This window comes from uncultured Gilvimarinus sp. (assembly GCF_963972205.1).
In the GTDB taxonomy this organism is placed as follows: Bacteria; Pseudomonadota; Gammaproteobacteria; order Pseudomonadales; family Cellvibrionaceae; genus Gilvimarinus; species Gilvimarinus japonicus.
This window is the reverse complement of record NZ_CAXAUC010000009.1, coordinates 57,672-160,259: the sequence shown is the minus strand read 5'-3', so window position 1 is coordinate 160,259 and position 102,588 is coordinate 57,672. Positions and strand designations below refer to the sequence as shown.

Sequence of the window (102,588 nt, the reverse complement as noted above, 5' to 3'; positions counted from 1 at the left end):
CAGGTAGCGCGACAAGCGCTACGTTTTAGGCACTGGCACTGAACCAGTATAATTTTCAGTTTTACGCATCCGTAGCTCAGCTGGGTGAGGCAAGCGTTTGCAAAGCATCGCTTTGTGCGCAGCCGAACGGCTTTCAGCTAGGCTGAAAGACCGGACCCTAGTGATAGCGAGGAGAGTAGCAGGTAGCGCGACAAGCGCTACGTTTTAGGCACTGGCACTGAACCAGTATAATTTGCAGTTTTACGCATCCGTAGCTCAGCTGGATAGAGTAGCGGCTTCCGAAGCCGTTGGTCGCAGGTTCGAATCCTGCCGGGTGCGCCATCTTTTCTACACTCAACACCCTTCACCTACCCTGCAAGCGGTCTAACTCAAACAAACACTATCGCGAATAATCAGTTTTTATGTACCTGGTTACATATCTGCGACTGGCCGGTAAGCTCCTTTCGCAAAACAGCTATAAAATGTAACTCACGTACATACCAACCTCGCGCCACTCCCAAAAGAAACAGACCACCGACAAGATAAGTAAATAGTGACCAAAGCCTCAACCCTTGCGTTGCCAAACGCCGGCAACACCCTTTAAGGTGGTGCATTAGCTTTTACTCGCCCATATGACAACCTAGGATCCCCCACGTGATTACCAACAAACACTACCTGTCTGTTATTACACTTCTGATCAGTGCTCTTTTTGGAGGCATCGCCATGGCTCAAGAGAATTCAGCCCCCGGGACAAACCAAGCCGGCAGCGCGTTAGCGAAACCCAAAGTCATTATTTTTGATGTAAATGAAACCTTGCTCGATCTGGAATCTATGCGCTCGTCTATTGGCAAAGCGCTGGGTGACCGGGAAGATCTACTGCCTTTATGGTTTTCCACCATGCTGCATAATTCACTGGTAACAACGGTGACCGGCGACTACCAAGATTTTGGAAAAATCGGGGTTGCCTCGCTGCTGATGGTCGCGCAAAACAACGATATCGATTTAAGCGCTGAAGATGCCAAAACCGCCATTGTGACACCACTGTTAAGTTTGCCCCCGCATCCGGATGTCAAACAAGGCCTAGCCAGTTTGAATAAACAAGGCTTTAACATTGTTAGTCTGACCAACTCATCGAATAACGGGGTTAAAACTCAGTTTGAAAACGCGGGGTTGACTGAGTATTTTTCGGCCCGCTATAGCATAGAAGATATAAAAATATACAAACCAGACCTACGCGCCTATAAGTGGGCGCTACAGCAATTAAACGTTAAACCAGAAGAGGCTTTAATGGTTGCGGCCCACGGCTGGGATGTAGCTGGCGCGAAAGCCGCCGGGCTACAAACTGCCTTTGTGGCACGTCCCGGTAAAGCATTGTACCCTTTAGCTGAAGAGCCCGATTACATTGTGCGCGACATTACCGAGTTAGCGCAGATAATGAAAAACCAGTAAATCAAAACTCAACCGCATTATCGTTATTTTATCAACGATAATGCGGTGCTCCTGAATAAACTCGCCCCAACCCAAGTCCTATAAGCGCTCGACGATATCTACAATATGTTATTTATTCAGTTTATTTAAAGCGTCCGAGAGGCTACTTAATAGCTTTTGATTTTCACCTACCACATCATTAATCTCGCGCGCTGACCCCGCGGCCTTTGAGGCCAAGTTTCGGACTTCATCGGCCACCACCGAGAAACCTCTACCAGCCTCGCCTGCGCGAGCCGCCTCAATAGCGGCATTTAACGCTAACAAGTTTGTTTGCTCGGCAATGGCGTTAATACTCGACACCATATTATTAATATTTTTCCCCGAATCTATTAGCTCTCGCATAACGTTATCACTGGTCGCGACTACGGCTAAGCGATCCGAAATATCAAAGCCATACATAATTATTTTTTGTACATCGCCGTGTAAGTCTTTAATAGTACAAAAAGTGGCTGCTATGCCGATTGCTTTACTGTCGTGCTGAACGAGTACATCTTTGGTGACTCGCTCGTCGTTAAACAGGCACGTTTTCTGGCTTTCATCCAAAAGCTCTTGCCAATTTTTTATCGATGCTTTAAAAGTATCAGCGGGTATATCGAGCAAACGTTCCGAGTAATCATTTATGTCCAGTAACCGTCCATTTTTGTCCCATTCGACCATTAGGTTAGATCGCCCAATAGCGTAAAATCGAGCCTGCAACTCCATTGCACGGGACTTCACCGGTGTAATATCCGCTAATATCGCGATATACCCTTGATGGTGCCCGTCGTCATCATTTACTGGGTTACTGGTGACCGAGATCCAAAAAGATTTTCCATCGGATCGGTGTATTTCAATTTCATCATAAAACGCGCGCGGGGCATCTAATTCGCGCGTTATTCGCTCCCGTGTTGCAGCGTCCGTTTTTGGACCTACCAGCAAATCTTTAACCCACTGCCCCAAAGCCTGCGCCGAGCTATAGCCCGTCATATTGGTAAAGCCCTGGTTGACGTACTGTATTTCACGATTAACGTTAGCGATAATAACGGCATTATCAGTTTCGTTGGCAACCAGTGATAACAATTTAAACTCTTTTCTCTGATAAACCTCTTGGCTAATATCGCTGGCAAACTTAACCACTTTTATGACTTTGCCATCCGGGCTTTTAATGGGGTTATAAGTGGCATGGATCCACACCTCTTTTGCGTTTTTACCGACTCGCCGAAACTCTGCCGTTTGGTACTCACCCGCACGCAGACGTTGCCAAAAACGCCGGTACTCTTCACTTTTATGTTCATCTGCGGCGACAAACAGTTGATGATGCTTGCCTTGGACCTCGTCCAAACGGTAGCCCATTAAATTAAGAAAATTGTCATTAGCGGTGAGAATTTCGCCATCGACCGAAAACTCAATAACGGCTTGGGCGCGATGGATGGCCTCGAGTTGCGACTCAAAGTTGGATCTGGCCAACACTTGTTGCGTCACATCGGTGGCGAATTTGATAATTTTATGGACTTTTCCGCGCCTTACGATGGGCGTATAGGTTGCCTGAATCCAAACCTCTCGGCCGCCTTTGGCCAAGCGTTTAAACTCTGCGGTCTGCGGCACGCCTGTGCGCAGCTTTTGCCAAAATTCGTTATACGCGGTGCTATTGGCCTCGGTAGGCGCGACAAACATTTTATGATGTTGCCCCTTCACCTCATGCCATTGATACCCCATAACCCGCAAAAAATTATCGTTTGCCTGGATAATCGTTCCATCCAAAGCAAACTGTATCACCGCCTGAGTGAGGTTGATCGCGGCCACAATATCATCAGAGTCTGACTTTAACCCAAGCATAAATCCCTCTTCATCACACACTCTAGCCCCCGATCAGCGTAGGGCTCATCCTTCGGGGCCTTAATCAGCTTAGCCTGTGACAGAAAAATCACCAGCATGATTATTTTTTGAACACTTAAACTATAACGGCTGAATGTGTACCGACTTTAGAGCGCCTAGGCGTTTCAGGGCATAAATTTTACGTCTACCCCTACTCCCCCCTATACTCCATATCCATTACAATAGGCACATTTAGCGGCTTAGCATAACGGACTAGCTATGGGGATTCTGGACGACCTTAAACAACAAGCAGACGGTCTGCGCGCTGCTGAGGCCGACAAAGCCGCCCAGCTCGCTCAACAAGAGGCTTATTACCAAGCGACCTTACGCCCGGCGATGCTTAAGGTACTAAGCTACCTTGATGAGCTGGTTAAGCATATTAATTACGTCCAACCCCAGCGCACGCTCTATTATCCGCTCGCGCCCGACAGGGACACCACGGTTGCCCTCAGTCAAGGGCCTTACAAACTGCTGATTGATAGCTCGGACACACCGCGACAAGTTGATATTCGGGTTGCGGCCAAACTGACGCAACCGACCCTCTATGTGCTGGACAACCTTGCGGCGATCCAGCACTACGCCGAACACCTGGATGCCTATGCCCTGCCTTACCACCGGCAAGACGCTCTCAACAACCTACACAGGGTAGACAAAGCAACCTTTACCCTAGAAGGGCCCCTGCAGCACGCCATTCGAATTCAAGCCGATACCGAGCAACAGTGCATTGAGATTTTATTGCGTAACTTTGGCCGTGCCGGCGTAAAACGGCACCGATTTACGCCCAATAAAATCGACGAAGCGCTACTCGATCGATTAGGCCGCGTACTGTTACATGATATCGAAAGTCTTCCGGTGCCTACTGAAGTCTCCGAAGAAACCCGCCAGCAACTGCGTCAAAAGCTTGCCACAACTAGGCAACAAGAGAACAACACCGAACACGAGCAACATGAGCGGGAAGCGGCTAAAGTTCGCGACCGTTTAAAGCAGTCGTGGGCCACTAAAATGCAAAATGCTAAAGCCTTCTACCAAAAGAAATTGGAACAGGACAAAAGAAAACCGTGAGGTCGATTTTAAAACAAAAAATCATCGAGGTATGTGATAAAAAAATAGCCTCCAAAGGCAACTCCGTGGGGCTGTCTTTTTACGCTTTTTTTTGCCAATAAGAATGACGACCCAGAGTTGCTAATGGAAGCTGCCACATGGTGGATTAAAACACACCAGTTAGATCACTTTGAAAAAGCCGTAAAAATTAAAGCGCTGATTGACGCCGGGTAACCCACAAACATCACAATGAAAAACATCCAACCCAGTTCAAAAGGCGTTATCACGAAATGGAATGACGACAAAGGCTTTGGCTTTATTGCACCAGAGTCGGGCGGGCGTGAAGTGTTCTTTCATATTTCATCGTTTAAAAATCGCGGAGCGAGGCCAAGCTTAGGATTAAAAGTAACCTTTGAGCCCCAGAGCGACACACAAGGGCGCAGCCGGGCAGGCAAGGTACAGCCGTTGCGCCCTAAACGAGATAAAAACAACGCCGGCCACGCTGTTAACGCATTCTTTACCAGCGCACTGTTCTTGATTATCGTGGCGGCATTGGTGGGGCTGGGTTTTATGCCTAAGCTGATTTTGTGGCTTTACCTCGGCACCAGTTTACTGACTTATATAATGTACGCTTGGGATAAATCGGCGGCGCGTCACGACCGCCGTCGCACACCAGAGGCGACGCTGCATTGGTTTGCGCTACTTGGCGGCTGGCCCGGCGCTTTATTTGCCCAGCAACACTTGCGACACAAGTCCAAAAAACAGCCATTTCGCGTGTTTTTTTGGTTGACTGTCGCACTGAATATTTGCGCGCTTTGCTATTTGCTAACGCCGCACGGCGGCTGGTTACTACGGGATATTAATCAACTGTTCGGCGGATTTGCTTAAATAAGATCGGAACAAAAAACGCCGGCAGTTGCCGGCGTTTTTAATTATCTGAGAGCTAATTGGGTGCATAACCACGCCGCAACAAAGGGTTCAGCCAGCGGCCAAAAAAGCCCGTTAGCTGAATGGGCGCCTGAGTCACGGTTAGACAAATACATTCACGATCTAGACTCGCCACTGGCGTGTGAGTATGACTTTGATCGCAGGCCATAAAATCACCCGTGTGGTAAACACCCGTCTCATCCGAGAAGCTGCCCTGTAAAATCATGGTGAGCTCATCCCCCAAGTGCGTGTGCGTGGGTGATGCGCCACCAGGCTTAATCCGCAACAGCTCAACCTTCAGGCCTTTATCGTCCCGACACAACTCGGCAGAACGGATACTGGGAGAGATACGTGACCACTTCAGTTTTTGATAACCGCCCGGAATAAGCTTACGTAAGCTGCGCGGGATTACCGTGCCGGAGGGCTTAATTCGATCTCTAGCGACGGCGCTAGAACTGCCGTCGGATAAATCTAAATCATAGGCCTCTATGTCCTGCGTAGCTTTTTTAGGTTGCGCGTCGATACGTGCCATCAGCTCATCAAGCGACAGCTTTGGGCTGGGTGCGGGCTCCAAGCTTTGCATCAGCTCGCCGCCCAACTGGCTAAGCCGGCTGTAATTTTGACGGCACTGACTGCAGAACTCTAAGTGCGCCGACACACACAGTGCTTGCCCTAAAGGCAAGGTTCCGGCGGCGTAGCCTGACAGCCAATCGCCACTAGGATGTTGGGTAATCGCCATTCTATTGCCCTCCTATCAGCAGGTGCATTTTCTTTAGCGCTAGGCGGATCCGCGATTTGATCGTGCCCAACGGCAGGCGTAACTCTTCACTCGCCTGCTGGTGACTGCGGCCCTGCAGATAAACTTTATGCAATACGTCGGCTTGTTCTTTGGGCAGTTTTGCCAGTCCGGCGTTAATTGTCTCTTGTGTCATTAAGGTTTGTGCGGCCTGAAACGGGTCCGGGCCTTCGTCTTCCATATTTTCAAATAAATCGTCAGCGTCAATGTTGGTGTTGTAACGGCCGTTTCGACGCAATGCATCGATGCGGGCATTACGGGCCAAGGTAAACACCCAAGTATTGGTGTTGGCCATGCTCGGGTTATAACTGGCGGCCTTATTCCAAATCTTGATCATTACCTCTTGCGCAAGATCGTCAGCCACCAAGGTAGCGCCCGGCTCTTGCGCCAAACTATACGCTCTAAGCAGTGGCACATAGTGCTCAAATAGCTTGGCAAACGCCGCCCGGTCTTGGCTCTGCCCCACGGCCTTAAGCCACAGCTTGAGCTGCTTTTGCTGGTCTGCCTTTTGTTGTGCCTGCACCATATTGATGGCTATGCCCTTTTTTGTGGCAGTGCCTACAGCCTTGCTTAGACGGCACGCCTTTGTTCTGGTTGATCATATTTTTGCGTATCTGGTTATTTTACGCACCAACTGATTCGTTGGATCACCTGATCCAACTGTTAAAAGATGGCGTATTCTTAGTAACACGTCACTGATTTATCCGAGCCGACTATGCCCAACAGCGAATCCACCATAGCACCTAGCACTCAATCCAACCGGTTGCTGAACGATTTTAAACAGCTCTACCAGAACCTTGATGAAAGCAGTATCTCGCGGCTCGATCAGGTCTACGCGGCCGGTGTGAAGTTCAAAGATCCCGTGCACGATATAGAGGGAGTGGTAGCCCTGCAAGATTACTTATCGGCCCAATCAGAGGGCTTAACCGAGTGCCGGTTTGAATACTTAGATGAGCTGATCGGCGATCACAGCGCCTATATTAAGTGGATTATGCGGTTTCGCCACGCCAAATTGGGCAACCGATTGATCAGCGTGCGCGGGGTATCCCATGTACATTTTAGCGACAAAATCGACTTTCACGAAGACTTATACGATATGGGCGCGCTGCTCTATGAACAAATACCGCTGGTGGGCACCATTACCCGCTGGCTAAAAGCGCGCTTAAGCCGCTAATCAAGGAGGATACATGACTGCCCTAACAGAGCTACCCGATGCCCACAAGGCTGACGCCAGCGCCGAGATTAGCTGGATTACCGGCGCCAGTAGCGGCCTGGGCCGGGCGCTGGCGCTACAGCTAGCGCAGCAAGGTCACTGGGTTATCGCCAGCGCTCGCAACGCGCAAGCCTTAACGCAGCTCGCCGCCGATAACCCGGGGCCGGGCCGTATACTCACCGTGGCGCTAGACGTTACCGAGCGTGACAGCCTGCGTGCCGCCAGCGATCTTATTAGCGCCAAGCTGGGCCGCATCGACCGGCTTATCGCCAATGCCGGCGGTTGTGAGTACCTGGATTTTCCCAACCCGGATTGGCGAGCAATTGAGCGCGTTTTTGCCGTAAACTTTAACGGTGCTGTTGCCAGCATTGAGGCCGCGTTACCACTGTTGCGGCTCAACCACCGGCGCGGCCACATTGTCGGCGTTGTCTCGCAAGTGGTGAAGGCGCCGTTTACCCGGGCCGAAGCCTATGGCGCCTCCAAGGCTGCCCTCGGCTATTTTCTCGACAGTTTGCGCCTCGACTTAGCCCCCGAGATCGACGTTACCGCTATTTATCCAGGCTTTGTCGACACCCCGCTAACCGCCAAAAATGATTTCTCTATGCCGTTTTTAATGGATGCTGACGACGCAGCGGAGCGCATGGCCCGAGCCATCAACAAGCGCGCCATCAACATGAGTTTTCCGCGCCGGTTAAGTTCTATGCTGTGGTTAGCGCGCCGACTACCCGGCTTGTGGCGGCGCGCCATGAGCAATAAAAACACCTCTGAGAACACCCCATGAAAATCGCAATTATTGGCGCCGGCATCTCCGGCCTAAGTGCCGCTTATTACCTAAAAGACGAGCACGAGCTGCATATTCTTGAGCGCGACAGCCGTGTCGGCGGCCACACGGCTACGGTGAAGGTCGAGGTGAACGGCAAACCGTACGCCATTGACACCGGATTTATCGTCTATAACGATTGGACTTACCCCAACTTTATCGCCTTGATGGATGCGCTAGGCGTCGCCACGCAACCCACCGAAATGAGCTTTAGCGTCAGCTGCGACACCACTGGCGTAGAATACGGCGGCAACAACCTCAATACGTTATTTGCCCAGCGGCGCAATTTACTGCGGCCCTCTTTTCTGGCAATGGTGCGCGATATTTTGCGCTTTAATAAAGAAGCGATTGCCGAGCTTGAGAGCGAGCGCCTCGACCCCGACATTACCCTCGGGCACTACCTGCAAGAACGTGGCTACAGCCAGAGCTTTATCAACCATTACCTTATTCCTATGGGTTGCGCCATTTGGTCTGCCTCGACGCAAACCATGCTGGAGTTTCCGTTATTATTTTTTGTGCGATTTTTTAAAAATCACGGCTTACTCAGTGTTAACAACCGCCCCCAATGGCGAGTTATCAGCGGCGGCTCGAGTAACTACTTACCGGCATTAACCCAAGCCATCAAAAACAGCGGCGCCACCATTACCACCGGTGTCGAGATCGCTCAGGTAACCCGCCGGCAGGATAAAGTTATTATTGAGCACACCAACGGCCAACGCGACGAATACGACCAGGTTATTTTTGCCTGTCATAGCGATCAGGCGCACGCGCTACTTGGCGACAGCTCGCCAGACGAAAACTCTATACTGGGCGCCATCGACTACCAATCCAACGAAGTTGTACTGCATACCGACACGCGTTTATTGCCAAAGCGAACGCTAGCCTGGTCAAGCTGGAACTATCGCTTGCGCCAGCACGAGCAGCAGCGGGCTGTGCTGACCTACAATATGAATATCCTGCAAAGCATCACCAGCGACACAACCTTCTGCGTTACACTTAATGACACCCAGGCCATTGATCCAGACAGAATTTTACAGCGCTTTAATTACGCCCACCCAGTATTTACCCGGCAGGTCATTGAGGCGCAACAGCGCTGGCGCGTTATTAACGGCGTCAACCGCACTTGGTTTTGCGGCGCCTATTGGGGCAATGGTTTTCACGAGGACGGCGTGGTCAGCGCCAAACACGTAAGCGATGCCATTAGCGCAAGATCCAACGACCCCGCCGTAAACATTGAGACAGACCGCCGTGAGTGAGCCGGATTTAAACGCAAACACTGGCATCCAGCACAGCGGAATCTATCAAGGCTGGGTCAGACACCGTCGTTTTCGTCCGCGCAAAAACGCTTTTTTGTATAGCGTCTTTATGATGTACCTCGATATAGAAGAGATTGATAGCGTACTGGCACAATCGCCTTTTTGGTCAAAAAGCCGTTGGACACCTGCGTGCTTTAAGCGCGAGGATTTTTTGGGCGACCCGACGGTGAGTTTAGATACCGCCATTCGCAGCGAAGTTCTTAAAAAAACTGGACAAGAACACACCGGCCCTATTCGCGTACTCGCCAACCTGCGCTACTTTGGCTATGTGATAAACCCAATCACCACTTATTACTGCTTTAATAAGCAACAACAGTTGCAGTTTATTGTCGCCGAGGTGACCAACACCCCTTGGGGCGAGCGTGTGAGCTATGTCCTACACTGTGATCCGAAGCCCGAGTCATCGCGTAAATCAAACAAGGGCTCACGCTTTAACGAATTTACCTTTAACAAAGATATGCATGTCTCACCGTTCAACCCTATGAGCATGCAATATCACTGGCGCAGTAATGTACCAGGCAAACGCCTACTTATTGACCTGCGCTGCACGCAAGAGCAACAAAATGTACTGGATGCGACCTTAGCGTTACAGCATCAGCCAATTACCCGTAGCGCCCTCAACCGCATTATTTGGTGCTATCCGTGGATGACACTGAAAGTCGTCGGCGCTATTTACTGGCAAGCCCTTAAGCTCTGGATTAAACGCGTACCCTTTTACAGTCATTCGGCCAAACTAGGCAATAGCCACCGAGCCGCAAGCGAGAAAACAAGGTAACCAACCATGACGATGGAGTCACTTAAGCGTTCGCGCATCGCCCGACAAAACAAACCCAGCGTATTGGATCGTATTGCCAAGCAACAAGTTCTGAAACAGTTAAAATGTATTGCGTTGGGGCGTTTGATTATAGAGGACGACGGCGAGATCATTTGTTTTGGTGAGGCCAGCGCCGATACTGAGATTCACGCGCACATCATCGTGCATCGGGCCAGCGCCTACCGTGGGTTTATGTTGGCCGGGTCAATCGGCGGCGCCGAAGGCTATATGGCAGGCAGCTGGAGTTCACCCAATTTAACCGCACTTACCCGGCTTATGTGCGCCAACTTAAACTTACTCAACAACGTCGACAGCTCGCGTTTTGGGCTGGGCCGTTTACTCGAAAAGTTTTACCACTGGTCGCGCCGCAACACCGAAGACAACGCACGCGCCAACATTGCCGCCCATTACGACTTAAGCAACCAGTTTTTCTCGCTGTTTCTCGATCGCAGTATGATGTACTCTGCCGCTCGCTTCGCAACCGCCGACACATCGCTAGAAGATGCCGCGCTGGCAAAGATAGATAATATTTGCCAAAAACTAAACCTTACCCCCGGCGATCACCTGTTAGAGATAGGCACCGGGTGGGGGGCCATGGCGATTCATGCCGCGCGCCATTACGGCTGCAAAGTTACCACCACCACCATATCAAAAGAACAGTATCGCCACGCCTGCGACGAGGTAGAACGCGCTGGACTCTGCAGCCGGGTAACGGTATTGTGCGAGGACTACCGCAAGCTCAGTGGCAGCTACGACAAGCTCGTGTCTATCGAAATGATTGAGGCGGTAGGCCACGAATACTATCGCGAGTATTTTGCTACCTGCTCCAAGTTGCTTAGGCCCCACGGGCTGATGCTGCTACAGGCAATCACGATTCCCGACCAACGCTATGACTACGCCCGACGCTCGGTGGATTTTATCCAAAAGTATATTTTTCCCGGCGGCTGCCTACCCAGCGATCGTGAAATAACCGCCCAACTTAGCCGCCATACCGATATGCAAATGGTTGCAATGGAAGAGATAGGCGAAGATTATGCTCTCACACTGGCGCACTGGAACCGGCGCTTTCACGACAAGCTCGATGAGGTAAAAGCCCTCGGATTTAGCGATACCTTTATCCGTATGTGGGAATATTACCTAAGCTACTGCGAAGGCGGTTTTAGCGAGCGAGTCATTGGCACAGGCCAGTTTTTACTGGGCAAACCTCAATGGCGCAAGTCTTTTCCCAGAGCAACCTAACATATGACTAACCGCCAAGCGCACATTGTTCGACTCATTACCAATCTAGCGCTATTTCAAGTGGGCTGGTTTGTCTGCTTGTTGGGCGGGTCTGTGTGGGCACTGCCGTTTACCGCACTTGCACTGGTGATTCACGCAAAATTCATTCAACACTCACCACGGGAGTGGCGGCTGCTGGCAGGCTTTGCATTAGCCGGTATTATTTGGGACGGCCTATTAATGAGTGTCGGCCTGATAAGCTTTGCACTGCCACAAGATACCGTACTGATCGCGGGGCAATTCGCTATTATCCCAACATGGCTTATTTGCCTTTGGGTGCTATTTGCCACTACGGTTAATCATTCACTCTACTGGCTTGCCCCTTACCCTTGGCTTGCAGGCTTACTAACCGCCTTTTTTGCACCGGCGAGTTATTACGCGGGTGTACAGTTAAGCGAGGCACAGTTATCGCAACCTTACTGGCAACCGCTGCTCGCCGTAGCCTGCGGCTGGGGCGTCGTATTTCCACTGGCGTTACGTTACTGCCAGCGCCGCTGTCGGCCCCGCGAGGAGACACCGCTATGAATAGCTTATATAAAATTCTCTCGCGTCGCAGTAGTGCCCTATTGACCCTGCTACTGGCGACGACGCTCTATGGCACGGCGACAAATGCCGAGCAAGAAAACGCCCTTACTAAGCCAACAAACGTCCTCGGAGAAGCTTTTCGTCAAGGTAGTGACCAGTTGCTTTATCGCGAGCTGCATGAGTACGCGATAGACAGCAACGGCGAGCTCGAACATCAGGTAACCTATACTCAACCAGACGGCTCGGCCTGGGCGGAAAAACAAATACGCTACCATGATCGTGCCACGGCACCTGACTTTGAGCTAACTGACAGTCTGAACCGCGAATCGCTCAAAGTCACTGTCACCGAGAGCATGATTAAGGTTGCTCACACACAAACCGATAAAACACAAGAGCACCAGTTAGATAGCAAATCACCTTTGGTGGTCGACGCCGGATTCGATCCGTTTGTCCGTCAGCACTGGCAAAGTCTTAGCCATGGCAACTCAGAAACGTTCTTCTTTCTGCTACCGCGCCGAGAGAAACTGGTTGAGCTTAGGTTAACACCGCAAAGCTGCAGCGATTTTGAGCCCGATCATTACCTATGTCTTGCGCTAGAAATTAATAACTGGCTACTGCGCATGCTGGTTGACCCCATCGAGCTGACTTATCAACGGGACGAGCGCCGTTTAATCCGCTACCTAGGCGTGTCTAACCTCAGCTTTCCGGGCGAGGAAGACAGCCCTCAAGTGGACATACGTTATCGACCGGTCACCGACACTGCCACTCATTAACGTTGCGTTTAACTTCGGCGTACAACACAATTACTTTGTTTCTTTAGCGGAGCGCAACCATGGTTTCTTCTTGGGACATCATCATCCTAGGCTTTCTGGGCAGCTTGGGGGCCGGCATGATGACCGCAGTAGGCGCTGCCGGCATTATCTTTATTAGTCAGTTGTCAGCGCGCAGCGAGGATATGCTGCTCAGTGCAGCAGCCGGGATTATGCTAGCCGCTGCTATTTTTTCACTGTTATTGCCAGGTATTAATCAAGCGCAAGTCCAAGGCCACAGCCAAAGCAGCGCTGTCCTTATCGTGCTAACGGGGATGCTGCTAGGCGCCGCGCTACTGGCGCTCATTCACCGCTACACGCCGCATCAACACTTTCAAAAGCCGGAACCCGGCATCGACGCTAAACACCTACAGCGAATTTGGCTATTTGTACTGGCAATTACCCTGCATAACTTTCCCGAAGGCATGGCGGTGGGGGTTGGTTTTGCCAATGGAGACATCGACAATGGTCTACCTTTGGCAATTGGTATTGGCCTGCAAAATATTCCCGAAGGACTAGCGGTTGCGGTATCGTTAATGGCCGTTGGCTACACGCGGCTTTACGCGTTTGGCGTAGCGACCTTAACCGGCTTACTTGAGCCAATCGGCGGGCTATTTGGGGCAACACTCGTCTCAGTGGCAACACCGTTATTGCCTTGGATACTGGGCGGCGCAGCGGGTGCCATGCTATTTATTATCAGCGATGAGATTATTCCCGAAACCCACCGCCGCAACCACGAAGGCGTTGCCACTTTCTCACTGCTGGGCGGGTTTTCGGTCATGATGTATCTCGATACCGTGCTGGGTTAAACCCGGCCAAAGAAAGCCTCAAGTCAGGGACTAAACGAGACCGGATCAACCGCCCGGTAACGCATAAAATCGTAAACACCGCGATCCTCGACGGTGACAAACCCTAAGCGGCGATACCATTGCCGCGCCGAATTTTGTTTATCAACATGCAGAGACACACTCACTCCCACTTGACGTGCCTCAGCCAAAATGGGCTGTAACAACCGAGTACCAATTCCTCGCTGGCGGTGCTCTGGCAACAGCGCAATGTCGACAATACGAATATCATCGGCCGACCTATCGACGTACAAACGCCCGACCGACACGCCGTCGCATACCACTCTATCGCACTGTGCCCGAGGGTAATGCTGCCGATAGTGTTGACTCTGTGCATTAAATTGCATTGTCAAAAAGGCCTCAGCTTGCTCTGTGGCTAAACCCGCCAAAGCGACCTCGTGCCAGCGTGTGCTCGCGTACAACTGTTGTAAAAAAGGCCTATCCTCTGCCGTCACCGGGAACAACTCTAACGTTATCACTCGTTGTTATGCCTCTAAGTTAAGAATCACACTCAAAATCATAATGTGCTCTCACAGACATAACAAATACAACAGATTACAGCCCGACGTGAGCAAACAAAGCACCACTACGAGCAGTAAATGAGAATCGAAATTCAAGTGGGATTATTTCGCGTAAATTTGGCGTATAAAGTTAAGTTTATCCGGTTGCACAAGCGTGCTTAGAGCGTTTCAATTGGGAGATAACACTCAACTTAAAGAGTGAATACTCAACCGTGACAAGCAAAGGGTTCCAACATGAAGCGCAGAGACTTTATACGTAACACTACCGCACTCGCCGGGGCGAGCCTCATTCCAGCCATCGCCCTCGCCGACGACGAACTACCCAAGCTCTCTACCGATGACGCGCAGGCCAGCGCGCTAAAATACACCGAATCCAGTGAAACCGAAGGCCAGCACTGCAGCAACTGTGTGCACGCCAATGGCGACTTAACAGCCGACTGGGTAGGCTGCAATATCTTTCCGGGCAAACAGGTTAAAGGCTCCGGCTGGTGCGCGGTGTGGGCCGCCCGCGGGTAATAAAAAAGTGCCTTAACATGCTATGATGGCTTTTCGTTCGCACACGGAGAGTCATCATGAACACGGCCCGGTTTGCTGTACTTACACTTCTACTTGCCTGCTGCTGGTTTCAGACATCTACCGCAGAGACAGCGCCACTCGAGCTCAAAACAACCGAGCAGCGCAGCGCTGCAGACCGCCAGCGTGACCTAACCAGTAAACCGCAAGATATTATCTCCCTACTCGAGCTGAGCCCCGGTGAAACCGTTGTCGATTTATTCGGCGGCGCAGGTTATTACGCCGAGCTACTGTCGAGCCATGTTGGCCCCAATGGCCACGCTGTTCTGCACAACAACGCCGCCTTCGCCGCATTTGCCAAAGACAACTTAACCGTGCGCCTTGACCGCTGGGACAAATCCGCACCGTTTGAAGTTATCATCAGCGAAACCGACAAGCTCGGTTTCGCACCCAACAGCGTCGATGGCTTTTTAATGGTGATGGCCTATCACGACTTGTACCATGAAGTTCCCGAGTACCATTGGGGGCCGCACAATCGTGAGGATATTCTGGCGCAGCTATACCGCGCCCTAAAAATGAATGGCCGGTTAGTCATTGTCGACCACAACGGCGCCAAAGGGACGGGTATAAGCCAGACAAAATCACTGCACCGTATAGAGGCGTCCACTGCAATCAAAGACATTACAGCCGCGGGCTTTGTCCTACTTAGCCAGTCAGATGTACTGGCCAACCCTAGCGACGATTTGACGCTAAACGTATTTGATCCCAACATCCGCAGCCACACCGACCGTTTTGTGTTGGTCTTTGGTAAACCACAAGAGAATTAACCTATGGCGGGAACCAGCCTATTAGCACTGATTGACGACATCGCGACATTACTGGATGACGTGTCAGTGATGACCAAAGTCGCAGCCAAAAAAACCGCCGGGGTCTTGGGCGACGACTTAGCCCTTAACGCCGAGCAAGTCACCGGCGTTAAAGCCGAGCGCGAGCTGCCTGTGGTGTGGGCCGTGTTTAAAGGCTCGATGCTAAATAAACTGATTCTGGTGCCGGCAGCGCTGTTAATCAGTGCATTTATACCGTGGCTAATTGTACCGCTGCTAATGCTGGGCGGCGCTTTTTTATGTTTTGAGGGCTTCGAGAAAGTTGCTCACAAATGGTTGCACCCCAAAGACCAGCAAGATGCCGCGCGCAAAGCGCGATTGGCCGCCTTGGCACAAAGTAAAACCGATATGGTTGCCTTTGAAAAGGGCAAAGTAAAAGGGGCGATTCGAACCGATTTTATTTTATCGGCCGAGATCATCACCATTACCTTGGGTGCTGTTGCGGAAGCGGATTTAACTCAGCAAATTATCGTACTGAGCATAATTGCATTGACCATGACTATTGGCGTGTACGGCCTAGTGGCAGGCATTGTTAAGATTGATGACGCGGGATTGTGGCTAAAACAAAACCGTGAGGCTAAATGGCAGCAGGCGTTAGGTGGCTTACTTTTAGCAGCGGCCCCTAAACTGATGAAGTTTTTATCGGTCGCCGGTACCATTGCCATGTTTTTAGTGGGCGGCGGCATATTAGCCCATGGTTTTGCCGTACTGCATCATTTTATCGAGCACAGTGCCGAGTGGGCGGCCAGCTTGCCCACTGGCGGCACTGTACTTGGCGCACTCCTCCCGACATTAATGAATGGCGCTATTGGGATTGCGGCGGGCGCGTTGCTGGTGGGCGGTGTTACATTGCTTAAAAAGCTAAAACGCTAACTTTTTGATTGCTCGCCACTGCTATCAATAAGCGCTTGCACCAATGCACGGTTGGCTAAAAACCACACGCTAACAGCACCAATAACCGGCAGCATTAAATACCCAAACTGGTAGCAGAAGGCCGCCACTTCTTGCTGCCATTGCGCAACTACCACTTGCTCCGCCACGGCACTACCCATACGAAACAATATATTGACAAAAAACTCTGCTACCAACCCCCAGGCATGCATCGGAAACAGCGCGATTACCGCGATAATAACGCGCACATTGGAAAACAAAGTGTCGTTCACCGCATAACATAAAGCGAGCAACACTGGAATATTCCAGGAATACAACAAGGGGTTAATGGTTACCACGGCATTACCAGTACGCAGACCATCGCCCGCGGCAACTGTAAAGCGAGTAATATACTCCAGCTCGCGGTTAACCCACTCAACCTGCATAACCGCACCGGGGTAAACAAGGTTAATCACCCACTCACTTAAGTGAGCTGGAATAATCGTGAACAAACCGGCTAGGTAATACCAAAGCACAAAGAATAAAGGTAACCACAAAAGCACGCGGAAAAAATATCGCGAGGGAGAAAACTCAGGTGGAGGCATGTTCGGCCCCTGTTGCCTGTCGCGTCGGAATAAAGCGAATCCACACCATCCAAACCAACAAGGTATCGAGCATAATCAACGCCTGCCAAATATACAGATGCGCCCAATCAAATGCGGGCTTGTACCAAATCCCCAAATAAAACAATGAGACAATACGCACTAAGTTGAGCAGCTGAATAGACACCAAGCCAAAACTCACGCCCATCAGCTTATAGCGCCACGGGGCCGGAAACGCGACAATGGCAGCTACCAGCAATATCATCGCTTCAACGCCATTACAGCCCGCAGCTATTTGTACCGCAAAGCCCGTGGCACTATCCACAATTAAGATGCCATTAACCAATAGCTCACGGCCAAACAACTCAATAAAAAATGCGGAGCTGTGGGTTAGCGCCATGGTTAAAGGCTCAACAAAGTAGCGCTGTCCGAAGGGCAGTAGCTCTATGACAAACAGGCCCACCATGACGATAAAAAACAACCCAAAAAAACGCAGCATAATGCGCTAAACCTCCGCTGTTTTATTCGCCGTTTCAGCCACCACAAAACCGCTGGGCGCTTTTATCGTAGCAACTGCTGCCTCAACGTGGGTTACCTCAGCGGCTGCAGGCCCTTGCCACAACCAAGCCTCTAGTTCGCTAAGCAGAGCCGCAGGGCCGCAGGCCATTAGCTCAACCCGACCGTCAACCAAGTTGCGCACCCAGCCAGTTAACCCTAGCTCTTTGGCCTTTGTGGCTGTGCTCGCGCGATAAGATACACCCTGTACCCGACCCGACACTAAGTAGTGTTTCCCATTATTGTGCATACACACTATCTCTTGCATGAAACTTGTTGGTCACATTCTGTCGCTACCATCGGCCCGACATTCTTTGTTTGCCATTATGGGCGCCTATATTACTATGCCTAACTCTTTGCTCCTAATGCTGCCACGTTGGTACGCTCGCCTAAAACGCCAGTACACCGCTCGCGCCGGCACCACCAGTGGTAGTGTGGCCATCACCGTAGACACTCACGCACCCGTAGCCCGCGTCAGCGACTGCTATTTGTCTTTTTCGATCGATATCTCGGTTTTAGCGGGTGGTTTTTGGTGGGAAGGCAGTGAGGGCTCACGCCGAGGGTTGGGCACCTTGCGAGTCCCACCTCTGACATTAAAAGGCAACAAGCTGGATGCCTTAGTACAGGCATTGGGCCCATCCTATTTACGCATCGGCGGTTCAGAGGCGGACAAAATCCACTACTTTTCGGCCCCCGCCGATGAGCCGGACGCCTTAGTGCTTACACGCAAACAGTGGGATCGCTTACATCGCTTTATCGAGCGCAACGAGCTGAAGCTGATCTTTACCGTTAAGTACGGTTTGTTTACGCGCCACGCTCACGGGCTGTGGTGCGGCGACGAAGTGCGCGAGCTACTGGAGTACAGCCGCGATCAGGATTACCAGATTGATGTATTTGAGTTAGGCAATGAGCTTAACGCCTACTGGGCGTTTCATGGCGTACGCGCTCAGCCGCGCGCGCGGGATTTAGCCACCGATTATGCAACCTTTATCGATCATATTCGCGAGTACTACCCCGATGCCCAGGTATCTGGCCCCGGGAGTGCGTTTTGGCCGCGTATTGGCGAGGCGTTTAAACCGTTTTCCAATATTACCCGGCGTTTTTTACAAGAGCTGACGGCGCCCTTGGATATTGTCAATTGGCATTACTACCCGTTTCAAAGCAGCCGCTCGCCAGTGCGCACACGCGGCGCTAACGTGCGTACACTGCTAAACCCTAAATCGTTTACCGATTTTGCTAAATACAGCCAAACCCTAACGTTTTGGCGCGATCAATACCAACCCCAGGCGCAGCTGTGGACCGGCGAAACCGGCTCGGCACAATGCGGTGGGCAGCCAAAATTATCCGATCGCTTTATCTCGTCGTTTTGGTGGGCCGACCAATTAGCGCAAGGCGCGCTGCTGGGCCATCAGGTGATGGTGCGACAAAGTTTGTTGGGGGGCGACTACGGCTTGCTCGACCGGTTAACCCTTAAACCGCGCCCCGACTACTGGGTGAGCTGGCTGTGGGTAAGATTAATGGGCAATGGGGTATATCGCTGTTATCACACGGACAAACACCTGCGCATTTATGCGCAACAACACCCGGATAAAAAACACATTACCTTGATGATTATCAACCTAAAGCCGCGCGGCGTGCGAATTGATGTCGCCATACCCGGAACGGCCGCAGAGCGCTATACGGTAACGGCTAAACGCCTGACCAGCCGCAAGGTAGCCATCAATGGTGTCAAACCCAAACTGCAAAAAGGCAAACTGACGCTAGCGCACTTTCCTCAACCGCAACACAGCAATCGGGTGCCGGGCTATAGCATCAGTTTTTGGCTGTATAACCATTAACTCGCTACCCGTTGCAATGCGTCGCGTTTGTCCTGCAAGGGGCTGACTAGAAAATAGCGCTTATAATCACGGCTAAACTGATTAACACTCCGGTAACCCACCAGCTCGGCGGTTTGTGTAACATTTAAATCGTCACGGCTTAGCAGCATTTGTGCCTTTAAAAGGCGCAAGCGTTTAATGTACTGCAGCGGCGAACTTTGGGTGACCTCTTTAAAGTGCTGATGAAAGGACGAGACGCTCATATGCGCTTGTTCGGCCAACTGCTCGACACTTAAGTCAGCGGCGATATCTGTGTGCATAAGCTCCAGTGCCTGCACCACCCGCGAGTAATTGCCGCTGCCATCCACTAACGCCCTTAACGCCGGCCCCTGCGCGCCGCTTAGGGCTTCAAATATCACCTCGCGCTCCCGGCTCGGCCCCATCAACTGTGCCGTTTGCGAGTCAGCCAACGCCCGCAGCAAGCGCATCACCGCTTCTTCCATTGCATCAGTCATGGTCACCGAAGCCATAGGCTCAGGTGAAGCCTGCACAGTGACGGCCGGCGCGTCTGTCGCATGCACCAACTCTGCCAGGGTGGCGGGGTCGATACGCACCGACACCCCCATTAACGGCGCCTGCTCGCTGGCAAAGGTCTCGCACTCAAACGGTAAAGGTAGCGTTTGTACTAAATAGTGCCCCGGGTTGTAGTGAATTTCACGATCACCCAAATAGCCAATTTTGCGACCCTGTGCCACAAAAATTAAACTTGGTTGATACACCATAGGCGTTCGTTTTATGTGCTTGTGACTGCCAAACACTGTCACGCTAGGCAACGCCGTCTCGGAGTATCCGTCATGCTGCAACAAAGGCTCGATTAGCCTCATCATCGCCGGTAAATTCATACTGCCGCCTAATCACCTGCCATTAATTCAACTTAGTATGCCAAGCTGGCCGCATAATAACGAGGACAATACAAACAAATTTAGAGGAATGTGCAAAAACCAGCGACAAACGAGTGATCCAAACCGCTCCTGCTGACGCACAATAACGGTCTACTTTGACTTAAGGAGAAATTCCATGAGTACCACTTACTCTTATGCCGCACAATCCGCTAGCAGCCCCTTAGCCCCCTACGAGTTTAACCGCCGCGAGCTGCGCGCCGACGACGTTGCCATCGACATCGACTACTGCGGGGTGTGTCACACCGATATTCACTTTGCCGAAAACGATTGGGGCATGAGCGTCTATCCGGTCGTGCCCGGTCACGAGATCGTCGGTCGCGTTAGCGCTGTGGGCGATAAGGTCACCAGCCACAAGGTCGGCGATTTAGTGGGCGTCGGCTGTATGGTGGACTCTTGCCGCAGCTGCCCGGCGTGCGAATCCGGTCTGGAGCAATTTTGTAAAGACGGGTTTGTCGGCACTTACAACGGCGAAGATCGCCATGATGGCTCTATTACCATGGGCGGTTACTCCGACAAGATCGTGGTAAGCGATCGCTTTGTGGTGAAAGTTCCGGCCAAGCTTGACCCGGCCAGTGCCGCGCCCATCTTATGCGCCGGCATTACCACTTACTCACCGCTAAAGCACTTTGGCGTTAAAAAGGGCGATAAAGTCGGCGTGATTGGTATGGGTGGACTGGGCCATATGGGCGTTAAATTCGCCAAAGCCATGGGCGCCGAGGTCACTATCTTTACCCGCTCAAAATCAAAAATCGCCGAGGCAAAAAAGCAAGGTGCCGATCATGTGATTATCTCGACCGATGAAGCGCAAATGACTGCTGCCACAGAGCAGTTTGATTACCTTCTGGACACCATCCCGGTACAACACGATTTAAACCCCTACATTAATTGCCTCACCTTTGACGGCGTGCATATTTTGGTAGGTTTATTAGAGCCGGTAGAACCCGCGCTGCAAGCCGGCGGATTAGTCATGCGTCGCCGCGTATTGGCTGGCTCTTTGATCGGTGGGATGCCCGAAACCCAAGAGGTTTTGGATTTTTGCGCCGAACACGGCATTACCTGCGATATCGAGATGTTAAATATTAAAGACATCAACACCGCCTACCAGCGGATGAAACAAGGCGATGTGAAGTACCGCTTTGTGATTGATATGAAAAGTTTAAAAGCTTAATCGGCGCGATAAACAGCTGCGGCCTAGCGCCGCAGCTTTTGAAACTGCGATAACTCCCAAGGTCGCATGGCCATTAAAATACCAATGTGGGTACGCTGGCTGAGCGGCAGCTTTGTATCTACCCGGTTCAACTCTTCGGCCTCCGCGGTAAGCTGCTCTAAACGCCGCTGCAAATGATGAATAGACGCCTGTGAATAGGAGCCGCGCAAGTAAAACCGAAAACTCTCTTCCTCGGTAAAGCTGCCCTGCAAAAATTTACTGATCACATCCTCGGTAATAAATCGCTCTAACGGCCCGCCGGGAATCCAGCGTAGGTTGCGCGAAATTAATACTTTGTATTTGTTACCCGGTAATAACTGCAACAACTTTAAACGATCGAGCTGGGCCAATAACTGCACGCACTCATGCTCAGAGATGCGGTAGTGCTCGATGATCTCTTCATAGCTCCAACCATCACGCACGCACACCGCCACCAAACACAAGGTGGGGTTATCCACCAACTGCTGCTCTTGCTCCTGACTTAGCTGGGTAATCTCACTGTTGACGGGCTCGGCCAGAGCAAAAAAATCATGCAGGCTTAAATGCAGCACGCGGCAAATTTCCTCTAACCGCGCCAGGCTCAAACTGTGCTGCGAGAACATACGCTTGACGTTGGCCTCGCTCATATCGAGCGAGGCGGCAAGGTCCCGATAGGTAATACCGCGCTCACGCAACAGGGTCTTTAACGCATCGCAAATCTTAGGTATCTGACTCAAAGTATACTATCCATAGACTTAAAGAGTATTAAATCGCTACATTATCACTTTCGGTTTACTTTAAATAGCCCTCGATTAGTATGGCTCCTGCTGGTCAACAGCAACCACTAATGGACATTAAGTAAACGGAGAACAACATGAATAAATCAACAAAACAAATCGGACTTTTCACGTTATTAGCCTTGTCTGCTCTGCCCGCCTCTGCGGCATCGCAAAACGCCAGCAAAGCGGCCGAGCACTCCGCACTGGCCGCTGGGCACTCTGCCACCGCTGGTGCTCAAGTCGTTAGTGCGGCGGTCGCCACACCGCTCGTAGTGGTGGGCGAAGTTGGTAAAGCGGCCGGCAAAACCGGTGAAAAAATGATGAAGTTTGCGCTTGATGACGAGCCGTTAGAGATTTCAGATGATACCATCATTGCCGACCCGGCCCCGCGCCAACATATGCAAACCGTTAACGATCAGGGAGCGATCTAACATGAAAAAACTTACCGCACTGCTGTTAATACTAAGCACCGCGGTACTGCCTACCCGCCTGTGGGCGGGTAGTGCCAGCGCCGAGGATAACCAGTTTCCCGCCGAACAAATCACCGCCTTTGCCAAGTCGGTAGAACACTACGCCGCCCAGCGTGGCGCGCGCGCCTTTATTATTGGCCGGGTAGGTCGGCCCGAGGACTCACTGCCGGAGGGTATTCGCTTCACTCACACGGCCGTTGCCATTTATTCGAGCATCGCGCTCGAGGACGGCACCACACGCAAAGGCTATGCGGTTCACAACTTGTACCAAAAAGCCGATGCGGTAGATGAAAGTGAATTGATAACGGATTACCCCACCGACTTTTTCTGGTCGGCCAAGGCCCTAAAAGCGGGAGTAATTATCCCCAGAGCCGATTTACAGCAACGGCTGATTAGCTTGTATGCCGAAGGTAAAGCGCAAGCGGTGCATGTACCAAGCTACTCGGCCATCGCTAACCCGTTTAACTCCCAATATCAAAACTGTACCGAATATACTCTCGATGTTATTAATTCGGCGATTTATCAAACCCAAGACAAAGCGAAATTAAAAGCCAACGCCAAAGCGCACTTTAAGCCAATGCTGGTGCAAGAGAGCCCTATTAAAATTTTACTGGGCAGCGTGGTAATGAAAGACATTGCGCGGGATGACCACACAGGCCCCGTTGCTACCGCCACTTTTAGTTCGATTGCGCGCTACTTAAACGAAAACAGTTTGCTCAAAGAAGCCAGTATTTTAATGGCAGACGGCCAAAACCAAGCGCTGATGTAAAACCAGAGAAAAAGCCCCGTCGCTGTATTGGTCCACACTTCGCTAAGCAGCCGTTAGTGAGTTTCGACGGGGAAGAACCGAGTAGCAGGACTTACTCAGGTTTGAGGCAAGCAGTAAGCGCTAACAAAAGGCCCCGGCAAATACCGGGGCTTTTGCGTTTGCACTTATTGATGTTTTTACTTAGTAGACTTCAAAGCTCCACAGTGAATAGCCGTAACCGGTACCGCGCGCGGTACCGAGCATACGCACATAGCGGCCAGTGGCGTTTACCGCGAGGTCATCGATACCGCCATTGCCGTTGGCCTCGGTGAACACAGTCGTCCAGTCGCTGCCATTGTCAGACACTTGTATCTGATAGCCTTTGCCGTAAGCGGCTTCCCAGCTCAGTACCACATTGGTAATGGTACGGGTTGAGCCGAGATCTACACGAATCCACTGATCGTCACTAAACTCGCTAGCCCAGCGGGTATTGGCATCGCCATCGGTGGCATAGCTGGCCAACCAATAACCACCTTCAACCGTTGAGGCATCCACCTGAGCACCGACAGCCATATCACTGCCGCCTGAACCGTTAGGCACACTACTGCTGCTGGAGGAGCTGGAGCTTGACGACTCGCTGCTAGAGCTTACCGAGCTGCTGCTAGACGACGAGCTGGATGAGCTAGAGCTATCCTCAGAGCTGCTGGACGAACTACTAGACGAGCTAACACTGGACGAGCTGCCACCGCCGTTACTGGCGCTGCCGTATACTTCCATCTCAAACAGTGAGTAACCCCACGCCGTGCCTCGTGCAACACCTTGCAGACGCACATAACGGCCGCTGGCCGCAAGATCAGTCAGCGTATCAACACCGCCATCGCCACCGGATACCGTGCGTACGGTGTTCCAGTTGCTGGCATCGTCGGATACCTGAATCTGGTAATCGCTGCCGTAGGCCGCTTCCCAGCTCAGGTTAACCGAGCTAATGTTATACACCTGCTCCAGATCGACGTAGATCCACTCGCCATCAGTCCAGCCACTGGCCCAACGGGTGCCGGCATCGCCATCAACCGCTTGCGCGCCACTCATGCCATCGGATTCGTTAGACGACGTATAAACCGCTTTGCCGGTAGCCAGATTGGCCGTTGGCTCGGGGCCGGTATCGTCGTCTTCAACGCTAAAGTCCATCCAGTTAACATTCACCACATCGCTAAACGCTAAACGTAATGTGTGTGCACCTTCGCTCAGATCGATCGACTCGGTCACAGTCTCCCACGCTTGCAGGCCACCGGTAGAACCAACGCTGACAACGCCGCTCTCCTGCCCGTCAACCAACAGGGTAATGGTGCCGCCCACTTCACTGGCAACCCGCAAGTTCAGCTCATAGCTGCCCGAGGCGTCAACATTAAGCTTGTAGTCGGCCCAGGCATCCGGCGCGATATCGCTTAGGTTTAAGAAGCCCGAGAAGTCGTCGGTTTGCTCAACCCGCACGCCATCCATATCGGCATACTCTTCGGCCTGAACACGCGAGGGTACCGAGTGCACATTGCTGTCGTTATGCACCGGCATATTGACGTAAATGCTACCCAGCTCGGTCAAAACACCCGATTGGCGATAATCAAACAAGCCATTGTACGGGTGACCGTTGCGACGACCGGTGAACCACGCGTAACGCTCGACGTCGTCATCGTTCTCAAACGAGTCGACCACTTGAATCAAAAATTTCTTCTGATCCTCCAGGGTAGTGGTGTCAATCCAGTGACTAAACTCGGTCATCCAAATCGGTTTGTTGTACTTTTTAAAGCGATCCACGTACCACTCAACACCACCGGCATCTTCCATATAGGCGTGAATCGAGATGGCATCCACACGACAGTCTGGACAGATATCAAAGAAATCATCCAAGTAGTCGATCGGGTCGTAGTAAGTCGTGCCACCTTCGCTGTTGCAGTTGCCGCAGTAGTTCATGGCAACACTGACGATGTCTAAGTCAAACTCATCGGCAATCGCCTCTAAACGCGGCCATTCGGCCGCCGCCTGTGACGGCGTCATATTGGCTTGATCGAGGAAGTTTGGCTCGTTAAACGCCAGGATGTACTCAACATCGGGGTGAGCGGCAATATAATCGCGCATACCCTGATCATCAAAGCCGCCGTTCCAGGCCATCGGCGCAAACTCGACACCGTAGTTCTGATAGATATCGGCGATTTGAATATCGGGCTTGTGACTCCAGTTGTACCACCAGCTGATGCCCTCAGAGATAGCGGCCAGATCTTCTTCTGAATGATGACCAAAACCTAAGCCGCGCTTAGCGCTTTTGGCCGAGCTGTGGCTGCCATCGACAATAACGTAATTGATGGTGGTGTCTTCCAGCTCACCGTCGCTGACGCTGACGACTACCTCGTAACTGCCCTCGGTTTGGTACTCGTGGGTAACGGTAGCACCACTGCCCAAGCTACCATCGCCAAAGTCCCACACGTAGGTGAGCTCATCGCCGTTCACATCGGTGGAGGCACTCGCATCAAACTCAACAGTAAGTGGTGCACCACCTTGAGTGACCGAGGTTTTTATAGCGGCCTGCGGTGCACGGTTGACCACCTCGCCATTGTTGCCAGACTGCGTGGCCTGCTCGCCGCCAGACAAGTACACGTCGTCAATCGCAAGGCCTTCGATTTCACCTACACCCAGCAGCTGGAACACCTGGCGAACATCCGACAGATCAACGTCTAGGGCAACCTCGGACATGGGAATAACGATCTCATGCCACTGACCGTCACGGGCAAAGCCGTAAGGATCGGCGCCGGGGGAAAAGTCGACCCACAGCTGGCCGATATCGTCGACACTGCCACTCTTCATACCCACTTTAAACTCGGCGTTCGAGGTGGTTCTCATTGAGAAGTGCAGCATGCCATTGGGGTTATCAAAGGCGGTTAAGTTAAAGCCTTCGCGCGCGGTCAGGCCCATGCCGTACCAGCCTTTGCCAGTAGAATCCACATGCAATGAGCCGTTACCTTCAAGAATGCCGTCAGGCTGCAGCGCCAGGGTATCGTCCCAGATAAACAAATCGCCGTTTACCCCAAACGCAAAGTCGCCGGCATCGCGGTGCTCGGGCGTCTCGGTATAGATACCAAAGGCGCCAAATTCGGGGGCATCCAGTTCAACACTCTCGGTAAGGTAAATATTGTCCACGGCAATGTTGATCGCCTCGGCCGGGGCCGCACCAGACATGCTAAACAGCTGTTTTACGGTTTCAAAATCAACACCACCAAACTGCGACATCGGGATAGCGACGTGCGTCCACTCGCCAGTGCGCTCTAGACCAAACTGGTCGCCACCTGCGGCTAAGGTTACCGAGGCATCGCCGCCAGAGGTACTAGAGAGGCCAATAGTGATCGGATCAACCGCCTCGGTTTTCATATCAAAGTGCAGATAACCGTGCTTGTAGTTGCGCAAGTTTTGATCTTTGTGCAGCAAGCCCATGCCCCACCAATCGCCGGGGGCGATATCGTAGGCCAGCGCCGAGCTGCCCTCTGACGGTACCGTGGTGGCGGTGGTCATGTTGTTCCAGATGTACAGATTGGTGTTATCGCCCCAGTTTAGCTCGCTAAATACAGGGGTGGTTTCGGTACTGATACCGTAAGCGCCAGTGGCCAGAGTATCTTCAGCCCGGTGGATTTCGGTGTAATTGTTTTCGTATAAGCGCACATAATCCACCGCCATTTTCGCGGGGAAAGATGCGGTGATTTGCTCGGGCTCGGTCAGCTCGACAAAATTCCAACCGCCCACCGCCATATTCAAAATAATGTGCGCTGGGTTATCGCGAAACTCCGACATATTGGGGTCGGTGATATCCATGTTGAAGTACTGGATATCGTCCACATACATGGTCACCTGCTCGGGGGTCCATTCCATTTTATAGGTGTGGAAGTCATCATTGAGGTTAAAAGGCGTCTCAACATCCGCCGCCGCATCGGCTTGCAGCCAATCGCTCCAATCGCCCGACTCGTGCCACCAGTGCAGCGCACCAGAGACTGCGTGGTTCACGGTGCCCGCATCGATAGCCGCTTTGTAGCCTGCCTCCAAGATGTCCCACTCGCCCGATTTAGGCCAGCCATCAATACCAAAGTTATTACCCATCATCCAAAACGCGGGCCACAAACCATCGGCTAAATCGGGTAATTTAATGCGCGCTTCGATGGTACCGTAGCGAAAGCCAAAGCGGCCATTGGTGTGAATGCGGCCCGAGGTAAACTCTTTGCCCTCATAGGGCTCGCGCTTGGCCTCGATAATCAGATTGCCGTTATCTAGGTAAACATTGTCGTGAGAGGCGGTGTAATACTGCAACTCGCCGTTGCCGTTGCCGTCACCACCGGTGTTAAAGCTCCAGATAGAGCGGTCTAAACGCTCACCGTTAAACTCATCAGACCAAATGGGGGTACTCTGGGCGGTGGCCGCTTGCGCCGCAACGCAAGTGCCCGCAAGCACGATGGCCTGCCAAAGGGGCTTTCTCGAAATCATCATATTATCGTCCTGCAATTCGGTTTATAGGTTTTGTAGTGTCAGGATTTACGTTGCGTGCCTGCGAGGGGGTAGCCGTGGAAAGTATCCGCTGGCGCATTCCGTTGAAGTGGCCCAATTTATTTTTGACTATCGATGGGCTTTGGGCACCTTAAGCGTGCATCAGCCAAATTTCTGACGCAATAGACTCAAGATAAGCCGGACTCGTGGAGCGATAATCTGGATGCCCCACAGAAGGCGTCGTGACCCATGTCACAATTTAGGTGACTTAGCGATCTGAGCGCTTTAACAGCTGCTTGATGGGCTCGTTATAGCTGCGGCTAACCTTAAGCTGCTCGCCGCACTCCAGCAGCACCAGATAATCCCCTTTGCTCAGCGATTGAACACTGGCGATACGATCGACATTCACGATGGTGGAGCGATGAATACGCTGAAACAAGCGCTCATCGAGCAGCGAGGCTAACTCTTTTACGGTGCTGCGCATGATGTGAGTTTCACCTTCGGCGTGGATGCACATGTAATCTCCCGCCGCATCCACCCAATCGATAGTGTGCTGAGGAATCATCCGCGCCGAGCCGGCATCGCGCACCACCAGCTTAGCCTCCGCCAACGATGGCTCATTATTCGCGACCGGCGCACTATCGGCGTTTTGACTCAGTCGCTGTAATAAATCGTCAATCGCGCCGATCAAGGGTTGCTTGGCATCGCCTTTTGAATGGCTAGATTGAAAACGCTCCAGCGCGCGTCCTACCGCGCGAGCCAGTCGCTCTTCATCCAATGGCTTGGGGATGTAATCGACTGCGTGTAAATCGAAGGCATCAAGCGCGTACTGCTGATAAGTGGTGACAAACACCACCATTGGCATAACATCGTTTTGCAGCGCTTTTATCACCTCAAAGCCGTTCTTGCCCGGCATATGTATATCCAAAAACATTAGGTCTGGTTGTAATGTTAACGTCGCTTCTATCGCTTCACGACCATTGCGGCACTCGGCGACCACTTCGATCTCGGGAAACTCTGACAAACAGGCATGTAACACCCCAAGCGCTAAAGGTTCGTCGTCTACAATTATTGTTTTTAATGGTGTCATCGCAATCGCACGTCTAGGTTAAATAGGGAATCTGAATCTCAACATTCAAACCGTGAGGTTCTACGTCGAGCAACTGGAACTGATAATTTTCACCAAACAGCGTCTCCAAACGCTCACTAATATTACGCAAGCCAACGCCGTGGCTGGGCACACTGTCACTGCGTGCCTTTCCAAATCCGGGGCCATTGTCCGCCACACTAATAACCAGCCAGCGTTCATCGGCGACACGAGCACTTATATCAATAGACGCGCCTTGCTCGGTGCCGGCCACAGCGTATTTAACCGCATTTTCAATAAGCGGCTGTAGCAACAAGCTAGGCACTTGTGCGCGGCTCGCTTGTTCATCCACGTGAAAGTTAAGCTCTAACCGGTCTGAGAAGCGAATACGCTCAATATCAATGTACAGCGACAAGGTTTTAATCTCGTCATCTAACGTGGTTTTTACATTCGGATCATACTCAAGGGAGTAGCGTAAAAACTTACCTAACCGATCAATCATTGAGAGTGATTTTTTTTCGTCTTTTAGTCGTACCAAGGCGTAAATGGAGTGAAGCGTATTAAACAAAAAGTGCGGATTAATTTGATAGCGCAACATTTTTAATTGCGCCTCCCGTGCCACCGCCTCGGCTTTTAATCTTTTAATTTGCTCGTAACGGGCGCGCTCGATATCCTGCAAGTGCGCCGCGTGCTCAACCTGCAGCAACAAATAATAATTTAAGCCGTGATACAGCGCCGACCAACACAAATAAATATAAAACGCGCCAAAGTACCAACCGCCAAATTCGGCCCAAATACCTTCTTCGCCGGTAAGCCAGATGTAAGTAATCACACGCAAGGCGGTCCAGCCAAACGCGGTAAGGCCGGCAAGAAACAATGCCAACACCATACGGATAATGGCGTTAAGCGGCCAGATGGCGAGATAGGCATAGGCCAGCACCTGAGACAACACCAGGCCCATTGCTGCCTGCAGGTACATATGTTGGATATAAATCCACTCGGCCCGCTCATACCAGAGGACCATACCCATAAAGGGTACGACGGAAAGCCCGAACCAAAAAATTAGCTGGCCAATCCAGTATTGACCAGAGTCATCGTATAAAACTGGTTTTAACAAACGCGCGTTATTCATGACAGACACTTTTATTATGACAAGGGCGTGTCCCTGCCCAACATTTACGCGCTTATTTTACCCGAGATCACATAACGCTCACTAGCGTAATCATCGCTTTTTATTGTTCTCAACAATTATTCGTTTTAGCATGGCACTCTGTAGCACGATGCTTAGACTCATGTTAAGGATTATTTTAACGTCACTCCATTAAGCGTATTCGATATGGCTCGGTTATTATTGGTTGTTTCTCTCATCATTGTTAGCGCGTGTTCTCACAACAAAACGGACAATTACTATTGGTGCAGTTATGAGACCACCGAAGAGGCCTACCAAACGTGTATGGACGTCGCCAACGGCGTCGATGATGATACCGCCAATGCTGCGGGTAAGCGCGTCAACCACTAAGACTCCGGCAGCGGAATAAAATCATGATCTCCCGGTACATGGCCAAATTTGCCATCGCGCCAATCGGATTTAGCTTGCTCAATCAGCTCTCGGTCACTGGCGACAAAATTCCACCACAGATGTCGCGGGCCATCCAGCGGCTCCCCGCCCAACACCACAAAGCTCGCTCCGGTTGCACTGTGTACAATGATCTCTGCGCTGGGTTTTAACACCACCATCCTGCGCTCCGTAAAGGTAGCGCCATCCACCTCAATAGTACCCGCCATAAGATAAATGGCGCGCTCGGTGTAATCAGCGGCAATTTTTACCCGCCCGCCGGGCGCGATACTGATATCGGCATAGAACAACGGCGAATGTGTCTCTAAACGCGCATGCACGCCAAAACACTCGCCGGCTACCACTCTAATGCGGGCACCATCGGCTTCAAGCTCGGGCAAACTAGACACACTGTAATGCATAAACTGCGCAGCACACTGCTCCAACGCTTTAGGTAGCGCCACCCAAACTTGTAAGCCCATCAAGGTTTGACCTTGTTCGCGAACCCGCTCACCGCTGCGCTCGGAGTGAACTATCCCGCGACCGGCGGTCATCCAATTTACGGCGCCGGGGGTAATCTGTTGTTTATAGCCCAAACTATCACGGTGGAGAATACTGCCTTCGTACAGGTAAGTCAGGGTCGATAAACCAATATGGGGATGCGGTCGAATGTCGAGGCCATTGCCAGGGGCAAAAGTGGTGGGTCCCATATGATCAAAAAATACAAAAGGCCCTACCGCACGCCGCTCGGGCGCAGGCAAAACACGGCGTACCGAGAAATCGCCGATATCGCGCATATTAGGGATAATCACAGTCTCCACCGGAACCTCAGTGTCGCGCTGTTGGCGACACTCCGGATCGGCATCGGCTAGCCTGCTCATGGCGGCTCCTGCTTATTTATTATTGTCAGCGGCGGGCGCGGGCGCCCGCAAAAAGTTAATGTTTAGTGCGTAAAATAATTACGATTATTAAAGCTTGTCAAAATTATCGGTCAACAAACAATCGTAGCGCCGAGCGTCGTATTCCATCAACGGCGTCACGTCGGACTCATTAATAACGCCTCGCGCCACAGCGTCGTGCAAACGCGCCTCTAAAGTATCACCGGTTAGCTCACCTTTTGCTTGAGCGCGAGAGAAGTTGTGCCAGCTATCGCCCAATGCCAATAGCATATGATAGGTCGTCTCTACCCGACCAACCGAATCCGTCGGATCATCGCTTACATAAACGTAACCGGCCAACTGCTGACGAACCGTGCTGTTTTCCATAATCAGCCCGCCTAAGCGGCGCACGGCGTCATCGGACGGCGCCTTGTACTTTCGACCAAAGGGAAAACTAGCGGCCAGACACGCCCAGGCAGCAGGACGTAACGGGAAATTACGGTAAAACGCCAACAGCGCTTCTTGCGCTTTATACAAAGTTTGCTCCAGGGCAAAAGTGGCGTGTACATCTTCGTCCTCGGTGCGCGGATGGGCGCCATGAAACTTCAAGATACTACAGGCGATAAACAACTGGCTGTGGACATCCCCCAACCGCGCCGAGAGCAGCTCACGGCGTTTTAAATCGCCACCCAGCACGCCCAATGCTACGTCTGCGGCAACCGCAAAGGCCGCACTCATATGGTTGATATGCTGGTACCAGCGACGAGAGAAATCATCGGCATTCACCGGCGTTGGGCTAAAGCGCGAGCCGGTAAAACTAAACAACTTAAGGCGTGTCACATTACTCAGTACATGCCCTATATGCTTCATAAACAGCTCGTCAAACACCTCTAGCGCAGCGTCTTCATCATCTGCCTGAAGGGTCTGCACCTCATCAAACAGGTAGGGGTGACAGCGCATAGCGCCCTGACCAAAAATCATCAGCGAGCGAGTCAGGATATTCGCGCCTTCTACGGTAATAGCCACCGGCAACGCGCGATAGGCAAAAGCGGTAAAGTTACGCGGCCCTAGTTGAATGGCACGACCACTGACGACATCCATGGCGTGATTCACCGATGTACGCATCAATTCGGTGGCGTGGTATTTTGCCATCGCCGTCATAACCGAAGGCGCTCCCGAATCCAGCCCCCGCGTCACCAGCTGACGCATCGCCTCCAGGATGTAGCCATTCGCAGCAACCTCGGCGGTGGCTTCTTGGACGCCTTCAAACTTGCCCACCTCCATATTAAATTGCCGACGAATACGCGCGTAGGCACCTACGGTCAGGTAACTCATCTCGCCACTGGCAGTCGACAGTGCAGGCAGAGATACACCGCGCCCTGCGCCTAAACACTCAATCAGCATGCGCCAGCCTTTACCGGCCTGGGCCGGGCCACCGATAATCCAATCCACCGGGATAAAAACATCTTCACCCTTAATCGGCCCATTCATAAACGGCGAGCCAGGGTTGTGGCGCTGGCCTATCTCAATGCCGGGGTGATCGGCGGGCAACAGTGCACAGGTAATACCGTAATCGGATTTACTGGCATCGCCCAGCAGGTGCTCGGGGTCTTTTAGTTTAAACGCCAAACCCACCACGGTGGCAATTGGCGCCAGAGTGATCCAACGTTTAGAGAAATTTAAGCGCAGGCCGATGACTTCTTGACCCTCAAACTCGCCCTTGCAAACAACGCCAATATCGGGAATCGAACCAGCATCAGAGCCGGCCTCGGGGCCGGTCAAACCAAAGCACGGAATCTCGGTGCCATCGGCCAGCCCAGGCAGCCAACGCTGCTTCTGCTCATCGGTGCCGTACTTCATTAACAGCTCGCCAGGGCCTAACGAATTAGGCACCATTGCGGTAACCGCCGCCGTCACCGAGCGGCTGGCAATTTTGCTCATAATCCGACTCTGGGCGTAGGGGCTAAAGTCACGCCCGCCAAACTCTTCGGGAATGATCAGGCCAAAAAAGCCCTGTTTTTTCAAATAATCCCACGCCTCGGGCGACAGATCCTGATCTTCAAAAATCTGCCACTCGTCAATTCGTGTGCACAGTTCATTGACTTCGTTATCTAAAAAGCTTTGTTCTTTTTCACTCAGCTGCGGCAGCTCGATATCGACAAACTTTTTCCAGTCGGGCTTGCCGCTAAACAGGTCTTTCTCCCACCATGTGGTACCGGCTTCCATCGCCTCGCGCTCGGTAACACTCATAGGGGGCATGGCTTTTTGCAGCAGCTTATACACGGGCTTGATCAAAACCGGACGACGCAGCGCAGGTACGTTTAAAAACACTGCCAGAGCCAAAGTGGGCAAAAGCACTAACCACATCCACGCCGACACAAACGTCAGCGCAAACGACCCCGCCACCAACACCACCGAACTAATCAGTAGCGGCACCTGGTAGTAGAACACCACGGCGAGCAATGCAATAAAGATAACGAGCGACAACAAAAACATAGAGGTTTCTCCGATTGGTCAAAGTGCCCGCTGACAACAACGGCACCTTATAACCATAGACGATTTCACAAGTATTATCTTGTTTTGAGCTTACTCAGCAGGGATTGTTCAGCCATCTGGCAACTGAATTTCACCCTGCAAGTAAGGCTCTACCAGACCGGCGATAAGCACCCGATTATCTGCCAGTGTACACTCAAGCCAGCCTCCGCGAGCAGAAAGCTGCCGTGCCTTGCAGTTGTTACGCTGTAAACGCTCCGCCCAATAGGGCATAAGGGTGGTATAGGCCGAGCCGGTAACCGGATCTTCGTCAATACCGGCATTGGGCGCAAAGAACCGCGCCACAAAGCCATCCGTACCCGCCGCGCTTACCATTACCGCAAAGTCGTGCAGCCGCGACAGAGCGCGAAAATCTGGGTTTACTTCCGCCACAGCCGCCTCATTCGCCAGCACCACCATCAACTGTACGCCGTCGTAACACGTCACGATATCCGCGCAGGCACAACCTAGGGCCGAGGCGATATGGTCAAACTCCACATCCAGCGCTGGCCCGGGCACCCGCGCCGGGAAGTCCAGTTGCCAGCCAGCACCGTCACGAGTAACCGCAAGCGGGCCACTGTGGCTGCTAAACTCAACCCGCTCGCCTGGCAATATGCCTCGCTCATGCAACACGTAGGCGGCAGCCAAGGTCGCATGGCCACACAAGTCCACCTCGCGCGCAGGGGTAAACCAGCGAATCGACCAAGGCGACGCCCCCGTCACCACATAGACGGTTTCGGCAAGATTGTTTTGCGCCGCAATCGCCTGCATTTGGCTGTCGGGCAACGGAGTCTCGGTCACAATCACCGCTGCGGGGTTACCCGTAAAAGGGCCTTTAGCAAAAGCGTTGACCACATCCATGGTAAGACGCACCTGTCACCTCCTAAATGTTATACCGCCGACATGCAGCGCCCGCGTGTAAAGATTTGTTTTTATGTGCTGCTCACGTTATAGACAGCAGCCGCTGGCATTAGTATAAATGGGATTGCCAATTCTTACATAATAAGGTAATTACAATGCTCGCTAAATCCCTGTCATTTATATTATGTGCCGCAACTCTTAGCCTCAGCTTGCCCAGCCTAGCCGATACTGCCGTCGAGCACTACGGCCAACTCGCGGTAAAGGGCAATCGTATTGTCGATCAAAAATCGCAGCCGGTATCCTTAGCAGGGCCCAGTTTATTCTGGAGCAACACCGGATGGGGCGCCGACAAATATTACAATGCCGATGTGGTCAACTATATTCAAGAGCAGTGGAACGCGCCCATTATTCGTGCCGCCATTGGCGCCGGATTAAATGGCGGTATGCTCAGCCATGCCGACGAGAATATCGCTAAAGCCGAGGCCGTAGTCGATGCCGCTATCAATCAAGGCATGTACGTTATTCTCGACTGGCACGCCCACCACGCCGAAGATCATCCCCAAAATGCCATTGCCTTTTTCGAACATTTTGCCCGTAAATATGGCGAACAGCCCAACATTATTTACGAAATTTACAATGAGCCGCTGGCCGATACCGACTGGCACACGGTTATTAAACCCTACGCCCAAAAACTAATTGGCGCGATCCGCGCGATCGACCCAGACAACTTAATTATTGTCGGCACGCAAACTTGGTCGCAGGATGTCGACAAAGCCGCCGACGACCCAATTACCGGTTATAGCAACATCGCCTACACATTGCACTTTTACGCAGGCACGCACAAGGCTGAGCTGCGCAAAAAAGCCCAGTATGCTCTGGATAAAGGCATCGCACTTATGGTCACTGAATGGGGCACGGTTAACGCCAACGGCGATGGCGCGGTCGATCGCGCCAGCACCGAGCAGTGGGTGGCGTTTATGAAACGCAACCAATTAAGCCATGCCAACTGGGCGTTAAACGATAAAAAAGAAGGGGCGTCTATGCTAAAACCCCGCGCCGCAGCCGATGGTTTTTGGAGCGATGACGATTTAACAGAGTCTGGCTCTTTTGTGAAAAGTATCGTGAAAGGCTGGAGCGAGGTCGACTTTTCGGGAGACGAATAAGCCCGGAGCAATCACTACCGCCGCCACAACAACAAAAGCCAGTACTCAGCAAGAGCACCGGCTTTTTTGTTGCGATGCCGTTAATCGCTATTCGCACTCGGCTCGGCGCCGGCTCGACGCTCTAGCGCCTCTACCGCCAGCGCTAAAAACATATAGTTAGTCGCGCCGCCGCCCATCACATACTCCGTTTGCTGCCAAAAAAATGGCCACTCTTTTAACTCTGGCAAATCGGGGCGAATAAGCGCTGTGCCGGATATTACGCCACCTGGAATATACGACCAATCGGCACGGTTTACCCCGTAGGCCACTAAGGCGGACTTAGAACCCACACCAGAGGCGAACGAGTTGGTATTGCTACCTGGGTGTACCCCCAGCACAAAGTTTAAAGCGTTGACATAAATATCACTGCTGGCAATATCCGGCCAGGACTTATGCACAAAATACTGCTTTACCCCAAAGTCCTGAATACCCCAACCTGCACCCCAGATATGCGGTTTATAAGGAACCCCATAAGGTGTTTCGACAGCCTGTGCCCGTACGTGCTTTTGCTGCTCCACTACCGCTTGATGAACAGCCGCGACAAACTCTTGGTTATCAATAACCGTCATTACCCGGCCTATCGCCCACGCGGTATTATCGATGTCCGCCACAATAGCCGACTTCATATTCGTTAGCGCATCAATGTAACTTTGCTTGCCCGTTGTTAAAATAAGTTCAGCCAACACAAAAGCGCGGGCGGCAGTATCATCACTTTTGCCAAAGGCTTGAGTAAAAATCCCTTCGGCAGCTCCGAGTGCTTGCTGTGATAGTTCGGGGCTATAGTCTGCCATTACCCGCGAAGCCGCAGCCAAACCGGCGGCCACACGTAACTCCCGCGTGGGGTTTTGCTCGGTAAATACCCAGCGATCATCCGGCGTACCCGAGCGCCCTTCTTTAATCTCACCGGGCTCCAGGCTTGGGTGATACACCAGGTTATCAGTCTGAGCCGCCGCGTCCCCCAACATTACATATTGCCGTTTGGTAGGCACAATAATGCCTCGATATAATCGCCCTAATGCTTGATAACCACCGAGCACCGTTAGCAAGCCGTGTTCGATCTGCTGCAAGGCATCATTCTTACCATCGGGCTGATGAATTTCGACTAACTGCTTTTGCTGATCAATACTGGTAGCGTCGTAGTCCAGGCCAAACTCTTCTACCATCATCGCCAACAGCCACGTGGTGCCAATTTGCGATTCGACCCGCAAATCGTAGTCGCCCGCATCGTGCCAGCCGCCTTTATTTAAACCCGCCACTGGCTGGCCAGGTTTAAATTTTGTCAGTGTCGACGCGCCAGAGATATAACCATCGATGTGGTTGTAATCTACCGGTGCCATCAACGCGTCGTCGTGGTGACACTTATCGTGCCAAACGCGATACTTTTCATTGACCCGCATATGGCACATCTGCACCGGTAAAAAATATTCCAATGTGGGCTGCCATGCGTGCCGCGAATAAACATCCAACCCTATTTTAAAAGGTTGCGATTTTTGCCCGCGATACGCGATTTGATACATGCCGGGTTCGCGCACCTCAGAAAAATCATACTGCAAATAGTGGTAACGTAAAAAGCTCCCCCAGGGCTGAGGAGAACTCTCTTGTACTAACTCGGCGCCGTTAGAACCTAGCTTTAAGAGCTGCACTTTGCTCGCTTTAGTATCGTTACTGTCTTGCTCAATTACCGCAGTTTTGGGCAGGTTCACGCCATAACCAAGCTGTGACACTTGAATCACAGGCTTGTACTGCCAGTCATCAATCACATTAGGGGTTACTACCCACTCAATGGCATTGCGGCTGGCTCCGGCCGGAATCAGCGAGCGCACAATAAACCAACCGTTGTTGTGATTCGTGCGGCCATCCCACAACTCTAACCGGCCACCTTTTAGCTGCTCGATAACCATTCGCTGAGCATCGTCCTCGGGCGCCACCGTCAAGGTTTTTCCCGTCGCCAAAGGTTCAGCTAACCACTCGCCCTTATGTTTGATCATGGGGCCATTGGGCTGATTGGTAAAAATTCCGGCGCTATTGTCCATCACGTAGGACTTACCAAACAGATCGCCGGGGAACAGCTCAAAATTAAACCCCACATTGCCAATCCAGGCGTCGGGCAACGGCTGTGAGAGATCGACTGTGACCTTAAAGCTCGCGCCCTCAAGCGGCTCGACATGCACCTGATAACTAAAATTTAAATCGGGGTATTCAATCGGGTTAAAGCCTTTGCGGTTTTTACTTTCATCCGGGTAGGCTAAGGTTTGTGAGATACGTTGGTTTTTTTCATCGACGTAAGCCTCACCCACACCGGTGGGCACCGGCGACCACTGCCCCGGCGACGTCTCTAGCCGCACATCACCATTGGCGGCGGTGCGCACGCCGTGCTGAATCACAGTTACACCGCTCTGGTGACCATCCGGGTAGATATCGGCAAATACGGTAACGTCCAAGCCGGGCATGGAAAAATAACCGCGCTCATTTAACTCTAGGCTGCCCTCAGCCTGTACTGTTCCCGCCGTCAACAATAGGGCCGACAATAGCAGCGTTCTCATGGCTCTCCTCGTTTATAGTTAGTATGCACCTTGCGCGACTATTCTATAGTTCAACGTTATGCCCCCTACGGCTGCGCGCGTTAAGTTATTCTAATAAACGTAATGTTTTTACTGATACACCACATCTTTGTAGCTTGGGGCCAGGCGACGCAAAAGTGCATTCTGTGTCCGGGTTGGTACACCTTCGTGCTCCATCGCCTGAATTAAGTTGCCAACAATGGCGTTAAACTCGGTATCGGTGTAATCGTGCCCGGCGTGAACTTGTTGCATATTATCGCCTTGATACTCACAGCCACCGCCGCTCACACTGCAAATATACTGCGCAAAACCCGCGCGAAACTTTTCGATGTCGACACCGTTAAAACGTTCAAATACGCGAGGATCTTGTGAGATATTAACCAACAATTGATAGACAATGGCATCCACCCCGCTCTCGCCACCAAGCCGGTCGTAGAGCGAAATGTTTTGCGACGACAAGGTGCAGCCGATCACACTGAACGACAAAACCGCCGCCACGCAAATATTTCGTAGCTTCATTAAAAACTCCCCTGCAACGACACGTACCAGCCATCCTGATCGGGCAGTGTTGCAACCTCACCTAAGTCAACCCACGCCGCCACTGCCGAGATATGCTTATTGGGAAACCAGGCGATAAATGCCGTTTGCCAGTCATCCTCGCGGGCAAACGATAAATTGTCAGGCTTTTCACGGTACTCGACACCCGCCAGCCAGTGAGTGTTGTAAAACACCCCGGCCGAAAGCTCAGCCTGCCATTCGCGCGAGCGATTAAGGTCGCCGCCAAAACCCACTAAACCACCTTGGTTGGCCCGGGTATAACGCGCGCTACCATTTAGTAGCAAGTTGTAACCAAAAAAACCACCTAACAAGACCTTAGTGGCCGTTATATTATAATCGGTGTCACTATCGGCTATTGCTCCGGCGGCGGCGGGAATAAAAAAGTCGTGATTTTTTTTGTATTGCACACTGGCACTGACTTGCGGCATAGCGGTGTACAGAATATCGCCTGCAAGTCTAACTTTAAGCCCCACAACACTCTGGCGAATACTGGTGTCTGAGACACCCAGCGCCGCTGATAAGGTATCGTGCTGCAACGTTTGGTCGGCTACAGATAGCTCGACGCGATTGCGCCAGCTCCAACTCGCGCCCAATACCGATAACTCATAATCCGGTGTCTGGGCCATGCTAGCAAAGGCGGCCCCGCCACTTTCTTCGCGCGCCCCGTAGCCAGACAATAAAGCCATGGGAACAATACCGCCGCCGGCGGTGCCTTCTATTGTGCTAACGCCTCCCGTGGCAATAATTCTGCTGCGCTCTGTCGCCAACGCAGGCAACGCCAACGCAAGCGCTAACACCGCCGCACTATAGTTAGCTATCGTGTATTTGCTCATCCTCGACCTCACCATCCTGCTGCAACAAAAAGCGCTTAAGCCACTGCTCGAACTCTGCACCAGGCAAGGCTTTACTGTAATAGTACCCTTGCAACGTGTCACAGCCATTGGCCAAAAGCCAATCTCGACTTAACGCTGTCTCAACACCTTCCGCCGTCACCTTTAAACCCAAGCTATGACTTAGCTCAATGGTAGATTTAACAATTTGTTTATCGTCCGCATTATTATCCAAATCCAACACAAACGATTTATCGATTTTAAGTTCATCGACCGGCAGCTTCTTTAGCTGCGATAATGACGAATACCCCGTGCCGTAATCGTCAATCGATAACAACGCGCCCAATTGATGTAGCCGTTCTAGGTTGCCAAGGCTCTTATCCGCCTCGCGCATAATGGCGCTCTCGGTCACCTCAAAGCACAAACAGGCACTGCCAACGCGATACTTCTGTAACAAAGCGGTTACATACTCACACAAGTCGTCCTCTAATAAGTCAAGAGCCGATAAGTTAATAGAAATTACCAGGTGCTGGCTTTCAGAGTGTAAGCGCGCCAGCAGTATAATCGTCTGCTCAATCACCCAGCGGGTCAGCAGAGAAATCTGTCCGGCACTTTCAATAACATTTATAAACTCTTCTGGGTTAACAAACCCCAACTGCGGATGATGCCAGCGAACCAACGCCTCCCCCCCGACCGGGAATGATGCAGCGGGAGTAATTTTTGGCTGAAAGTACAAGGCTATCTCACCGCACTCTAACGCTGGTCTAAAGTCGCTGAGCAACTGCAGGCGACGCAGGTGATCTTCATCCCACCCCGAGTGATAACCCGATACGCCAACATAACTTTGGCGCGCATGATTTAAAGCCAGGTTGGCACGGCGCAGCAACAGCTCTGAGCGTGTACCATCTAACGGATAGACAGCGTAGCCGACATTGAGCTCGGCGCGAATATCGCTGGCATCAATACGCAGTGGTTGGCTAGAGCCGTTGCGCAGCTCCCATATTTTTTTAATACCCTCATCCACCGAAGTGTCCGTGATCAGCAGTAAAAATTCATCGCTGCCAAGGCGCAGGACTCGGCCATCGGCACCGGTAAACAAACGCAGCCGGCTCGCTAACTCTTGCAATACTTGATCGCCGGTTTCGGCGCCCAAGGTATCGTTGATCTGCGTGAATTTATAGATATCCACCACAGCCACCAATGCGACGCCGCCACGTTGGTCGGCATCGGCAACCGCCTGCTGGAGCAGCGGAAACACCTGCGAGCGGTTGGCCAAACCCGTTAAGCTGTCGTGCTCTGCCTGAAATACGATTTTTCGCTCGCGCTCAGAAATCGCACTCTGCATGCTGGTAAATGCCCGTGTTAACTCCGCAAACTCGTCTTTGCCTTGCGCCGCAATCGGCGAGTCATAATTACCTTGGGCAATCGTCCGGGCAATACCCGCCAGGCGCTTCACCGGCTCGGTAACGTTGCGCGCCAAGATTAAAGCAATAACCCCCGCCACCACTAAAAACGAGATAGCCAGTGTCAGCAGCTGCGTATCGAGCACCGCAAAGGGTTTTAAGGCTCGGGCTAGCGGTACTTGCAACACGGCAATAACCGTCTGCGGCTGATCGGCAATCAGGACCCGGTTGTACAGCACATCGTCGGTGCGCCACACATTGCGGGTTTGCGCTTGAGTTAATTCCGGCAACTCTTGCAATTTAGTCCGCGCCGCCTGATCTAAAGTACCGCTTAAATAGTGGGCGCTGGCCTCGTCTTGCAATAAAAAAGATACATCTAAATCGGTGAGGCTTTTTAAATGATCGCTTAAGGCTTGATCGATCTCAAAACCGATACCCGCCGTACCGATCCGCACGGGAGCATTAATGGGGGAGAACACCACCTGATAAAGCGTCCCATCGATCACCAAAGGCGCATAACGCGTGCCGCCACCGGCCAGAGAGGCCTTTAACTCGGCAAACATCTCGTAGCGCTCGGCGCTTAGCTCGCCACTACTGGCAGCAAGCTTGCCGTCTAAGTCGATCACCAGCGCCAGATCGGCATCCACCCGTGCCGCGTGATTAGTCAGCGCCGAGCGAATGGTGGCGCGCTCGCGGCTTGCCACCGCCTGCTTAAAGCCAAAATCGTCCGTCAGTACATTAACCGATTGCGCTAATTGTCGGGCGCGGGTAGTCATTAACTGAGAAAATAAGCTGCCACCGCGATCGAGTTCACGATAAACATCGTCGATAACCGCATCGCGAATCACCGTGCGCGTGGCGATATAGGAGGAGGCCTGCAGCAAAACGACCATGCCTAGCAGTATCAGTACGAGTTTAATGCGATAACGCATCATAAAGTCGGCCGCTTATCGATCAAACAACTGTTCCAGCTCGGTTTTTGGTTCACTGTTGCGCGGATCGGGTGACAGCGGCGTTAAGGTTACGCTCACCTTTGCGTCATCGCCATTAAGCGTTACCGTTTGCACGGTCGGCTCCGCACTGCGCGGGTGCTGAATTTCAAGCTGATACTCCCCCGCCGGAGCGGGAATACGCGCATTCCCCCCAGCATCACTCAAGGCATAGTATGGGGTGTCTAATACATACACGTAGCCCACCATCGAGTCGTGAATATTGCATCCCAACACAACCTTACCGGCGGTATCAAACTTGACCGGCTCTGCGGTTGAACCATGGTAGAGCTTGAGCTCAAAACGCTTTGCCGGCGAAAAAGAATAGACATGATGGCGAATATCATCACTGTTGGGAAAGCGCACCCAAGTACCGGCCTGAACTGGCACCACGTAGGGAACAAACTCACGGCCCACTTGGTCCATAATCGCGTAGGTTGCGGCGGGAGCGAGCTGGGGTTCCGAGCCGCGCAGTGCCACCACCGCATTTTCTACGCCCTGCCCCTGAACATCGAGTACGCTAACATCGAGTGCATTGGCGCTGGCACAATATAACAGCAGCGCTGCGAACCCTGTGGTACGTTTGCTCATCATTGCTTATTCTTCTCCATTGGCGACCATACACCTATTTCGGCCTGCGGCTTTAGCATCGTAAAGTGCTTTGTCCGCACGCTCAAACACCGATTCAGCGCTCTCGCCAGCGCTAAACGCGGCGATACCGATAGACACCGTAAGGTCGACGGGCGTCTCTTTATAATTAAACGCGGTTTTGGCAATAGCGGCACGAATTCGGTCAAGCACCACAAAGGCCTGTTGCGCCGAGGTTTCCGGCATCACGATGACGAACTCTTCGCCGCCGTAGCGACCAAAAAAATCGACCTCGCGCAGCCGCTTAGCCATCGCACCGCTCAACACTTTTAACACACGATCGCCCGCTTGGTGGCCAAGCGTATCGTTAATTTTTTTAAAGTAGTCCAAATCGCACACCGCCAGCGTCAACGGATGACCATAGCGCTGAAAGCGCTGCTGCTCTAGCGCCATACGCTCGATATAGGCCTCGCGGTTGGGCATTCCAGTCAAAGGGTCCGTCAGCGCCTTGGTGCGCTGCTCTTCTAGCACTTCACGGCTGCGAGAAGCCTCTTGCTCCATATCCCGAATCCGCTCGGCCAGCTGACTTAGCTGCTCCGTGACTGGGTGATCGCGCGCCCCCGAGTTTTGATAATCATGCAACGCCGCGCGAATGTTACCCAGCCGGCTCTGAACCTGATGCTTAAGTTCATCGAGGTTTTCCGCACGCAGGCTCCGGTTTTCCAGCTCTGCAAATTCACTCAGCATCTGTTGCTGCATTTGCTCGCTGGCCTGCTGCAAATCGCTAGAGTGGTGCGCCGCTCCCTCGATAACCTGATAAATATCGGCCAATTGCTGGTTCACTTCAGTCAAATAGCCGGCAAAGGCTCGGGTAGCGGCCATATAGGCGGCCAACACCAAGTCTCTCACTTCACCCAGCGCGGGCAACAGGTCGGCGTTACTCAGCCCCAACCGCAAACGTTTTTGCAGCGCACTCACCCGCTCTGGCGCAATCGCTTGCGCCTCGACGCTTAGCAGCAGCTCATTAATGATACCGCGCAAATTCTCACTGACGGTTTCGCTATCGCGCAGGGTGGCATTGGGGTTAAGTTCAAACAGGGCGCGATCTGCCTTGCCCGCTGCGGACCCAGTCGCAGGTGCCGAGGGCGTCGCCAGAGAGTCCTCGGGAGGGGAGTCCTGAGGCGAGCTGGCGTTACCTGAGCCCAACAGTCGCGCCATCAGGCCGTTGTTTTTCGCCGCCTGTGGCGGCTTTTCGGCAAGCACTTGCCCCTGGAGCTGCTCAAGTTGGCGCAACAGCCCTGGGTAAATATCGAGCCTGTCGCGTTGGCGAGTCGCATCCTGGGTAAGAGTACGCAGCTGTTTTTTTAGTGCCCGCTCTGGCGCCAATGACAGCAATTGCGCCGCCATACCTTGCAGGGCGGCACTTTGCTCGGCGGCGCTCTTGTCGCGAAACCGCTCAAACTCTAACAATGCCTGCTCTAGCCGCTGCAGGTGCTGACCAATGCTGTGCTTATCATCGCCGCGCAGACTCTGGCGCAATCGCTCCAGCGCTGCGTCCAGCTTTGGGTGTTGCCCCTCAGCGGCCAAACTGACTCGCGCCAACGCTTTCGCTAGCAACTGAAGATCGCCCTGGTATGCTTTTTCCTGTTGCTCTTGAGCCTCTAAAACATCGAGATATTTATCTCGCCATTTATTGGCCCCTTCACCTGTGATCTCCGGTTCGCGCATCGTTCTTATTCACCTATTACGGTTGATTGCTTCATTATAGCCGGCACATATTTCGACACCAGCTTGAAGCGGCCCAAACCAGCATAAAAAAACCCCGGCAGCGTGTCACTACCGGGGTTTCGTTTTTAACTCAGCGAGTCGCTGACTACTTTTTCTCGGCGCGTATTTTTTCGACCAGGTAATCGGCCACTTGCAGCATCTCGCGGTGACCACCGGCGCCTGAAGCGCTAACGCGATAACGCCCATCCACTACCAACTCTGGCGTGCCACTGATGCCGTAAGCGCGCGCTTTGGCGTCACCTTGACGCAGCTGGCTGTCAATACCAAAAGACTCAAAGGTTTTGGTGAACTTGTCTTTATCGACGCCGTACTGCGAGTAAAACTCGGCAAAATCTTCAACATTAAGAATTCGGGCTTTTTGGATGTGCAGCGCGTTAAACAGATCCATATGCGAGTCTTCTAATACGCCAAGTGCTTTAGCGGTGTAAAAGGCGCGCGCATAAGGCTCCATTTGCTTGGCCCATACCACCGGGGTCTGCACAACATTGACATCGTCAGCCTGTTTTTCGCGCCATTCGTGAAACAGCGGATCAAAGCGAAAACAGTGGCCGCAGGTATAGGCAAACATCTCACGCACTTCGATTTTATCTGCGTCGTCGGTGCGTACGGCTTCAGCCAACTCTGTGTACTCTTTACCTTCTTCATAGCCGGGGGCGGCGGCAGTCGCTGAATCCTCAGCGCAGGCAACCAGGCTGAACATTAGGCCTAAAAAGGCAACTAAAACGCGCATAATTTCGCTCCATCAAGTGTTTATCGTTAACGATTGAATCACAGTTACATGCTATAGAACCGCCAAGCCGACGCAAGTTCCGGCCCGTCGGGAATCAGCAGCGACAAAAAAGGCGACCTTAAGTCGCCTTTTTTGCTCTCGGTCCGACTTAATTCAGGCCCGAAATATAGTTAGCGACCGATTTGATCTCGGCGTCGCTAAGATGTTTTGCCGCCAGACGCATAATCATCTGGTCGCCATCGTTGGTCCGCTCGCCGGCGCGGAAAGCGCGCAGCTGCTTCTCAATGTACTCCGCATACTGGCCACCTAAGCGCGGATAACCGGCGGGTGCATTGCCAAGCCCCGTAGGCGAGTGACAACCCGTACAGGCCGGAACACCGGTTTCTTGGTTGCCGGCACGAAACACCTGTTTACCAAGCTCAAGCGCATCGACAACCTCGCCGGAGTTGATTTTAACCGTCATCTCCTTCGAGCCGGTCAGCTGGATGGTTTGCTCGGCGTAGTGCGCAGCAATGTCTTGCAAATCTTGCTCACTTAGGCCACTTAAAAGTCCGGTCATTTCTGGAACGGCGCGGCCCGTGGTGGCCTTGTCGTCGCCGGTGGCTTTGTCCCAAGCTTGGATATCGTGCAGCTGCTTGAGAATGTAGCGCTCGCCCAATCCCGCGATTTTCGGGAAAGTCGGTGCCGGACTATTGCCGTCCGCACCGTGACAAGCGGCGCAAACGGCCGATTTGTCGGCGCCCGCACTGGCGTCGCCAGCGGCACTAACAGATTGGGTCAGCGCAGCGGCCCCCATCGCAAGAAGCAAAGATAAAACATGTTTTTTCATTGGCTAACCTGTGAAGTCGTCATTTTTGTGTTGGCGATGTTGCCTTGACTTTGCTTGCCAGGCAGAGGCTGAGGGCCAATTTATCTGGCTCAACCCGGTTGCAGCCGGCATTATATACTAACTCGCGAAACTCTGAACAATTCCCCACGAAACCCGAAACCGGTACACTGCCGATTCCGCCACCCATAAGCCGCAACAACGAGAAACCACCATGCCCGACATCATCGCTTTTAACCGCGCTCACTTCACCCAAAGCGCCCCCAGTATTCGCGAATGTCCCCCGGAGTCCGGGCGTGAAGTGGCTTTTGCCGGGCGCTCCAATGCGGGTAAATCCAGTGCCATTAACACCCTGACCAATAACTCTAAGCTGGCACGCACCAGTAAAACCCCAGGGCGCACGCAACTTATTAACTACTTTGAGCTGACCGAGGACACCCGCTTGGTCGACCTGCCCGGTTATGGCTACGCCAAGGTATCGCTGGCCATGAAGCAAAAGTGGCAGGCCAATTTATCGGAGTACCTGCACGAGCGGCGCTGCCTGACCGGACTGGTGGTAGTGATGGACATTCGCCACCCGATGCAAGAGTTTGACACGATGGTGATCAACTGGGCAGTAGAGACCAATATGCCGGTGCACTTGCTGCTAACCAAAGCCGACAAGCTCAAAAAAGGCCCTGCCAATAGTGTCTTACTGGACATCAAAAAGCAGCTGCGCGAAGCCGAAGTGGACGACCTGATCAGCGTACAGATGTTTTCATCGCTCAAAAAGACCGGGTTAGATGAGCTAAAAATTAAATTGTCGAGCTGGCTATTAGAAGGTGGCCGCGAATTTGACGGCGGAGATTTAGACACAACGCCGGATAGCGACGACCAGGATGCTCTAGACTCGGACGATTAAAACAAACTGAGCCGCCCGATAGACAAAAAAAGGCCGATAACAAACTGTTATCGGCCACAATACTGACATCCTTGGGGGGTGATGCCAGTTACGGATTTGCATGCTATGCAATCAACCTGTAACTGAGACTAGGCGGTTTAGGATTAGTTCATCGGCAACTGTAAAAATTTGTGATGCAAGTCTTAAGTTTGCCCGCTTAGCTCAACAAACATCGTTTTCTAGGGATTACCCAATCGAACCCTACTGTCCGCCGCGCCAATCTATTAATTCGAGCAATAAAAAAAGCCCCAACCATATGATCGGGGCCTGATGTCAGCAAAACAATTCTGCCAAGTTGGCGTATAGCCAATAGAGGAGGAGCTCATGAAAAAGTAAACTGTTCAATGTGCTGTTACTGAGAGTCCCCTTCTGTGGAAAAGTTCACGCACTGTGTAAATATTTTTCAGTTTTTTCGATTTTGGCGCGCAATCAATCAAAAACAGCGATTAATGCGCTTCATCCCAGTTGCTTCCCACCCCAGCTTCAACCAATAGCGGCACTTTTAAGTCCGCAGCCGCGCTCATTCGTTCAATCACGCCTTGGCGCACAGCCTCTAGGTCAGACTCTCTAACCTCTAGCACCAGCTCATCGTGCACCTGCATCACCAGCTTGGCGTCCAGCTCACTCTCAAACAGCCAGTCCGCCACACTTACCATCGCTTTTTTGATGATGTCCGCGGCGGTACCCTGCATAGGCGCGTTAATTGCCGTGCGCTCGGCGCCCTGTTGGAGCATTTTGTTGCGGGCGTTAATCTCGGGCAGGTATAAACGGCGTCCCAGTATCGTCTCGACATAGCCGGTGGCATGGGCCAGCGTGCGAGTATCATCCATATAGCGGGCGACGCCCGGGTATCGCTCAAAGTAGCGGTCAATATAACCCTGCGCCTCATTGCGGCCCAGCCCCAGCTGTTTGCCCAAACCAAATGCCGACATACCGTAGATCAGGCCAAAGTTGATGGCTTTGGCGCGGCGGCGCATCTCATCGGTGACTTTATCGACCTCGGTACCAAACACCTCGGAGGCAGTGGCCTTGTGCACATCCAGCCCCTCACTAAACGCGCTCAGCAGGCCTTCATCCCCCGATAAGTGCGCCATAATCCGCAATTCAATTTGCGAATAGTCGGCCGCAAGAATTTTGTAGCCCTTAGGGGCGACAAATGCTTTGCGAATGCGCCGGCCCTGTTCGGTGCGGATCGGAATGTTTTGTAAGTTGGGGTCGGCCGACGACAAACGCCCCGTCGCGGTTACCGCCTGATGATAAGACGTATGAATTCTGCCAGTGGTGGGGTTGATCATCTTCGGCAGTTTGTCGGTGTAGGTCGACTTAAGTTTAGCCAAACCCCGGTATTCTAATAACAGTTTTGGCAGCGGGTAATCGAGCGCCAGCTCTTGCAAGACCTCTTCGGCGGTTGAGGGGGCGCCGGTTTTGGTTTTCTTTTTAACCGGCAGGCCCAAGGTTTCAAACAAAATCACCCCCAGTTGTTTCGGAGAGCTTAAGTTAAACTCAGTGCCGGCAATATCAAACGCTTCGCGCTCTAACTCCTGCAAACGCAGCTCTAGCTCTTTGCTCTGCTCGCCCAACTGCTTGGCATCCACCAAGGCACCGTTGCGCTCGATATCGGCCAACACCGGTACCAGCGGCATCTCGATATCCATCAATACTTTGCGCAGCGGTTCGTCCTGCTCTACCTGCGGCCAAATCGTTTCATGCAAACGCAGGGTGATGTCGGCGTCTTCGGCGGCGTAAGGGGCGGCATCTTCTACCTTGATTTGATTGAACGTTAGCTGCTTGGCGCCTTTGCCGGCAATGTCTTCAAAATGGATGGTGCTTTCGTTTAAAAAACGCATCGCCAGCGAGTCCATATCGTGACGGCCAGCAACCGAGTTGTGCACGTAGGACTCCAGCATCGTGTCCCAAGCAATACCCTTTAAGATGATGCCGTGATTTGCCAGCACATTACGGTCGTATTTAAGATTTTGGCCAACTTTGGCTTTGCTCGGATCTTCCAGCAATGGCTTTAACTGCTCCAATACCCAGTTACGATCCAACTGCTGGGGCGCCTCTAAATAATCGTGGGCCAGCGGGACGTAAGCCGCCTGCCCCGCCGCTACCGCAAACGACACACCCACTATTTCGGCGCTCATGGCCTGCAAGCTGGTGGTTTCGGTATCAAAGGCAAACAGGTCGGCGCTTTTTAAACGATCCAGCCACTGAGCAAAACTGGCCTCATCCAACACCGTATCGTAGTGAACACTCACTTTCTCTTTGGGGGCTGCCGTTTCGCTATCGCCCGCCTCTGGATCAGCATCTAGCTCGTCAATCCAGGTTTTAAATTCCATCTCTTCAAACAGGGCTTTAAGCGCGCTCTTGTCAGGCTCACCCAGCTCGATATCGTTGACCGCCACATGCAACGGCACATCGACTTTAATGGTGGCTAGCTGGTAAGAGAGGTACGCTTGATCGCGGTTCTCGGCCAGCTTTTCGGGCATCTTTTTCGCGCCGCGAAAATCCAGTTCGCGGATCGCCTCTAGGTTGGCATAAAGCGCGTCCAGCCCACCTATGCCTTGCAGCAAGGCCTTGGCGGTTTTCTCGCCCACTCCGGGCACACCGGGAATATTATCGACCTTGTCGCCCATCAGGGCTAAAAAATCGATCATCAATTCGGGGCCAAAACCGTACTTTTCTTTTACACCGTCTTCGTCCAGTGCACTGCCGGTCATGGTGTTCACCAGTGTTACTTTGTGATTCACCAGCTGTGCCATATCTTTGTCGCCCGTGGAAATCACCACTGGGCGGCCATCGTCTTTGGCTTGCAGCGCCAGTGTGCCAATGACGTCGTCGGCCTCGACGCCTTCCTCTACCAACAGCGGCAAGCCCATTGCCTTAACAATGTTATGAATTGGCTCTATTTGCGGGCGCATATCATCGGGCATGGGCGGGCGCTGGGCCTTGTACTCGGCAAACAGCTCATCGCGAAAGGTTTTACCCTTGGCATCAAACACCACGGCCACCGGGCTATCGGGGTAATCTTTTAGCAACCGCCGCAGCATACTGATCACGCCCTTGACCGCCCCCGTCGGCTGACCGCGCGAATTGTTTAACGGTGGCAGCGCGTGGTACGCGCGATACAAGTAAGAGGAGCCGTCTACTAAGACGACGGGTTTTTGATCACTCATAATTTTCTCTCGTGTGCCTTTTCTCGGTGCCGACTGAGCGCCACCCAAGGTATCGCGTTTAACAATTTGACCAACTAGCGGCCGAAACAAGCGCAAGGATACACCAAAGCCCCGCCCCTCACTCTGCGCGAAAACAGGTTACCGCAAGTGTTACCGCTCAAAAAACAACCTACCGCCAAGATAAAACCCCCAGAATCGGTGACTTAGGACACACTCTTCCAGTATTTTACAATTATCCAAACAAGTGCTATGGACTTACAGCAAAATTGTGTTACCATACGTAACAGATGGTAACAGGCCGCCACAAGCGGCCGATTACGATGACCGTTACACGTCACACCGATGTGTAACACCACCTAAACCAATGGAGGGATCTTATGAAGACCTATGGTGTTTTACTGGCAGGATTACTATTTGCCACCGGCGCACTAGCAAACGACGCCACCGAGCAAACTGATGACGGCCTTACCTTGGCTGCCAATCAAACGGCTCAAGCCATCAATGTTAAATCAGAGCAAAATTTGGCAAGCAACAAACTTAAAGTGATCGATGTCGACTTTACCGATAAGACCGACGCGATTTCTGACAAGCTAAGCGCCAAAATCAACGAAAAGTTCAACGAAAAAATGCAACAAGAGCTGAATCTGTAAACGCAGCTCCAATGCACGCACGATGATCGATCCGCGCCCGCGGCGATCAGAATGGTTGATTGGACAGATCGATGACGATACGGATATCGACGCAAGATTTGATGATTGAATTGAAAAGCTTTGGTTGTTCACCAAGCAGTAACAGCTACGACGGCTACCGGCCGACTCCCCTGGTTACCGCAGAACGTGAACAACCAACGGTTTTTTCACCACCTACCGCTCTAGTTGTAGCTTCCAGCACCCAGCAATACGCTTAACTAATACGCCCCCTGCAGACAACCCACTAGCGCCGTCGCCAATCGGTTCATTAGCCCTGGATAATCTGCTATGGCGGTATCACTCGCCAGCGGATCTAACACCCCGGTACGCAAGCCCACCCGCTGCGCCATTGCCGTCGCCGCGTCGGTATCGGCATAGGGCTCCACAAACAGGCACACCGCCTCGCGCTTTAAGTGCTTTTCAAGCTCGTACAAATGCCGCGCACCCGGGCGACGCTCTGGGGTTAAGGCCACATAATCTACTTGGTTTAGCTGATAGTGTGCGACAAAATGATGGTAACCGTCGTGATATACCGCAAAACCTAAGTTGCGTACCGCACTCAGCTTTTGCTCTAAGGCGGCATCAAGCGCCTTCAGCTCGGCAACAAACTGCTCAGCGCGAGCGGTAAACACCGCCGCCTGGGCGGGCACCAGCTGCCCCAACCGTTGCGCCAGCTCTTGCGCCAACACCGCGGCATTTGCCGGGTTAAGCCACACGTGTGAGTCGCGACCGTGTGCGTGAGAGGCACTGTGCCCGGCGTCGCTTTGATGTTCACGCTCGGCGGCGGCATCAGCAGGCCACTGAATAGCCGCCAAGTTAACCGCCGTTATCAGCTGCGCACCGGATAAACCGGCAAACGGCTTTTGTAAAAAACCCTCAAGTTCTGGCCCCACCCAAACCGCCAAGTCCGCGCCGCGAATCAGCCGCATATCCGACACCCGCAGGGCAAACTCGTGAGGCGACACGCCCGGCGGCAATAGTGTGCGCACCTCGGCCTCCTCGCCCGCCACCCGCTCGGCGATTAGCGCCAAAGGCTTTATGCTGACCACCACTTCGATAGGCTTCGCGCGCGCGGCGACGCCAAGCGCCAATAATGCGAGCAACAGTAGCAAACGCGCGATAAAAGTACGGGGCATAGGGGCAACCTGACAGAGCGATCAAAGACACAATAGTTATAGTATAACATATCAGTTATACTGGGTTCATGGACAATACTCCCTTGGCCTTTAGCGCCCACAACCACCAACACTGCGTCAGCGATGCGCTGCAAGCGGCCGTTAACTTGTGCGCCGAGCGCGGCGCCCGGTTAACGCCTTTGCGCAAGCAAGTGCTAGAGCTTATTTGGCAAAGCCATAAGCCGCTGGGCGCCTACGCGCTTATCGACCTACTGGCCGCGGAATCTACTCGCCAAGTGGCGCCACCTACGGTGTACCGAGCACTCGACTTTTTGCTGGAGCAAAAGTTGATTCACCGAATTGGCGCACTCAATGCGTTTATCGGCTGCCCGCACCCCGACCATTCCCACGCCAGCCACTTTTTGCTGTGCGACGAGTGCGGCCGGGCCGAAGAGATTCACTCCAAAACCGTCAGCGACAGCATTCAGCAAGCCGCCGGTGAAGCGGGCTTTGCGGTGGTATCCCAGTCGCTTGAGGTGTTTGGCTTATGCCCCGACTGCCGCGCGGATGCTCCCTCCCATGAGTGAGCCCACGACATTGCTGCAAGCGAAGCAGTTGTCGGTCATTCGCGGCAATCGCACGCTGGTGGACCGCGCCGATTTAACCGTGCACGCGGGTGAGATCGTGACCCTCATTGGCCCCAATGGCGCCGGTAAAACCACGCTGGTGCGCGCCCTGCTGGGACTAATGAGCTTTAACAGCGGCGAGTTAGTACAACAGCCCGGGCTGCGTATTGGCTATATGCCGCAAAAGCTGCATATTGATCCAAGCCTACCGCTCACCGTAAAACGCTTTTTAGCCTTGGGCGGCAGCAAACTTAGCGCCATAACCGATGCCCTCAGCCGCACCGGTGCCCACCACTTACTAGAGCAGCACCTACAGGCGCTCTCCGGTGGCGAAACTCAGCGCGTTTTATTGGCTCGTGCCCTGCTGCGCAACCCGCAACTGCTGGTACTCGATGAGCCCGTGCAAGGCGTGGACGTCGCCGGTCAGGCGGCGCTCTATACGCTGATTAACGAGCTGCGCCACGAGCTGGGCTGCGGCGTGTTACTGATCTCCCACGATTTACACCTGGTGATGGCCAATACCGATACCGTGGTGTGCTTAAACGGCCACGTTTGCTGTCAGGGCCACCCTTCGCAGGTCACGGTCGACCCGGCGTACTTAGAGCTATTTGGCCATCGCGCCGAGGCGCACATAGCGCTTTACACCCACCATCACGATCACGCCCACGATGAGTGCGGCGAGCTGCATCACGATCACAAGGACCACCCACCCCATGCCTGAGTTTTTGCTACTGGCACTCGCCGCAGGCCTCGGGGTCGCACTGGTATCCGGCCCGTTAGGTTGCTTTGCAGTCTGGCGTCGCATGGCCTACTTTGGCGATACCATGGCGCACTCGGCACTGTTGGGCGTCACTTTAGGGTTATTACTGGACATCAATATTAACCTCGCCGTGGCGATGGGCTGTTTGCTTATCGCTCTGTTGTTGGTGGCACTGCAGCGCGGCCGGCAATTGGCCACCGACACCTTGCTCGGGATTTTGTCGCACTCCACGCTCGCGCTTGGCCTGGTGGCCATCAGCGTTATCAGCCCCGGCCGCATCAATTTAATGGGCTATCTGTTTGGCGACATCCTCGCCACCACCACTGTGGACGTCATCACCATTTGGGCCGTGGGCATCTTGGTACTGATTGCACTGGCCTACCTTTGGCGCCCACTGCTATCAATTACCGTGCACGAGGATCTCGCCCACGTTGAAGGCGTGCAGGTCACAGCCGTGCGCACCGCCCTCATGCTTTTGATGGCGCTCGTCATTGCGATTGCCATGAAGGTAGTGGGTGTTCTGCTGATTACTGCCCTACTGATTATTCCCGCCGCTACCGCGCGCCGCTTAGCCCGCACCCCCGAACAAATGGCGCTGTTTGCCAGCGGCATCGGCGCGCTGGCCGTGGTTGGCGGCCTCACAGCATCGTTTTACTGGGATTGGCCCGCCGGCCCCGCCATTGTGCTGGGCACCACGGGGGTGTTTGTTTTGTCGCTGTTAAAAAAGCAAACACAGTAACCAGCGCCTTGACCGAGACTCAGCGTATTGCCATGCACAGCGTGCCAGCCGGACGATTGTCACCAAAGCTTCACCAAATTGTCGCTTAACCGTCACCGCTGTTTTTCACACTTTGGGCCATCAGACAGCTGACATAGGCGCCCAGCCATGACGACAACGGCCCGCGAGTCTCTTACTGCAACACCCGCTTCACCCTCACCCCAGGCGGTCAAGCCGACCGCGAAAGCCCCCCAAAGCGCAGTCATCAAAGGTCGCACGATCTGGATATCCGACCTGCACCTGGGTTATCGCGACTGCAAAGCCGAGTACCTGCTGGAGTTTCTCGACAGTGTTCAGTGCGACACTTTGTATTTGGTGGGGGATATCATCGACATGTGGGCGCTTAAGCGTAAGTTTCGCTGGCCCAAAGAGCACTACCAAGTAATGCTTAAACTGTACGACATGGCCAACAACGGTACGCGCGTTATTTATGTGCCGGGCAATCACGACGAGCCCATGCGCCGCTTTGCCGGCAATCTGTTTGGCCCGATAGAGATTATTGAAGAGCACGAATACACCTGCGCCAACGGTAAACGCTATTTAATTATGCACGGCGATGCCATGGACGCGTACATCAACTTATCCCACATTACTCGCTTTTTTGGCGACATTGGCTACGGTTTGCTGCTGTTTATCAACCGCTGGGCCAACCGCTGGCGCAAATGGATGGGCCGGCCTTACTTCTCGCTGGCGGGAATGATCAAAGACAACATCAAAGGCGCCAAAGACGCCATTGAGACCTACCAAAAAGAGGCCACCGACGAAGCGCGCCGGCGCGGCTTTGACGGCGTAATTTGCGGCCATATTCACTACCCCGCATTAACCGAAACCAACGGTATTCGCTACTGCAACACCGGCGACTGGATCGAAAACTGCACCGCGCTGGTCGAGGATTACTCGGGCCACATGCGTTTGCTGCACTTTAGTGATCAGGTGCAGTGGCGCGATCAAAAAGAAGCCTTAGCCGTCGAGCAAGCGGCTTAACATTTTTGCCTTACTTTTCCCGACCAATGTGGCTGAGTTCTCACGCCGCGCACACCTTTGTGCGTGGCATCACACACTAAAGCTATAATATTATAAATAATCGGCACGATACGCTAGCCTATCTCCGCCAACTGCCCAAGCACCGCACAGATTGGCATCACAATACCCCCAGTGGGAAACACAATAACAATCGCAGTACCTCGCCCTGTGGGCGCTAAGGATGATTGGCCAAGCTCTCACCGGGCTCACAAATCCGATCATGATAGGGATAGCTTATGTCTCGTATAAACCGTTCTATTTTTATTCGCTCTGCGCTTGCCGCCGCTTTCGCTAGCACCTGCGCGCAAGCATTGGCCGATGCCGAAGTGACCTACACCAATGGCAGCTGGCTCGCACGCGTGGATGGCAACAGTGTCTACAGCGGTAGCCGTTACTTTGATGCCATCAACGCCGCCGTTAACAATATGGGCACCGGCACCGTTAATATTCGCAACTCAGGCAACAGCGGCAGCGATGGCGGCCAAGTTTACGCGATACGCCCTAAAGCCGGACAAACACTAGACTTTCACGGCCATCAAGTAAACGCCAACGGTGGCGAGCTGGTGGTACCCGTATACTGCGACCGGCGCGATAACATTACCGTGCGCAACCTGCATGTGGTGGGTAACCCGCGCTATGGTGTGTGGTTTCGGGGCTGCTCCAACGTCACACTCGAGAACATCACCATGGATTTAAGCAACAACAACCCCGTGGGCCTCGGTATCCGGGTAGACTCCTCTACCGCACCGGCCAGCAATTTAACGGTTGCCGGTAACATCAACATTAACGGCGCCAAAGGTCACGGCCTGGAAACCTATGGTATTGACGGCTTTACCATCGGCGATGTCACCGTCACCAACAACGGCGGCTCGGGCGTTTTGTTAAACAACTCACGCAACGGCACCGTGGGCAATGTTACCGGCCATTACAATAATTGGGGCGGCGGTTACGCTACCTTTCGCGTGGCCAATAACAATGGCCCCAACGTCTCGGTCAATAGCGTGTACTCGCGCAACTCAGGGCGCGGTTTTTTTAGCGTAACCGGCAGCAACGGCACCACCATCAACTATGTGGATATCGACACCACCACCTCGCAGGGTATTTTTCTGGAAGACGCCAATAACACTCACGTATTAAGCGGCAGTGTAAGTAACGGCAACCCCAACTGCCAGTTAGTGCGCACCGCTAGCTCCAGCATCAATGTCTCGGGCTGCTCGCAAGTGGGCACGTCACCCGGTGGTGGCGGCTCCAACAACGGCACCGTCAACGGCGTATACCGAATCGTGCCGCTACACAGCAGCAAAGCACTCGACGCCGCCAACTGCGGCACCAGCAATGGCACCAATACCCGGCAGTGGAGCTGGCTGAATAACGATTGCCAAAAATGGAATATCACCCAAGTCGATGGCGACTACCACCGCATCTCGCCCGTCAATGCGCCAACCCTCGGCTTAGATATCGACTCGTTTTCTACCGCCAATGGCGCCAACGCTTTACTGTGGAGTTATTCGGGTGGCGAGAATCAGCAGTTCCGTTTTCAAAGTGCCGGCGAGGGCCGCTGGAGAATCATCAATCGCTTGAGTCAAAAGTGCCTCGACGTCAACGCCAATGACACCGCCGACGGCGCCAACCTGATCCAATGGGAGTGTTTGGCAGGGGCCACCAACCAGCAGTATCAGTTGGTGGCTCAGTAAAACGGTACTGACAACACAGTAGGGCCACTTATAGGCTCTACTTTACGGAAAACAACAGAGAGTTTTAAATGTTAAGAACCTTTTTATTAAAATTGGGGAATTCACGTGTAAGATAACAACAACACTCAAATTGCGACGGATAAGAAATCGAGCAGGGACTAATATGGACGATTCCAAACAGAAAATTGCCCTCTTTATCGATGCAGACAATGCCCCTGCTAATAAATTTGAGGATGTGCTCAGCGAAGTGGCTAAATATGGGGTAGTCACCATTAGAAAAGCTTATGGCAACTGGAAAAAATCCTCGATTAAGCCATGGGAGGATCTTTTGCATGAATACGCTATTCAACCCATACAACAGTATGACCTAGCCAAAGGGAAAAACGCATCAGATATCGCGTTAGTGATTGACGCCATGGATGTCATGTATACAAAAGACATTGACGTTATGTGTTTTGTTTCTTCTGATTGCGATTTCACACCCATGGTAGTTAGAGCGTTATCGGAAGGAAAGGTTGTACTGGGCTTTGGAGAACGGAAAACACCGGAACCTTTTGTAAATGCTTGCTCCAAATTTCTATTTTTAGATCAAGATCAAAACACTATCGAGCTAAATCAAGAGAAGCCGAAGAACATAAAATCCGACACCAAGCTTATCAATCTACTGCGTCAGGCTATTGCCGCAACCGCCGAAGATAATGGCTGGTCGGCTCTTGGACCTGTTGGTTCTCACATATCTAATAAAACGTCATTCGACACCAGAAACTACGGCTATAGAAACTTAAGCAGCCTGATAAAAGCGATTGACCTTTTTGAAATAAAACGAGGACCCAACAACTCTTACTTAGTACGGGATGTAAGAAAACGAAAGTAATAAGAATTATGAACGACGCGATAGCCGCGAACATTCATTCACTCATTCCTTTAATCTACAGGGTGAGAGGAATCGAAAAACCAACCCATTCCAGCGAAAAATAAACCCTAAACAAGCTAACGCTCGTTAGCTATTGTGCTCCGTATACTTTCTGTAAGACCACCCTTTTATTAATAACAATTGTTCAAGTACACTCTAGTGAAACACGTTCTGGCACTTTTATAGCTAAACATTAAGCCTATCTTGAAGGACTCTTTATAATGAATAAAATCACGGCGATAATCACCTCAACTTTAATGGCAGCCACGATGGCTGGCTGCGCACATCACCATACCGCCCAAACGACCGCTAATGGTAACCCCCTTAACTTTGGCGAAGGCTTACGTACCGCCGACCCCTCGGCCCATGTCTGGAACGACGGCAAGATGTACGTGTACACCTCGCACGACGAGGAGTGTCAAGAAGACTTTTGGATGAAAGACTGGTATGCGTTTTCCTCTACGGATTTACAAAACTGGGAAACTCACGGACCTTTGTTATCGGTTGACGACATAAGCTGGGCAGACAACTACGCCTGGGCGCCGGATGCGGCTTATAAAAATGGTAAATACTATTTGGTCTTTCCGGCAGGCTCGGGCCATAAAGACAGGGTTAACCCAGAGAACAGCACTAAATGGATGGGCATTGGCATTGCCGAAAGCGACTCACCCACCGGGCCATTTAAAGATGTAATTGACGCGCCGCTGTGGACATCGCCCTACGCCAATGACCCGAGCCTATTTATTGACGACGACGGTTAGGCGTATTTGTACGTGCACGCCAAAGACCACGATTACCATGTCATCAAAATGGCAGACGACATGCGCAGCACAGAAGGCGATCTAATAAAAATGGATATGGGTGGCTATGAGCCAAAAATGGAAGGCCCCTGGGTGTTTAAGCGCGATGACAATTATTACTTCACCATGCCCGAAAACAACCGCGTGCTGAGTTATTATATGGCCAAATCGCCCATGGGGCCTTGGGAGTACAAAGGCGAGTTTATGGGGCAGGAGCACAACAGCAATAACCACCACTCTATTGTTGAGTATAAAGGTCAGTGGATACTTTTTTATCACCGCTGGCTAGACATCGATTCAGCCTGCGGCCGTCAGCGTCATAGCGCCGCTGAATATCTGCACTTTAATGATGACGGGACGATAAAACCGATTAAACGTACCGATAAGGGTGTTGCTGATTTTTCTTCGAAGACAACATCTAATTAACTTCTCTTATAGCTTTGACATTAAAAAGGCTACCGATGATAAACATCGGCAGCCTTTTTAGTAAGCAACTCTTTTATTGCACAGCCATGTAATCTTAAAGGCTATCAATAAAATCGTTAACTTCTTTTTTAGCCTCTTCCTTAGACTTACCGTACTTGGCCTGAATCTCTCCGGCAAGCTTTTCTTGATTGCCCTCTATTCGATCAAGGTCATCATTGGTTAACTTGCCCCACTGGGCCTGCACGCCACCTTTAAATTGATGCCACTTACCTTCAAACTGATCACTGTTCATAATAATTCCTCACTTTTGTCGAACATTTGGCGTTCCACCAAAAACTATTGGTGCAACTATTTCTGTTGCCTTACGAAAGACTCTTTCGAGTGTGTACGTTACCTACAGCAGGTAGCGTGCCAAAGAATGAAATGAAAGCAGTTTTAACCTCAAACGCCTTGGCAGCCTTGCTGGGCGCGGCACATCTGCATCAAATGCATTACTACCTCAAGCTTGAGGGATCACACCCTTTTTACTTATTTTGCGTAAACACACCTTAACTTGTAAATTTTACTGTGTTTGAGATATTTGATTGGAGGGAACCACGACGAAGGTCCGGTTGCGATGTTATTGCGTTGTGCGTAAGTCACTTAAAGTTTTTAGTGCGCGATAAATAACAGGATCAGCTCCGCCACGGCCATTAACGTGACCTTACAACCAGTGCGACACAAACCAAGCATAGAGATAAAGGCCAGCCTAACCCAAACGCTACCAAGCCAATATCTGTGGTACTAGGTAAAAGCCTCCGCCAAGCAGCAACAGCCACAAAATTCCCGCTAGTAAAAACGGTTTACCGCCACCATTAGCCAATAAATGCCAGCGGGTTTTTAACCCCAGCGCCACCATCGCCAGCGCCAACGTCAATTGCGATGCCGCCTTCAGTACACCTAATAGAAGATCGGGCATGGGCACAAAGCTGCGAATAATGCTTGCCAAAATAAATCCTAAGACAAACCAAGGGATGGTCAGTGATACTTTGCCCTGCGGATGATGGGCCGCTTGCCGCCGCTGCCAGAAAAAACCTAATACAAACACCACAGGCGCCAACATCATCACCCGCGCCAGCTTTGCCACCAGTGCACCTTGCAACGCCAGCTCGTCAATCGCTTGACCCGCCGCCACCGCCTGGGCCACCTCATGCACCGTACTACCAATATAAACGCCATAGCTGGCACTGTCGGGCGCCGTTAAGTGAAAAATAACCGGATAGCAAAACATCGCCAGTGAGCCATAGGTCACCACCGTGGCAACTGCAATACTAATATCCCGCTCACGCGCCTTAACCACAGGCTCTACCGCCATGATTGCCGATGCGCCGCACACGGCACTACCGACGCTGGTCAGTAGCGCCAAGGGGGCAGACATTTTGAGCCAGCGTACACCGAGGTAAAAACCCAGTAAAAGTACAGTGATAACCACGAGCATATCGAGCACTAATACTTGCCAGCCGGCCTGAACCAGTTGCTGCACACTCAAACTAAAGCCCAGTAATACTACCCCCAGCCGCAACATTTTTTGCTGACAAAACAACATGGGCTGCTGTGCACTTTTACGATCGGGCAGATCGGTGCTGTTGCCCACCAGCATCCCCAATATAATGGCGAGCGGCAAAGCGCCGATACCGAGCGCCGCCAAAACGGGTAGTTGCGCGGCTGCCAGCGCTAGGCCAGCCAAAGCAATCAGTAACATCCACATAATGACCTCCAGTTGGGTGCTACTGTACGGCGCACAAACACTTAGGTATATTGGATATTATTTATATAAGAGTTAAATTATTCTTATGAATGTAACACTGCGACAAATGCGTATATTTGAAGCAACGGCCAGGCTTGAGCGCCTGAGCCAAGCCGCTAATGAGCAAGCCATTAGCCAGCCGGCCGCCAGTCAGGCGTTAAAAGAAATGGAAAGATCGCTCGGTTATCCGTTGTTTGAGCGCCGTGGCCGGCACTTGCTACTAAGCTCGGAGGGCGAACAAATTTTATCACGGGTACGGCAGATTCTTGAGCTGACCCAACAACTCACGCAACCGGCCACCGGCTCAGTGATGGGCGTTATGCACTTGGCAGCCAGCATTACCATTGCCAGTTATTTAGCGCCATCGCTGATCGCTCGGTTTAAACACGTGCACCCACAGGCCGATATTAAACTCAGTATTGAAAACACCAGCCAAGTGCTGAGTAGTGTTGCTAAAGGACGAGCGTTGCTAGGGTTAATTGAAGGTCCGGCAATGCACTCGGAGCTTTTGATCACACCGTGGCAAACCGACCAGCTGGTGGTTTTTAGCGCGCCGGAACACCCTTTAGCGCAACTGCGCAAACCCAGCTTTAAAAAACTTTTGCAGTATCCATGGGTGGTTCGCGAGTCGGGCTCCGGCACACGCTCGATTTTAGACGCGGAGCTTCAACGTTTAGGGGTAAAAATTAACATCGCCCAAGCGTTAAATCGCCAAGAAGCTATTAAACAAAGCGTAATTGCTGGGCTGGGCGTGGGCTGTTTATCACACTTGGCCATTGCCCGCGAGCTGGCCAGTGGTCAGTTAGTGCAACTGCCTACACCGCTTAATTTAGAGCGCCGGTTCTCGTGGGTATTAGCGCCTGAGCGGCAAGAGCAGCCTATGCTTAAAGCGTTTATCGAGCTATGTACCCGATCATCGCCACAATGATGTCGCGCTCGAGCGGCGCGCTATACGAGACTCAAGCATCACTCAACGCCGGCAACGTAATACCGCGACGAACACCTATTAACAAACAAAGCCTTGGCACGGCCCAAAACGTTTTAGCGCGGTATCAAAGGCTGGCGCCATCACAACGCCGCCGCAAAAATTCATCTACATCGTCTAACGTCGGCGCCAAAAACCCTAAAGGCCTGCCCATGGCCGCCAGAAGTTTTACGTGGGTCACCCCGGGGTAGGTTTTACGAGTGACCGGTACGCCCGCCGCTGTTAGTTTTTGCTCGAGAGACACAGCCGACCTAGGGGTAACGGTTTCGTCATCGGCACCGTGCAAGATCAGGGTAGGCGGATTTTTCGGTGTGACATGGTTGACGGTTAAGGCATCAACTTGTTTGGTTTCGTCGTCGCCAAAGATATTCGTCCAGCGAGACTTTTGCGTGGGTAAAAAGTAATCGTGGGGGCCGGCCAAGGCAACGTAGGCGGCGATTATATCGGGGCTTAAGCCCTCCGCTTGTAGGTATTTAGCATCGTAGCTGATAAGACCTGCAATCATAGCGCCGGCCGAGTGGCCCATCATCACCAGCGAGTTGCCCTCAAGCAAGGTCTGCACCGGCTCGCTGGCCACAGCTTTCGCCACGTCGGCGACAAACTCGGGGTGCTTAACCTCGGGGTAGAGGCGGTAGTCGGGCACCACTACCGTGTAGCCGTGGCGCGCTAACGCCGCCGCGACAAACCCGTACTGTTCTTTGGCACCGCTGTCCCAGCTACCGCCGTAGACAAATACAATCACACAGGCATTAGCTGAGGCTTGGGGCCGGTATATATCCAGCCGTTGGCGCTCCAGTGGGCCGTAAGCAACATCTTTGGCCGTTTGGTAATGGCCCGCGCGATTAACCGTGTTAAGAAAATCTGTACCACTGCATCCGCTTAACAAGCCCAGGCTCCCCGCCAACACGAACACTCGGATACATACATATAGTTGCCGCAAGCCACGCTCCCGCCTTTGATTGTATTGCCGGTACAGTTTGTGCCGACGCCTATACCCGTAATACGCACATTAGCCGCCGGCAGATTACTCAACTTAACCGGCTTTTAACTGCAGCGCCTCACCGTGAAACTCAACCCCGCCCCAACCGTGCTGAATAAAATTGCGGATATTGCCGTGATCGGTTCCCTCGGGGTGGGCCAGTACATCGTCGCGGTAGTAAGTGCCAAAGCACGCCAAGGTTTGCGCCTCGGTTAGGCCATGCAGCTTGGCAAAGGCAAAAATCTTGCACGAGCCCTCATTACTGCCGGCGGCGTTTTGCAAATCGCCATTGCTAAAAGCGGTGGGTTCGTAATCGTAAAAAGCCTCTATTATCTGTATAACTTCAGAGAACTCGACGCTAAGTGGCTCGCTCGATAATTTTTCTACAAGAATTTCTGGGGTCATAGTTCAATCTTCGCTGTTGCGTTCCAATTGCATTACCCGAAGGGGCTGCTGGGTTTTATTGGCCTTGTTCGCGCGTCGGTCAGGTATTGAGCAGAGCAACCCCTTCGAGCGCTAAGTCGTTGGTAGCAAGTCTAGGGGTGGTTGGTTTAGACAGCTCAAAGGCGATACACCCGACTCACCCTTTTAACAAAAGTAAGACTTGCGACAAACCTTTATAGGCTTCACTTACAGTGAAACACGCACTAAGAGTCAGTACCAAAATTAAGGCCAACATTATAGCGGCCCGATGTCGCAAAGCCCATAGCACAAAACCTGACCCCGCACCCAGCGCCGCGGCAAAAACGGGCTTTAGCGCCGCTTTAACTTTTTATCGCCAAGATCGGCGAACTGACTTATATTACGCGTGAGCGTTGAAAGCGACGCCAATCACCATAACACTTTTTGGAATTTCTATTTATGAAGAAACTCGCGGTTCTCTGGGTTTTATTGTGCTTGGGTTCACTGAGTGCCTACGCCGACAACATGTACGTCAAGGTAACCAACAACACCGGCAGCGATATTTACCATCTGTATGTCAGCAGTGTGGGCAGTGATGAGTGGGAAGAAGACGTGCTGGACGTTGATGTATTGCTAGATGGCGAGACAGTGACGGTAAGCTTAAAAGGCTACTCCAACCCAAAGTTTGATGTGCAAGCTGAGGACGAAGACGGTGACACCTACACCATCGAGAATATCAATGTAAAAAAATACGACCTAGTCCTTACCCTAGACGATATGGATTAAGCCAGAGCAGCATTACACCAGATCCCAAAAGCCGCCTGTGTTACAGGCGGCTTTTTTATGCCCGGATTACACCCAACCCCCTCTCTAAGCCTGAAATCATCTGTGGCCTCAGCCGGATCGGCAAACGTCTGTAACATTCTTGAGGCTCAGGAGTCTGATCAAGACCATTTAACCAATACCGGTTTAAGACCTACGAGGCTTAGTATGAATTTTTTGCGTTTTTTCGCTCCTGTAATCACCGCCATAGTGCTATTTACCAGCCTGCAAGCCCACGCCTTAGAGGCAGAATCTTTCACAAAAGAGCGGTTTGACGCGCTGCAAGCCGAAGGTGCGCCCATTTTGGTCGATATTTACGCCACCTGGTGCCCCACCTGCGCCAAGCAGCGCGAGGTATTAGAAACCTATCAAAACGAAAATCCGGACTCTGAGCTCGTTATTTTAGAAGTGGACTTTGATGATCAAAAAGAGTGGGTAAAACACTTTAAAGCGCCGCGCCAATCGACCCTATTGCTGTTTGATGGTAGCGAGCAAGTGTGGTTTAGCGTCGCCGAAACTCGCGAAGATAAAATCTTTGCCGCCATTGGCGAGCTGCTGGGGCAATAAGCATGACGCTGGAATTAACCGCACTACCGCTGGCCTTTTTGGCCGGCATCCTCAGCGTGCTCTCCCCTTGCGTTTGGCCACTGGTGCCTATCGTTATGGGCTCGGCTGCAGGCGAGAGCCGCTATGGGCCCTACGCGTTAGCTGCGGGTTTGAGCTTGTCATTCGCCATCGCCGGCACACTTTTAACCTTTGTCTTAGTCAGTGCCGGGCTGGACCCAGAGCTGTTTCGCTATATGGCCGCCATCTTACTGCTATTGGTGGGGCTTATCCTTGTTATTAAGCCCCTGGGCGATTGGATAAGTTTGCGTTTGTCGCTGCTCACCAGCCGCTTTAACAGTGCCACCGAAAACGCCTGGGGTGGCCAGTTTGGGGTGGGTTTTTTGCTGGGTATGGTATGGCTACCCTGCGTGGGCCCCACCCTCGGCGCCGCCATCGCGCTGGCATCGTTCGGCCAGCAAATGGGTACGGCGTTTATTATCATGCTCGCCTTTGGCTTGGGCACGGCGTTGGCGTTGCTGGCAGCAGGCTTGTTGTCGGGTAAGTTGCTCAGCCGTTTTTCAAGCAAGCTCACCAACAGTGCCAGTCGCGGTAAGCTTATTTTGGGCTACATGCTCATACTGCTAGCGGTGCTAACCCTAACCGGCCTCGATAAAGTATTAGAGACGTGGGCCATTGGTTGGCTACCGGATATGGCAACCAGCTTATAACCCTTACGCCCACCACGACGGGGATGTTAACCCGAGCCCGCAGACGCTCTTCGACGTACTCTAGCCGGTCGAATTCATCTACCCCGGGTGGGCAAACGCCCAGTGGCTACCCAATCGATGGCTGGCGACTGGTGGTTAGTCATAAGATAAAATCCAACCCGCATTAAGACCTGTGCTCCAATAACGACACAACCGTGGACTGTTTTGTTTTAACCTGCAGCTGCAAAGTGCCAAAAGCCTCGGCGATCAAAATTTCCTTTGGGCTTTGGCGCGCAAACACCTGAGCGTGATACAGCGCCATGCCAAGACCGCCCTCCTCGAGCGATACATCAACCCGAATCGGTCCCATTGGATGCGACCGATAGGTGGCTAACTCGCAGTCGACTATGTCGGCGCGGCCCACCGTCAAAGAGGTTAACGTCTGAACGGCATAATCGATTACACAACCTAATGCTTCGCGAATAGCACGGCCTTGCTGCAAAACTTGCTCGTGGGGCGCAAGCGTTAACGACAAATACGGCTCGCTAAATGCGTCGATGTACGCGCGAAACCAGGTTCCAACCAAGTGATTTACGGTAAGTTCGCCCGACGGACGTTGACGTTTTTGCATGAGAATATCGCTCTTATTGACATTATGGCGGCCGTGGCGGAGCGCGGCTCTATTCGGCAAAAATCTTAGTAAAAACAAGCCTCTGGTGTTAACGCTTGTTAAAAAAAGCATTCCAATTGGTCAAAAGTGGTAGTTATTTTTACGAAAGTGCAAGAAAACACCAGACGCTAGAGAGGAGCGCATCCAAACCGGGCGCTTATAGCGATTAATAGACGCTGCGAAATACCTTGGGCGAGCAGCCATACTCCTCTTTAAAAAGCTTATTAAAGTAAGAGATGTTTTTATAACCCACCGAGTAAGCAATTTCTCCCACGCTCACATCCTTCGATTCGGACAACAAACGCGCCGCCTCGGTCAGGCGTAACTTATTTAAGTAGCCGGTAAAGGTAAAACCCAGCTCGGCCTTGAGGATGTCGTTAATTTTGGTACGGCTGACCCCGATGGCGTTTACTAAAGCCTCTAGGTTTAACTCGGGGTTGGCGTACTCGGTGGTTAAGTAGCGCAAGATGGCATCGCTGTCTTTATCGCGCTTAGGCTCTACCGACAACTGCTGATAAGCCACCAACGGCCGATCTTGCTGAATCTTTCGTTTCAGTGATTCGGTCAGCGCCCGAGTGTGCTGGCGAAACAACCAAACGCCGGCGATCGTCCACAAAACAAACAAAAAACCCGCCACACAATACACATAGCCCCACTCTTTACCGGCCAGCTCCAGCTGATTAAACCGCACATGCAACAACTGGTTTTGCGGGCTTTGGGTGGTCGAGGCAAACAATATTTTAGGCACCTGTTGCAGCGAATACTCTGACATCGACAGTTTAAAGTCGAAGTTGGTTAGCCACCACTGCGGCGTTTCTAGCCGGGTTAAATCAATACGTTGCTGCTGCCATTGCTCGCCACAGGAAAAAAAGCTTAAGGGCGAGCGATAGGTTAAAAAGTCATCGAGCTTGGTGACCCGTTCATCAACGGTAAACACCATAAGGGCCAGTTCATTGGCGGGGCTGCATTTAACCGTAAAGGTCAACTCGCTGTAGCGACTCAAGTCCACCAAGCGCGGCTCGCCCTTGGCGTCGGTAAACACCAACCCCACCGATGCCGCCGGGTATTGCGCTTTAGGCGCAATAAACAAGTCGTACTCCAGACCATACGTATCGTCTAGCACGATCGCCTCGGAGGCGCCGCCCTGAGATGTATCGTCCTCTGGGCTGGCCCGCCAGGGCAGCTCACTGTCACCACGGGGCAATAAAGACTGCGATATAAAGGTGTGCTTTAGCGCCCCAAAGAGTAGCAACACCGACACGGCTAATAACCCGACAAGAACGGTAATGGCTTTTTTATAAAAATTCAGCATGGGAGTCGCGAGCCAGCATAAAGACAAACGCAATGCTAACCACTATCGGTGGGGGATGATAGTCACCATAAAAATAAGCACTATCACTGGTTAGATGGAACAAAACGGCATAAAATACCGCCTTTCTAGAAAAACGAAACGACATCCTCGGGGTGGCCAGACTGCTTTGGCAGTCGGCCTGAGACGCACACAATGCGGACCCGTTGAACCTGATCCGGTTAATGCCGGCGTAGGGATTGGACTATTCGCACAGCAATAATACGCCCACAGCCAGAGCCTTTGGCTGCCAAGCACTAACAACGTGCCCCAATTACGACGCTATTGTAAGCAGACCGGGTCTCCTACACATTACCGGAGACTCAACCATGAACAAAACCCTAGCCTTAAGTGCCCTCACGCTCGCTATTGCGGCGCAAACCCACGCTGCCGACGATAGCATCGAAGAGATTCTAGTCAGTGCCGACTTTCGCGCCGCACCACTGCAAGATTTATCCACCAGCGCCAGCGTGATAGGTGCTGACACCATTAAAGCTCGTGGCGCCGAGCATTTAGCCGGCATCTTAAACACCGCTCCCAATGTGAACTTCTCGACCGGCGCCTCGCGCGGGCGGTTTTTTCAGATTCGCGGCATTGGCGAGCGCAGCCAATTTATCGAGCCGGTAAACCCCTCGGTCGGCTTGTTAGTCGACGGTATCGACCTCACCGGTATTGGCGCCGCCGCCACGACGCTGGATATCCAGCAAGTCGAGATCTTGCGCGGCCCGCAAGGCACCCTCTACGGCGCCAACGCGCTGGCCGGTTTAATCAATATGGTATCGGGCAGCCCCACCCAAGAGTTTGGCGGCGAGCTGTCGGCCACGGTGGGCGACTATAATACCTACACCACCAGCGCGGTACTTAGCGGCCCTGTCAGTCGCAATGTTGGGTTTCGGGTAGCACTCGAGCAGCACACCAGCGACGGCTACCAAGAAAACGCTTTTTTAAATATCGACGACAACGCCAACATCGACGAGCAAACCGCGCGCGGTAAACTCAACTGGCAAATCGGCGACGCTTTGGCGCTGGATTTTACCGCTATGTACGTCAATGTGGATAACGGCTACGACGGCTTCTCGCTGGATAATACCCGCACCACGCTATCCGACAACCCCGGTCACGATCGCCAAGAGACTGTGGCCTTCTCTGTCAAAGCCAACTGGCAAGTTAGCGATGCGTTCCACGCCGAGGTGCTGGCCAGCAACGCCAATTCAGACACCGAATACGGTTACGACGAAGACTGGGCCTACCCCGATATCTGCGCTGACTTTAGTTGTGTAGTTGAGGGCAAACAGCAGTACGGTTACAACTCACAAGATAACTACCAGCGCGAGATCGACAACACCACGCTCGATGTGCGGTTAGTGTCCGACCACGAGGCCGGCGAGCTGGGCTGGGTGGCAGGGGCTTATTACCGCGATCAATCAGAAGTTTTAGATCGTCAGCAAACGTATTTAGCGCAGGATTTTTTTAGCGACTTTAGCAGCGACAACACCGCGCTGTACGGCCAGTTAGAAATTCCTCTCGGCCAGGCACTGCAAGTAGTGACCGGCCTGCGTTACGAGCAACGCGACGCCAGCTACCGCGACAGCGACGGTGTGAGCAACGAGCCCAGCGACGATATGCTGGGTGGTAAACTCGCGCTGGAGTACCGCCCGGACGAATCGACCCTTTGGTATGGGCTTGTCTCGCGCGGCTACAAAGCCGGCGGCTTTAACAGCAGCACCGAGCTTCCCTTCGATGACCGTGAATACCAACCGGAATTTTTGTGGAACTACGAGGCCGGCCTTAAAACCACCAGCCAGGATGGTCAACTGCAAAGCCAGATCGCGCTGTTTTACCAAGACCGCGATGACCTGCAAACCAAACAGTCACTACTTGTACCGTTTGAGGGTGACGACTGCCCGTGTGACTTTACCGATTACACCACCAACGCCACCGCCGGCATCACTTACGGTTTAGAGGCCGAGCTAAACTGGCGGGCCAGCGAGATGCTGAATGTATTTGCCAGCTTGGGCCTACTGCGCAGCGAGTTTAAAGACTTTGAGAGCTTCGCTCACACCAAAGCCGAACCCACTGATGGTATTTCTTACAGCCTAGACGGCCACGACTTACCCCACGCACCCCACTACCAATTTACCACCGGCGCGGTATTTAACTTTACCGAGCACTGGTACGCCCGCGTTGAGGTAGAGGGCAAAGACAGCTTTTACTTCTCTAGCCGCCACGAGGCGCAGTCGGAGTCTTACGAGTTATTTAATGCCCGTATCGGCTACCAAACCGAGCAGTGGGAGGTGGCCTTGTACGGCCGCAACCTCACCGATGAAGACACCCAAACCCGCGGTTTTGGCAGCTTTGGCAACGACCCGCGCGACGCTTACACCACCAAACCTTACTACCAGTTTGGCGAGCCGCGCATGATTGCCGCCACCGCCAGTGTGCGGTTTTAGGTAAACTAGCGCCAGGTATCGTTTTTACTACACCCACTTAGTCTGAGAGTTGTTATGCAGTTATCCGTCGAATTGAGCATGTACCCCTTTAATGGCGATTACCTGCCACCCATTGAAGGTTTTATCGCTTGGCTCAACCAGCAACCGGATATACGGCTGCAAACCGTCGCCACCTGCACCATTATTACCGGCGATTATGAGCGAGTCATGGATGTCCTGCGCGACGGTTTTAAACACAGCATGGAGCAACACGGCAAAGCGGTATTTGTGGCTAAGTTTTTACCGGGTTTCGAAGCTCTGCCCGAGCAAGACGTATGAGCGAAAGCGTTACCCAACAAATAGGCAGCGCCTGGCAGGCCATGTCCGGCTGGGAGATCGCTGCGGTGATTTTGGCGATTGCCTATTTGTTGCTGGCCGTAAAGCAAAACAGTTTATGTTGGTATTGCGCGCTGGCCAGCACCGCCATTTATACCCTGTTGTTTTGGGACGTTTCACTGCTGATGGAATCGGCCCTTAATGGTTACTACATGTTAATGGCCGTGTATGGCTGGTGGCATTGGCACCACGGCGGCGCGCGCGACACCGAGCTGCCGGTGCAGCGTTGGAGCGGCAAAAAACACGCCCTGACGATAGTAACCATCGCACTGCTAACGCTTACCTCGGGTAGCTTACTGCACCAATACACCGGCGCCGCTTGGCCCTATGTGGACTCCTTCACCACGTGGGCCAGCGTCATTACCACTTTTATGGTAGCCCGCAAAGTATTAGAAAACTGGCTGTATTGGATGATTATTAACACCACGTCGATCTTTTTGTTTATTGATCGCGGTCTATACCTTACCGCTGGCCTATTAGTCTCGTATCTGGTTATCTCGGTTTTTGGCTTTATAAGCTGGCGGCGCGACTATACAAACAGGGCCGTTACCGGAACTGCCCATGCCTGATACCGCGAGCTTACAATCGGTATTAGCCAGCTGGCGCGAGTGGCCACTGGCCATTAGTGCGCCGCCCAAAGTGCTGGGGCCAGTCCCCGGTGGGCGCACCAATCGCAATGTTAAAATTGCCGTGCCGGGGTTGAGCGGGCCGTTAATTTTGCGCCTTAACAATCGACGCAGTGAGGCACTCGGTATCAACCGCACCGCCGAGGCGCAAATACTGTATAGCGCCGCCAAGGCCAAAATTGCGCCCGAGCCGATTTACCAAGATCCAAGCCACCGCTTCTCGATACTGCCTTTTATCGATGCCCGCGTATGGCAGGCAAAAGATTTTAGCAACCCGCTACAACGCCAACGCCTCTTGCGCTTGCTGCGCTCGGTACGCGAGCTAAACCCCGCCACCGAGAAGCGCTCTTACTACAACTACCTAGCGCATTACATGCAGCAGCTGCAAAGCGCAGACGTCGTATCGGTCGACCTTGCGCAACAATGGGCGGCCTTTACACCAAGACTACAAGCCTTTGATCAAGCGCCCTGGCCGGCCGAGCTGACCCACCACGATTTAATTCCTGAAAACATCCTCGATACCGGTAACCGCTTGTACCTCATCGACTGGGAGTACGCCGCTATCGGCCACGCCGACATTGATTTATGGTGCATTGATACCGCGCTCGTGCACGAACCTTTTATTCACGAACTAGCGCAGTGGACTAACGAGCTATGGGAGCGGGTATTGGCACTGCCTTGCCACCTTAGCCCAGACGAGTAACCCCGCATCAGCTGCCCCCGCTAGCAACCAGGCGACGCTAACACTTTCGCCCTAAGGGCTGATACACTCAAAGATATAAATCTATGATCAGTCACAAGTAACGCCTACCGCGTTAACCTTTAAAGCCGAGAAGCTTACCCATACCGCACGCAAGGGCGACGTTAAAGGACAAACGACAGTGTGGCACCTTGTGGAATGTTACCGGGAATGGATTATGAAAATAACAAGTCCCACCGCGCGACAGATACGCCGTATGATCGCAGTATGGCTGACAAGCTATGTCATACTCTTCACCCCCACCAGCCATGCCGGCAACACCGAAACTCCTCTCGATATAACCGTCGCCGTCTACTCTTACTTCCTGGCCGACATCCGTAAGTACTCCCAAGATCACCACTGCCTCGATTACCAAAAAATGGGGCTGGTCAAAAATGTTACCTTAAACGAACTAAGCCTTATGTGCCGCGCCTTCGACGCCGCAGATTTTGCGGTTAACACCAAATGGCAGGCGCACCCGATGCAAGAGCGCATGGTCCGAAGCATTGACGCAGGCAACGCCGTTATCGGCGGCGCGGCTATTTGGGGGCGCGATGCCACCGAGCGGGTTTATGTGAGCGACAATTTATTAAACTCAGGGGAATACGCCAAAGGCATATACGCCCCCAAAGAAAAGCTTCCCGGCTTGCTTGACGAGATTAAAGCCAACGGGTTTAAAAACTTAACGGGCGTTACTGACAAAACCTGGTTTTACGACGTGCAAGCACTGGATTGCCTACAGAGCAAACGCTATTACGGCGTCACCTACCACACCATGTTTAAAATGGTTGATGCCGAGCGCGCCGACTTTACCTTAATGCATTTCTCCTCTCTGCCAGATCAATCTCACACCGTAAGCGACATCACCTTAAACCCACTACCCGGCTATAAAATCTCGTTCGATGATTCTCTCAACTTTTTTGTCAGTAAATCGCACCCCGATGGCCAACGGGTATTTGCGGCGCTGCAAAAAGGTCTAGCCATATTACGTAAACAGGGGGTAATCACCCAGGCGTATCAAGCGGCCGGATTTTTACCCGATCAAGATGACAAACGTGTAGAAATTGGTTGCCATCGCTAAAGCGTATCTTTAACCCGCCCTCTTTGCAGATGGCTAAGGCTAATCCGACAGCGCACGATAAGCGCTACGCAACCCGCCCCCGTTAACGCGCTCCCCGCTCGCAAATTGACGACACTAACCGCCCGAAACGTCAATTTTTGTCAAATATCACATCACTGCAGGACGCAAATGCTATTATGGTAATAATGACCATAACTATATTAAACAGGACACGCTCACCATGTACCGACTGTATCGTACGCCCCAATATTTAGCGCTGCTTGCCAGCCTAGTACTGACGCTACTGTGCACGACCGCCCAAGCCGAAGACGGCTACCGCATGTGGTTGCGCTACGACACCATCGCCGACAACACACTTAAACAACAATACCGCGCCCAGCTGCAACAGTTAGTGGCTACCGACCAATCGCCCACCCTAGCAGCCGCCCGCGCCGAGTTAACCCGTGGCTTAAATGGTTTGTTAGGTCAAAGCATCAAGCCCAGCAAAGCCGCGCAAGGCGCCGGCAACTTGATTATCGGCACGCCCGACAGCTCGGCGAACATTGCCGCTTTAAAGCTTGGCGATAGGCTTAACGCCGTGGGGCCCGAGGGTTTTATCATCACTCGTGCCAAGGTCGCCGGCCAACGTGCCACCGTGATTGCCGCCAATAGCGATGCCGGTGTGCTGTACGGCGCGTTTCACCTGCTGCGGTTAATGCAAACCCAAAGCGATATTGCCCATATCGACGTGCAATCGGCACCCTCGGTGCAGCACCGAGTCGTCAATCACTGGGACAACCTCAACCGCATTGTCGAGCGCGGCTACGCCGGCTTATCACTGTGGGAATGGGGCAACCTGCCCGAGTACCAAAACAACCCGCGCTATATCGATTACGCCCGTATCAACGCCTCGCTGGGCATTAACGGCACCGTTATTAATAACGTCAACGCCGATGCGCGCATCTTAAGCGATGCCTTTTTAGCCAAGGCCGCGGCATTGGCCGAGGTGTTCCGCCCCTACGGCATTAAGCTTTATTTGTCGGTTAAATTTAACTCGCCCATGCTATTGGACGACTTTGACACGGCCGACCCACTCGACCCCAAAGTACAAAAATGGTGGCGCGAGCGTGTTAAAAAAGTCTACCAGTACATCCCCAACTTTGGCGGCTTTTTAGTCAAAGCCAACTCCGAAGGGCAGCCCGGCCCGCAAGACTTTGGCCGCAACCACGCCGACGGCGCCAATATGCTCGCCGATGCGCTCGCCCCCTATAATGGCTTAGTGTTTTGGCGCGCATTTGTGTACGCCCCCGAGCAGGGTGATCGGTTTCGCGAAGCCTACGATGAATTTAAACCGCTGGACGGCAAGTTCCGCGACAACGTAATTGTGCAAATTAAAAATGGCCCGATCGATTTTCAACCCCGGGAGCCCTTCTCGCCCTTATTTGGCGCTCTGCAAAAAACCAATATCGCGCTGGAAGTGCAAGTTTCGCAAGAATATTTTGGTTTCTCGAATCACTTAGCCTACCAGGGGCCACTGTTTGAAGAAGCGCTTGATGCCGACACCTACGCCCAAGACGCGGGCAGCACCATAGGAAAAATTTTAGCGGGTAACGTATTCGACTATAAACACACCGGCATGGCGGCAGTGATAAACCCCGGCACCGATCGCAACTGGACCGGCCACACCTTTGTGCAATCAAGCTGGTATGCGTTTGGCCGCTTAGCGTGGGATGTGGAGCTAAGCTCCGCCGCCATTGCCGATGAGTGGGCCCGCATGACCTTTAACAACAAGGACGATGTGTTAGCGCCCGTGACCGATATTATGGCCATAAGCCGCGAGGCCGGCGTTAACTACCGTATGCCTTTAGGCCTAACCCACCTGTATGCTCAAGGCCACCACTACGGCCCCGCCCCCTGGCACGATACATCGGGCCGCCCCGATTGGACCGCCTATTATTACCATCAGGCCGACAAAGACGGCATCGGTTACGATCGCACTAAAACCGGCTCGAACGCCATCGAGCAGTACTACCCACACTGGGCCACCCAATTTGCCAAGCCCGAAACAACACCAGAAGCGTTACTGCTGTGGTTCCATCATTTACCCTGGAGCTACAAAATGGATTCGGGCAGCAGCCTGTGGCAAGAGCTGGTACACAAATACGATACCGGGGTTAACCAAGTGCGCAAGATGCAAACCCAGTGGCAAGAGCTAAAAGGTAAGATTGACCCCGAGCGCTTTAGCCAAGTTGAGGCACAACTGAAAGTACAATTGCGCGACGCCATCTACTGGCGCGATGCCTGTGTCAGTTACTTTGCCAGCGTTAGCGGCCTGGCACTGCCCAAGGGCTCTCCCGCTCCGGCACACCCCCTGGAATATTACAAAAACCAAGAGAAAATCCGCTACGTCCCAGACCCTTGGTATCCGTTCCCGTCCGCACACTGACGGTAACCCTAAAAAGGCCCGGCTCACGCGCCGGGCCTTTTTAGTAGCATCCCGACTCCACATCAACTTAGCCCTAAATACCTACTCGGCCTCACGCCAAAAACACCCTCCTCGGCCAACTAACCCCACTCCGACCCAGACCTTCTATTACCATTCACACCAGCACATTGGCATTACCACTTGACAGCATGACCTTATCGTCAGATAGTGTAGGCTCGCAAAAATTCATCGAACGACACCAATAATAAGCAAAAGGTGAACACTATGACTTTGTTCAAAACATCAACATTGATCTGTCTATCGGGCCTATTGGGGGCCTGCGGCGGCGGTATCGGCCACGACACTCCCACCCCAGGCTCTGGAGCTGTTTCGAGTAATTCCTCCAGCTCCAGCAGCGAAATCGCCAGTAGCTCGTCGAGCGATGCAGCGGGCGGCTCTGACAACCCGCTGGTGCGCCAGGGCTTCTTCGTCGATAGCATTGTCGCCAACCTGCACTACCAAACCGCGTCAAGCAGCGGCTTTACCTCGGCCACCGGGCAGTACGATTACCTCGCCGGCGATACAGTAACTTTTTCGATTGGCGATTTGACCTTTCCCCCGGTATTAGCTCAGCCCACGGTGACGCCTTTAACCTTGGCCGATAGCGAGGACATCACCGATAACACCGTGACTAACATCGTTCGGTTGTTACTGTCGCTCGATCAAGACGGCAACCCCGACAATGGCATTAGCATTGACGATTTAGCCCACGGTGCGGCCACGGCCATCGACTTTTCGCAAGACCCAGAGGCCTTTGCGCAATCCTCAGCGGTACTTAACTTACTGAGTAATTCGGGCGCGAGCAGTATGGAGCTAGTCTCTGTCAGCGAAGCGCAAAGCCACTTTCAAGCGACGCTGGACAACCAAATCAATCATCGTGTGGTTGCCTCTGCCGACGGCCCCGGCGATACCTACGAGCTGTTTGACACGGTATTTGGCGGCAGCGCGGTAGAGAGTCCAGTGTGCGACCCCGAGACCGACGCCTTTGGCCGCCGTATTACCGAGGTAATGGACGCTACGCTCAACGAGTATGTATTCGCTTTTCATTTGCTGCGCGACGTCGACGGCGACCGCTGCATTGAATCGACCACCGATCGCCAGCGCATCGAAGTAAAAACCTACGATGCCTCACCGGCTGACCGCGTTGCCAGCGAGGGCGAGATACACACCTACCGCTGGAAATTTAAACTCGATGATGGCTTTCAGGCGTCTTCATCGTTTACCCATATCTTTCAGATCAAAGCCGCCGGTGGCGATGACAGCATGCCAATCGTCACCCTCACGCCTCGCGCTGGCAGCCCCGATCAACTGCAAGTGTTACACGCCCCCAGCACAGATCTTGGTGCCAGCGAAGTCGCCGTGGCCGACTTGTCCGGTTTTACCGGCGAGTGGGTAGAGGCCTTTGTGCGCACGAAAAACGCAGACAACGGCAGCTTGGAAGTACGCTTGAGCCGCTTAAGCGACAACACCACCTTAATCGACTGGAGCGCCAACAACATTGATATGTGGCGCGAAGGGGCCGGCATCAATCGTCCCAAATGGGGTTTGTACCGCAGCCTCAACAACATCGATATGCTGCGTGATGAAACCATTTTATTTAACGACTTTTGTATTGCCGAGGGCACCAACACCTGTGCCTCTGACATCGCCAACGATGGCAACAACAACGGTGGCGGTGATGGTGGCGAAGGCACCCCCGGTAACACAGACTTTAGCTTTGAGTCAGAATCGCTAGGTCAAACCCCCAACGATTTTGAGTCTGAAGGGGACATTAGCGTCTCGGATGAGCAAGCTCGCGAGGGCGCGCAATCGGCCAAGTTTAACCATACCTCCGAAGGCCAGGTAAGAATGCGCAAAGCGTTTGGCGCAAAGGCTAGCGGAAGTATCAAAGCATCGCTGCTTATCCCCGAGAATGTCGGCGTCGACACACTTATTACCGTTTATGCCGAGACCTACAACTCCGCCAACCGCGCCATTGACCTGCTGTTTAAGCCCGACGGCACCTTGCGTCGCCGTGAGGGAGGCAGCCAGATCGACTTACAGGCCTACAATTTTAACGAGTGGATGGATGTAGAGATTCAATGGCAAGATCTTGCCAGCAGTAATCAATACACTCTGCTGATTAACGGCAACTCGATTGGTACTTTTACGGCGACCACACCAGGTTTAGTGCCAGAGCGAGTCGAGTTTAAGTTTGGCGGCAACAGCAGCGCTATAACCACAGAGTCGCTCTACCTAGACGCCATTAGCATAACCGACTCGGCCGACGGCGGTAACAATCCAGACCAGGGCAGCAGCTCCTCAAACTCCAGCGCGTCATCCGACGCGAGTAGCGAGAGCAGCCAATCGTCTAGCGTTAGCTCCAGTAGTGTCGCCAGCTCGGTTAGCTCTAGCAGTGTCGCAAGTTCAGTCAGCTCTAGTAGCAGCGTTGCAAGCTCAGTTAGTTCTAGTAGCATTGCGAGCTCAATCAGCTCCAGTAGCAGCATTGCGAGCTCAATCAGCTCCAGCAGCAGCGTTGCAAGCTCGGTTAGCTCTAGCTCGGTAAGTTCCAGCAGCAGCTCGGTAAGTTCCAGCAGCTCTAGCAGCGAACCCAGCAGCGGTTTTGCCGTGGGCGATGCCAGCAACCCCGACTTTGGTTTTGAAGCTGACAGCTTTGATTCGGCACCAGCCGATTTTGACAACGAGGGCAGTATCGTTGTGTCAAACGAGGTCGCGCGTGAAGGCACTCAAGTGGTTAAGCTCAATCACACCACCGAAGGCCAAGTAAGAATGCGCCGCGAGTTTGGCGCCACCGAGAGCGGTTCCGTTAAAGGGTCACTGTATTTCTCGACCGACACTGACCAAGATACGCTAATCACCCTCTACGCCGCCGAATATAACTCAGACAACCGAGCGATCGATATTATATTTAAAGGTGACGGCAGCATCAGACGTCGTGAAGGCAGCGAGCAAGAAGATGTCATGCGGTACGATTTAGGCGGCTGGATTGATATTGAAATTCAGTGGGACAATTTAGCCACCAGCAATGAGTTCACCTTGATCATTAACGGTGACTCAGTGGGAACCTTTGCGGCGGCAACCGCCGGCTTAACCCCAGAGCGGGTCGAGTTTAAGTACGGCGGCAACAGCGGCGCGATTACCAATGAGCCATTGTATCTCGATGCCATCTCCATGCCGGTACCCGATGCCGGCGATGGTGACGGCGGCGCAACCGGCAGCGTAAACTCGTTTGAAGATGACACCATAGGCGAAGCGCCCACGGCGCTTGAAAACGACGCCGATATACCTGGCAATATTCAAGTGAGTGATGAGCAAGCACAGGACGGCACCCAGTCGGTCAAGTTCTCGCACCCAGAAGAGGGCCAAGTGCGCGCGCGTGCTAACTGGGGGGCATCTAACACCGGTGCGATCACCGCCTCTGTGTACATCCCCGCGGCAAACGTCGCAGACTTTTTGATAACGGTTTACGCGACCACTTACAACTCAGCTAACCGCAGCATGGATATCTTGTTTAAATCCGGGGGCGATTTACGCCGCAGAGCCGCGAGCGGCCAAGAAAGTGTCACCAGCTACAACTATGATGCCTGGAACACTATCAAGTTAGCCTGGACCGATATCGCCACCAGCAACGAGTACACGTTGTGGGTAAATGGCATCAACCAAGGTACCTTTGCCGTTGCCACGCCTGGCCTAACGCCCGAGCGCGTCGAGTTTAAATTTGGTGGCAACGCGGAAGAGACCTCCACCGAAAGCGTCTACCTCGACAACGTATCCTCGTTTGAATAAACCCGGCAAGTAACCTAATTATCACAACAGGTTGCAGCGGTTGCGCCAATCACCGATAACCATTACCGGTGATTAGCGCGACCCCACCCGCGCTTTAAAACCGCCTCACAGTTAAAGCCCCTTTCCCGCACAGTCTCTTTGCCAACGTTAGGTTACCCTCAAACTCAACTTTTCTGGCGCTGCCAATTGCTCCAGCGCGGTTAATACCCCGCTCGGCTAACGACTCCACTATAGTGGCGACAACTCAGCCCCCTAGCTTTTAGCGGGCAACCATCATGCAGACAGCATTGGTCATTATTAGCTTTGTTACCGAGGTGGCGGCTGGCTCTTAGGGGCCGATTTACTTTCGCCGCTAGCCGCTATTGTTCTGGCGGTTGCTCCGGTTTCACAAAGAAAGTTTAACCGCGTAGACTTAACGCTCCCCACAACCCAGGCCAGCAATAGGTAAACCATGAAAAGTAAAAACAAAGCGGCAGGAAAATATTACGGATACGCTATCGCTATAGGGTCATCCGTTGGTACAGCTATAGGAGTTATCGCAGGGGTAGTGTTCGATATCCTGCCATTTTTAGGCGTGTTTATCGGCACGGGTGTATGCATGGGAATAGCATTTGCAACCGCCTGGCAGGGAGCAAAAGACAATAACAATAAATGATCTGTGCCACGCCAACTGGTAGCGCATTGGGGCGAACAGGAAACAACATTGCCAGCTATTACTCAGATATGCGCGGCTCAGAGCGCTTGGTAACTATAAACGCTACCTACCTAGCCGCAACGCCTTTCCAATATCGGTAGCAAAAAAAGCTAGGTGACCTCTCAGCCACCCAGCTTTTTATCTAAGATGTTAAAACCCTACATCAAGTGGCAAAAGCATAAGAAAATACTTTGCCACTAAGCATGAGCTTACATCTTATAGCGAAGACCAACAAAGTACTTAGTGCCGCTATACTCGATTCGGTTAAACGCATCTTCCGCTACGCGATACTCAACGTAAGGTTCGTTGGTCAGGTTAAGCGCTTGAAATTTAACCTGAAGATTATTGGTCAAGCGATACGCTAGCGACAGATCAACCGAGCTGGTGTCGTCGACAAAGCGATTTGTTTGACCAAAATCACTGCCAAACGGCTTCAGGTAATCGGAACGATACTTATACGACAAACGAGTGGTGAAACCGTAATTCTCCCAGTATACCTCAGCGTTGTAGCTCTCTTTTGAGAAACCGGGAAGGTTTGCAGCGGCAATCACTACATCGTCGGTCATCTCAGAACCGTTTTCATAATACTCGAAATCGGTATCGGCGATGTTAATACCACCCATCACGCCCAAGCCATCAAACGGTGCGGGCAAGTTGGTAAAACCGTGCTGCAAGCTTAACTCAACACCTGTGATACTGGACGACTCAGAGGTATTCTCGATAAGGCCGTTAACATCCATGGTGATCTGCTCGCCATTAATATTAAACGACTCTTGTACACTCTCGGGGTCGGCCACATCGAGGCCGGCCTCAAAGTCTTTGTAGTACAGCGCAGCCGACACCATCGTATCTTCACGTGGGTACCATGCCAACGAGAGATCATAGTTAACGGATTCGATCGCTTCCATGTCTGGATTACCCAGTGCGGTGGCATTGCCATTGGCAACGGCATCTTCAACGCTCGGAAACTCTTCTTCACCATCCCCAAGGTCTAAGTCGCGACCGGCACCCATCCACCACATATCGGGGCGCGAAATAGCCGAGTAAACGGCAGCTCGCAACTGAACTGTCTCGCTTAAACCAAAGTTTAAGTTCAGGCTGGGCAATACATTCACGTAGCTATTGGTAAACACTTCTTCAGTTAAAGTATCGGCCACCTGATCAAAGGTATAACTATCATCCGAGGTATCGTCCGGTGTGCCGGCATCGTTTTCGATAACCACATAATCTTGACGATAGCCGACTGATTCGACACTGGTTTCAACGACACGCACGCCGACGTTACCGGTCACATCAATATTACCGAGCTGGGTCGCAAAATTTAACTTCGCAAAGATAGACGAGATATCTTCGGTTAAGTTAACGTCAGCCGCACTTGGGTCTTGGGGCGATAACGACCAATCTTCGGAGCCCCACATTAACTCAGAGGCACACAAGGTATCGTAGGTAGCCCATTGATTAAAGCTGCTGTTCGCATCTTCGCCGTAACCTTCTTGCGGGTAGGGCGTAGCGCAGTTTTGCTCAATCGTAGAGATATCAGCAAAGTTAGTATCCGTGTATTCAATACGATCTTCGTTATAGTTATTGTGCTCATGCGAGGATAAACGCACGCCACCTTCTACCGAGGTAAAAACACTGCCATCTAGTTCGTAGACAGCATCAAAGGCCACAGCACTAATAGTGTCATTGATTTCATATTCGCCGTAACGAGCGCGTTGGTTGGCGTCGTAAAAGCTGTAATCGTTTAAGACGTTGTTATCAACGGCCGTACCAGCGGCATCGTCCGGATCTTCATAAAGAGAAACCGAGGGGTAATCGCTATTTCCGCCCGAGGTAAAATCATACCAAAGTCGGTCAGAGCGGAACCGGGTTTGCCAGGTCTCTTGGTAACGCGTGGTATCTGAGTAAGAGATATCGGCACTTAACAAAAGTTTGTCGGTTGCATTCCACTCAATATTTAAACCGGTACCGCGATACTCTTCGTCGCGCTCGCGATACTCACCGTAGCTGCTGACACGCGACTCACCCGAGTACGAGGTTAGCGCATGATCTTCATTGGTGGTCCAGTCGCTAATCCGGCGGCGGCCGTCATCAAAATATAAGTCGTGACGATCTTCGTAGTAGAAACGATCAGACCACTGAGCATCAAGGGTAATATTCCAGTCTTCGTTGGGCTGCCACTGTACGGTACTCATCACCGCATCGCGACTTTCCTCTGACTCCATTTGTCTAAAATAAAAGGAGTTAGGAATAAAGTAGTAATCGCCATCGGCAGCGGCGCCACCACCAGCGGCGGCATTATCGTCACTCCACGAGCAATTGCTGCCGCCATCTAACGCGTAATCAGAGTTACAGTTACGCAGTGTCGAGCTGGTGTTATAACTCTCTTCCGGGGTGGAAGATTCGTGCCCGGCGTAGCCAATAGCAAAACCAACGGTACCAATACTGGTATCAAATACATCGGTGTAGGACACCGAACCGCGGTAACCAATACCGTCATCGCCGTTTAGCTTGGCGTCGTAGTCGTTGTAGTTACCCTTAATTTCGGCCTGAATTCGGCGCTCACCAAAATCGATGGGCCGAATGCTTTGGAGGTTAATCAAACCGGCAACGCCACCCTCGACGAGATCAGCAGACTGCGATTTGTATACAGTCGCGCCGTTGACTAACTCGGAGGGAAACTGTGAAAAGGCGACTGAGCGATTGCCACTGCCGGAAGAAATTTCACGGCCGTTGTAGGTTGAATAGCCCAGAAACGGGCCGAGACCACGAACGGAGATCTCGCTGGAGTTACCTTTAAAGCGGTCGCCGGTTACCCCGACAATACGCTCAAGCGTTTCGGCAACCGAAAGATCGGGCAATGCGCCCATCTCAGACGCCGAAATCACATCGACAATTGTTTCGGCGTCGCGTTTGATCTCGATCGAATTACGCATGGTATCGCGCAAAGAGCCAATAACGACGACTTCTTCGAGCATTTCTGCGCCATTATCATTTTGCGCTAATGCAAAAGACGACGGTAAAAGACTGGCGGCAATCGCGACCGTCAAAAGCTTACGGGCGTACTTTGCGGTGTGACCTGAATGTTGTGGCTTACACAGGGAGCTCATAATTTCTCCTACATCTTATTCATTATATTAGTGAGTCGTTATCGACCTGGGCCGAAATGCTCTACAGACTCTACGGTCTGCTATAAGCGTTAGTAGAGTATGAATCAACCCGATCAGATGGTAAAGTGGTATTACCAGTTAAGTTTGATTTACAATCGTCGATACACCGAATAGACGGCAGAGGTATGGCACTATGGGAATCTTTAAACCTTCAATTAAAACAATTAAATCAACAAGTTACCAATTATTAAAAGGTCTTGGCGGAGGTATTTTGATATTGCTCTCGCTATCAAGCACCGCAGTAACAATTGATAATTTAAATCGCGATTTACCCGATTTCTCTTATGCTGGCTACAAAAATGGGGCCGAGCCACTGGCATTTGCCACCGCAAACACCATCAACGTCGCCGATTACGGGGCCAAAGCCGACGATGGCAACGACGATACCAAGGCTTTTCACAAGGCGCTTGCCGCCGCCAGCGACAGCGACTCTCCCATAGTCGTGCAGATTCCAGCCGGTCGTTTTATCGTCAGCGACATCCTTTACCTTGAGCGAGATAACCTGATTTTGCGCGGTGCCGGTAGCGGTGCCACCACGCTTTATTTTCCACGGCCGCTGCGCTATCTACCAGACCCACCCGAGCTGGCCGAGTTGCGCCAGTACTTAAAAACAATGAATAAACGCCAGCGGGAGAAGTCGCACAATATCGACTTAGCCTTCTCACAATACGCTTGGTCTGGCGGGTTCATCTGGACCCGGATAAAAAATGAGCGCGTAAAGCCCTATTTAGAAGAGTACGACCAACAACCGGCCCCTCTCGCTTTGCCGACGCAGGGCAAGCGCGGCGATGACCGCCTAAAAGTGGATAACGCCTCGCAATTGCGCGTCGGTCAGATTATTAATATTAATTGGTACAACCGAGAGGGCAAAGACTCACCACTGTTAAAAGCTATCTACCCTGGGGTTGCAGTCACTGGTAGCCACCACTGGAACTTTCCCAACCGGCCGCTGGTATCGCAAGCCTCGCGGATTGTCGCCATTAACAATAATACCGTTATTATTAATGACGTGTTATTACACGACATTAATGGGCTGACAACCGACATTACACAGAAAGCATATTTGCAAAACATTGGCATCGAGGAATTTTCCATCGAGTTTCCTCAATCGGCGTACGTTGCGCACCATGTTGAGCAGGGTTTTAACGGTATTTACTTAACCCGTTTATTTGACGGCTGGGTTAAAAATATCGACATTATCAATGCCGACAGCGGTATTTTAAGCGAAGAATCCGCCAATGTAAGCATTAGTAACGTCGCCACTAAAGGCGATCACAAAGCTCACTATACGGTTGCGATGGGCGATACTCATAACCTGCTGGCCAAAAACATCACAGTCAACAATACCGCCATCCACCCTCTAAGCTTTAATACCTTTTCCACTAAAAGTGTCTACACCGGCTGTGAGATTTATCACGCACCGATTTTAGATCAGCACTCCGGCGCCAACCACCAAAACCTGTTCGACAATATTACCTTGCACGCCACCCTCGATACCGAGCAACTAGCGCAACGCCGCTACCCGGCCTTTAAAGGTGGTGGTGCCGGCTACTGGAAACCCACCCACGGGGCCGGCAGTAGTTTCTGGAATATTAATGTTGTATTTAAAAACGGCCTTGATGTTGCTAAACCTATCACCCTGTATGGGGTAGACGATGGCCCCAATGCCAACGTAATTGGCGTTCATGGCAACGCCGATATCGACATCGAGTACGGCCCTAACGCCAACATAAAAATGCAAAATAAAGCGATCCATCAAGCGCCTTCGCTATACCAGTATCAACTGCAACAGCGCCTGGGCGGAGAATAATATTGATCACACAAGCCGTTACCAAAAGACTGAACCACCGGTTAAGCCTATTGCTCGGTTTAACCGTTTTGCTGCCGGGCTGCCACAGTGTGCCTAGCGCAAAAACCGACACGCCGATATCACCAAACACTCTTTACGAGTGGCAACAACAAGCTCAGGCGTTAATCACACCGAGCGATACTAAACGGATCGCCGCGCGCGATCTGGTTATTGCTCGGGCAAATAGTGTGCTCGATAGCGAGCAAAGTTTTAGCATTACCTTTAACCAAGCAACGCCGCCGAACGATAACCCGCAGGACTACACCAGTACCGGCCCCTATTGGTGGCCCAACCCAGACACAGCCAACGGTTTACCCTGGATCAGACGGGATGGCATCGTTAACCGCGAGGTTCGCGGCCGCGATACCGACTCCGCCGAGCTGCGCGAATTTGTTAAGGCAGTAAGTGTTTTAGCACAGGCGTATTCATACACAAAAAACGACGCCTACGCGCAGCGCGCGCAAGAGTTGTTTCACGTGTTTCTTTTTGATAAAGACACAGGTATGAATCCCAACTTTCGCTACGCCCAAGCCATACCGGGTATCACCGATGGCCGGGGCATTGGGATTATTGAATCGCGCTTATTTATCAATGCCCTGAATGCTCACCAGCAATTAACGGCCTCTGATCATTATAATAGTCACGTATCAGAACCGCTGTCGCGCTGGGTTACATACTACCTACATTGGTTGCTCACAAGCCCTAACGGCCTTGATGAATCGCGCACCCATAATAACCACGCCAGCTTTTACGATTACCAAGTGGCTTACTTTGCGCGCTTTACCGACAACGAGATGGTACTCAACCAAGTCATGCAATCGCTGTATCCGCAGCGCATACAGACGCAAATACAACCCGGTGGCGCACAACCTCACGAGCTGGCACGAACCCGCCCCTACCACTACAGTGTTTTTAATCTCGAAGCGTTCTGGGGGCTTGCCGCGATCGCAACGGACTTAAACCTGCCGGAACTCGCATTTGGCCCCACCGACGATACCCAAGTACCGCTGATTGTTCAGGCGCTGGATTACCTAAACCAACAGCAGCACACACTACTGACACAGAGCCATTACGCCTCCGACTCTGTCAGCCGGGAATCTTTAATACGCGTTAATTTAATTGCAGGGCAGCTGTACGATCAACGCTTTAGCGCTTATGCGCAAACCTTAATGGCGCAGCACGCCGAATACGATTGCCTGCTTGCTTTTCCGGTACCAGCTTCAAATGCCACTAATACGCGTAGCCCTACTCATAGCAGCACTGAAAAACACATCGACGCCCACACCCAAGGAGATGATGGCTTATGCCAGCTGTAAACCGCTTACCGTTTACTCTATCTAATCGCCTGGCAATACTGTGCATAGCCTTGCTCGGTTCAGCCCCAGTTGCACACGCCAACAGCGTTACACCCGCTGACGACTCACCGGCGTCTATCCAGTCGCAATTAATACAAACCGAGCACTCACGAATTTTAACCAAAGCCACCGAGTACCTGTCGGTCAAGCCCTCCACTATCGTCGATTATGTATCGCCCAGAAGCTCAGGCACAGCCCACGATTTTTACTCTGAGGGCGACTACTGGTGGCCCAACCCCGAAGATCCAAGCGGCCCTTATATTCGCCGCGATGGACTCTCTAACCCAGATAATTTTATCAAGCATCGTCTTCAGCTTATCGAACTGAGTGATATCGTCGCCACTCTGGCCTCGGCCTATATACTAGAGCAAGATCAAAAGTACCTCACCCAGATAGACAATCACCTTAACGCTTGGTTTATGAACGGCAAAACCAAAATGGCGCCCCACCTCAACTATGGCCAAGCCATTAAAGGGCGCAATACCGGCCGCAGCATTGGCGTGATCGACACCATTCATTTAACCGAAGTGGCGCGCAGTATTTATCAGCTTGAGCAACTGGCACCCGGCGCACTTACAAGTTCCGCCGCCACAAAAAAATGGTTTGCCGAATACCTACAATGGTTGTTGGAGTCGCCGTTTGGTCAAACAGAACGTCAGCACCCCAACAATCACGGCGTGTGCTGGGCGATGCAAGCCGCGGCTTTTGCTCAGCTAACCGGCAACACGCAGCTGTTAGATGAGATTCGTGAAGATTTTAAAAATGTGTTTATTAAGCAAATGATGGCAACAGACGGATCGTTCCCCGCCGAGCTGGCACGCACCAAACCCTACGGTTATTCGCTGTTTGTGTTAGATGCCATGGCCACCAACGCCCAACTGTTAAGCAACGCCGAGCACGACATGTGGCGCTTTAGTACTAAAGACGGCCGCGGCATGCAACGCGCCGTAGAGTACATGCTGCCTTATGTGCAAGATAAATCCAGCTGGCCTCTTAAACCTGACGTACTTTATTGGGATAACTGGCCAGTACGCCAACCGGCGTTTGTGTTTGCCGCTCTACACTTTAAAAACTCAGCGTATTTTAATGCTTGGCTCACAGAAGAGGCCGACCCCAGTGAATACGAGGTGTTGCGTAACCTGCCTGTACGCCACCCGCTGATTTGGCTTGATGCGCTATCGTTGGGCGAGAACAAGTAGTGTATACCGCCGAGCAAAAAAGAGTATAACTCGCCCCTGACGTCGCGAATTAGCACCGCTTCGGGTCTGATTCGCGAATCTCTCCCCTTTAATCCAGCATCACTTTTCACGCTGACCTCATGCTCGGATAAAACCCGAAAAAGCGCGCCGTCAGAACGAAATATAAACGATAGACTTAGCCATAAAAAAAACCCAGTAGGCGACGCCTACTGGGTTTTTTTAGCGCATTAAAACCGTCTTGGATTACGGATTAAGATGCGTCAATGCGTGAATCACACCGCGCAACTCGGCAAGTCCTCGCAAGCGACCACTGTAAGAATAACCCGGCTTTACACCCTCGGCTTTTTCTTCATCGGCCATCAGATGACCGTGATCGGGACGCATGGGGATTGAGACCATATCCTCACCCGCTTGCTTGCGGCGGCGCTCTTCTTTCAATAGCGCGTTAATCAAGCCCACCATATCGTTGTCGCCATCGAGGTGATCGGATTCAAAAAACGATCCGTCTTCTTCGCGCTTAACATTGCGCAAGTGCACAAAGTAAATGCGCGAGCCAAACTCTTCGGCCATTGCCACTAAATCGTTATCGCAGCGCGCACCATAGGAGCCGGCACACAAAGTAATGCCATTGGCGGGGCTATCAACCGTGGTTAAAATTTTGCGCGCGTCGTCGGCGGTAGAAACCACACGAGGCAAACCAAACAGCGAGAACGGTGGATCATCTGGGTGAATACACAGCTTAACGCCACTTTCTTCGGCGACCGGCACCACCGCTTTTAAAAACTCCATCAAATTGTGGCGCATACCCTCGGTACCCAAGGCAATAAACTGCTCGATGGCCACTTTGATCGATTCGCGGGTGTAAGAGCCTTCACCACCGGGCAAGCCGGCAATGATGTTTTTCTCGAGCAGCAGCTGTTGTTCTTCGCTCATGGCGCGGTAGCTTGCCTTGGCTTTCTCGAGCACGGCCGGGGTATAGTCTGACTCGGCACCATCGCGCTGAAGTATATAGACGTCGTAAGCGGCAAAGTCGGTAAGCTCAAAGCGTAACGCTTGAGCGCTGTTAGACACCCGATAGCTAAGGTTAGTACGGGTCCAATCGACCACCGGCATAAAGTTGTAACACACCGCCGGTATGCCCGCTTTACCCACGCTTCTGATCGACTCTTTGTAATTTTCGATCAGCTGCAGATAGTCACCCGTGCGGGTTTTAATGTCGTTGTGCAGCGGGATGCTCTCGACCACATTCCAACATAAGCCCGACGCTTGGATAAGCTCGTTGCGCGCGATTACGTCAGCCTCCGGCCAAACATCGCCCGTGGGGATTTCATGCATCGAGGTAACAATATGCGTCGCCCCCGCCTGCTTAATCTTTTCCAGCGATATGGAATCACTTGGTCCGAACCATCTCCAAGACTCTTGCATCTGTACATTCCTAACTAAATATCTCAGCAGCGCTTATACTGGCCGCCCCAAATTGGCCTTACCATCATACCAGATAAATTTCTGATTGGCGATAAGTTACTCACACTGCCGAATTAACTTTACAATTTGATGTTGTTAAGCGGCGGATTATTCTCCGCCGACCTTAACAAACACACCTTTAACGTTTTGCGTTTTTACTTCTACCGCCACGCCATGGCTGGTCTTTGGCGTCACCTCAATCGAGGCGTAGCCGCTGGCTGCCTCTATCACGCTGCTGCGGCCCGGCGTTCCAAAGCGATCAACCAGCGCGTCATTCGAGCCTAGCGCCGAAAAGTAAATACGATCTGAGTAGTCAGTCAGGCGACGGTTTTTCGCATCCACCGCTTCAACCTCGACCAAAACATTGCCGTTATCCAGCGGTTTCTGGGTGACGTGCAAGCGATCAAACTTACCGGGCTCACCGATGTAATAGGTCAGCTGGGTTTTATCGTCCGCGACTTGCTCGCCGTCGTTGCGACCGATCACGCTTAAGGTGTTTTCACCTTCACTAAAGGGCACTTGCCACACTAAGCCGGCCGCCGGAAACTCACCCGGCTTACGGGCTTTTTTACCTAACGATTTGCCGTTTAAGAACAGCTCGGCAGAGTCAGTGTTGCAAAACACATCGACTTTGCGGCCTTCTTTTGGGCCGTAACGATGGGTCCAGGTGTGCGACTCGATATAACAGATAGGCGCTTTTGCCCAGTGGCTGGCATACACATAATAAGCGTCTTTAGGTTTACCGCTGCGGTCAAACAGACCTTTTTGGTTAACATAAGGAATGGGATTTTCGGGACGCAGAGGCGTACCAAAATCGCGAATAGCCCACTGCGCGGTACCGCTTAAACCCGGCAAAGATTCACTGACGTTAAGGTGCCAGTCAAACAGATCAACCATGTAGTTTTCGTTCCAATCCGATGATTTGGCAACGCTTTTCACCACGGTTTGGTTAACGGCCTCTTCTACCGATACCTGGGCGCCGCGAATACCTTTCGCATCAATCGGCGCCTCGGTGTGACGACCCACATGGCTCGAACCGCCGTACTCCATGTGAATCATATTGGGGTATTTTTTAGTCGCCTCTTCTAGCGCGGTTTGGTATTGACCGTACGCACCGCCGTACCAACCGGCCCAAATAGAGGGCGAGAAAGAGTCGACAATGTCGGCACCCGGATAGTACTTACGGATGCTAGTTAAACGCGAGGTATCGGTTGTTTTTACCATATCGTTAAGCTTGGCAAGATAAGGCACCAAAATTTCATCGCGGCCGCCACCGGGGAAGTCGGCCTCCCAGTACATCTCGTTACCGAGTGACCAAAACGCAATGCTCGGGTGATTAAAGTTTTGTGCCAGCTGCTCATGCAGCAGCGCTTCGGTGTTTTTCTCCCACTGCTCGCCGCCTTTACCGCCACGGCACCAAGGTAGCTCATCCCAAATAATTAAGCCCAGCTCGTTAGCCGCGCGATACACCTCTGGATCTTGCGGGTAGTGCCCTAAACGCACAAAATTTGCGCCCATGGTTTTAATTAACTGCATATCGTTGCGGTGTTGCGCGTTGCTCATGGCGGCACCGACCCCGGCGATCTCCTCGTGGCGGTGAGTACCGCGCAACAACAAACGCTCGCCATTGACAAAAAAGCCTTTGCCCGGAATCTGCTCAAACCAGCGGTAACCAAATTGCGACTCGGAGGTATCCAGCACGCGCTTATGTTTGCGATCGAGCAGCTCTACCTGTATGGCATACAGGTTGGGCGACTCGGGCGACCAGAGCTTGGCATCGGCAAAGCTCTCTAGCACTAGCTTTTGCTGCGACTGCCCTTTGGCAAGGTTTACATCTTGAGTAACCGATGTCACAACGTCACCGGCGGGTGAGGTTAAGGTCGCTTTTAAGTGGCCTTTGGTTTTCACCTCACTATCGACAAACACCGTCAGCTCAGTGCTGTAATCGCCTTTGGCAACGTTATTGGCACGAGCTTCAAAGCGTTCAATCAGCGCGTCATTTTTACTCAGCAACCAAACGTCGCGGGTAATACCGCCGTGAATAAAGAAGTCGGATTTTTGCGACGGAATAAGGTTGGGGTTATAGGCGTTTGATACCCGCACCAACAATTCGTTGCTGCCCGAGGTTTTAATCGCATCGCTAAGCTCTACGTTAAAGCCAACGTAACCCCCAATATGCGAGCCCACCAAGGTGCCATTTAGGTACACCTGAGTCTCCATATTGGAGCCTTCAAAATGCAGCAGATAACGCTCGGCCTTGGCAACTTTAAAGGTTTTTTTATACCAGCTAACACCGCGGCGATAACCGGGCACTTGGTCGACGGTATCGGTGGCGTTCCAGGTATGTGGCAGAGTAACGCCGGTCCAATCCGACGCCTTGTTACTCGGTTTATCGATGCCTACCTCGGAGTATTGCCAATCGCTGTTAAAAAGCGTTTTGGCGCTGTCTGCTTGTGCGGCTGCACTCAGTAAACACGCGGTAAAAATCACCGTAATAAACGTTAGCACGTTAAAATTTTTCATAAATCACACACGATGTTAGTTTAAATAAATATAGCAAAGTTGGCGCCGCTAGCGGGCCATCCAACCGCCGTCCACCAGCAGTACGTGACCATTTACGTAGTCAGAGGCTTTACTGCTCAAATAAATGGCGGTCCCGGCCAAGTCTTCTGGAGTACCCCAACGCTCGGTGGGGATACGGGCACTAATGCCTGCAAATCTCTCCGGATCTTTGCGCAAGTTCTCGGTATTGTCGGTTTCAAAATAGCCAGGGGCGATGGCATTCACCTGAATATTGTCTTTCGCCCACTCGTTGGCCAGCGCTTTGGTTAACTGCGCCACGCCACCTTTACTGGCGGCGTACGCGGGTACGGTAATACCGCCCGAAAAGCTCAGCAGCGAGGCAATATTAATAATCTTACCCGACTGATTTTTAAGCATAGCGCGGCCCACTTCGCGGCACATACGAAACACACCGTTGAGGTTAGTTTCGATCACGTCATTCCAATCGTCGTCAGAAAACTCATGGGCGGGTGCGCGGGCGATGGTACCGGCGTTATTGATCAAAATATCGATACGGCCAAACTCTTGTAATATCGCCGCCACTGTCTCGCGAATGGATTCGGCCGAGCGCTGATCGCAGGCCAACGGCTGAATAAACAAGTTGTGCTCGGCAAATAGCTCACAGGTTTTATCGAGGCTCTCGGGGCGCGAACCCAGGGCAACCACCTTGGCACCGGCTTGCGCCAAAGCCAATGCCATCGCCTGACCTAAACCCCGGCTAGCACCAGTCACTACCGCGACTTTGCCTTCTACCGAGAATAATTGCGTAAGAACTGACTGATTCATACCGCTACCTTATTTATTTAACAGCTGATAAATTTCCGCCGCCGCCAGCAACAGTGCGCCAGTACCATATAACTGGGTGTCGTCTGCGGTGGCGCTTTCGGGCGCAAAGCCGACCTGCTGTACGTAGCCCAACTTGCCATTGGGCTGCACAGTACTGACCAGCGACGTCCAGCCGCGCTCTACCGCGGGGCGGTACTCATCGGCGGGTAACAAACCATGATTGATACCCCAGGTAAGCGCAAACACAATTAAGCCGGTGGCACTCGACTCGGGGTTTTGGCCATCGTGTGCCTCTAACAGTGAGGCGGGCCAGCTACCATCGGATTTTTGCGCCTGCAGCAAGCTTTGGCTCATTTGCTTAAAGATATCGACGTACTTTTCCCGATCGCTAAAATCCTCCGGTATATGCGGCAAAGTGCGTGCAATACCGGCCAGAATCCAACCGTTGCCGCGCCCCCAGTAAATCGGCTTACCGTTGTCGGCTTTACGGGTAAAGTAGCGGCTATCGCGTAAAAATAGATGATCGTCATCGCTGTAAAGGTAATCCGTCGTCACCCAAAATTCACGATTCATAAACTCTAAGTATTTAGCATTGCCGGTAATCTCTGATAACTGCGCCCACACCGGCGGCGCCATAAAAATAGCATCGGCCCAACACCAGCGCTGGGTACACCAAGGGTCGGTATATTTGCGGTTGGCACCGTGAATCACTTCTTTCTCGGGGTGCTCAAATTCTAAATCGCGGTCGCTGGGGTGCGCTAACACCCAATCAAATACCGCCTCGACATTTTGCTTCATGACCGGGTCTTGGTATTTTTCGTACATATCTAAGTACACTTGACCAATAGCGTGATCATCGGCGTGGTAGCGGCGTGGCCCCAAACGCCACTGGTTAACGGCGGCGATATTGCGCACCGCTTGCCCGTAGCCTGGCTGACTGGATACATCCCCCCAGGCTAGTAAGCCCGAGTGCAAAGGCGCGTACATCCAACCCTGTGGCAAGCCACTCGCGCGGCCCTCTGGGCGCATTTTGTTGGAGCGAATATCGTATTGGTCCAGCTGCCAATCGGCCACCTGATTAGCGACCCGTTTTACCTCTTGGGCGGCGAATTGTGCGCTCAACTCAACCTCAGCGGTACCGGGCTTTTGGTACTCAACAAGCTCGGGCCAGCTCAATCCTTGGCTCTGATCCACCTCGGCGGTGGCACACCCGTACGATAATGCGCCCAACAACAAGGCAGGTAAGGTTTTGCGAATCATGATGACCTCCAGTAGTCATTTTATTTGTGCTACAGCCAAAACCAGTGCGCAATAAAGCCTTAATGATGCCTTGCTGGCAACTGGTAATGTGGTAATACCAATAATCCTATAGTATATTCCTCATTCACTAAAGTCTATGACCTAACTATAAATCATTGGAGACAAGGCGAATGAAGCGGTTTATACCTACATCCCTAGCAGTTTTGGCAGCGCTAATACACTCGCACAGCTTCGCCTACCCGGCGACGGAAAACATCTCCCACTACACTGTCGGCAACCCCCTCGATCAGCCCCGCCAACAGGTGCTGGCCATTCCCCTAAAGAGCGCGCCACAAGGCGACCTGCTGGTAACCGCCAATGGCGCCGAGATACCCAGCCAGACAACCGCGACCGAGCTGCTCGTAGCCCTTGAGCTAGATGCCCAAAAGCACACCGATATCGCGGTGCACCAGCTGATTAATGGCAAGCCCGAGCTTAGCTACCCGAAACAAACCTACGCCGAGCTCGCCGTGCGCGTGGGCGGGCAGGTAGACGACAAAGGCCACTACAGCGGCGGGCAATATCATCCCGTTAGCCAAATGCAATTGCCCCCCAGCCATAGTATCGGCAACAAGTTATTTAAGTACGAAGGTTTCGGCTGGGAGTCAGAGCAAGTTGCCTACCGCTACTATTTTGACCATCGCGGCGCCGTCGATATTTTTGGCAAGGTTAAAGATAGCCTCTCGCTCGCAGATACCGGCCTTGATGGCGGCGACTATCACAGCTTGTCCGACTGGGGCATGGATGTTCTAAAAGTGGGGCCCTCACTGGGGATTGGCGCCGTCGGTGCCTGGGTCGATAACGCACTCATTAAACCCGACCCGGTGCAAAATATGGCTGTCAGCATTGCGGACGGCACCTTGCAGTCGAGCGCTACCGTTACTCACAGCGGCTGGTCGATGGGCGATAAAACCCTGGATTTAACCACCCGCTACCGCATTCGCGCCGGCTCTCACCTAACCCGTGTCGATGTCACCGCCGATGCTCTGGCGCAGCTCGCCACCGGCATCGTCAAACACGGCGTGCAAGTGCTAACTTACGCACCAGACGATGGCAGCTGGGGCTATATCGCCACCTTTGGCAATCAGAGCCTCAATGACGACGACTTGGGGATGGCGGTTTTTTTCCCCATGAGCGCGTTTGATTCATTCCAGACCGACGCTGCCAATGAGCTCGTGGTATTAAACAACCAGCCGCAAGCGGTGCACTACTACTTTGGTGCCTACTGGTCGGCACACCCAAATGGCCCGCAATCTGCCGACGATTTTAAAGCCCTGCTGCGCAACGAGATCGAGCAGTTAAACCACCCTTTTACGCTAACACCCAGCAAACCATAAACAGGTGACCCATGAAATTACGCTACACCGCTGACATTAACAGCTACAAGCGCATGACCAACGCCGAATTAAAACAGGCCTTTGTGGTCGACGATTTATTCGCGCCCGGTGAGACCGTGCTCACCTATACCGATGTCGACCGCGCCATTGTCGGCAGCGCCGTGCCGCAAGATAAGCCACTGGGCCTGCCACAATCAAAAGAGCTGGGCTCGGATTATTTTTGCGAGCGGCGGGAGGTCGGTATCGTCAATATCGGCGGCGCCGGCACCATCGAGGTAGACGGCACCAGTTATAAGATGCAGTACAAAGATTCGCTCTATATTGCCCGCGAGAGCAAAGACATCAGCTTTAGCAGTGTTAACCCCTCAGAGCCCGCGCAATATTACATTGTCAGCTACCCGGCACACCGCACCACCCAAACTACCCACGTCAGCAAAGCCGATGCACATCATATCGAGTTGGGCAGCGCAATCGAGTCCAACGACCGGGTCATCAACCAGTCGATTCGACCCGGTATCGTCGACAGCTGCCAGCTGGTTATGGGCTTTACCGAACTAGAGCCCGGCAGTGTTTGGAACACCAAACCGCCTCACACCCACCGTCGTCGCAGCGAAATCTATATGTACTTTGAGTACAACGACGACAATCGGGTGTTTCACTTTATGGGCGAACCGAGCGAAACCCGCAGCCTGGTATTGGCCGCAGGCACAGCGGTTATCTCACCGGCGTGGTCGATTCACAGTGGTGCGGGCACCACCAACTACACCTTTATTTGGGCCATGGGCGGCGAGAACCAAACGTTTGATGACATGGATCACATCCCCATCAGCGACATTTCTTAGGTCGAAAGCGCTCAGGGACGAGCTCACAATTATTGGCCTTACCGCTTGACAACCCTGCCACCTGCAACTACATTCCAACCACGGCCGATCTACAACGGCTTGTCGGCAAAGACCTGATGGTTAGCGCGATATAGGAAAAGTGCCCACACTCGCCGCCCAGCGACTGTTTCGGCACCTCCACACAAAACTAATAAATATAAAGTAGATAAAGGACTCCATATGAAAAAACGAACATCTCAGCCGCATTTAAAACTTTTCAAAAAATCCATGCTCGGTGTTTCAATCGCCCTCGCCGCCTCTAGTGCGACGGCTCAAGGCCAATCAGATTCACCGAAGTTAGAAGAGGTTGTCGTAACGGGTATCCGTGCATCGCTGGCAAGTGCCATCGACGCGAAGCGTGAGTCACCTAAGTTAGTTGAAGTCATCATCGCTGACGATATCGGTAAGCTTCCTGACCAAAACTTGGCAGAAGTAATGGAGAACATCACAGGTGTTCAAATTACCCGTACAGCGGGTGTTGGTACCGGTGTTCAAATTCGCGGTACTAACGCCAACCGTGTCGAAATCAATGGTGTTTCAACAGTAGGCTCTGGTAGTGGTCGTAGCGGTATTAATTTTGAAGATATTAACCCAGCGATTATTGCAGCAGTTGAGGTAACTAAATCGCCAGATGCGAAAACAATTGAAGGCTCTGTAGGTGGCACCGTTAACCTAAAAACCATTCGCCCATTAGACTTAAGCGAAACTTTAGGTTTTATCAGAGCTCAAGGCGAACACAGCAGCCTAAGCACAGAAGGAATTAAGCCTAGATTTGCGGGCGCCTATGGCGACAACTGGGAAACCAGCGCTGGCGATTTTGGGTTTGTAGTCAGCGGTAGTTACACTGAGCAAGAGGCTCTGTCATTCCGCCCACGTGTTGACCGTGACAACATTAACAATTTTGAGGGTAAAAATCCCTCAGAATTTCTTGGCATTCAGTTCATGGTGCAAGAGCAAGAAAACGATGACTATGAAACCGTTAACCTCGCATCTACTTTCGAGTGGGCACCTAGCAATGCGTTAAAATTCTCTTTTGATGCTATTATTAACAATCAAGAAAGAAGCCGTGACGCGTACAAAATTGAAGCCTCAGGCGTAAGTAACTTAAGAGCAATCAGTTACCCAGACAGCTTCGAAACGGTCGACTTTGGTATCGGGGATGTCGGCAATAATGGCGTGGTTCAGGCGGCACTAACCGGCCGCCTCTCTCCGGATCTCGCATATGACGATGATGACCCAAACATGCGGTTCGTCAGTGAAACAAATTCTCGCATTACCGATACTGAACTATTTAGACTTGCCGGTGAGTGGCAAGGAGAAAAGTTAAAAGCGAGTTTCGAGCTGGCACGCTCCAACTCAGATACGACAACACCTAAACTAAATACCACATTGAACTACATAAACCCCAACTGCCCATTACAGGGCGGGGCAGATCCTGATGCCATTACTACCAGCACCGGTGCCGATAACTGCGTACCGTATATCTATGACTTGACCGGTGGTTCACTAGCATTTGGCATTGATTTTGAAAATGAATATGCACCAACTCCCGAGCAGTTAACTGATCCTAACAATGTGGTACTTCGTGCGTTAGATGTAAGTCATGATACGCAAGACAACACTGACGACCAGTTTCGTTTAGATTTCACTTATGATGTGGATAGTTTTGGCGTTACCACTGTAGACTTTGGTTACCGGTACAATAATACTACCGGGGAGCATGTATCCATTAAGGATAAGATTGGTAACTTTAGCAAGTTGATGGACGCACCACGAGGTACATTATTTGAAGACCTGCTTGTAGAAGGCCCTGATAACTACGGCGATGCGGATGGCAGAGATTTGTTCATTAAAAACTTTCTGTTGATTGATCCAGATCGCTCATTCTCTGATCCAGATGGCACTATCGCGGCTCTTGAGGAAGCTTTCGCAGCGAACAGAGAACTTTATCCTGAGGGTACGGGTGCCACCTCGTTGAACCTGCAAGAGGATTTAGATCCATACTACAAAATTGAAGAAGAGACTTCAGCGCTTTATGCTCAAGCAAATTTTGAGTTTGGTATTGTTTCGGGTAACGTGGGCCTTCGGTATTTAGAAACTGATATTGACTCAACAGGCTATGAGCCATCTATAGCTGGTGCTGAACGCGCTTTAACAACCACTAGCAGCAATTACGACTTTTTGCTACCTCGCTTAAACTTGAAGGCTCAACTCACTGACGACTTTCTGGTTCGCGTCGGTTACGGCTCTGATATCAGACGCCCTAGTTTCGATGACGTCAGAATCGGTTATTCTTTTAGCCAAGCTGAGAACAGTGCCGTTAGTTTAGGTAATCCGGGAGTTGAGCCTGAAGAAGTTGACTCGTTTGACATTGCCGCCGAATGGTATTTTGCACCATCTGGGTTAGTCAGCATCGGTTACTTCCATAAAGAGCGTACTAACCTATTTGGCTCATACTATGAAGGCGCTGCGTTATACCCTAGCGATACAACCACCGGTGGCCTGGAGCGCGACGCTACACGGCCCTGTGAAGATGGTGGCATCTGGAATCCGGAAGTGATACCCAATACCTTTGGTGACCCTAACTCTCAAGGTTTGTGTGTTGACTTTACTAGGCCTGAAAATGTTGAAGGAACCACTAAACAGAAAGGTGTTGAGCTTCAGTTCCAGTATGATCTTGCAGATTTTGAAGATTCATTGGGCTGGGCATCTGGTTTTGGTATTTTAGCTAACTACACTATACAAGAGTTTAGCGGTGATACAGGTGAAGATACGACATCCGGCCGTGGCTTGACCGTACTTGGTGAGGTTACTCTCCCGCGTGGTCTATTAGACTTCTCGGAAAATGCTTACAACATTACCGCTTACTACGAGAAGTACGGTCTTTCTGCAAGAATGCGCTACACCTGGCGGGAAGCATTCCGTACGCAAGACTTTGGCGGCGGTGCCAATACCAGTGGTAGTAGTACCTTTAGCTTCCCTGTTTATACCCATGACAGAGGTCAGCTAAATGCTAGCATCAGTTATGCCGTTACCGAGCAGTTAAGTTTTGGCGTTGAAGCTGTGAATTTAACTGAAGAAGAAATTACTCAAACCTGTGTATCTGAATCTGGCCCAGTATGCTTCTCAGGTTACCCAGATCGTAGAGTTACGTTTGGTGCGAGTTACCGCTTCTAAGTTAAGAAATATTAACTTGAAAGAGCTGGGCTCAGTCCACTGCTGCCTCACAGATTGGCAGTCATCAGGTCAGCCTCACATTTGAGGCTGACCTTCAATCTAACAGAAACTTTAGATGAAGATGTTATGTGGCAGCCATCCACTTTGATGGCAAAACCTACGTACTCTTTTTGCACTATAAGTTTCTGTAAACCTCACCTCTGTCGAACAGCCATTAGCGTATGTGGCTCTCTTTTGCCGGTGCTTTGCACCGGCTTTTTTATACCTCTAAGTTAAACGATAAAAAGGAACTTACCATGACTAGATACACGCCGCTAGAATATCTTTTCTTGCTCACGTTTACGCAAGGCATACTGTCAGTCAACACACAGGCAGACATCATCTATGCCAACGGGTTTGAATCACTAAACCTTGGCAACGCTAATGATAGTGACATTAAACAATCTTGGAATACACGCTACGCTAAAGGGCCAGATGAAGGTCGGGTTAGCATTTTTAGCGACGCCCATACCGGCAAATCGGCCAGAATCACCTACCCCGCTTACAGCAATCAATCGACCCCCAGTGGCGCCACTTGGGAGACAGATTTAGCCCGTAGTGGCGACGAAATGTATATGTCTTACTGGGTTAAATTCGACCATAACTTCGATTTTGTAAAAGGCGGAAAAATGCCGGGCTTAGGTGGCGCCACCGAATTCCCCTACGGCGACAACGGCTTTACCACCCGGCTGATGTGGCGCGAAGGCGGCACGTTAGAATTTTATGTGCACGGCTATGAAGTGAACAACAGTGCGGGCGCCGAGCCTTACCGGATTTTTTGGGACGACGCAGGCCACCACGCTCGAGTTATTCCCGGACAGTGGCATCACATTGAAATACGTCAAAAACTTAACACCCCCGGGCAACGCGACGGCATACTGCAAGGCTGGCTGGACGGCACGCTGGTGTGCGACGACACTGACAACTCGGGTGTGCGGGCACTAGGGCACGGCAATACCCAGTTAAACCATCTGTATTTTTCGACGTTTTTTGGCGGATCAAGTGCACCCGTTAGCCAATGGCAGCCCACCTCTGATGTATACGCCATTTACGATGATTTTATTGTCTCGACAGACCCGATCGGCATGACAGCTCTGCCCGATACTGGTAGATCTAGTAGCTCGAGTTCAATATCCAGCTCAAGCAGTTCATCCAGCAGCTCTAGCACTAACCATAGTGGCAACTGCGCAACCATCCCTAACGATTCTGAAAAACACGAAATAGACCTAACTCACAACTCGTGCTTACAGTTTAACGCTAACCTCACCGGCAAAACCTTTGCGGTTTGGGACAGCGACAGCCAGCCCTCGTGCAACTTTAGGGGCACCATTCAGTCTGTGGACGGAAGCGGCCGCTTAACTGTACCGGATAATTACGAGGCGACCGACTCACTGACAGGAACGACACTAAACATTGAATCCGCCAACGGCTGCCACTATCTAAAAATTCGCGCACTTTAGCGTACCACCGATGCGCTAACACTCTAGCGATTTTTGATAGCGTGTTAGCGCAACTCCCGATACAAGTCAGACAAAAGCCCACTCGTTCACGCTCTGGATACGACGGACATTCTTGTGGGGTATTGCCGTTCACAATCACGCCGACGTAAAATCATCATTATTAGCAATATCGCCGCGTTCCGGTTTCGACTTAAAGGTAACCTCAACAACCCGACCGTTAACGAGGTTTTCCGCCTTATAGGCAAGGTTTAGCTTTTCAACAATACGCTCGACTAAAATCAAGCCTATACCAAAACCATCTTTTCGGTCGCGCTCTTCCATAGAAGTCGCGTTAGTATTAACAATCGAAAAACCGTTGTTAGAGCTGGCAATGTGAACTGTACCTTCATCGGTGTTTTGAAAGGCGTTGCGAACCAAATTATTAACCGCTATTTGAAACAGCACGAGGTTGGACTTAAAATAACTAGCATTACCCGTACAAATAATTTTTACGGGCTTACTTTTAATAATATGATTATTTTCACTGATGGCTTTTTCAATGGCATCGTTAACATCAAACTCGGTAATATCTATCGAGTTTTCGGTCTCTTTACTGAGCCACAATAATGCCTCGGTTTGATATTTCATATCCTCTACCGCAATAAACATGCGGCTTAACACCCGCTTCTCCTCATCATTTAAATCCTTCATGATAAGTTCTAGTATTTCCATATTGGCCGACAACACAGCCACCTGAGTTCTTAACTCATGACTGGTAAATCGCGCAAAAGAATATTCTTTCTCCAGGAGATTACTAAAAGTCGCCAAACTCGCGTTCATGGTATGCGCAATGTAATTCATGCTCTTACCTTGAGTTTTCGGCAAGGGCTGGAAGTTTCTCTTAGTGGACAAGTTATCTGCCCACTGTGCCAGATCGGTCACGAGTTTATTTACCCGCTGTAATTGCCTAAACTGAATCGCAAAAAGTAATGCCACCAAAAAAACAGCGGCAAACACTGCAGGCTGAAGCCGCGCCTTTAAATGCGAGGTAAGATCGGCGTCAACCACCTCGGGCGTCAGTGAAAAATAGGAGTAGTAGGTCTTGCCGTCAACAATAAACGGATAGATAAGCAAGAAATCAGATATCGAAAATAGACCGCGAAACTGAGTAATAAAAAGGTTAATAACACCTACTTTTAACTCGTCTTTTTCTGGCTGAAAACCAATATACTCAGCCAACTGCTCTGGCTGAGTAATAAATCGAGTTTTCTTATCACCAATAACGCGTTGCTCGCCATCTAAATACCAGTGCGGATTTGCTTTGACACGAGTTAATGAGCGCTCGGTAAAGCCTTGTAGGTATTCACTCTTCGATTTTATTAAACTGTGATGGTAGCTCACCGACGAGTAGACAAAGTAGCCAATAATAAATAGAAACCCCCCCGCCATGACGGCAAAGGTTTGTTTAAACGGATTAACTTTATAATTGTCCATCAGGTTTTTTCAGTTGAAACCCAAACCCGGCTACCACTTGCACAATGGCACAGGAAAATGGTTTATCTAAACGTTGACGCAAGCGATGCACATGTACTTTTAATGCATTGCTGTCGGGCAGTTGATCACCCCACACGGCAAACTCTAAGTCTGACTTGCTAACAGCTTTGGGGTAAGCACGCGCTAACAATTCTAAAATAACCCAGCTTGATGGGCTAAGTTGTAAGGTGACGCCCTCTCTTTTAGCCCAGCGCTCATCAAGATTTACCTCTAACCCCAAATTGGCGATCTTCAGCACTTTCGCATTGCCGCTAGAGCGCTTTGCTAACGCAGTGATGCGAGCTAAAAGCTCTTGCATGGCAAACGGCTTGGTAAGATAGTCATCCGCTCCGCTTTCAAAGCCCTGTAACTTATCATTGAGTTCACTATTGGCCGTCAGCAATAAAATGGGCGTAGCGTTACCCTCTTTGCGCGCCCGTTGGCACATGCTAAAGCCGTCCAGCTTGGGCATATTCACATCGCTGACGATCACATCGTAAGCATTGTTGGCTATTAAATTTAAGCCTTGGTTACCATCTTCACAGAAGTCACAAACCAACTCATTGAGCTCTAAATAGTG

Annotated in this window: 86 protein-coding genes, 1 tRNA gene, 1 pseudogene and 1 riboswitch (1 of these 89 cut by a window edge); of the genes and pseudogenes, 50 read left to right on the top strand and 38 right to left on the bottom strand. The window is 52.0% G+C overall.

The genetic code is table 11. The features are described 5' to 3' along the window. Window positions 1-244 precede the first annotated feature (244 nt). A tRNA-Arg gene (locus AACY82_RS13980) sits at window positions 245-321 on the top strand. Window positions 322-633: 312 nt separating this feature from the next. After that, window positions 634-1,428, top strand: coding sequence for a haloacid dehalogenase type II (locus AACY82_RS13975; RefSeq protein WP_339617459.1), 795 nt, complete (start codon window positions 634-636; stop codon window positions 1,426-1,428). 108 nt (window positions 1,429-1,536) lie between these two features. Here the strand turns inward: AACY82_RS13975 and AACY82_RS13970 are convergent, their stop codons facing one another. Next, entirely contained in the window at window positions 1,537-3,282 is a 1,746-nt protein-coding gene (locus AACY82_RS13970) for a PAS domain S-box protein (protein ID WP_339617458.1), read from the bottom strand. A 258-nt stretch (window positions 3,283-3,540) separates the two neighbouring features. Between AACY82_RS13970 and AACY82_RS13965 the strand changes: the two genes are divergently transcribed. From AACY82_RS13965 to AACY82_RS13955, 3 genes are all read left to right on the top strand, one after another. After that, window positions 3,541-4,383 carry a hypothetical protein gene (locus tag AACY82_RS13965; RefSeq protein ID WP_339617457.1) on the top strand — a complete coding sequence of 281 codons (843 nt, stop codon included), beginning with the start codon at window positions 3,541-3,543 and terminating at the stop codon, window positions 4,381-4,383. Between the two features lie 123 nt (window positions 4,384-4,506). Beyond that, window positions 4,507-4,596, top strand: a complete 90-nt coding sequence (locus AACY82_RS13960; RefSeq protein WP_339617456.1) for a DUF6500 family protein — start codon at window positions 4,507-4,509, stop codon at window positions 4,594-4,596. Window positions 4,597-4,611: 15 nt separating this feature from the next. Then, window positions 4,612-5,250: a cold shock and DUF1294 domain-containing protein gene (locus AACY82_RS13955; protein ID WP_339617455.1), complete on the top strand. Its 639-nt coding sequence runs from the start codon at window positions 4,612-4,614 to the stop codon at window positions 5,248-5,250. Between the two features lie 55 nt (window positions 5,251-5,305). On the opposite strand, the gene AACY82_RS13950 is transcribed toward AACY82_RS13955, so the two are convergent. Next, window positions 5,306-6,028, bottom strand: coding sequence for a ChrR family anti-sigma-E factor (locus AACY82_RS13950; protein WP_339617454.1), 723 nt, complete (start codon window positions 6,026-6,028; stop codon window positions 5,306-5,308). A 1-nt stretch (window position 6,029) separates the two neighbouring features. Next, entirely contained in the window at window positions 6,030-6,611 is a 582-nt protein-coding gene (locus AACY82_RS13945) for a sigma-70 family RNA polymerase sigma factor (RefSeq protein WP_339617453.1), read from the bottom strand. A 189-nt stretch (window positions 6,612-6,800) separates the two neighbouring features. Here AACY82_RS13945 and AACY82_RS13940 point away from each other — a divergent pair, with 189 nt between their 5' ends. Genes AACY82_RS13940 through AACY82_RS13905 form a run of 8 tightly spaced genes read left to right on the top strand, consistent with a single transcriptional unit; the run spans window position 6,801 to window position 13,669 of the window. Beyond that, window positions 6,801-7,259: a nuclear transport factor 2 family protein gene (locus tag AACY82_RS13940; RefSeq protein WP_339617452.1), complete on the top strand. Its 459-nt coding sequence runs from the start codon at window positions 6,801-6,803 to the stop codon at window positions 7,257-7,259. Window positions 7,260-7,272: 13 nt separating this feature from the next. Next, complete coding sequence (locus AACY82_RS13935; RefSeq protein ID WP_339617451.1) at window positions 7,273-8,079, top strand: SDR family NAD(P)-dependent oxidoreductase; 807 nt, start codon at window positions 7,273-7,275, stop codon at window positions 8,077-8,079. Then, window positions 8,076-9,374, top strand: coding sequence for an FAD-dependent oxidoreductase (locus AACY82_RS13930; RefSeq protein WP_339617450.1), 1,299 nt, complete (start codon window positions 8,076-8,078; stop codon window positions 9,372-9,374). Before AACY82_RS13935 ends, AACY82_RS13930 begins: the two co-directional genes overlap by 4 nt. After that, window positions 9,367-10,209 (top strand): DUF1365 domain-containing protein, encoded by an 843-nt coding sequence (locus tag AACY82_RS13925; RefSeq protein WP_339617449.1) that lies wholly within the window; start codon window positions 9,367-9,369, stop codon window positions 10,207-10,209. Before AACY82_RS13930 ends, AACY82_RS13925 begins: the two co-directional genes overlap by 8 nt. 6 nt (window positions 10,210-10,215) lie before the next feature. Beyond that, window positions 10,216-11,487 (top strand): cyclopropane-fatty-acyl-phospholipid synthase family protein, encoded by a 1,272-nt coding sequence (locus AACY82_RS13920; RefSeq protein WP_339617448.1) that lies wholly within the window; start codon window positions 10,216-10,218, stop codon window positions 11,485-11,487. A 3-nt stretch (window positions 11,488-11,490) separates the two neighbouring features. Beyond that, window positions 11,491-12,051 (top strand): DUF2878 domain-containing protein, encoded by a 561-nt coding sequence (locus tag AACY82_RS13915; protein ID WP_339617447.1) that lies wholly within the window; start codon window positions 11,491-11,493, stop codon window positions 12,049-12,051. Beyond that, the gene (locus AACY82_RS13910) at window positions 12,048-12,824 is read left to right on the top strand and encodes a hypothetical protein (protein WP_339617446.1); all 777 of its coding nucleotides are present in this window, start codon (window positions 12,048-12,050) and stop codon (window positions 12,822-12,824) included. Before AACY82_RS13915 ends, AACY82_RS13910 begins: the two co-directional genes overlap by 4 nt. A gap of 59 nt (window positions 12,825-12,883) precedes the next feature. Beyond that, entirely contained in the window at window positions 12,884-13,669 is a 786-nt protein-coding gene (locus AACY82_RS13905; protein WP_339617445.1) for a ZIP family metal transporter, read from the top strand. A gap of 23 nt (window positions 13,670-13,692) precedes the next feature. Here AACY82_RS13905 and AACY82_RS13900 read toward each other — a convergent pair whose 3' ends face one another. Next, window positions 13,693-14,184 (bottom strand): GNAT family N-acetyltransferase, encoded by a 492-nt coding sequence (locus AACY82_RS13900; protein ID WP_339617444.1) that lies wholly within the window; start codon window positions 14,182-14,184, stop codon window positions 13,693-13,695. A 276-nt stretch (window positions 14,185-14,460) separates the two neighbouring features. On the opposite strand from AACY82_RS13900, the gene AACY82_RS13895 reads away from it, so the two are divergent. From AACY82_RS13895 to AACY82_RS13885, 3 genes are read left to right on the top strand one after another with little or no spacing between them, the layout of a single operon-like run. Next, on the top strand, window positions 14,461-14,742 hold the full coding sequence (locus AACY82_RS13895; protein WP_339617443.1) for a high-potential iron-sulfur protein: 282 nt from the start codon (window positions 14,461-14,463) through the stop codon (window positions 14,740-14,742). Window positions 14,743-14,798: 56 nt separating this feature from the next. After that, complete coding sequence (locus AACY82_RS13890; protein ID WP_339617442.1) at window positions 14,799-15,566, top strand: hypothetical protein; 768 nt, start codon at window positions 14,799-14,801, stop codon at window positions 15,564-15,566. A gap of 3 nt (window positions 15,567-15,569) precedes the next feature. Beyond that, window positions 15,570-16,496 carry a DUF808 domain-containing protein gene (locus AACY82_RS13885; RefSeq protein ID WP_339617441.1) on the top strand — a complete coding sequence of 309 codons (927 nt, stop codon included), beginning with the start codon at window positions 15,570-15,572 and terminating at the stop codon, window positions 16,494-16,496. Here AACY82_RS13885 and AACY82_RS13880 read toward each other — a convergent pair. From AACY82_RS13880 to AACY82_RS13870, 3 genes are read right to left on the bottom strand one after another with little or no spacing between them, the layout of a single operon-like run. Beyond that, window positions 16,493-17,098: an exosortase H-associated membrane protein gene (locus tag AACY82_RS13880; protein ID WP_339617440.1), complete on the bottom strand. Its 606-nt coding sequence runs from the start codon at window positions 17,096-17,098 to the stop codon at window positions 16,493-16,495. The genes AACY82_RS13885 and AACY82_RS13880 overlap by 4 nt on opposite strands. Then, entirely contained in the window at window positions 17,085-17,594 is a 510-nt protein-coding gene (gene xrtH / locus AACY82_RS13875) for an exosortase H (RefSeq protein ID WP_339617439.1), read from the bottom strand. The genes AACY82_RS13880 and xrtH overlap by 14 nt, the downstream gene beginning before the upstream one ends. 6 nt (window positions 17,595-17,600) lie before the next feature. Continuing rightward, window positions 17,601-17,900: an acylphosphatase gene (locus AACY82_RS13870; protein WP_339617438.1), complete on the bottom strand. Its 300-nt coding sequence runs from the start codon at window positions 17,898-17,900 to the stop codon at window positions 17,601-17,603. 16 nt (window positions 17,901-17,916) lie between these two features. Between AACY82_RS13870 and AACY82_RS13865 the strand changes: the two genes are divergently transcribed. Further along, complete coding sequence (locus AACY82_RS13865) at window positions 17,917-19,488, top strand: glycoside hydrolase (protein ID WP_339617437.1); 1,572 nt, start codon at window positions 17,917-17,919, stop codon at window positions 19,486-19,488. Here AACY82_RS13865 and AACY82_RS13860 read toward each other — a convergent pair. Then, on the bottom strand, window positions 19,485-20,369 hold the full coding sequence (locus AACY82_RS13860) for an AraC family transcriptional regulator (protein WP_339617436.1): 885 nt from the start codon (window positions 20,367-20,369) through the stop codon (window positions 19,485-19,487). The genes AACY82_RS13865 and AACY82_RS13860 overlap by 4 nt on opposite strands. Before the next feature lie 175 nt (window positions 20,370-20,544). Here AACY82_RS13860 and AACY82_RS13855 point away from each other — a divergent pair, with 175 nt between their 5' ends. Next, window positions 20,545-21,597 (top strand): NAD(P)-dependent alcohol dehydrogenase, encoded by a 1,053-nt coding sequence (locus AACY82_RS13855; RefSeq protein WP_339617435.1) that lies wholly within the window; start codon window positions 20,545-20,547, stop codon window positions 21,595-21,597. Window positions 21,598-21,620: 23 nt separating this feature from the next. On the opposite strand, the gene AACY82_RS13850 is transcribed toward AACY82_RS13855, so the two are convergent. Then, complete coding sequence (locus AACY82_RS13850) at window positions 21,621-22,352, bottom strand: helix-turn-helix transcriptional regulator (RefSeq protein WP_339617434.1); 732 nt, start codon at window positions 22,350-22,352, stop codon at window positions 21,621-21,623. Between the two features lie 137 nt (window positions 22,353-22,489). Between AACY82_RS13850 and AACY82_RS13845 the strand changes: the two genes are divergently transcribed. Then, entirely contained in the window at window positions 22,490-22,825 is a 336-nt protein-coding gene (locus AACY82_RS13845; protein ID WP_339617433.1) for a hypothetical protein, read from the top strand. A 1-nt stretch (window position 22,826) separates the two neighbouring features. After that, window positions 22,827-23,633, top strand: a complete 807-nt coding sequence (locus tag AACY82_RS13840) for a DUF2145 domain-containing protein (protein ID WP_339617432.1) — start codon at window positions 22,827-22,829, stop codon at window positions 23,631-23,633. Between the two features lie 180 nt (window positions 23,634-23,813). On the opposite strand, the gene AACY82_RS13835 is transcribed toward AACY82_RS13840, so the two are convergent. The 3 genes from AACY82_RS13835 to AACY82_RS13825 form a co-directional block, all read right to left on the bottom strand. Then, window positions 23,814-28,133, bottom strand: a complete 4,320-nt coding sequence (locus AACY82_RS13835; protein ID WP_339617431.1) for a glycosyl hydrolase — start codon at window positions 28,131-28,133, stop codon at window positions 23,814-23,816. 265 nt (window positions 28,134-28,398) lie between these two features. Then, window positions 28,399-29,220 carry a LytTR family DNA-binding domain-containing protein gene (locus AACY82_RS13830; RefSeq protein WP_339617430.1) on the bottom strand — a complete coding sequence of 274 codons (822 nt, stop codon included), beginning with the start codon at window positions 29,218-29,220 and terminating at the stop codon, window positions 28,399-28,401. A gap of 13 nt (window positions 29,221-29,233) precedes the next feature. Beyond that, complete coding sequence (locus AACY82_RS13825) at window positions 29,234-30,349, bottom strand: histidine kinase (protein WP_339617429.1); 1,116 nt, start codon at window positions 30,347-30,349, stop codon at window positions 29,234-29,236. Window positions 30,350-30,553: 204 nt separating this feature from the next. Here AACY82_RS13825 and AACY82_RS13820 point away from each other — a divergent pair, with 204 nt between their 5' ends. Continuing rightward, window positions 30,554-30,736, top strand: a complete 183-nt coding sequence (locus AACY82_RS13820; RefSeq protein ID WP_339617428.1) for a hypothetical protein — start codon at window positions 30,554-30,556, stop codon at window positions 30,734-30,736. Here the strand turns inward: AACY82_RS13820 and AACY82_RS13815 are convergent. The 3 genes from AACY82_RS13815 to AACY82_RS13805 form a co-directional block, all read right to left on the bottom strand. Next, window positions 30,733-31,653: a pirin family protein gene (locus tag AACY82_RS13815; RefSeq protein ID WP_339617427.1), complete on the bottom strand. Its 921-nt coding sequence runs from the start codon at window positions 31,651-31,653 to the stop codon at window positions 30,733-30,735. The two genes, AACY82_RS13820 and AACY82_RS13815, sit on opposite strands and share 4 nt — an antisense overlap. An 87-nt stretch (window positions 31,654-31,740) precedes the next feature. Further along, window positions 31,741-34,146 (bottom strand): acyl-CoA dehydrogenase, encoded by a 2,406-nt coding sequence (locus AACY82_RS13810; RefSeq protein ID WP_339617426.1) that lies wholly within the window; start codon window positions 34,144-34,146, stop codon window positions 31,741-31,743. A gap of 108 nt (window positions 34,147-34,254) precedes the next feature. Beyond that, window positions 34,255-35,055, bottom strand: a complete 801-nt coding sequence (locus AACY82_RS13805; protein ID WP_339617425.1) for a PhzF family phenazine biosynthesis protein — start codon at window positions 35,053-35,055, stop codon at window positions 34,255-34,257. Window positions 35,056-35,198: 143 nt separating this feature from the next. Between AACY82_RS13805 and AACY82_RS13800 the strand changes: the two genes are divergently transcribed. After that, window positions 35,199-36,206: a glycoside hydrolase family 5 protein gene (locus AACY82_RS13800; RefSeq protein WP_339617423.1), complete on the top strand. Its 1,008-nt coding sequence runs from the start codon at window positions 35,199-35,201 to the stop codon at window positions 36,204-36,206. An 80-nt stretch (window positions 36,207-36,286) separates the two neighbouring features. On the opposite strand, the gene AACY82_RS13795 is transcribed toward AACY82_RS13800, so the two are convergent. From AACY82_RS13795 to AACY82_RS13760, 8 genes are all read right to left on the bottom strand, one after another. Next, the gene (locus tag AACY82_RS13795; RefSeq protein WP_339617422.1) at window positions 36,287-38,788 is read right to left on the bottom strand and encodes a glycoside hydrolase family 9 protein; all 2,502 of its coding nucleotides are present in this window, start codon (window positions 38,786-38,788) and stop codon (window positions 36,287-36,289) included. A 108-nt stretch (window positions 38,789-38,896) separates the two neighbouring features. Next, window positions 38,897-39,325 carry a group 1 truncated hemoglobin gene (locus AACY82_RS13790; RefSeq protein ID WP_339617421.1) on the bottom strand — a complete coding sequence of 143 codons (429 nt, stop codon included), beginning with the start codon at window positions 39,323-39,325 and terminating at the stop codon, window positions 38,897-38,899. After that, complete coding sequence (locus tag AACY82_RS13785; RefSeq protein WP_339617420.1) at window positions 39,325-40,197, bottom strand: DUF3034 family protein; 873 nt, start codon at window positions 40,195-40,197, stop codon at window positions 39,325-39,327. Before AACY82_RS13785 ends, AACY82_RS13790 begins: the two co-directional genes overlap by 1 nt. Beyond that, window positions 40,175-42,532, bottom strand: a complete 2,358-nt coding sequence (locus AACY82_RS13780; RefSeq protein ID WP_339617419.1) for an EAL domain-containing protein — start codon at window positions 42,530-42,532, stop codon at window positions 40,175-40,177. The genes AACY82_RS13785 and AACY82_RS13780 overlap by 23 nt, the downstream gene beginning before the upstream one ends. Before the next feature lie 12 nt (window positions 42,533-42,544). Further along, window positions 42,545-43,180 carry a hypothetical protein gene (locus tag AACY82_RS13775; RefSeq protein WP_339617418.1) on the bottom strand — a complete coding sequence of 212 codons (636 nt, stop codon included), beginning with the start codon at window positions 43,178-43,180 and terminating at the stop codon, window positions 42,545-42,547. A 3-nt stretch (window positions 43,181-43,183) separates the two neighbouring features. Next, window positions 43,184-44,902, bottom strand: a complete 1,719-nt coding sequence (locus AACY82_RS13770; protein ID WP_339617417.1) for a GGDEF domain-containing protein — start codon at window positions 44,900-44,902, stop codon at window positions 43,184-43,186. A gap of 145 nt (window positions 44,903-45,047) precedes the next feature. Beyond that, window positions 45,048-45,692, bottom strand: coding sequence for a thiol:disulfide interchange protein DsbA/DsbL (locus tag AACY82_RS13765; RefSeq protein ID WP_339617416.1), 645 nt, complete (start codon window positions 45,690-45,692; stop codon window positions 45,048-45,050). A gap of 148 nt (window positions 45,693-45,840) precedes the next feature. Beyond that, a complete protein-coding gene (locus AACY82_RS13760) occupies window positions 45,841-46,521 on the bottom strand; it encodes a c-type cytochrome (protein ID WP_339617415.1) in 681 nt (226 codons plus the stop codon). Between the two features lie 211 nt (window positions 46,522-46,732). Between AACY82_RS13760 and yihA the strand changes: the two genes are divergently transcribed. Continuing rightward, window positions 46,733-47,419: a ribosome biogenesis GTP-binding protein YihA/YsxC gene (gene yihA / locus AACY82_RS13755; protein ID WP_339617414.1), complete on the top strand. Its 687-nt coding sequence runs from the start codon at window positions 46,733-46,735 to the stop codon at window positions 47,417-47,419. Window positions 47,420-47,904: 485 nt separating this feature from the next. Here yihA and polA read toward each other — a convergent pair whose 3' ends face one another. Then, entirely contained in the window at window positions 47,905-50,634 is a 2,730-nt protein-coding gene (gene polA, locus AACY82_RS13750; RefSeq protein WP_339617412.1) for a DNA polymerase I, read from the bottom strand. A gap of 377 nt (window positions 50,635-51,011) precedes the next feature. Here polA and AACY82_RS13745 point away from each other — a divergent pair, with 377 nt between their 5' ends. Beyond that, window positions 51,012-51,284, top strand: a complete 273-nt coding sequence (locus tag AACY82_RS13745) for a hypothetical protein (RefSeq protein ID WP_339617411.1) — start codon at window positions 51,012-51,014, stop codon at window positions 51,282-51,284. Window positions 51,285-51,541: 257 nt separating this feature from the next. Here AACY82_RS13745 and AACY82_RS13740 read toward each other — a convergent pair whose 3' ends face one another. Further along, window positions 51,542-52,459 (bottom strand): metal ABC transporter substrate-binding protein, encoded by a 918-nt coding sequence (locus tag AACY82_RS13740; protein WP_339617410.1) that lies wholly within the window; start codon window positions 52,457-52,459, stop codon window positions 51,542-51,544. A gap of 68 nt (window positions 52,460-52,527) precedes the next feature. Between AACY82_RS13740 and AACY82_RS13735 the strand changes: the two genes are divergently transcribed. The 7 genes and pseudogenes from AACY82_RS13735 to AACY82_RS13705 all read left to right on the top strand — a co-directional run bounded on the left by AACY82_RS13735 (window position 52,528) and on the right by AACY82_RS13705 (window position 59,458). Beyond that, entirely contained in the window at window positions 52,528-53,025 is a 498-nt protein-coding gene (locus AACY82_RS13735) for a Fur family transcriptional regulator (protein ID WP_339617409.1), read from the top strand. Further along, window positions 53,018-53,785 (top strand): zinc ABC transporter ATP-binding protein ZnuC, encoded by a 768-nt coding sequence (gene znuC, locus AACY82_RS13730; protein ID WP_339617408.1) that lies wholly within the window; start codon window positions 53,018-53,020, stop codon window positions 53,783-53,785. Before AACY82_RS13735 ends, znuC begins: the two co-directional genes overlap by 8 nt. Further along, entirely contained in the window at window positions 53,778-54,563 is a 786-nt protein-coding gene (znuB, locus tag AACY82_RS13725) for a zinc ABC transporter permease subunit ZnuB (RefSeq protein ID WP_339617407.1), read from the top strand. The genes znuC and znuB overlap by 8 nt, the downstream gene beginning before the upstream one ends. 147 nt (window positions 54,564-54,710) lie before the next feature. Continuing rightward, window positions 54,711-55,586 carry a UDP-2,3-diacylglucosamine diphosphatase gene (locus tag AACY82_RS13720; RefSeq protein ID WP_339617406.1) on the top strand — a complete coding sequence of 292 codons (876 nt, stop codon included), beginning with the start codon at window positions 54,711-54,713 and terminating at the stop codon, window positions 55,584-55,586. 275 nt (window positions 55,587-55,861) lie between these two features. Further along, window positions 55,862-57,319: an RICIN domain-containing protein gene (locus AACY82_RS13715; protein WP_339617405.1), complete on the top strand. Its 1,458-nt coding sequence runs from the start codon at window positions 55,862-55,864 to the stop codon at window positions 57,317-57,319. A 163-nt stretch (window positions 57,320-57,482) separates the two neighbouring features. Continuing rightward, entirely contained in the window at window positions 57,483-58,193 is a 711-nt protein-coding gene (locus AACY82_RS13710) for an NYN domain-containing protein (RefSeq protein WP_339617404.1), read from the top strand. Between the two features lie 260 nt (window positions 58,194-58,453). Further along, a pseudogene (locus tag AACY82_RS13705) lies at window positions 58,454-59,458 on the top strand (family 43 glycosylhydrolase). A 94-nt stretch (window positions 59,459-59,552) separates the two neighbouring features. On the opposite strand, the gene AACY82_RS13700 reads toward AACY82_RS13705, so the two are convergent. Further along, window positions 59,553-59,750 (bottom strand): CsbD family protein, encoded by a 198-nt coding sequence (locus AACY82_RS13700; RefSeq protein ID WP_339617403.1) that lies wholly within the window; start codon window positions 59,748-59,750, stop codon window positions 59,553-59,555. A 468-nt stretch (window positions 59,751-60,218) separates the two neighbouring features. Next, window positions 60,219-61,205, bottom strand: coding sequence for a putative sulfate exporter family transporter (locus tag AACY82_RS13695; protein ID WP_339617402.1), 987 nt, complete (start codon window positions 61,203-61,205; stop codon window positions 60,219-60,221). Between the two features lie 85 nt (window positions 61,206-61,290). Here AACY82_RS13695 and AACY82_RS13690 point away from each other — a divergent pair, with 85 nt between their 5' ends. Further along, on the top strand, window positions 61,291-62,172 hold the full coding sequence (locus AACY82_RS13690; RefSeq protein ID WP_339617401.1) for a LysR family transcriptional regulator: 882 nt from the start codon (window positions 61,291-61,293) through the stop codon (window positions 62,170-62,172). Window positions 62,173-62,296: 124 nt separating this feature from the next. Here the strand turns inward: AACY82_RS13690 and AACY82_RS13685 are convergent, their stop codons facing one another. Beyond that, on the bottom strand, window positions 62,297-63,115 hold the full coding sequence (locus tag AACY82_RS13685) for an alpha/beta hydrolase (protein WP_339617400.1): 819 nt from the start codon (window positions 63,113-63,115) through the stop codon (window positions 62,297-62,299). A gap of 147 nt (window positions 63,116-63,262) precedes the next feature. Beyond that, entirely contained in the window at window positions 63,263-63,613 is a 351-nt protein-coding gene (locus AACY82_RS13680) for a HopJ type III effector protein (protein ID WP_339617399.1), read from the bottom strand. Between the two features lie 456 nt (window positions 63,614-64,069). Here AACY82_RS13680 and AACY82_RS13675 point away from each other — a divergent pair, with 456 nt between their 5' ends. From AACY82_RS13675 to AACY82_RS13665, 3 genes are all read left to right on the top strand, one after another. After that, entirely contained in the window at window positions 64,070-64,396 is a 327-nt protein-coding gene (locus tag AACY82_RS13675; RefSeq protein WP_339617398.1) for a hypothetical protein, read from the top strand. Window positions 64,397-64,600: 204 nt separating this feature from the next. Further along, window positions 64,601-64,999 (top strand): thioredoxin family protein, encoded by a 399-nt coding sequence (locus AACY82_RS13670; RefSeq protein WP_339617397.1) that lies wholly within the window; start codon window positions 64,601-64,603, stop codon window positions 64,997-64,999. A 2-nt stretch (window positions 65,000-65,001) separates the two neighbouring features. Continuing rightward, complete coding sequence (locus AACY82_RS13665) at window positions 65,002-65,706, top strand: cytochrome c biogenesis protein CcdA (RefSeq protein ID WP_339617396.1); 705 nt, start codon at window positions 65,002-65,004, stop codon at window positions 65,704-65,706. Window positions 65,707-65,869: 163 nt separating this feature from the next. Here the strand turns inward: AACY82_RS13665 and AACY82_RS13660 are convergent, their stop codons facing one another. Both AACY82_RS13660 and AACY82_RS13655 read right to left on the bottom strand, forming a co-directional pair. Next, window positions 65,870-66,316 carry a hypothetical protein gene (locus AACY82_RS13660; protein WP_339617395.1) on the bottom strand — a complete coding sequence of 149 codons (447 nt, stop codon included), beginning with the start codon at window positions 66,314-66,316 and terminating at the stop codon, window positions 65,870-65,872. Window positions 66,317-66,521: 205 nt separating this feature from the next. Beyond that, window positions 66,522-67,667, bottom strand: a complete 1,146-nt coding sequence (locus AACY82_RS13655) for a helix-turn-helix transcriptional regulator (protein WP_339617394.1) — start codon at window positions 67,665-67,667, stop codon at window positions 66,522-66,524. 138 nt (window positions 67,668-67,805) lie between these two features. After that, window positions 67,806-67,921, top strand: a riboswitch (TPP riboswitch). A gap of 111 nt (window positions 67,922-68,032) precedes the next feature. On the opposite strand from AACY82_RS13655, the gene AACY82_RS13650 reads away from it, so the two are divergent. The 8 genes from AACY82_RS13650 (at window position 68,033) to AACY82_RS13615 (ending at window position 79,879) form a co-directional block, all read left to right on the top strand. Then, window positions 68,033-70,153, top strand: coding sequence for a TonB-dependent receptor (locus AACY82_RS13650; RefSeq protein WP_339617393.1), 2,121 nt, complete (start codon window positions 68,033-68,035; stop codon window positions 70,151-70,153). 54 nt (window positions 70,154-70,207) lie between these two features. Beyond that, window positions 70,208-70,471, top strand: a complete 264-nt coding sequence (locus AACY82_RS13645) for a YkoF family thiamine/hydroxymethylpyrimidine-binding protein (RefSeq protein WP_339617392.1) — start codon at window positions 70,208-70,210, stop codon at window positions 70,469-70,471. After that, window positions 70,468-71,097: a nicotinamide riboside transporter PnuC gene (pnuC, locus tag AACY82_RS13640; protein WP_339617391.1), complete on the top strand. Its 630-nt coding sequence runs from the start codon at window positions 70,468-70,470 to the stop codon at window positions 71,095-71,097. The genes AACY82_RS13645 and pnuC overlap by 4 nt, the downstream gene beginning before the upstream one ends. Then, a complete protein-coding gene (locus AACY82_RS13635) occupies window positions 71,090-71,857 on the top strand; it encodes a choline/ethanolamine kinase family protein (protein WP_339617390.1) in 768 nt (255 codons plus the stop codon). Before pnuC ends, AACY82_RS13635 begins: the two co-directional genes overlap by 8 nt. Before the next feature lie 214 nt (window positions 71,858-72,071). Continuing rightward, window positions 72,072-72,974, top strand: a complete 903-nt coding sequence (locus tag AACY82_RS13630) for a hypothetical protein (protein ID WP_339617389.1) — start codon at window positions 72,072-72,074, stop codon at window positions 72,972-72,974. A gap of 220 nt (window positions 72,975-73,194) precedes the next feature. Further along, complete coding sequence (locus AACY82_RS13625) at window positions 73,195-75,399, top strand: alpha-glucuronidase family glycosyl hydrolase (protein WP_339617388.1); 2,205 nt, start codon at window positions 73,195-73,197, stop codon at window positions 75,397-75,399. Window positions 75,400-75,663: 264 nt separating this feature from the next. Beyond that, the gene (locus AACY82_RS13620) at window positions 75,664-79,224 is read left to right on the top strand and encodes a hypothetical protein (RefSeq protein WP_339617387.1); all 3,561 of its coding nucleotides are present in this window, start codon (window positions 75,664-75,666) and stop codon (window positions 79,222-79,224) included. Between the two features lie 451 nt (window positions 79,225-79,675). After that, on the top strand, window positions 79,676-79,879 hold the full coding sequence (locus AACY82_RS13615; protein WP_339617386.1) for a hypothetical protein: 204 nt from the start codon (window positions 79,676-79,678) through the stop codon (window positions 79,877-79,879). 248 nt (window positions 79,880-80,127) lie between these two features. Here the strand turns inward: AACY82_RS13615 and AACY82_RS13610 are convergent, their stop codons facing one another. Then, window positions 80,128-83,028, bottom strand: coding sequence for a TonB-dependent receptor (locus AACY82_RS13610; RefSeq protein ID WP_339617385.1), 2,901 nt, complete (start codon window positions 83,026-83,028; stop codon window positions 80,128-80,130). Between the two features lie 193 nt (window positions 83,029-83,221). Here AACY82_RS13610 and AACY82_RS13605 point away from each other — a divergent pair, with 193 nt between their 5' ends. From AACY82_RS13605 to AACY82_RS13595, 3 genes are read left to right on the top strand one after another with little or no spacing between them, the layout of a single operon-like run. Then, window positions 83,222-84,898, top strand: a complete 1,677-nt coding sequence (locus AACY82_RS13605) for a glycosyl hydrolase family 28-related protein (protein WP_339617384.1) — start codon at window positions 83,222-83,224, stop codon at window positions 84,896-84,898. 2 nt (window positions 84,899-84,900) lie between these two features. Beyond that, window positions 84,901-86,253, top strand: a complete 1,353-nt coding sequence (locus tag AACY82_RS13600) for an alginate lyase family protein (protein WP_339617383.1) — start codon at window positions 84,901-84,903, stop codon at window positions 86,251-86,253. Then, window positions 86,241-87,491, top strand: coding sequence for an alginate lyase family protein (locus tag AACY82_RS13595; protein WP_339617382.1), 1,251 nt, complete (start codon window positions 86,241-86,243; stop codon window positions 87,489-87,491). The genes AACY82_RS13600 and AACY82_RS13595 overlap by 13 nt, the downstream gene beginning before the upstream one ends. Before the next feature lie 243 nt (window positions 87,492-87,734). Here the strand turns inward: AACY82_RS13595 and uxuA are convergent, their stop codons facing one another. From uxuA to AACY82_RS13575, 4 genes are all read right to left on the bottom strand, one after another. Then, window positions 87,735-88,916, bottom strand: coding sequence for a mannonate dehydratase (gene uxuA, locus AACY82_RS13590; RefSeq protein ID WP_339617381.1), 1,182 nt, complete (start codon window positions 88,914-88,916; stop codon window positions 87,735-87,737). Between the two features lie 147 nt (window positions 88,917-89,063). After that, on the bottom strand, window positions 89,064-91,478 hold the full coding sequence (locus AACY82_RS13585; protein WP_339617380.1) for a glycoside hydrolase family 2 TIM barrel-domain containing protein: 2,415 nt from the start codon (window positions 91,476-91,478) through the stop codon (window positions 89,064-89,066). A gap of 48 nt (window positions 91,479-91,526) precedes the next feature. After that, window positions 91,527-92,303, bottom strand: a complete 777-nt coding sequence (locus AACY82_RS13580; RefSeq protein ID WP_339617379.1) for a glucose 1-dehydrogenase — start codon at window positions 92,301-92,303, stop codon at window positions 91,527-91,529. A gap of 9 nt (window positions 92,304-92,312) precedes the next feature. Continuing rightward, window positions 92,313-93,563 carry a glycoside hydrolase family 88 protein gene (locus tag AACY82_RS13575; RefSeq protein ID WP_339617378.1) on the bottom strand — a complete coding sequence of 417 codons (1,251 nt, stop codon included), beginning with the start codon at window positions 93,561-93,563 and terminating at the stop codon, window positions 92,313-92,315. 170 nt (window positions 93,564-93,733) lie between these two features. Between AACY82_RS13575 and AACY82_RS13570 the strand changes: the two genes are divergently transcribed. The 4 genes from AACY82_RS13570 (at window position 93,734) to AACY82_RS13555 (ending at window position 100,496) form a co-directional block, all read left to right on the top strand. Next, the gene (locus AACY82_RS13570) at window positions 93,734-94,939 is read left to right on the top strand and encodes a DUF4861 family protein (protein ID WP_339617377.1); all 1,206 of its coding nucleotides are present in this window, start codon (window positions 93,734-93,736) and stop codon (window positions 94,937-94,939) included. Window positions 94,940-94,950: 11 nt separating this feature from the next. Continuing rightward, window positions 94,951-95,781 (top strand): 5-dehydro-4-deoxy-D-glucuronate isomerase, encoded by an 831-nt coding sequence (kduI, locus tag AACY82_RS13565; RefSeq protein WP_339617376.1) that lies wholly within the window; start codon window positions 94,951-94,953, stop codon window positions 95,779-95,781. Between the two features lie 219 nt (window positions 95,782-96,000). Next, on the top strand, window positions 96,001-98,997 hold the full coding sequence (locus tag AACY82_RS13560) for a TonB-dependent receptor (protein WP_339617375.1): 2,997 nt from the start codon (window positions 96,001-96,003) through the stop codon (window positions 98,995-98,997). Window positions 98,998-99,293: 296 nt separating this feature from the next. Then, window positions 99,294-100,496, top strand: a complete 1,203-nt coding sequence (locus tag AACY82_RS13555) for a polysaccharide lyase (protein WP_339617374.1) — start codon at window positions 99,294-99,296, stop codon at window positions 100,494-100,496. Between the two features lie 135 nt (window positions 100,497-100,631). On the opposite strand, the gene AACY82_RS13550 is transcribed toward AACY82_RS13555, so the two are convergent. Then, window positions 100,632-101,969, bottom strand: a complete 1,338-nt coding sequence (locus AACY82_RS13550; RefSeq protein ID WP_339617373.1) for a HAMP domain-containing sensor histidine kinase — start codon at window positions 101,967-101,969, stop codon at window positions 100,632-100,634. Next, on the bottom strand, window positions 101,956-102,588 hold the 3' portion of the coding sequence (locus tag AACY82_RS13545; protein ID WP_339617372.1) for a response regulator transcription factor. It continues 57 nt past the right edge of the window; only the last 633 of its 690 coding nucleotides appear in the window; its start codon lies off the right edge, out of view — the gene reads right to left on this strand; the stop codon is at window positions 101,956-101,958. The genes AACY82_RS13550 and AACY82_RS13545 overlap by 14 nt, the downstream gene beginning before the upstream one ends.

What these genes read in the sequence shown, in the direction of transcription:
- AACY82_RS13575 (WP_339617378.1), bottom strand. Translation starts at nt 93,563, where the DNA reads ATGATTCGCAAAACCTTACCTGCCTTGTTGTTGGGCGCATTATCGTAC.
- pnuC (WP_339617391.1), top strand. Translation starts at nt 70,468, where the DNA reads ATGAGCGAAAGCGTTACCCAACAAATAGGCAGCGCCTGGCAGGCCATG.
- AACY82_RS13650 (WP_339617393.1), top strand. Translation starts at nt 68,033, where the DNA reads ATGAACAAAACCCTAGCCTTAAGTGCCCTCACGCTCGCTATTGCGGCG.
- AACY82_RS13895 (WP_339617443.1), top strand. Translation starts at nt 14,461, where the DNA reads ATGAAGCGCAGAGACTTTATACGTAACACTACCGCACTCGCCGGGGCG.
- AACY82_RS13625 (WP_339617388.1), top strand. Translation starts at nt 73,195, where the DNA reads ATGTACCGACTGTATCGTACGCCCCAATATTTAGCGCTGCTTGCCAGC.
- AACY82_RS13800 (WP_339617423.1), top strand. Translation starts at nt 35,199, where the DNA reads ATGCTCGCTAAATCCCTGTCATTTATATTATGTGCCGCAACTCTTAGC.
- AACY82_RS13955 (WP_339617455.1), top strand. Translation starts at nt 4,612, where the DNA reads ATGAAAAACATCCAACCCAGTTCAAAAGGCGTTATCACGAAATGGAAT.
- AACY82_RS13840 (WP_339617432.1), top strand. Translation starts at nt 22,827, where the DNA reads ATGAAAAAACTTACCGCACTGCTGTTAATACTAAGCACCGCGGTACTG.
- AACY82_RS13835 (WP_339617431.1), bottom strand. Translation starts at nt 28,133, where the DNA reads ATGATGATTTCGAGAAAGCCCCTTTGGCAGGCCATCGTGCTTGCGGGC.
- AACY82_RS13855 (WP_339617435.1), top strand. Translation starts at nt 20,545, where the DNA reads ATGAGTACCACTTACTCTTATGCCGCACAATCCGCTAGCAGCCCCTTA.
- AACY82_RS13695 (WP_339617402.1), bottom strand. Translation starts at nt 61,205, where the DNA reads ATGTGGATGTTACTGATTGCTTTGGCTGGCCTAGCGCTGGCAGCCGCG.
- AACY82_RS13680 (WP_339617399.1), bottom strand. Translation starts at nt 63,613, where the DNA reads ATGACCCCAGAAATTCTTGTAGAAAAATTATCGAGCGAGCCACTTAGC.
- AACY82_RS13890 (WP_339617442.1), top strand. Translation starts at nt 14,799, where the DNA reads ATGAACACGGCCCGGTTTGCTGTACTTACACTTCTACTTGCCTGCTGC.
- znuB (WP_339617407.1), top strand. Translation starts at nt 53,778, where the DNA reads ATGCCTGAGTTTTTGCTACTGGCACTCGCCGCAGGCCTCGGGGTCGCA.
- AACY82_RS13810 (WP_339617426.1), bottom strand. Translation starts at nt 34,146, where the DNA reads ATGTTTTTGTTGTCGCTCGTTATCTTTATTGCATTGCTCGCCGTGGTG.
- AACY82_RS13555 (WP_339617374.1), top strand. Translation starts at nt 99,294, where the DNA reads ATGACTAGATACACGCCGCTAGAATATCTTTTCTTGCTCACGTTTACG.
- AACY82_RS13745 (WP_339617411.1), top strand. Translation starts at nt 51,012, where the DNA reads ATGAAGACCTATGGTGTTTTACTGGCAGGATTACTATTTGCCACCGGC.
- AACY82_RS13830 (WP_339617430.1), bottom strand. Translation starts at nt 29,220, where the DNA reads ATGACACCATTAAAAACAATAATTGTAGACGACGAACCTTTAGCGCTT.
- AACY82_RS13605 (WP_339617384.1), top strand. Translation starts at nt 83,222, where the DNA reads ATGGGAATCTTTAAACCTTCAATTAAAACAATTAAATCAACAAGTTAC.
- AACY82_RS13825 (WP_339617429.1), bottom strand. Translation starts at nt 30,349, where the DNA reads ATGAATAACGCGCGTTTGTTAAAACCAGTTTTATACGATGACTCTGGT.
- AACY82_RS13790 (WP_339617421.1), bottom strand. Translation starts at nt 39,325, where the DNA reads ATGAAGCTACGAAATATTTGCGTGGCGGCGGTTTTGTCGTTCAGTGTG.
- AACY82_RS13785 (WP_339617420.1), bottom strand. Translation starts at nt 40,197, where the DNA reads ATGAGCAAATACACGATAGCTAACTATAGTGCGGCGGTGTTAGCGCTT.
- AACY82_RS13780 (WP_339617419.1), bottom strand. Translation starts at nt 42,532, where the DNA reads ATGATGCGTTATCGCATTAAACTCGTACTGATACTGCTAGGCATGGTC.
- AACY82_RS13665 (WP_339617396.1), top strand. Translation starts at nt 65,002, where the DNA reads ATGACGCTGGAATTAACCGCACTACCGCTGGCCTTTTTGGCCGGCATC.
- AACY82_RS13770 (WP_339617417.1), bottom strand. Translation starts at nt 44,902, where the DNA reads ATGCGCGAACCGGAGATCACAGGTGAAGGGGCCAATAAATGGCGAGAT.
- AACY82_RS13595 (WP_339617382.1), top strand. Translation starts at nt 86,241, where the DNA reads ATGCCAGCTGTAAACCGCTTACCGTTTACTCTATCTAATCGCCTGGCA.
- AACY82_RS13710 (WP_339617404.1), top strand. Translation starts at nt 57,483, where the DNA reads ATGGACGATTCCAAACAGAAAATTGCCCTCTTTATCGATGCAGACAAT.
- AACY82_RS13700 (WP_339617403.1), bottom strand. Translation starts at nt 59,750, where the DNA reads ATGAACAGTGATCAGTTTGAAGGTAAGTGGCATCAATTTAAAGGTGGC.
- AACY82_RS13580 (WP_339617379.1), bottom strand. Translation starts at nt 92,303, where the DNA reads ATGAATCAGTCAGTTCTTACGCAATTATTCTCGGTAGAAGGCAAAGTC.
- AACY82_RS13910 (WP_339617446.1), top strand. Translation starts at nt 12,048, where the DNA reads ATGAATAGCTTATATAAAATTCTCTCGCGTCGCAGTAGTGCCCTATTG.
- AACY82_RS13635 (WP_339617390.1), top strand. Translation starts at nt 71,090, where the DNA reads ATGCCTGATACCGCGAGCTTACAATCGGTATTAGCCAGCTGGCGCGAG.
- AACY82_RS13860 (WP_339617436.1), bottom strand. Translation starts at nt 20,369, where the DNA reads ATGAATTTACCGGCGATGATGAGGCTAATCGAGCCTTTGTTGCAGCAT.
- AACY82_RS13870 (WP_339617438.1), bottom strand. Translation starts at nt 17,900, where the DNA reads ATGCACAATAATGGGAAACACTACTTAGTGTCGGGTCGGGTACAGGGT.
- kduI (WP_339617376.1), top strand. Translation starts at nt 94,951, where the DNA reads ATGAAATTACGCTACACCGCTGACATTAACAGCTACAAGCGCATGACC.
- AACY82_RS13775 (WP_339617418.1), bottom strand. Translation starts at nt 43,180, where the DNA reads ATGATGAGCAAACGTACCACAGGGTTCGCAGCGCTGCTGTTATATTGT.
- AACY82_RS13970 (WP_339617458.1), bottom strand. Translation starts at nt 3,282, where the DNA reads ATGCTTGGGTTAAAGTCAGACTCTGATGATATTGTGGCCGCGATCAAC.
- yihA (WP_339617414.1), top strand. Translation starts at nt 46,733, where the DNA reads ATGCCCGACATCATCGCTTTTAACCGCGCTCACTTCACCCAAAGCGCC.
- AACY82_RS13865 (WP_339617437.1), top strand. Translation starts at nt 17,917, where the DNA reads ATGAAACTTGTTGGTCACATTCTGTCGCTACCATCGGCCCGACATTCT.
- AACY82_RS13655 (WP_339617394.1), bottom strand. Translation starts at nt 67,667, where the DNA reads ATGCTGAATTTTTATAAAAAAGCCATTACCGTTCTTGTCGGGTTATTA.
- AACY82_RS13815 (WP_339617427.1), bottom strand. Translation starts at nt 31,653, where the DNA reads ATGAGCAGGCTAGCCGATGCCGATCCGGAGTGTCGCCAACAGCGCGAC.
- AACY82_RS13690 (WP_339617401.1), top strand. Translation starts at nt 61,291, where the DNA reads ATGAATGTAACACTGCGACAAATGCGTATATTTGAAGCAACGGCCAGG.
- AACY82_RS13630 (WP_339617389.1), top strand. Translation starts at nt 72,072, where the DNA reads ATGAAAATAACAAGTCCCACCGCGCGACAGATACGCCGTATGATCGCA.
- AACY82_RS13950 (WP_339617454.1), bottom strand. Translation starts at nt 6,028, where the DNA reads ATGGCGATTACCCAACATCCTAGTGGCGATTGGCTGTCAGGCTACGCC.
- AACY82_RS13675 (WP_339617398.1), top strand. Translation starts at nt 64,070, where the DNA reads ATGAAGAAACTCGCGGTTCTCTGGGTTTTATTGTGCTTGGGTTCACTG.
- AACY82_RS13915 (WP_339617447.1), top strand. Translation starts at nt 11,491, where the DNA reads ATGACTAACCGCCAAGCGCACATTGTTCGACTCATTACCAATCTAGCG.
- AACY82_RS13965 (WP_339617457.1), top strand. Translation starts at nt 3,541, where the DNA reads ATGGGGATTCTGGACGACCTTAAACAACAAGCAGACGGTCTGCGCGCT.
- AACY82_RS13920 (WP_339617448.1), top strand. Translation starts at nt 10,216, where the DNA reads ATGACGATGGAGTCACTTAAGCGTTCGCGCATCGCCCGACAAAACAAA.
- polA (WP_339617412.1), bottom strand. Translation starts at nt 50,634, where the DNA reads ATGAGTGATCAAAAACCCGTCGTCTTAGTAGACGGCTCCTCTTACTTG.
- znuC (WP_339617408.1), top strand. Translation starts at nt 53,018, where the DNA reads ATGAGTGAGCCCACGACATTGCTGCAAGCGAAGCAGTTGTCGGTCATT.
- AACY82_RS13820 (WP_339617428.1), top strand. Translation starts at nt 30,554, where the DNA reads ATGGCTCGGTTATTATTGGTTGTTTCTCTCATCATTGTTAGCGCGTGT.
- AACY82_RS13945 (WP_339617453.1), bottom strand. Translation starts at nt 6,611, where the DNA reads ATGGTGCAGGCACAACAAAAGGCAGACCAGCAAAAGCAGCTCAAGCTG.
- AACY82_RS13885 (WP_339617441.1), top strand. Translation starts at nt 15,570, where the DNA reads ATGGCGGGAACCAGCCTATTAGCACTGATTGACGACATCGCGACATTA.
- AACY82_RS13765 (WP_339617416.1), bottom strand. Translation starts at nt 45,692, where the DNA reads ATGCGCGTTTTAGTTGCCTTTTTAGGCCTAATGTTCAGCCTGGTTGCC.
- AACY82_RS13735 (WP_339617409.1), top strand. Translation starts at nt 52,528, where the DNA reads ATGGACAATACTCCCTTGGCCTTTAGCGCCCACAACCACCAACACTGC.
- AACY82_RS13740 (WP_339617410.1), bottom strand. Translation starts at nt 52,459, where the DNA reads ATGCCCCGTACTTTTATCGCGCGTTTGCTACTGTTGCTCGCATTATTG.
- AACY82_RS13620 (WP_339617387.1), top strand. Translation starts at nt 75,664, where the DNA reads ATGACTTTGTTCAAAACATCAACATTGATCTGTCTATCGGGCCTATTG.
- xrtH (WP_339617439.1), bottom strand. Translation starts at nt 17,594, where the DNA reads ATGCTGCGTTTTTTTGGGTTGTTTTTTATCGTCATGGTGGGCCTGTTT.
- AACY82_RS13960 (WP_339617456.1), top strand. Translation starts at nt 4,507, where the DNA reads ATGGAAGCTGCCACATGGTGGATTAAAACACACCAGTTAGATCACTTT.
- AACY82_RS13930 (WP_339617450.1), top strand. Translation starts at nt 8,076, where the DNA reads ATGAAAATCGCAATTATTGGCGCCGGCATCTCCGGCCTAAGTGCCGCT.
- AACY82_RS13660 (WP_339617395.1), bottom strand. Translation starts at nt 66,316, where the DNA reads ATGCAAAAACGTCAACGTCCGTCGGGCGAACTTACCGTAAATCACTTG.
- AACY82_RS13550 (WP_339617373.1), bottom strand. Translation starts at nt 101,969, where the DNA reads ATGGACAATTATAAAGTTAATCCGTTTAAACAAACCTTTGCCGTCATG.
- AACY82_RS13795 (WP_339617422.1), bottom strand. Translation starts at nt 38,788, where the DNA reads ATGAGAACGCTGCTATTGTCGGCCCTATTGTTGACGGCGGGAACAGTA.
- AACY82_RS13610 (WP_339617385.1), bottom strand. Translation starts at nt 83,028, where the DNA reads ATGAGCTCCCTGTGTAAGCCACAACATTCAGGTCACACCGCAAAGTAC.
- AACY82_RS13940 (WP_339617452.1), top strand. Translation starts at nt 6,801, where the DNA reads ATGCCCAACAGCGAATCCACCATAGCACCTAGCACTCAATCCAACCGG.
- AACY82_RS13615 (WP_339617386.1), top strand. Translation starts at nt 79,676, where the DNA reads ATGAAAAGTAAAAACAAAGCGGCAGGAAAATATTACGGATACGCTATC.
- AACY82_RS13570 (WP_339617377.1), top strand. Translation starts at nt 93,734, where the DNA reads ATGAAGCGGTTTATACCTACATCCCTAGCAGTTTTGGCAGCGCTAATA.
- AACY82_RS13670 (WP_339617397.1), top strand. Translation starts at nt 64,601, where the DNA reads ATGAATTTTTTGCGTTTTTTCGCTCCTGTAATCACCGCCATAGTGCTA.
- AACY82_RS13880 (WP_339617440.1), bottom strand. Translation starts at nt 17,098, where the DNA reads ATGCCTCCACCTGAGTTTTCTCCCTCGCGATATTTTTTCCGCGTGCTT.
- uxuA (WP_339617381.1), bottom strand. Translation starts at nt 88,916, where the DNA reads ATGCAAGAGTCTTGGAGATGGTTCGGACCAAGTGATTCCATATCGCTG.
- AACY82_RS13720 (WP_339617406.1), top strand. Translation starts at nt 54,711, where the DNA reads ATGACGACAACGGCCCGCGAGTCTCTTACTGCAACACCCGCTTCACCC.
- AACY82_RS13715 (WP_339617405.1), top strand. Translation starts at nt 55,862, where the DNA reads ATGTCTCGTATAAACCGTTCTATTTTTATTCGCTCTGCGCTTGCCGCC.
- AACY82_RS13845 (WP_339617433.1), top strand. Translation starts at nt 22,490, where the DNA reads ATGAATAAATCAACAAAACAAATCGGACTTTTCACGTTATTAGCCTTG.
- AACY82_RS13905 (WP_339617445.1), top strand. Translation starts at nt 12,884, where the DNA reads ATGGTTTCTTCTTGGGACATCATCATCCTAGGCTTTCTGGGCAGCTTG.
- AACY82_RS13585 (WP_339617380.1), bottom strand. Translation starts at nt 91,478, where the DNA reads ATGAAAAATTTTAACGTGCTAACGTTTATTACGGTGATTTTTACCGCG.
- AACY82_RS13760 (WP_339617415.1), bottom strand. Translation starts at nt 46,521, where the DNA reads ATGAAAAAACATGTTTTATCTTTGCTTCTTGCGATGGGGGCCGCTGCG.
- AACY82_RS13645 (WP_339617392.1), top strand. Translation starts at nt 70,208, where the DNA reads ATGCAGTTATCCGTCGAATTGAGCATGTACCCCTTTAATGGCGATTAC.
- AACY82_RS13560 (WP_339617375.1), top strand. Translation starts at nt 96,001, where the DNA reads ATGAAAAAACGAACATCTCAGCCGCATTTAAAACTTTTCAAAAAATCC.
- AACY82_RS13935 (WP_339617451.1), top strand. Translation starts at nt 7,273, where the DNA reads ATGACTGCCCTAACAGAGCTACCCGATGCCCACAAGGCTGACGCCAGC.